We start from the raw sequence: 115343 nt of genomic DNA, 5'->3' as shown, positions 1-115343 counted from the left end.
GTGTCGTGGCGGCCTCGACTGGCAATCACGGCCGGGCGCTTGCCCATGCGGCGAAAGCCGAAGGATCGAGCGCAACGATCTGCATGTCGCGGCTGGTGCCCGAGAACAAGGTGTCGGAGATTCGGCGCCTCGGCGCGAATGTGAGAATCGTCGGCAGATCGCAGGACGAGGCCCAGCAGGAGGTCGACCGTCTGGTCAGCGAGGAGGGGCTGGTGATGGTGCCGCCGTTCGATCATCCGGCGATCGTTGCCGGCCAGGCTACCTTGGGGCTGGAGATAGTCGACGACATGCCGGAGGTGTCGACGGTGCTGGTGCCGCTCTCGGGCGGCGGGCTCGCGGCGGGCGTCGCCGCAGCGGTCAAAGCGCGCCGGCCAAAGGCACGGGTGATCGGGCTGACGATGGAGCGCGGTGCGGCGATGAAGGCAAGCCTCGACGCCGGCCGGCCCGTGCAGGTCGAGGAAGAGGAAAGTCTTGCGGACTCGCTCGGCGGCGGGATCGGACTCGACAACCGCGTCACCTTCACCATGTGTCGTGATCTCCTCGACGAAGTCGTGCTGCTTTCCGAAGAAGAGATCGCCGCCGGCATGCGACACGCCTACGAACAGGAACGCGAGATTGTCGAGGGGGCAGGGGCCGTCGGCTTTGCGGCACTTTTGGCGGGCAAGGTCAAAGACATTGGCGGACCTGTCGCGCTGATCCTTTCAGGACGCAACATCGACATGGGGCTGCACCGGCGCGTGATCAACGGCGAGAAGGATCCCCTGCGGGAGGGTAGTAGAACATGACACAAATGAAGATTCTCACAGAGGCTGATCTGAGGGCGGTCGCATCGCTCGACCCCGAGGCGGTCGATTGCGTCGAGAGCGCTTTCCATGCCTTGGCTACGAAGGCCGTGGCAATGCCGCCCATCCTGCGGCTGGACATTCCGGAGTACCGCGGCGAGGTCGACGTCAAGACGGCCTATGTTCCCGGTATCGAAGGCTTTGCAATCAAGATCAGCCCTGGCTTCTTCGACAATCCCAAGATCGGCTTGCCGAGCACCAACGGGATGATGGTGCTGCTGTCCAGCCGCACCGGCCTCGTTCAGGCGCTGTTGCTCGATAACGGCTACCTGACGGATGTCCGCACCGCCGCCGCCGGAGCGGTTGCCGCGAAGCATCTCGCCCGCAAGGATGCCAGCGTTGCCGCGGTTCTGGGAGCCGGGATGCAGGCGAAGCTGCAGCTTCAGGCGCTCGCGCTGGTGCGGCCAATCCGCGAAGCGCGCATCTGGGCGCGGGATCATGCCAAGGCCAAGGCTGCGGCAGATGAGCTTGCCGAAAAGCTCGGGATCCCCGTGACCGCCGTTTCAGACGCGAAGGCAGCTGTCTCGGGCGCACACGTCATCATCACGACGACGCCCTCGGCCACGCCCATTCTGAAAGCGGAATGGCTCGAGAAAGGACAGCACGTTACGGCTATGGGCTCGGACGCCGAGCACAAGAATGAGATTGAGCCCGCCGTCATTGGCCGCGCGGACCTCTATGTGGCCGACAGTCTCGCGCAGACGCGCAGGCTCGGCGAACTGCACCACGCCATTGAGGCTGGCGTTGTCGGGGCCGCGAATGACTTCCCGGAGCTTGGGCAGATCATCGCCGGGCAGAGACCGGGACGCGCGGACGCCGATCAGATCACCATCGCGGATCTCACCGGAACCGGCATTCAGGATACGGCAATCGCCACCCTCGCCTTCACGCGGGCCAATACGGCGGATGCCGGGACTACGTTCGTAAGCTAGACCCTGGGAAAAATCGAGGAAACGACGATGACTCAACCCAATCTCAAATTTTCCTTGGCGGAATATGAAGCAAGACTGCTGAAAACGCGCCAGTCGATGGAGGCGAAGGGCATCGACCTGCTGATCGTCAGCGACCCATCGAACATGGCCTGGCTGACGGGCTATGATGGCTGGTCGTTCTACGTGCACCAGGCCGTGATCGTACCGCTATCGGGCGAGCCGATCTGGTTCGGCCGCGGCCAGGACGCCAACGGTGCAAAGCTGACGGCCTATCTGAAGCACGAGAGCATCATCGGCTACCCCGACCACTACGTGCAGTCGACCGAACGCCATCCCATAGATTACCTCTCCGGCATCCTTGCCGACCGCGGCTGGGGTGCACTCAGGATCGGCGTCGAGATGGACAACTACTGGTTCTCCGCCGCCGCGTTCGCCTCGCTGCAAAAGCATCTGCCGAATGCCCGCTTCGTCGATGCGACCGCGCTCGTCAACTGGCAGCGCGCGGTCAAGAGCGAGACCGAGATCAAGTACATGCGCAACGCGGCCCGTATCGTCGAGGGCATGCATCGCCGTATCTTCGAAAAGATCGAGGTCGGCATGCGCAAATGCGATCTCGTCGCGGAGATCTATGACGCCGGCACGCGCGGGGTTGACGGGATCGGCGGCGACTACCCGGCGATCGTGCCGCTGCTGCCCTCGGGCCGCGATGCAACCGCGCCGCATCTTACCTGGGACGACAAGCCCATGAAGGCGGGTGAGGGGACCTTCTTCGAGATCGCCGGCTGCTACAATCGTTACCATGTGCCACTGTCGCGCACGGTCTTCCTCGGCAAGCCGACCCAGGCCTTTGTCGACGCGGAAAAGGCGACCCTCGAAGGAATGGAGGCGGGGCTTGCCGTCGCCAGGCCGGGCAACACCTGCGAGGACATAGCCAAGGCCTTCTTCGCGGTCCTGAAGAAATACGGCATCGTCAAGGACAACCGCACCGGCTACCCGATCGGGCTTTCCTATCCGCCGGACTGGGGTGAGCGCACCATGAGCCTGCGTCCCGGGGACAGGACGGAACTGAAACCGGGCATGACCTTCCACTTCATGACCGGGCTCTGGCTCGAGGACATGGGCTTTGAGACCACGGAAAGCATCCTCATCACAGAGACGGGCGTCGAGTGTTTCGCCAACGTGCCGCGCCAGCTCTTTATCAAGGACTAGCAACAAATGACCGAGACGATATTGCGGCCATCGCCGATCTCAGCAAGCGTCGATTTTTCGGCCGAAGGCGTCCAGCACGGCTTTCTGCGGCTGCCCTACAGCCGCGATGACTCCGCCTGGGGATCGGTGATGATCCCGATCACCGTCGTCAAGAATGGGGATGGCCCGACCGCCCTTCTGACGGGCGGCAACCACGGCGACGAGTACGAAGGGCCAATCGCGCTCTTCGATCTCGCCCGGACTTTGGAGCCGGATGAGGTGACGGGACGAGTCATTATCGTACCGGCCATGAACTATCCGGCCTTCACCGCCGGCACCCGCACGTCGCCGATCGACAAGGGCAATATGAACCGTAGCTTTCCGGGAAGGCCGGACGGCACCGTGACCCAGAAGATCGCCGACTATTTCCAGCGAGAACTCCTGCCGCTCGCGGACATCGTCCTCGACTTCCACTCGGGGGGAAAGACGCTTGATTTCCTGCCGTTCTGCGCCGCGCACATCCTGCCGGACAAGGAGCAGGAGGCAAGGGCTTTCGAATTGGTCAAGGCGTTCGGCGCGCCCTGGTCGATGAAGATGCTGGAGATCGATGCGGTCGGAATGTACGATACTGCGGCCGAAGAGATGGGCAAGGTGTTTATCACCACCGAGCTTGGCGGCGGCGGAACGGCAACCGCCAGGAGCGCCGGCATCGCCAAACGCGGCGTCAGGAACGTGCTTCGCGCCGCCGGCATTCTGAAGGGGGCAGTCGAGACATCGAGGACCGAATGGCTCGACATGCCGGACGGCGACTGCTTCTCCTTCGCGGAAGATGGAGGCCTGATCGAGCCACTCGTCGATCTAGGGGACAAGGTACGCAAGGGCGACGTGGTTGCCCGCATTTATCCCATCGGGCGCACCGGTGCCGAACCGGTCGCGATCAAGGCGAAGATGGACGGCCTGCTGGCCGCCCGGCACTTTCCAGGTCTGGTCAAGCAGGGCGACTGTGTTGCCGTCGTCGCGGTTTAGCTCACGTTCCAAGGAAGATAGTCGTGAAATCGCACATCCTTACAATTACCTGCAGGTCGACGACCGGCATCATCGCGGCAGTTTCGGGCTATCTCGCCGAAAAGGGCTGTAACATCACTGACAGCTCGCAGTTCGACGATCTCGAAACGGGTCTGTTCTTCATGCGGTTGGTCTTCATCAGCGAGGAAGGTGTCAAGCTTGACGAATTGCGGGAAGGCTTCGAACCGGTCGCGAAACGGTTCGAGATGACGGCGGAGATCCGCGATTCCGAAGAGCGCATGAAAGTGCTGTTGATGGTGTCGCGTTTCGGCCATTGCCTCAACGACCTGCTCTACCGCTGGAAGATCGGCGCACTGCCGATCGACATCGTCGGCGTCGTCTCCAACCACTTCGACTACCAGAAGGTGGTCGTCAACCACGACATTCCCTTCCACTGCATCAAGGTGACGAAGGAGAACAAACCGAAGGCCGAAGCCCAGCTGATGGAACTCGTCGAGCAGACCGGCGCCGAACTGATCGTACTGGCCCGCTACATGCAGGTCTTGTCCGACGCGCTCTGCAAGAAGATGTCGGGCCGGATCATCAACATCCATCACTCCTTCCTGCCGAGCTTCAAGGGCGCCAACCCCTACAAGCAGGCCTATGAGCGCGGCGTCAAGCTGATCGGCGCGACGGCGCATTACGTCACCGCCGATCTCGACGAAGGTCCGATCATCGAGCAGGACATCGCCCGCATCACCCATGCGCAGTCGGCCGAGGACTATGTCTCGATCGGCCGCGACGTCGAAAGCCAGGTGCTGGCCCGCGCCGTGCACGCCCACATCCACCACCGCTGCTTCATCAACGGCAACCGCGTCGTCGTCTTCCCGCCGAGCCCGGGGAGCTATGCGTCGGAGCGGATGGGGTGAGCAATAGATGAGACAGGCGTCGGATGCGGGCAGAGAGCACTGCGGCGACACGGGCAAAGACACGGCAACCGGCGCCGCCAAAGGATGTCGGAACAAGAAGCGGCGAGCTCACCCGCCGAGGGGAGCCGGCGCCGCATGATCGCCCCATCGCCAGAGGAGGGGTGCCAGGCAAATGCCGTATGTCTTAGTTTATCGCTTGCTTCATTAGACTTTAGTAGCATACCCTGGTGTTCAACGCTTTGGGAGGAGCAAGATGACGGAACGAGTAGAAGCCGAGAAGCTTTCGAACCACACCGCCACCAAGGTTTGGTCTGTCCACGAGTTTTGCCGACGGCATCGCCTATGCGATGAAGAAGAACGGCGGCTAACCCTCCTCTTTGGCGCGTTCGCCACATCCCGGGAACTGCTGCATAATGCCAAGCGGGCGCCCAAGTGGCGGTGACGGTGCGGAACGCCCGCCGGAATGAATCCCGCACCCGTCCCTGACGCAGGCTTGGTTGCAAAATGACGCTGCGCCCTGAAAGGAAAACCCGGCTCTACGGCCGGGTCAGATTTCAGAGCTTGAATACAAATATAGCCCGGATCAGTGGCCAGAGGACCGAGGTGCGGAAGATACCCGAACCTGCGCACACTGTGGTGCCGCAAGGCGAAATCGGGCTTCGTGATATCGAACTGGCACCGAAAAACACTCCGGCGATGCTCAGGCGGCACCTCTTTCCGCCGCAAACGGGTCGGTGACCATCGGCCAGATGTCGCGCCGCACGCGCCTGTAGGGCGTTTTCGCCGGATTGTTGGGGTAGGGCGTTCCGGCCGAGCAATAGAGGATCTTCGACGCAATCTTCGAGAAGGACGCGAAGAAATGGTTCGTCGATTTGACGACCAGGATCTTCTTCGACCGCGGGTCAATTCCCATCACGGAGAACAGGCTCGGGTCGAAGCTCTGTGCGCGGGTGGAATTCAGGATGATGTCGATGCCGCGATGCTGAATGTGCGCGGCGTCGCCAAAGGGCGCGAAGCTTTCTCCGAACCGCATTTCGGCGTTTCGCACCAGACTTATGACCGTGACAGTTCCGTCGATCGGATTGCCGGTACCTGGCGCGGATTTCGCGCCGAAACGCAACGGGATCTCGGCGCCTTCGCCTGCGGCCATGCAGATCTGCACGGCCATAGGGTCCCAGATGGTGCCGACGGCAGCATCGGTGACGCCATTGGCGAGCAGTTCTTCGAGCACCACGGTCGCATCACCCGCCGTACCGCCGCCGGGATTGTCCCACATGTCCGCGATCACCACCGGACCGGCGGTCGCGGCGATCGCCTCGGCGACCGCTTGGCGTTCGCCGAGTTCCGGCATCCGGAACGTGCCGCGTTTGGCGAAGAGTTCAAGCCCAAGGTCGCGGGCAAGCGCCTGGCCTTTCTCCCGGTTGCCATCGGTCACTGCTATCATCTTCGTGCCCATTTCCGGCACGTCGCCAGCCATGAAGCCATGCACGACCGAGAGCGAGAGCACGTCGGTGTCGTCTCTCTCGATCTCCATGAGCTTGTCGACGAAGCTGCGCATGGGTTCGCGCGACGTCGGAAACACGTCGATCATCCGGCAGTCGAAGACCGACATGACCGGCTTGACGCGGCCTTCGAGCGTATCGACGGCGATCCGCCACAGATCCTTGGCGCGATCGACGAAATCCGTATGCGGAAACTCCTTGAAGAAAACAAAGAAATCGGTCGCCGCGATCCGTTTCCCGGTCAGATGGCTGTGCGGGTCGAGTTCAGCGCAGAGGAGCACGTCGGGCCCGATGAGTTCGCGAATGCGCGTCAGCAGATCACCTTCAGTGTCCTCGTAGCCGTCGGCGACCATGGCGCCATGCAAACCGAGAACGACAGCATTGACGGGAAGGGCGGCCCGCAACTGATCGAGGATCTCGTCGCGCAGGCTTTCATAGGTGTGCCGGTTCACGAGACCGGCGGGGTCCGCCCAGGCAGCGGTCCCCTCGATCAGTTCCCAGCCCTTTTCGGCCGTGACCTGCCGGCCGACGGTGATCGGTGCGGTGCAAAGCGTCGGTGTCTCCGGATGGCTGCCTGGCGGCGCATAGAGCGAAGCCTCGAAGGCTCGCTTGTCGATGCAGATCGGCGAGAAGGTGTTGGTTTCGGTCGCCAAGGCCGCCGTAAAAATTCGCAATGCTGTCGCCTTTTTTCGCCTAGTTCGATCCCATCGGGTTGGGCAGGTAGCCGGTAAAGCCGCAGATCTTCCAGCGGCCTTGATGCAGCCGGCAATAATAGACCGTCTGCCATTTCATGACATCAAAGCTGCCATCGGCCTTCTTCAGGCCGCCGTCGAACTTCTTGCGCGCCAGCGCCAGCTCGCCGTTGATCTCTATGTCTTCCAAAGTGGTTGTCGCGAAGATCGCCGCGCGCGGGTCCTCGGCGAAGGATTGGCTGGCGAAGTCCTTCGCCTGGCGCAGCCATTCGTCGCGATAGGCTGCAAGCGAGGGAAAGGAGAGACGCCAATTGTCAGGGTTTTCGTCCCGCCTTCCGTCGATCCCGATGAAGCCGTGCTCGACGAAATCCTGCGCGACCAACGACCAGTCTGCAGCAAGGAAAGCGTCTATATCTCGCGTCACCAACATGTCCCAGATCGCATGTCGGGCAACATCGGAGGTGGGGAACGGATTCTGGAAGGGATCCCGCATCACTTCGCCTTGGATTGAAATTCTTTTCATAAACCAGGATTTTCTCTGGTCAAATTCCGTATTCTGTGGTGACTTGTCAACGGATAAAGAAAATAATTTGCACGAAGGTCGCTATGTCCATCAAACGTTATGGCGCGGAGCAGGCCGGCGCGGGTGGCAAGTCGCTGCCGTTTGCGCGGGCCGTCGAGGCAGACGGCTGGCTGCACGTTTCCGGTCAGGTCGCCATGGAAAACGGTGAGATCATCGACGGCAATATCGTCGCGCAGACACACAAGGCGATCGGCAATCTCCTGGCTATTCTGAAAGAGGCCGGTTACGGTGTCGAACACGTGGTGAGGGTCGGCGTGTGGCTGGACGACCCGCGTGATTTCTGGAGCTTCAATAAGATCTATCAGGAATATTTCGGCGCTCATCCTCCTGCGCGCGCCTGCGTGCAGTCTTCGATGATGGTCGACTGCAAGGTTGAAGTCGACTGCGTCGCCTACAAGCCGAAGGACGCCTGATTGTAAGGGGGTGGCGTTCGATGGATATTTTCGCGACACTGCAGGAGGAAAAGGGGCGGCTATCCCAGTCGGAGAACCGCATTGCCGATATCCTGCTCAATGATTTCGAATTTGCCGTGAACGCCTCGATCATCGAGCTTGCGGGCAAAGCCGATGTGTCGCCGCCGACGGTGACACGTTTTTGCCGGCGTCTCGGCTGCGAAAGCTTTTCCGACTTCAAGGTGCAACTCGCCCGCACCGCCTATATAGGCATGCGCTACCTGAAGCCCGAGCCGAAGAGCCAGGAACCGGCCGACGTCGCGCAGGACATCATTACCAAGGCGCAGAATGCACTCTTCCTGCTGCACCGCTCGCTTGATCTCGCCGCGATCGAAGAGACTGCGGAGCGGCTGGCCAAAGCGGAAATGATTTACGCCTTCGGTTCGGGCGGCAATTCCTCGATGATTGCCAGCGAATTGCAGAACCGCCTCTTCCGGCTCGGACTGCGCATTACTTCGAGCTCCGATCACAGCATGCAACTGATGATGGCGGCCGCGGCCAAGCCGAAGGACGTGCTGATAGGTTCGTCCCTGTCGGGGCGCAACGCGGAACTCGTGCGTGCCTTCACGCTCGCTCGCGAAGCCAGGGTTCCGACGATCGCGCTGACCCAGAGCGGCAGCCCCGTCGCGCTTGCCGCCGACATCACCGTTCCGGTCGATCTGCCGGAAGGCAACAACATCTATCGTCCGACATCCACGCGCATCGCCTATGTGGCCTTGCTTGATATCATCGCCAGCCTCGTCGCCTACCGTGTCCAACCGCAGGCGACGGCGACGCTGAGGCGCATCAAGCAGCAACTGGTGGTGCACAGGGATGGCGACGATCGCCAGCTTCTCGGAGACTGATGTGCCACAGGAGCGCCGCATGAAGAAATCCGTAGCGATCGTCACCGGAGCGGCCGGTGATATCGGCCGTGCGATCGCGCGTCGCCTGGCCGATGATCATGAGGTGGTCGTGCTTGCGGACATCGACGGCGATGCGGCGGAAAAGGTCGCACGCGACCTCGGCGCGAAGGAGCGCTTCGCAGCCATCGCCTGCGATGTCACGGATGCCGCGAGCGTCGCGTCGATGACGGCGGCGGCCGGGTCGCTCGGAGCGGTGCGCACGCTCGTCAACAATGCGGGTGCGGCACGCGCCGTCAGCCTGCATGATACGACGCCGGAAATCTGGCGCATGGACAATGCACTCAATCTCGAAGCGGCATTCCTTTGTTTCCGGGCCGTTGAGGACATGCTGAAGGAAAGCCGGGGATCGGTCGTCAACATCGCATCCGTCAACGGCATGAATGTTTTCGGGCATCCGGCCTATAGTGCCGCCAAGGCCGGCCTGCTTCACCTGACCCGGCTGATCGCGGTGGAATACGGTAAATTCGGCATCCGCGCCAATGCGGTGGCGCCCGGCACCGTGCGCACCCAGGCCTGGGAAGCGCGCGCTGCCGCCAACCCGCAGGTCTTCGAGGAGGCGAAGCGCTGGTATCCGCTGCAGCGCATCGTCAATCCGGAAGACGTCGCCAATGCCGTCCAGTTCCTGGCAGGGCCGTTGGCAGGTGCTATATCCGGCGTCTGCCTGCCGGTCGATTGCGGGCTTACCGCAGGCCAGGCGGAACTCGCACGCACCTTTTCGCAATCCATCCATTACTGACAAGCCATATCGGGAGGACGCTCATGCAGCCGGTTTGTTATCGCCTCGAATCTGCCTGGCAACCGGATGGCGGCCCGTTCGGACGCTTCACCTTCACCCTCGTCAATCTCTCTGATTCTCCACTCCGCGATTTTCGCCTCGTCTACACATCGCTGACCCGCGTCATCGATGGGGCCGCCTGCGAGAATGCCGTCTTTGTGCGCCGCAATGCCAATTTCCACGAATTCGCACCGCCAAAGGGATTTATCCTTGGCGAGGGCGAGAGCTGGACCTTTACGGTCAGCGGGCTGCACCGGCAGGCAAAACACTGCACGGACGGCGCAAAGTCCGCCTATCTGACGCTCTCAGACGAGCGGCATGTGCCAGTAGCGGTTTCCGATCTGCTGCTGGAAGGGGCTACGAGCGAGCCTCCACCGCAGCGCCTGCCGCAAGGCAAGCTCGACCTGCCCTACGCCTTGCAGCCCTGGCCGGCGAAGATCGACGTGATCCCGGGTGATGGATTCCCGGTCATTCTTTATCCGGCATCCGGGAGCAGCAAGGACGAGATCAGCGCGGTCGATACGGTGCTCGCGCTCTTTCACCGTCTCTTCCCGGGAGGCCACGCTCCGTTCACGCTCGCCTCGTCCCCACAGGGTCGCCCGATCGTCTTCGCGGAGAAGCCCGAACTTGGTCCCGAGGCCTATGCGCTGGCCTTTTCCGAGCGCGAGATCCGGCTCGAATATGGCGCCGCTGCCGGCCGGCAGTACGGGTTGACGACGCTCGCGCAGCTCCTTGACGGGTCGCGCAGGGAGGGGGGCGAGTTCCGCTTTCCCGTCTCTGGCACGATTTCGGACCAGCCCCGTTACGGCTGGCGCGGCTGCCATCTCGACGTCTCCCGCCAGTTCTATCCGACCGCCGACGTCATGCGGCTCATCGATATTCTCGCCTGGTTCAAGCTCAACATCTTCCACTGGCATCTGACCGACGACGAAGCCTGGCGGCTGGAGATCAAGGCCTATCCCACGCTGACGACGCTTGGCGTGCTGCGCGGGCCGGACGAGCCGATGCTGCCGCAGCTTGGCAACGGCGCCGAACCGGTGGGCGGCTTCTACAGCCAGGAGGAGGTGAGGGCGATCGTCGCCCATGCCGGCGCGCTCAGTATCGAGGTCGTACCGGAGATCGACATTCCGGGCCATAGTACGGCCGCGCTCGTCGCCCTGCCGGAACTCGCCGATGGGCAGGAGGCCCCGGAAAGCTATCATTCGGTCCAGGGTTACCCCAACAATGCGCTGAACCCGGCCATTCCGCTGACATACGAATTCCTCGAAAAGGTCTTCGACGAAATGGTCGAGCTCTTCCCGAGCCAGTACATCCATGTGGGCGGCGACGAGGTGGCCAATGGTTCGTGGCTGGCGTCGCCATTGGCGCGCAAGCTCATGGAACGGGAGGGCATTTCCGGGACCTTTGCGTTGCAGTCCTACTTCCTCAAAAAGGTGAAGCAGATGCTGACGGCGCGCGGCCGCAAGCTCGTCGGCTGGAACGAGGTCGCCCATGGCGGCGGCGTCGGCACCGAGGGCACGCTGTTGATGGCTTGGGAGAACCCCAAGGTCGGGATCGAGCTGGCCCGCGAAGGTTACGATGTCGTGATGACGCCGGGACAGGCCTACTACCTCGACATGGCGCAGGCCGAAGCCTTCCAGGAGCCGGGAGCAAGCTGGGCCGGCACGGCAACACCTGCACACACCTATGCCTATGAAGCGGAAGGCGAATTTCCGGAAGAGCTGAAGCATCGCATGAAGGGCGTGCAGGCCTGCATCTGGTCGGAGCATTTCCTCTCGCGCGGTTATTTCAATCGTCTTGTCTTCCCGCGTCTCCCCGCCATCGCTGAGGCGGCCTGGACGCCAAAGGCGCAAAAGGACTGGCCGCGTTTCGCTGCGATCGCCCCTCTGAGCCCGATTTTGTGAGTCTGAAGCCATGCGGATCGCCGTCGGTGGAATCCATACGGAGTGCAGCACCTATTCGCCCGTCTTGATGACGGGCGAGGACTTCCGGGTGCTGAGGGGAGCGGAGCTCCTGAAAGCGGACTATTTCAGCTTTCTCGAGGCTGACGGCTTTGAGCATGTCCCGCTCCTTCATGCACGGGCCGTGCCCGGCGGTCCCGTTTCGCGCGCGGCTTACGACGCCTTCAAGACGGAATTCCTCGAGCGGCTGAGTGCTGCTCTGCCGCTCGACGGGCTCTATCTCGCGATGCACGGGGCGATCAAGGTCGACGGTATGGACGACGCCGAAGGTGACTGGATTTCCGCCGCGCGCGCCGTTGTCGGGTCGGATTGCCCGATCGCAACCAGCTATGATCTCCACGGCAATGTCAGCCAGAAGATCATCGATGAGATCGACATCTTTGCCGGCTACCGCACCGCGCCGCACATCGATACACGCGAGACAATGGTCCGGGCCTGGTCAATGCTGGTGGAGGCCCTGCGCACGGGAACGCGCCCAGGCGTCGCCTGGGCGCCCGTGCCGCTACTGCTGCCCGGGGAATGCACGTCGACGGAGGATGAACCTGCGAGCAGCCTTTACCGGCGGCTGCCGGACTTCGATCAGCGTCCCGGTATTCTCGACGCCAACCTGATGGTCGGCTACGTGTGGGCGGACGAACCGCGGGCGACCGCTTGCGCGGTGGTGACCGGATCGGACAAGGCGGCCGCCTCGAAAGCGGTGGAAGAAATCGCCACAAGCTACTGGAATGAGCGGGAGAATTTCCGTTTCGGTCCGGTCACGGGGCCGCTCGAAGCGATGCTCGACATTGCCGAGAAGACGGCAATGAGGCCCGTCATCCTCGCCGATTCCGGGGACAACCCCACCGGAGGCGGCGTCGGCGACCGAGCCGACGTGCTGAAGGCGCTTCTTGCACGAGGCTGGCAGGACGCGCTGGTCGCCGGCATTGCCGACTGGCCGGCCGTCGAAGCCTGTTTCGAGGCCGGCGAAGGCGCGACGCTGGCTTTGAGGCTCGGCGGCAGCCTCGACCCGTCGAGCCCTGTGGCCGACGTGACGGCCACTGTCGTGCGGTTGGACGATCCGGGTCCGATTGCCGAGCGCCAGGCGGTCGTGAAAATCGGCGGGATCCAGGTGGTGCTGTCGGCGCGCCGGCGTCCTTACCACAACATAGAGGACTTCCGTCGCCTTGGCCTCGATCCGAGCACCGTAGGCCTGCTCGTCGTCAAATCCGGTTATCTTTCGCCGGAGCTTGCGCCGATTGCCAATCCCAACCTGATGGCGCTCACCGACGGTGTCGTCAATCAGGACATCAAAAATCTCGCGAGCGAACGCCGCCAGCGGCCGGTGTTCCCGTTCGACCGCGATTTCGATTTCGAGCCAAAGGCGCGCTTCTCGGCTCGCTGGACCTGAGCAACCCCAGCCTTCCTGCTACGACCGCCCCATCTTGGGGCGGTCTCCTCATAAGACTTCGCACTTCGCGGATCCACCCATGTCTTCCTCGCTTCTCTTCGCCATGCGCAACCCGGTTATCCGGGCGAGTGTGCTTGCCATCTTTCTCTTCGGCTTCTCGGGCGCTGCGACCTCGCCCTATCAGTCGGTGGTCGGGATTGCCGAGCTTGGCTTGAGCGACGGGTTCTATTCCGCGCTGATCTTCATTGCGGCGCTAGTCAATGTCACCTTCAGCGTCACCGTCGGCATCGTCGCCGACCGCGTCGGCAATTACCGGACGCTGATGTTGGCGGTCATCCTCTCTGGCGCTGTCGGCTACGGCCTGGTCTACGCGCTGCCGACAAAAACGAGCTTCGTCATTGCCATGTTGTTGCTGCTGCCCGTCCACGGCGCACTCAACTCGCTCCTGTTCGCCAATGTCCGCACCGCGGCGAACGGCATGGGCGGCAAGGATGCGGCAGCGGTCAATTCCGGCGTGAGGGCGGCTATATCGCTGTCGTGGGTTCTCGTTCCGGGGCTGGTCGGCTTCGTGCTGTCGGCGCGCGGCAGCATGCTGCCTGCCTACCTGCTGGCGAGTCTCGGCTGTATTGGCAATCTGCTGCTGGTCTTTTTCCTGCTGCCCGCCCGAAACGGGGTCGATCCGATCCTGAGCAAGCGGCTTTCTTATCTCGCATCTTTCGCGGAGATTCTCTCGCCGCGTGTTCTTGCCCGGCTTGTCGCCGTGGCACTCATCTGCTCCACGCTGCATGTCAACGCGGCCGTGTTGCCGTTGATCGTGACCGGTGCAGCCGGCGGCTCGGCCACCGATATCGGCATCGTCGTCGGTGTTGTGGCGCTGCTGGAGGTAATCTTCATTCTGGTCTGGGGGCGGATCCAGTATCGCCTCAGCCACATCGACGCGCTTGCGCTCGGAACGGCAATCTACGTGGTCTATATGGCGCTGCTCGGCTTTTCGTCCCGGCCCTGGCATGTCTATGCGTTGACACCCATCAGCGGCTTCGGGGCGGCAGCGCTGATCAGCATCCCGATCACCTATCTGCAAGACCTGATAGCCGACCGTCCAGGGCTTGGAAGCTCGTTGATTGCGGTGAACATCTTTTTGGGCGGGGCGCTCAGCGCGGCGCTTTTCGCGCTCGGCACCCGCATCAGCGACTATTCCGGAACAGCGCTGCTTGGTGCGGCTGCGGGGATTGCAGGCTGTGCCCTGCTCTTGTTCCTAGACGGAGCCCGTCGCAGGGCGGTTTCGGTATCGTAGCAAAGAGAAGAGCGGGAGGCCGCCCGGCGGCCTCCCGCGTTCTTCGTCAGTTCCCGAGAATGCCGGGCAGGCGCAGGCCCTTTTCCTTGGCGCAGTCGAGCGCAATGTCGTAGCCGGCGTCGGCATGGCGCATGACGCCGGTCGCCGGATCGTTCCACAGTACACGTTCGATCCGCCGGTCGGCGTCCTCGCTGCCGTCGCAGCAGATGACGACGCCCGAATGCTGCGAGAAGCCCATGCCGACGCCGCCACCGTGGTGGAGCGAGACCCAGGTCGCGCCGGACGCCGTGTTCAAGAGTGCATTGAGGAGCGGCCAGTCGGAAACGGCATCGGAACCATCCTTCATCGCTTCCGTCTCGCGGTTCGGCGAAGCGACGGAGCCGGAATCGAGGTGGTCGCGACCGATGACGATTGGAGCGCTGAGTTCGCCTTTGCGAACCATTTCGTTGAAGGCAAGGCCGAGGCGGTGACGGTCTCCGAGACCGACCCAGCAGATGCGCGCCGGCAAGCCCTGGTAGGCAATGCGCTCCTTGGCCATGTCCAGCCAGTTGTGCAGGTGCTTATTTTCCGGCAGCAATTCCTTCACCTTCGCGTCGGTCTTGCGGATGTCCTCCGGGTCGCCCGACAGTGCTGCCCAGCGGAACGGGCCAATGCCGCGGCAGAAGAGCGGGCGGATATAGGCCGGCACGAAGCCCGGAAAGGCAAAGGCGTTTTCAAGACCCTCGTCCTTGGCCATCTGGCGGATGTTGTTGCCGTAGTCGAAGGTGGGGACGCCCATGTTCTGGAAGGCGATCATCGCCTCGACGTGCTCGCGCATCGATGCGCGTGCGGCCCTTTCCACGGCCTTCGGGTCGCTGACGCGCTTGTCCTTCCACTGGCCCATCGTCCAGCCCTTCGGCAGATAGCCGTTGACCGGATCGTGGGCGGAGGTCTGGTCGGTGACCATGTCGGGCCGAATGCCGCGGCGAACCATTTCGGGGAGGATTTCCGCGGTGTTGCCGAGCAGGCCGACGGATTTTGCTTCGCCCGCCCTGGTCCAGCGATCGATCATCTCCATCGCTTCGTCCAGCGTCTCGGCCTTGGCGTCGAGGTAGCGGGTGCGCAGGCGGAAATCGATCGAGTCCGGATTGCATTCGACGGCAAGGCAGCAGGCGCCGGCCATGACCGCGGCGAGCGGCTGTGCGCCGCCCATGCCGCCGAGGCCGCCGGTCAGCACCCACTTGCCCTTGAGGTCGCCGCCGTAGTGCTGGCGGCCGGCCTCGACGAAGGTCTCGTAGGTTCCCTGGACGATGCCCTGCGAGCCGATATAGATCCACGAGCCGGCGGTCATCTGGCCGTACATGGCGAGACCCTTCTTATCCAGCTCGTTGAAATGGTCCCAGGTCGCCCAGTGCGGCACGAGGTTGGAGTTGGCGATCAGCACGCGCGGTGCGTCCTTGTGGGTGCGGAAGACGCCAACCGGCTTGCCGGACTGGACGAGCAGCGTTTCGTCCTCGTTGAGATCCTTGAGCGTCGCGACGATCCGGTCGAAATCCGCCCACGTACGGGCGGCGCGACCGATGCCGCCATAGACGACGAGTTCGTGCGGGTTCTCGGCAACATCCGGGTCGAGATTGTTCATCAGCATGCGCATTGGTGCCTCGGTCAGCCAGCTCTTGGCGCTGAGCTCGGTGCCACGCGGGCTGCGCACCTCGCGGATATTGTGGCGCGGGTTATTCACGTTCATGCCTCACTCCCTGTCAGTTTGAGGGCGAATGCCATTGTTTCGATGCGTTTCAGGATGGCCTTGAGATGGGTGCGAAGGCGTTCGGCCTTGGCGGGATCCAGCGCGAAGGGCGGCGCTTCCGTTGCCAAATGCGTGGACTGGGCAAGCTCCATCTGGATCGCGTGGACACCCGTTTCGGGTCGGCCATAGTGGCGGGTGGTCCAGCCGCCCTTGAAGCGCCCGTTCAGGATGCTGGTGTAACCCTCTGCCGAAGCGGCGATTTTTGCCGTTGCCTTCTCTATTTCGGCGGCACAGGTCTTACCCATGTCCGTGCCGATATTGAAGTCGGGAAGCTTGCCTTCGAAGAGGAACGGAATATGCGAGCGGATTGAGTGGCAGTCGTAGAGAACCGCCACGCCATGGATCGCCTTGACGCGCTCGATCTCGGCGGCGAGCGCCGCGTGATAGGGAGCATGGAAATCGCGAAGGCGCGTCGCAATATCAGCCCCCGTCGGTGCCTCACCATCCTTCCAGATAGACACACCGTCGAAGTCGGTTTCCGGCACGAGACCGGTGGTGTTCTGACCGGGATAGAGGCTCACGCCTTCCGGGTCGCGGTTGGCGTCGATGACGTATCGGTGGAAGGTCGCGCGCACGGTCGTGGCTCCCGGCAGAAGCCCTTCGTAGAGCTCGTGGATGTGCCAGTCCGTGTCGGCGAGGATGCGGCCGTTGTCGTTGAGCCGTTCCCAGATCGGCGCGGGCACGTCGGTGCCCGTGTGGGGAAAGCCAAGGATGACGGGGGAGGTGCCCCGATGGACTTCGAAAACGGCCATGTCAGAGATCCAGCTTCGGAAGAATGCCAGCGGAGACGGCGGCGTTGAGCGCGCCAGATGCGACCAGTTCGCCGGCCGCCTTGAGATCGTCGGCCATGTAGCGGTCCTCTTCGATCGTCAGCGACACGCTGCGTACGGCAGCCACTGCCTTCGACAGTTCCGCGCTCGTCGTCAGCGGCGCCCGGAACTCGACCCCCTGGACGGCCGTCAGGGCCTCGATGCCGATGATAGAGAACAGGTTGTCGGTCATCTGCAGCAGGCGGCGCGCACCGTGGCAAGCCATCGACACGTGGTCTTCCTGGTTGGCGGATGTCGGCGTCGAGTCGACCGAAGCCGGATGCGCGAGTTGCTTGTTTTCCGACATCAGCGCGGCGGAGGTGACCTCCGCGATCATCAGGCCCGAATTGAGCCCGGGCTTTTTGGCCAGGAACGCCGGCAGGCCGTAGCTCAGCGCCGGATCGACGAGAAGCGCGATGCGGCGCTGCGCGATCGCGCCGATTTCGCAAACCGCAAGCGCGATCTGGTCGGCGGCAAAGGCCACCGGTTCGGCGTGGAAATTGCCGCCCGAGACGACAGAGTTGTCCGAAAGCACCAGCGGATTGTCGGTGACGGCGTTGGCCTCGATCGTGAGCGATGCGGCGACAGAGCGCAAGAGGTCGAGGCAGGCGCCGTCGACCTGTGGCTGGCAGCGGATGCAGTAGGGATCCTGCACCCGTTCGTCGCCCTCGATGTGGCTCTGCCGGATCACGGATCCTTCGAGCAACTGGCGAAGGGCGGCGGCCGTGTCGATCTGGCCCCGATGGCCGCGCAGCGTATGGATATCGGGATGGAAGGGCGCGGACGACCCCATTGCGGCATCGGTCGAAAGTGCACCGGTAATGAGCGCCGCCTGCGCGGCGCGATGGGCACGGAAGAGACCGGCGAGCGCCAGAGCGGTGGACGCCTGCGTGCCATTGATCAGGGCGAGGCCTTCCTTGGCGGCGAGCCTCACGGGCGTAAGACCGGCCTTTTCAAGCGCGGCTGCGCCCGGCATGCGCTCACCATCGAAGAACGCTTCTCCGTGGCCCATCATCACGGCCGCCATGTGCGCAAGCGGAGCAAGGTCGCCGGAGGCGCCGACCGACCCCTTTTCCGGGATCAGCGGGATTACGCTCCGTTCCTGCATCGCCTCGATCAGGCGGACGACCTCGAGCCGGACGCCCGAAGCGCCGCGGCCGAGCGAGACCAGCTTCAGCGCCATGATCAGCCGGACGATGTTTTCCGGCAGCGGCGCCCCCACACCGCAGCAATGCGACAGGATGAGGTTGCGCTGCAGCGTCGTGACGTCGGCGCTGTCGATCTTGATCGAGGCAAGCTTACCGAAGCCGGTGTTGATGCCGTAAACCGGCGCATTGCCGGCTGCGATTTCGGCGATGCGGGCAGCGCCCTTGGCAATGGCGGCGTCGAAGGCGGGATCGAGGCGGGCCGGTTCCCGGGTCCAGTAGATCGTCTCCAGATCCTTGAGCGGAACGGAGCCTGGCTTAAGTACGATGGTCATTGGCCGATTCTTTCGCCTCCAAAGATGCGCTGATGCAGCGGATTGAAGCCTATCCGATAGATAAGTTCGGCAGGCTCATCGATGTTCCAGATCGCGAGGTCCGCGGATTTGCCGACCTCGATCGTGCCGGTCTTGTCGAGAATTCCGAGCGCGCGTGCGGCTTCGCGCGTGACACCCGCGAGGCATTCGTCAACGGTCAGCCGGAAGAGCGTCGCCGACATGTTCATGGTCAGAAGCACCGAAGTCAGCGGAGAAGTGCCCGGATTGCAGTCCGTCGCAATGGCGATGCGCGCGCCTGCATCACGCAGGACTTGAACCGGCGGCAACTGCCTTTCCCGAAGCGTATAGAATGCACCAGGCAAAAGCACGGCGACGGTTCCGGCCTTTGCCATGGCCGCAGCGCCTTCCGCATCGAGATATTCAAGATGGTCGGCCGAAAGCGCGCCGTATGAAGCCGCGAGCTTGGCGCCGCCGAGATCCGAAAGCTGCTCGGCGTGGAGCTTGACCGGCAGGCCTAGCGCCTTCGCGGCGTCGAAGACTCGGGCGATCTCGTCGGGTGAGAAGGCGATGCCTTCGCAGAAGCCGTCAACGGCGTCGACGAGGCCCTCGGCATGGGCGCTCTTGAGGCCCGGCAGCACGACATCGGCGATATAGTCGCCGTTGCGCCCTTTATATTCGGGAGGCGTCGCATGCGCGGCGAGATAGCTCGTGACGATGCGCACGGGGCGCAATTCTTGCAGGCGGCGCGCGGCCCGCAGCATCTTCAGTTCGGCCTCGATGTTCAGGCCATAGCCCGACTTCACCTCGACCGTCGCGACCCCCTCGCCAAGCAGCGTGTCGAGCCTCGGAAGTGCTGCTTCCACCAGTTCTTCGACCGACAGGGCATTGGTCGCCTTCACCGTCGAGGCGATGCCACCGCCGGCGCGCGCGATTTCCTCGTACGTGGCACCTTCGAGCCGCAGCTGGAATTCACGTGCGCGGTTGCCGCCGTGGACGATATGGGTGTGGCAATCGATGAGGGCCGGCGTGATCCAGCGGCGTTCACAATCGATTACCTGGTCGGCTCGGGCAATGTCCAGGGGCAGGTCTTGTTCTGTGCCGACGTAGACGATCCGGTCGCCGCGGGTGGCGATGGCACCTCTCTCGATGACGCCGAGCGGCCCCATATCCTCGCGAAGCGTTGCAATGCGCGCATTGCGCCAGAGGCTTGTATTGCCTGAGCTTGGGTTGCTGTTTTCGTCCATGGGTTACCGCCCTTCTTCTGCGATAATGTATAGACATATTATTGCCAATGACAAGCGAAAATTCACCGCGTTATGGCAAGAGGCGGCCGGGTCGGCGTGATACCAGAGAACATAGGGTGATCTTGCGACATGGAAGGGCCGGGCTGCAGGCGCCCGAGATCCGAGGCTTCAGTCGGCATTGTTGTCAGCGGCGCAGTGTGCTGCTGTCGCTAGGTGGAGTTGTGCCGTTCAGGGCGCGGCGACCTTGGCGGTCGCCTTATTGTCCGCACCGTCTATCCGGAACACGTCCACAGTGTAGGGAGGACAGGTCGCTCGACGGTGCAGCACTGTCGCGATCAGCCGGCACGCCTTCCGGATTCAGATCGCGCATGCCGTAAGCCTGTTTGCATCCCTTGGAGGCGGAGGGCGTCGAAGAACTCGGCCGGAGCGTATTTGGAACGGTTAATCGGCTGGGTTTGCGATTGGCGAAATTGGACCAGCCTCAGTGCTCCCACCGGGCGTCGCCGCCTGTGATGAGTCGGCCGGCGCGGACCGGCTCTCGTGCTACGCGCCGGCTTCACTACAGCGCCGCGCGTCCAATCGGACGCGCAAAGGTCGCTGTAGCACTTTGATTTGCTGCATGATCTTATCCTTAAATCGATTCCGATTTAACGAATCATGCAGTAAGGGATCTATTCCGCCAGGCTCGCCGCGAAGCGCCGCCGGTAGGAGCGCAGGCCCGCGTAGAGCGTGGCAAGGGCGGCCACCGGAAACAGTGCCGCGAAGAAGCCGAGATTGGCTGCGGCCGTGTTTTCCAGCACCCGCCCGCCGAGCGCGGTGCCGCTGGCGATGCCGAGATAGATCGCCGAGGCGTTGAGCGACAGCGTCAGATGTGCCACCTCCGGCGCGAAGGCGACGATGCGACTGGCCTGTGCCGGCGGAAACGCCCAGCCGATGATGCCCCAGGGCACCATGATGCCGATCAGCAGCAGGCCGGCGAGGCTGCGTGGCAGGAGGTGCAGCCCAAAGGCAATCGCCAGCGACACCACCAGTGCCGACATCAGCGAAAGCACCACCATGCGCGTCGCGCCGATCCGGTCGGCCAAATAGCCGCTGGAAAGATTGCCGATCACCGCGCCCACGCCGAAAGCAAGCAACAGGCCCGGCAGCGCCATTTTCGAAAGTCCGGCCCCGTCGATCGCCAGCGGCGCGAGGTAGGAGATGATCATGAATCCGCCCGCAAGGTAGAGATAGGTCACCATCAGCGACGAGGCTACGCCGGGGAGACCGACGGCGCTGAAGCGCTCGGCAAGCGTCAGCTTCATTCCGCTGAGACTCCGCGGCAGGCGCAGCCACAGCACGGTGGCGCAAGCGAGCCCGAGCAGGGCGACCGCCTCGAATGTGCCACGCCAGCCCCAGAAAGCCGCGATCAGCGCGCCGAGGGGCGCGCCCAGCGCCACTGCGAATGTGGTGCCGCCCACCACGATCGAGATTGCAAGCGCGCGGTGCTCCGAGCCGGCCAGCGAAACCGCCGTCGCCTGGGCTGTGGCAGCAAACAGTCCGCTCGCCATTCCCATCACGATCTGGGCGAGCAGCAGCGTGGTGAACGAGACGCTCGTCGCAGCGATCCCGTTGCCGACCACGAAGGCAAGCATCGCAGCCACAAGCAGCCGCCGACGGTCAGCCGTCCCGGCCAGCGCCGAAAGCAGCGGCGCGCCGACGGCGTAGGAAAGCGAGAACACAGTGATGAGGTGCCCCGCATGAGGGATCGTCGTGTGGGTGTCGGCTGCAATCGATGGCAGCAGGCTCGAAAAAACGAAGCCGACCGTGCTCATCGTGAAAGAGCCGACAGCGAGCCAGATGAGGCGCTTGTCCATTGGGGATCCTTTGTTCAAAAGATGTTGAACTATTGAACATGACCGGTCGCCGTGTCAATATGCCTTCCTATCGATCCTTTGTGAGCGACAGCCCGCCGCGTTGAACTGCCGTGCTGGCGCAGCTATCTTCGAACCATGACATTACCCCATCCCACCGCCGAACAGATCACCCTTTCCAACGTGCTCGGCGCGCTCGGTGACCCGACGCGGCTGGCGATCGTGGGCTATCTCGCGCGCCGCGAGGGGCGGCCGACCATGTGCCTGAGCTTCACCGATTTCGGCTCCAAGACCAATATCAGCTACCACCTGGCCAAGCTGCGCGAGGCGGGCATCACCCGCATGGAAGTCTCCGGCACGAGCCGGCTGGTGACGCTTCGGCGCGACGACCTTGACAGCCGCTTTCCAGGTCTTCTCGATTCCATCATCGCCGCTGCGGTCGACATGCCCATGGTGAAGAAGATCGAGGACGCCACCGAGGAGGCGCTGACGCAAGGCGAGCCGTGATAGCAATGTCCGCCGGGGCATCGGACCTGTTGGCCCCGACAAAGCTGTAGGTGGGCGACGTCTGTTGCCTGTCAATGGGTGCAGCGCAAAAAGGACCCCGGACTGTTTGGTCCGGGGTCCCTCGTAAACGTTCCGATCCTTCGTTCTTGCTCAGGCTGGATGATGCAATGCCGCGCAATGCCGCTCGACGAGCGCGACGAAGCGCTGCCCGGCGACGTCGAGCCGGCCGCTATTGTCGATCACCGTGACGTCGGGTCCGGCGATAATGTCGGGCGTCTGCCGCGTGAGCCGGCGCAACACGTCTTCCTCGCTCTCGCGGCCGCGCTCGGCCAGGCGCTTCGCCAGCACCGCCGGGTCTGCAGTCACCAGCGCGACGGCGATGGTGCCGAAGGCCTCGCGAATGGCGGGGAGGGCGGCGCGGCTGCCGTTGACGATCGCCGTCATGCCGCTTGCGACCCTGTCGGCGATCTCGACCGGAACGCCGTAGCTCAAGCCATGGGCCTGCCACGAAACGGCAAAGGCGCCGCTTCGGCTCATGTCCTCGAATTCCGCGGTTGAGACGCTTTCATGCACTTCACTGCCGGCATCCGATGGACGCGTGATCACGCGCCGCACGAAGAGGATATCCGGGCGATACGCGAAATGGCGCGCGGCGAAGCCCATGACGCTGTCCTTGCCTGCCCCGCTCGGGCCGACGACGACGATGAGCCCTCCGCGCCCCTGTCCGACCGCCGTCATGCGACACGCCGTCCTTCGCGCCAGACGGAGCGAACAACTGGAATGCCTTGAGGACGGTGGACGCGGGCGATATCGGCGCGCAGCCCGACGGCGATCCGGCCGCGATCGTCGAGACCGACGGTGCGCGCCGGCGTCGCTGTTACCATGGCGATCGCCCGCGGCAGGTCGATTGCCTCGACGTCGTCGGCCAGAATGAAAGGCGCATGGATGAGGCTGAAGGGGACATAGTCGGACGAAAGCACATCGAGAACGCCGCGCTCGGCGAGATCGCGGGCGGCGATGTTGCCAGAATGCGACTTGCCGCGCACGATATTGGGCGCGCCCATCAGCACGCTCAATCCGGCGCGATGCGAGGCTTCCGCCGCCTCGAAGCTCGTCGGGAATTCCGCCAGACGGATGCCGTAGCCGATCGATTCCTCGACATGCGCGACCGTCGCATCGTCATGGCTGGCAATGGTTATGCCCCGTTCGGCGCACGCCTTTGCCAGCGCCGTGCGATGAGGCGCGGCGTAACGCGCGGAAAGCGCCTGCTGACGCTCGACGAACTCGGCGAAAGCCTCGTCCGAAAGGCCGCGCTTCGTCTTGTAGTAGAGCGTGTACTGATCCATCGTCTGGAACTGACGCTGCCCTGGAGCATGATCCATCAGCGAGACGAGGCGGACCTGCGGGTCGTTCTGAAAATCCTCGTAATGATCGAGGACGTCGGAAGTCGAAACTTCGCAACGCAGGTGGATGAGGTGGTCGGCGCGCAGGCGTCCTTCCTCCTTGGCCTGCGCCAAGGCATCCGCCATGCTGCGCATCTCGCCCTTCTGGAAGCCGCCGTCCTCGTCCGAACCCAGGCGCAGGCAGTCAAAGACGGTGGTGATTCCGGAGGTGACGACCTGGGCGTCATGGGCCTGGATCGCCGCGATCTTCAGCCAACGCACGCCCGGGCGCGGAGAGTAATGCGCCTCCAGATGGTCGGTGTGAAGTTCGATCAGGCCGGGCAGCAGGTAGTCGCCTTCGAAATCTTCGCCCGTGCTGCTGGCCCCTTCGGAAATATCGGCGATACGGCCGTCGCGGATGAGGACGGAACCGTTGACGATCCTGTCCTCGAGAACGATGCGGGCGTTGCTCAATACCTGTTCTTTGCTCATCTCATGCGATCTTTCGTTCGGATGCGCCGCCAAGCGGCAGTAGGGAATAGACGGTAAACGGCGCGCCGCGATGGGACTCGACGAAAAGTGCAATGGTCGCAATGTCGAGTGGCCTGCCAGTGAATTCCTCGAAGGCGGCGGTAAGCGTCTCGCGCATCACTGGTTGCGTCTCCTTCGGCACCGGTCCCGTCAGCGTCAGGTGGAACTGAAATTCCTCAAAGACGTAAGGGTAACCCCATGTCGTAAGATATTCGCGCTGACGCCGCGTGAGCTTCTCCGGATTGCGGCGCGCGATATCGGCGTCCGACAGCGGCGCCCGGAACGGCTCGAAACGGCGAACGGCCTGTTCCGCCAGGCTTCGAAGCGGCGGGCAGTCTTCGGCCGGGACGAGCGCGAAAAACGGCCCGATCTGATGCAACACGATCCGTGGCACCTCGAACGCCTCGATCTCCGCCGCAAACTCATCGAAGGCGGCGAGCAGATCCGCTTCGCTCTTTCCCTCAGCGAGTTCGAACGGCGCCTTCAGCGTTCCGTGAAAACCGTATCGCCGCGGGTCCGCCGTCAATGCCATCTGGTTTTCGCGCCCGAGCGCCGGCACCTCCGGCCAGCTCAGTGCTCCGTCGACAAAGGCGTCGCGGCCAAGCCAATGGGCTGCGGTCTGCGTCAGCCGGTCATCGGCCGGCAGCGCGAAGTAGATTGCATAACGCACGAGTCTCACTTTCTGTGTCGCCCGGCCCGCCCTCCGGCGGGTCGATGTTCGCGGGGTGCGATGCGCAGCTAGCCGATTTGCATGACAAGATCATGATGACTTCGGTGCGAAACGCAAATCGGATCAGAGCGGGATGAGGAAGTGCGTGCGGTTTTCCGCCCGCATCCCGCTCCAATTTAATGTGCCTTTCGTCCCATCAGCCGCGAGCGGCACGCGTTCGAGATGTTGTCGAAAATGAAGACAACCATCAAGATCAGAAGCACCATATAGGCGACATTTTCCCAATCGGAGTTGGTGCGCATCGCCTCCCACAATTTGAGCCCGATGCCTCCGGCGCCGACGGCGCCGATGATCGTCGCCGAGCGGGTGTTCGATTCCCAGAAGTAGAGCGCCTGGCTGGCAAAGACCGGCAGCACCTGCGGCAGCACCCCGAAGCGCTGCACCGCGATTGGCGTCGCGCCGACGGATTTCACGCCTTCGCGCTGCTTGTCGTCGATGTTTTCAAGCGCCTCGGAATAGAGTTTGCCGAGCGTGCCGGTATCGGTGAAGAAGATCGCCGAGATGCCGGCGAGCGGACCGGGGCCGAAGGCGCGCGTGAAGAACAGCGCCCAGATGAACATGTCCACCGACCGCAGGAAATCGAAGAACCGCTTGGCGAGCTGGTTGGCGAAAAGGTTCGGCGTGATGTTGCGCGCGGCGAGGAAGCAGAGCGGAAAGGCGATCATCGATGCGAAGAGGGTGCCGACGAAAGCCATGACGACCGTCTGAAGCAGCTTGGTCCAGACGTCGAGATGCTGCCACTCCGCGTTGTAGAGAATGTTGTTCCAGGCAAGCGAAAGGTTGGAGCGTGCCGGATCGATCCGCTCTCCGGAGACAATTAGCGATGCCACTTCGCCATAGGGCTTTCCGAAGAACGGCGAGTGGGTATCGAAGAGGAAGTTCGCCCAGCCGAAGAACCGGTTGCGGATCGAGACTTCGTCACCCTCGACCTCGGCCCAGCCCGTCAAGCCGAAGGAGAGCGTGATCTTTTCTCCCGGCCGCTTTTGCATGGCCCAGCGGGGCAGGGGGCCTTGCGGCGTTACCGTATCCGCGCCGTCGACGGTCATCGTCAGCGTCTCACCGCCATGCGTCGCCTTTACCAAGCCGTCGCCGATCTCGATGCTTGTCGAACGATCGTAGGCAAAGAGTGCGCGAACCACGACTTCTTCGGTGCGGGTCTCGACGCGGTTTTCTGCTTGAGCGGTCTGGGCGCCGCCGAGCGCGGCATTCGGCGCCATGAAATTGAAGGATGAACTTGCCTTCGGTTTCGACGGCTGAGCAGCGGCCGGCGCCTCGATCGTACGGGTCACTGTCTTCTTCTCAAGCGTGACCCAATCGGGCATGGGATTGGCGCCGAGCGGCGAATTTCGCGCGTAGGAGACGGCCATAGTGCCATCGGCCGCGATCGCAATTTCCGGCCGGACCTCAAAGGACACCCAGTCGGCGAGATAGGTCCCGGCGATGCCCCAATTGGCATTGGCGAGCACGTGGCCGATCGAAAAGAACCACCAGCTGAAAACCAGGTAGAGCAGCACGCCGATGCCGATCAGCGCGGATTTCAGTCTCTTTCTGGAGGAGGACTGCAGCAGGTGCGGATGGCGGGCAGCGATTGCTTCCATTTCAAGGAGGCTCGGCTTGGTCGAGGCGGTCATGGTGCGCTCCTACTGGGCGAGCTGGAAGGCCTGATCGCCGACAAGGCGACGGCGGAGCCATGCTGAAAACTGGTCGACGGCGAAGATCGTCGTAAACAAGAGAATCACGATCGCGATCGTCTTCGCCTCATGATCCTGGCCGATCGCCAGGCGTAGCAACTCGCCGATACCGCCGCCGCCGACGGCGCCGATGATTGTCGAGGCGCGCACATTGATCTCGAGGCGAAGCAGGAAATAGCTGGTGAAATTCGGGAGAACCTGCGGAACGATGCCGAACCAGACCCGCTCGATCCAGTTGGCGCCAACGGCGCGCAAGCCTTCCTCCGGTTTCATGTCGGCGTTTTCGACGACCTCGAAGAACAACTTGCCAAGCGCGCCGATCGTGTGGATCGACACCGCCGCAATCGCGGGAATGGGGCCCAGCGACAGGATTGCCAGGAAGAAGCCGGCAATGACCACTTCGGGGAAGGCGCGCAGGATCTCCATCAGCCGGCGCACCGGGCCCCTGATCCAGGGATTGGGCATGAGATTTCGCGCGGCAAGGAACGAGAGAATGAAGCCGAAGAAGACGCCGATCACTGTCGAAAAGATGGCAATGTTCAGCGTCTCCAGCATCTTGTGAAAATATTCGGGGATGTAGAGGCTGTCGGTGAGGTAAAGCCGACCGTCCGGATAGTTGTACCTGAAGCTGCCGTCGTCATAGGGCGACGGCAAGTCGAACATGGCACGCACGATTTCCATGGCGTCGCGCGGGACCAGATCGCCGACAAAATCGAAGAAATGCGGCAGGCGATCAAAGAACTTGCCGGCGTTCGAATCGTTTGCGAACCAGAGCGAGGCGGATAGCGTCAGAGCGAGGAGCGCCAGGCCCAGGAAGGTGTAAAGCCGGCGGCGGGCATTGAGTTCCTGCCAGTGGCGCTCCACCAGGGCGCCGCTCTCGCTCAGTTGTCGGGAAAGCACGGAAGTGGCCATGGGGTTTCCGGCGGAGCCGGCCTCTTGAGGTGGGTGCCTGTGGCAGTCCCGGACAATCAAATGCCGGCCGCTTGCGCGGCCGGCTGGAATATGAAGGGTTTGGCGATCAGCCGCCGATCGTTGCCTTGCGAGCGTCGATGATCGGCTTGTAGAAGTCGGCATTGACTTCGGTGTAGCCGATGAAATCACCGCCCTGGATAGCCGAGAAGCAGGCGGCATCGGTCTTCGGCAGGTCCATCATGAACTGCTTGAACTTCGCCTTCATGTCGTCGTTCATCGTGGTGCGCACGACGATCGGGCCGTTCGGGATCAACGGCGACTTCCAGAGTTCGACGAGGTCGTTCATGTCAACGATACCCTTGTCGGCCATCTTGCGCAGGTTGCCGGAGGTGTAGCCGTCCTTGAACTCGCCGATGCCCGAACCGAAGGTCGTGCCGGCATCGAAGGTGCCCTTGACGACTTCGAGAACGAGGTTCTCGTGACCGCCGCCGAAGCCGGTTTCACCGAAGAATTCCTTGACCGGTGCGCCGATCGCTTCCGGAAGCGTTACGAGCGGGATGAGGTAGCCGGAGGTCGAGTCCGGATCAGCGAAGCCGAGCTTCTTGCCCTTGAGGTCTTCGAGCTTGGTGATGCCGGAATCCTTGCGGGCAACCATGATCGAGTGGTAGCCGGTGGAGCCATCGGTCTGGACCGTCGTCAGGATCGGCTCGACGGCATCCGCCTTGGCGAGGTAGATCTTGGCGTAGCCGGAAGCGCCGAGTTCTGCGTAATCGAGCGTACCGCCGAGCAGGCCCTGGATGACGCCGTCATAGTCGGCGGCCGGGAACAACGAGACCTTTTCGACGCCGATTGCGGTCGGGAGCTTGTCGACCAGGCACTGGAAGTTGCGCAGGCGGTCGGCTTCGTTCTCGCCGCCAAGAATGCCGATGCGGAATTCCTTCAGATCTTCGGCCTGAGCGTGGCCGACGAGGGCGAGGAGCGCAACAGCGCCCAACAGAGCTTTCTTCAACATAAGGTTTGTCTCCCGTTTTCCGGCATTGCCGGATCGATATCGGTTGCAAAGAGGTGCCCTTCACGCGGGCTTTCGATCGTGGCGGGTCGTCACAGACCGGCCAATGCCAGCGGCTTGAGGCCAGCCGATGCGGTTTTTTCCTGCGGCAGTGCCGCGGGAATGTTGATGCTTGTCGAGGTCATCGATTCTTCGATCGTGGTGTCTGCACCGTAGATCTCGGCGACGGCTGCGGCGGTCAGGTCCTTCGGTTGTCCGTCGAAGACGACGCGCCCATGCGCCATGCCGATGATCCGCTCGCAATAGCTCCGCGCCGTGTCGAGCGTGTGCAGGTTGGTGATGACGGTGATACCGTCGCGCTCGTTGATGTCGCGCAGCGCGTCCATGACGATCTTGGCGTTGAGCGGGTCGAGCGAGGCGATCGGCTCATCGGCCAGGAGCACCTTCGGCTGCTGCATCAGGGCGCGGGCGATCGCGACGCGCTGCTGCTGGCCGCCGGAAAGCGTGCCGGCCGGCTGCAATGCCGTCTGCTCGATGCCGAGGCGTTCGAGCGCACCGATCGCCATGATCCGCTCTTCGCGCGTGAACATGTTGAGGACGCTGAGCGCGGTCGAGCGGTGGTTGAGGCGGCCGAGCAGGACGTTGGTCAAGACGTCGAGACGCGGCACGAGGTTGAACTGCTGGAAGATCATGGCGCAGTCGCGCTGCCAGTTGCGCAGCGCCGCGCCGCGGAGCGCGGAGACTTCCGTGCCTGCGAATTCGATCGAGCCGGACGAGAGGTCAACCAGACGGTTGATCATGCGCAGCAGCGTCGATTTGCCGGCACCGGAGCGGCCGATGATACCGACCATCTGGCCCTGGGGGATGTCGAAGGTAACCGAGCTGACGGCTGTTTTCGTGCCGAACCGGCGGGTTACATTCTTCAACTGAAACATTGGCAGCAGTTCCTTTTTAGGGGGACCGGTCATCGGTATGACACCTGCCATAGCGGCGCTTGATGAACGCCAAATGTCAGTTTCTTGTCGTTTCTGTAACAGTTCACAGTCGGAAGCAGGCGTGGCTCTTCAATGCAGTCTGAACCGATCCACAAGCCACCGCCGCCGGTCCGAGGCCGCGCCCCTCGTTCCAGATCACGAATGTTGGTTGGTGACGTTCAATGGGTGCCCCCGATCTGGACATGCTCGCCGCGCCAACGCCAAAGACTGTTCCCTGGCCGCACATATGGGATAGGCACCGGCAAGCAGCCGTATGGGGAGAGAGCCGTGCTCGAGATGCCCTGAGGCACGGTGGAAGGGCTCGCGTGGATACCGGCTTGCAAGCTCGGAAACTTGGTACCCTTTGATGGAACGAACGAGCGTTCCCCCGGTTGCTATCGTTGTCGAGGATGGCAGCAGGCGGAGGATCGCCATGAAAGATCAAGGCAAGCAGCCGATGCAGCACCATGACACGGCAGCCCACCATTACCTGATGTTCGCCGTCAACATGGTGGTCAGTCTGGTCGTCATGTACTTCGTGATGTTCTCCATGATCGACGGGTGGACGGATTTCCGCAATAACCTCAACACGCTCTACATGGCGCTGACGATGGTCGCTCCGATGGGCATCATCATGCTGGCGACCATGGGCGGGATGTACAGAAACAGGGGACTGAACGTCGGCCTTTATCTCGGCCTGATTGCCCTCTTCGTTGTGGCGTTTGCGGGAACGCGCACGCAGGCTCTGATCGACGACCGTCAGTTCATCGCCTCCATGATCCCGCATCATTCGGGAGCGATCCTGATGTGTCGCGAAGCATACCTCACGGACGAGGAACTGGTCGACCTGTGCAATCAAATCTCCCAAGCGCAGCGCAAGGAAATCGAGCAAATGAACGCGATCAGAGCGAGATTGGGCAAATCCGGCTGATCGACGAGCGGCGCCGGCACGACCAGCCAATCAACTCCGATCCGCTCGTTGGCCATTTTCCCGCTTGACCTTGCCATCGTTGGAACCCTTACACCGATAGCCAGCATCGCACCGATGGCTCGACCGGGCTCGCTGTGATGCCGTGTGACAGGCGCGAGCCATACGAACCGACAATTGACAACTTAGGGACCGATGTTAGTCCTGCTAGGCATGGGTATGTTTCGAATCACATTGCACAAGATGCTGGTTCTGATCCGCTTGGTGATTGTCGTGTCACTGGCGGGATACTCGGTGCCGACCGTCTCCGCCGCCATGCATGGGGCTTGGTCCGATCTCGAAATCTCCCAGTCCGACCACCAGCACCACGAAGTCGCGAGCGGCGACCACGTGCACGGCGATCACGACCAGTCCTCCCCTGACGACGCCCATAAACTGGCGAAGACCGACTGCTGCCAAGGCTTCTGTATCAGCATGGCCATCGTGACCGACGCTGACGCGGTCGGCGGCCCGCGTGTCGCTACCATCCGCAAGTTCATCGACGATGCCCGGGCCATAGGCGAACTCCCGCAGCTGCACCGCCCTCCGAATATCTGAGTACGGCACACCCGTCCTCGCGGGTCGAATCCGTGCGTCTGTGAGCGCGTGATTTGCGCTTCAAGCGCCGTTGCAATTCCCATTCGGATATAACCATGAAACCCTTGTTTTTCGTGGTCGCACTGCCGCTGTTTGCCGGCGGATGCGCTGCCACATTGCCTCCCGATGTCATTGCTTCGGGCGATCTTGCCGCCTCCCAGGCCGAAGTCCGCCCCCTCAGGTATACGAGCCCGGTCTCGGGCTACACCCATCGTGTCCCGGTCGATCCCAAACCGTGGCGCAACCAGAATGACGCGCAATCTCCGGAAGGAGACGCGTCATGATCAGAAACAACTTGAAACTGGCGGCAGTGCTGAGCCTTCCGCTGGTGCTCGGCGGCTGTGTGTCGGCCACCGAGTACGCAGCGAAGAATGCCGGATTCTCCTCCGTCGAGGGAAAGACGGTGGCGGCCATCGGTAAGCAGACGGTCTGGGTGCAAAACCAGGAGCAGGCCCGCGCCGTCTCCAACCGGGTGAAGACGCTGATGGCCAAGAAGACGATCGACGTCGAGACGGCGGTGCAGGTCGCGCTTCTGAACAACAAGGGGCTGCAGGCCGCCTATGCCGACCTCGGCGACTCCGCCGCAGACGCCTGGCAGTCGACCATGTTCGTCAACCCGACGGTCGCAATCGGCTTCAACGGCATAGGAGCGCCGGGGATCGAGGCGTTCAGGTCCGTAGAAGGCGTGGTTGCCGACAACCTCTTGGTGCTCGCCACCCGCGAACGCGACATTGCCCTCGCCGACACCCGCTTCCGGCAGGCGCAGTTGAACGCGGCGCTGCGCACGCTGCAACTCGCCGGTGATACCCGTCGCGCCTGGATCAAAGCCGTCGCCGCCTGGGAAACGGTCGGCCAGCTCAACCAGGCGGAGGCAGCGGCCGACGCTGCCTCAGAGCTTGCCCAAAAGCTCGGCGAGACCGGGGCGATGACCAAGGGCTCACAGGCCCGCGAGCACGTCTTCTATGCCGAGCTGGCGGGGCAATCCGCCAAGGCGCGCCTGGAGGCCCGGCTTGCCAAGGAGGAGCTGACGCGGCTGATGGGGCTCTGGGGTTCGGACATCGACTATCAGGTTCCGAACCGGCTGCCCACCCTGCCGAAGGGCCTGATGAAGGGCGACCTGATCGAGGCGGAGGCGCTGCAGCGCCGCGTCGATCTGCAGATGGCGAAGCTCGATCTCGAAGCGACGGCCAAGTCCTACAAGCTGACCGAAGCGACCCGCTACGTCACCGACCTCGAACTCCTGACCGGCTTCGAGGCCGAACGGGAGAAGGAGGACGGGAACGTTGAGACAGAGACGGCCGGCCAGGCGGAACTCGAGTTCGTCATCCCGATCTTCGACAGCGGCAAGGCCCGGATGCGCAAGGCGGAACTCGCCTATATGCGGTCGGCGAACCTGCTCGCTGAGAAGGCGGTTAACGTCCGCTCGGAGGCGCGCTCCGCCTACCAGGCGTACCGCGCCAACTACGACATCGCCCGGCACTACCGCAACAGCGTCGTGCCGCTGCGCACCAAGATCGAGGAGGAATCCCTCCTCACCTACAACGCGATGATCACCAACACCTTCGAACTGCTCGCCGACAGCCGCGACAAGGTCAATTCGATCCTGCTCGCGGTCAATGCCAAGCGCGACTTCTGGCTGGCCGAGGCCAATCTTGCGCCGGCGATCTATGGCGGCGGCACAAGAGCGGCCTCCGGCGAAATGGAAGTCGCGGCAGCCGCTGAGAGCGGCGGTGGCGGTCACTGAGAAAGGAACAGGCAATGTTCAACAGAAGACAATTGCTCGGCGCGGGCGCCGCGCTCGTTTCGACCGCCGCCTGGGCGAAGACCTCCAATATGGGGCTGCCCGAGGCGGCGGTGATGGAGACGGCGGAGACGCAAGCCCCGGTCAAGCCGACGTCCGGCCCCGACTACAACCCCGTCGTCACGCTCAACGGCTGGACGCTGCCGTACCGGATGAACAACGGCGTCAAGGAGTTCCATCTCGTCGCCGAACCGGTCGAGCGTGAAATGGCGGAAGGCATGACCGCCTATCTCTGGGGCTATAACGGCCAGTCGCCGGGTCCGACGATAGAGGCGGTCGAAGGCGACCGGGTTCGTATCTTCGTCACCAACAAGTTGCCGGAACATACGACGGTCCACTGGCACGGCATGATCCTGCCCTCCGGCATGGATGGCGTCGGCGGCCTCACGCAGCCGCATATCCCGGTCGGCAAGACCTTCGTCTACGAGTTCGACCTCGTGAAGTCCGGCACCTTCATGTACCACCCGCATTCCGATGAGATGGTGCAGATGGCGATGGGGATGATGGGCTTCTTCGTCGTGCATCCCAAGGACCCGAAGTTCATGCCAGTCGACCGCGACTTCGTCTTCCTTCTCAACGCCTACGACATCGATCCCGGCTCCTACGTGCCCCGCGTCATGGAGATGACCGACTTCAACATGTGGTGCTGGAACAGCCGCGTATTCCCGGACATCAGCCCGCTCGTCGTTTCCAAGAACGACCGGGTGCGCGTCAGGGTCGGCAATCTCACCATGACCAACCACCCGATCCACATGCACGGCTACGACTTCGAGGTCACTTGCACCGACGGCGGCTGGGTGCGGCCGGAGGCGCGCTGGCCGGAAGTCAGCATCGACATTCCAGTGGGCGCGATGCGCGCCTACGAGTTCGATGCCAGATACGTCGGCGATTGGGCGATCCATTGCCACAAGTCGCACCACGCGATGAACGCCATGGGGCACGACATCCCGACCTTCATCGGCGTCGACAAGAAGAAGGTCGCCGAGAAGATCAAGAAGCTCCAGCCGGAATACATGCCGATGGGCACCAAGGGCATGGCCGACATGGGCGAGATGGAAATGGAAATCCCCGAGAACACCGTGCCGATGATGACCGGCTGGGGGGCGCACGGACCCATCGAAATGGGCGGCATGTTCTCTGTCGTCAAGGTGCGCGATGGCATCTCGGCGGGCGATTACTCCGACCCCGGCTGGTACGAAAACCCACCCGGAACCCAGGCCTGGGAATGGACGGGCGAACTTCCCGACGCGACCAGGCCCACAGACGCAAAGACCCGGATCACGCCGAAGCATACGAATCATGGCTGATCCCGCATGCCGATCTTAAACCAACCCAAGGACCACACGATGAAAGCTGCAATCTTCGGACTTCTCGCCGTCGCGCTCACCACCCCGGCGCTCGCCTCCGGCGATCACGCCGGTGGCCACGGCGAAGCGATGGCCGTCGGCGAGCCGGGCAAGAAGGCCAACGCCACTCAGACGATCCGGGTGACGATGAAGGAGACCGACGACGGCGAGATGATCTTCACGCCCTCGACCTTCAAGGTCTACAGGGGCCAGACCATCGTCTTCGCGATCCAGAACCTTGGCGAACTCGACCACGAGTTCGTGCTCGACCAGGAGGACAGGATCATGGAGCACAGGGCCGCGATGGAGAAGTTCCCGGAGATGGAACATGACGATCCGAATGCGATCCGCCTCGCCGCCGGAGAGTCCGGCGAGGTCATCTGGAAATTCACCAACGGCGGCACGTTCAAGATCGCCTGCCTGGTCCCCGGTCACTACGACGCGGGCATGCATGGCGACGTCATTGTCGCCGGAAAATAATCATTCGAAAGGAGCATGACATGAAAACGCTGATCAAACTCGCCCTCGCCTCCGCCCTCGCGCTCGGTACTGCCTCCGGCGCTCTCGCCGCCGAGTTCACCAAAGGTACCGTCAAGAAGGTCGACGCAAAGGCCAGGAAGGTCACCCTCATCCATGAGGAACTGAAGTCCCTCGACATGCCCGCGATGACGATGGTCTTTCGCGTTCAGGACGACGCCCTCCTGGAGAAGCTGAAGGAAGGCGCGAACATCGAGTTCGTCGCCGAGCGCGTAGACGGAAAGCTTACCGTTACGGAAGTCAAGTAAAAGCGAAAGGACGCGGCTGTAACTTGGTCGCGTCCTTTCATCCTCCGGGCGGACCGGGAAAACCCAGCCTACGCGTGTCGATATGACGTCTTCGCTTCATCCTGCATGGGACTTCGCAAGAGAAATCCGCTCGATCCTCCTACGGTTCGTTGCCTTCGCTATCCTGCTCGCCAACCTCCTGCTTGCCGGCAACGAGGAGGGCGAAGGCGCGCGCCTTGTCGTAGTCGTCAGCTATTTCATCATCAGCGTCGCCGCGATCACGACCGCGCGATATATCCCCGGTCGCTCCCGGCTCAAGACGCTGTTTGTCGTTCTCGACGCCCTGCTGGTCGCACTGATCCTCTACGGGCACATCCTGACCGAACCGGTCGCCTGGAACCACAACCTGACGACGACGAGCCTGGTCGTCGCCTTCATCCTGCTCGTCCAAGTCGGCCTGAGGCTCGACCGCCGTCTGGTGCTCGTGTTCTCGACCATCGTCCTTATCGCCTGGGTGTCCATGCTGGTGATCACGGCCGTCAGGCATCACAACACGGCCGATGCCGTGTCGCGGCTTGCATGGCTTCTCAATCAGGATCTTGGCCTGACCGTGAGCTTTGGATTCACCGCCTTTGCGATATACCTGTTTGCCCGGGATCACGACCGGACGCGCAAGGAGGCGCTGAAGGCGGATCAGCGGCGCCTCAATCTCTCGCGCTTCTTCTCGCCGCTCATCGTTTCGGAACTACAGGAGCGCGGCGAGGCTCTTGGCTGGAGCGCCGGAACGCCGCCATCATGTTCGTCGATTTGCGCGACTTTACCAGCCTCGCCGAAACCGTGCCCGCCCGCGAGCTGGCGTCCGTGCTCGCGGAATATCGGCAGCTCGTTTCCCACACAATCTTCGGCTATGGCGGAACGGTCGACAAGTTCATCGGCGACGGCGTCATGGCGGTGTTCGGACAGCCGCGGCCCACGGAAGACGACGCGGACCGCGCGCTCGCATGTGCGCTCGAGTTGGTCGAGGCATTGAACGAGTGGAGGGACCACGGCGTCCGCAACGGCTATCCGGCACTCGATGCTGCGATTGGGCTGCATTTCGGCGCTGTCGTCGGCGGCGTCCTCGACAGCGGATGCCACAGCGAGTTCACAGTGATCGGCGACGCGGTGAACGTCGCGCAACGCCTTGAAACCCTGGCCAAATCGCTCGACTCCCCTCTTGTGGTCTCGTCGGAACTGCTGGCGCGGCTGCGAAAAACGGTTCCCTGCGCCATATGGTTTCCGAAGAACGGTGTTTCGCTGCCTGGGGAGGCGGCTTCCTATCGATATCTGGTATCTGCGCCGGGAATCCGGTGTCGCGGGCACAAGTGATCCAGATTACGACACGGGACGCGTGCACACTGCCTTCTAGAGATCGTCTTTCCAGTCGGTCCCGGAAAGACCTCTGCATGCGCGCTGCAAAGCGGCGGAAACAGACGCCGGTGATGGGAACATAGCTGCCGTTCAGGGATTGGGTGGAAGCTCTCGGAGACTTGACGATGCGCGATACAATGTCGCTCGCGCAGGACTGGCCGTTGACTTTGGCGGCCGCAGCGACGCTGTTCATGGTCTGCGCATGCTGGTTCTTGACAATGCCGGTAGCCAGCTTCGAATCCACCGGATCGACCTTGACGGAGGGGAGTGCATCGCGTGGCGAGATCATCTTTGCTGCGGGAGGATGTGCCTCCTGTCACGCGACGCCGGGACAGCCGGACCCGCTGAAACTCGGCGGCGGCCTTGCCCTCGCATCGCCCTTCGGGACGTTCAGGGTGCCCAACATTTCGCCCGATCCCGTTGACGGCATAGGATCGTGGTCCGTCGCTGATCTGGCAAACGCGTTGATCAGTGGCGTCTCACCGGAGGGCAGGCACTACTACCCGGCGTTTCCCTACCCAAGTTACACCGGCATGCGGCCTGATGATGTCAGGGACCTCTATGCATACCTCCAGACGCTACCGCGCGTTTCGGGTCGGGCACCGCCGCACGACCTCTTCCTCTTTTTCCGCATCCGCCGCTTCGTCGGCTTCTGGAAGCTCCTGTTCTTTCGAGAAGGTAAGTCAGAGGCGATGCTAAACGAGGATCCCGTTCACGACAGGGGTGCCTATCTGGTCGAAGCGCTTGCTCATTGCGCCGACTGTCACTCGACGCGCAACATCTTCGGCGCGATAAGGCCGACCACTCGCTTTGCCGGCGGGCCGGATCTGGAGGGGACCGGTTTCGTGCCCAACATAACGCCAGCGCGGATCGGCGGCTGGTCCGAGGGGGAGCTCGCCGAAATGTTGAAGAGCGGCAGGACGCCCAATCATGGGAGAGTGGGATCGTCGATGCGCGATGTCGTCGCCAACACATCGCAACTGCCCGAAAGCGATCGTATAGCTATCGCCAGGTACATCAAATCACTGCCAGCTCGCCCAACGCCGCATCCTTGAGGTCACTGCGCGTATAGATAGGCCGCGAGATGCCTCGCCTCCGGCTCGGTGATCCCCGTAGCGGGCATGGCGGAATGCTGTGAAAAACGCTGCGGCGAGACGATCCAGCTTACGAGATTTTCCGACGTATTTTCGACAACGCCGGCAAGATAGACGCGCTCGCGCAGATCGACGAGGGGGCCGCCAACCTTACCATCGGCGCCGGCAACGCCTGGAATGACGTGGCATCCACCGCAGCCATATTTTCGAAAGATGGGAGGTGCTTGCGATGGATCGCCCTGGGTCATAGCCATCGCCACGGAACGCCGCTGCTGCCTCTCCTTCAAGACATTGGCGCCAACCATGACCAGAGACATCGCAACGACAATACTTGTCAGTAGGAGCGAAGCTTTACGGCGAGTGGAAGCGGCCTGCATGGAGCTCTCCTCTACTCGACTTTGCGATCCATAGGGCCAACAGCGCCAGCGCCGCGCTGCCATAAATGATACCTCCCGGCACCCACATCAACATGCCGGCGAGCTGCTGATCCTCAAGCTGCGTCAGACCCCAATCCGGCGCCGTCTGTGTTTGGACCGGATAGACCACACGTGGCGCAAGCGCGACAAGGGCGCCCAGCGCGCTGGTGTGAAGCATGGTGAGGAAAAGATGCCAGGCAGCAGCGCCTCGGTCGCTCCACCACAGCATCGACCACCAGAACAGCAGCGCCGTCATGAAGAAACTGAGATGTTGCATCCGGTGAACGGTGATATCGGTCAGTGTTGCATCGAACAGCAGGGGCGCATGCCAAACCCAGATTGCGGCCCCATGCAGCAGGGTGGCGACCGTTGCGCGGGTGAGCCAATCCCATGCGACCTGGACAAATTTCTCCTTCATCCCTCGCCGGATCAGGCGCCGGATTCTTCTTGGCAACCCCCAAAGCAGCACGCCCACCGGCCGCGAGAGAACGAGGAGAGGTGCAGACACCGCCATGACGAGTTCATGTTCGATCATGTGCACGGCGAAAAGGTGCTCCCCAAGGAAATGCAGGGGCGATACCAACGCCGCCGCAAGCACCAGCCATCCAGCCCACCAGATCAAGGCGGACCTTCCAGTTACGCCGTGGCTGGTGCGTGAGCGCAGCCACAGCCGAAAGGAACCAATTGCATAGAGCAGTCCCACGATGGCGATCGGCGTTACAACCCATGGATCGAAGCTCCAGACGAGCACGGAGGCATGCGGCTCAGCTTCGTGGGCGGCAGCTGGCCCCGCCAGTAGGGACAACACCAGTGCTGCAATTACCGTAGGCATGGGTCGAGCAGCATGGCGGCGGCTGCCTGCAAGAGAAGGGCAAAGGCGAAGGCGAGACCGGCAAGGACATTCAGCTTGGCGATGAACAGAATTGCTCGAGGTTCGCTTGGCCCAAAACGGGCATGCGAGACGAGGGTTCCGGCGAGTGCCACGGCCACAGCAACGAACGAGGCGACAGTCGACCAGGAGACGCCGGCGCCACAATCGGCGTAAGGCAGGATTTGACCGAGCTGGGTATTGATTGCCCACGCGCCACACGCGAGGAGCAATCCGGCGTATTTGGCGATCCCAGTGCTCATAGCCGAGGCACCCAATAGAGACAGACGTAGAGGGGAAGCCACGTGACGATCACGAAGTTCCAATAGAGGCAATTATCCTCGACGTCGCCGTAGCGGCGCGTGTTGTCGCCGTATCGGGTGAACATCAGGCAGGTGAGAACAAGCGTATCGATGAGGTCTGTGATGACGTGGGCGGTATGCAGTCCTAGCAATGTCCACACGATCGAGCCATAGGCATTTTCATCCCAGCTGACATGCATGGCAGGAAATTCGAAGATGCGGGGTGCGAGCGGCGCCGCCTCGAGGAGCGTCATCACGATCAGCCCGATACGGACCTTCGCCAGTGCCCTCGCCGTCGCCCAGCGGGAAACGAGGATATTTGGGACGATGCTTGCCAGGAGGAGGAGCGTGAGCATGGTTCCGGGGAAAAGATCGGGCGGCGGCGCATCGATCGGCCAGTTCGGGGCGAGGCTCAGCAAGTAGAAGTAGATTGCGATCGCCAGGGCGAAACCGCTGCCCTCGATGAGCATGAAGGCACAGGTTCCCCACCAGGTGGGACTGGCGGTGCTCAGCCCATGCAGGGGCAGTTTCGATACGTCCAGCACCGCCCTCTCTTTCATGATATGTCCTCCGCTGTGCCCTTTGGCCAAAACCAGCCGATCAGGCACACCGCAATCGGGATCGACCCCCAGACGACCGCCCACGGCGTGAAAATCGAGCCGATCAGCATGATCGAAGTGGCGATCGCCGCCCAGAACGGCCAGATGGAGTCGCGCGGCGACGATTCCCGCGCTTCCGGCAAGGCTTCAACCACGCTGCTCACAATGAGTTCCCGGCGATCGACCCGTTGCCCTGCCGTCACAGCGAGTTCCTCGGGATGCATCCAAAGAGGATCAGAGGCATCGACAACGGGGATCCTGCGAAAATTATAGGCCGGAGGCGGTGACGAGGTCGCCCACTCCAGCGTCGCTGCCTTCCAGGGATTTGGTCCGGCCTGTGGGCCTGATCGCCAGGCGCGCACAACATCGATGACGAAGACGAGAAAGCCGGAAACCAGGAGCAGCGCGCTCAGGCTGATGAAAAGGTTCAATCCTCCCCAGGGTAGGTCCGGCTGGTAGGTGTAGACCCGACGCGGCATACCAAGAAGACCGAGAATGTGCATCGGGAAGAATGTCAGGTTGAAACCCACGAAAATCAGGCCGAACGCCCATCGTCCGAGCCGCTCGCTCATCATTCGACCGGTCATTTTTGGAAACCAGTAATAGATCGCCCCGAGCAACGGAAAGACCGCGCCACCGACGAGCACATAGTGGAAGTGCGCAACCACGAAATATGTATCATGAACCTGTGTGTCGAATGGCACGGATGCGACCATGACTCCGGTCAGGCCACCGATCACGAAGGTGACGATGAAGCCGATCACGAACAGCAGCGGTGTCGCAAATACTGGCCGACCGAGCCACAGCGTCGCCAACCAGCAGAAAATCTGGATTCCCGCCGGCACTGCGATCGCCATGCTCGACGCCGTGAAGAAACTCTCGCCTAGTCGCGGCAGGCCAACGACGAACATGTGATGTACCCAAAGACCGAAGGCCAGGATACCTGTGGCGATGAAAGCCATCACGAGAGGCAGATAGCCGAATATGGCCCGACGGGAAAAAGTGGCGACGATCGTCGAAACCATACCCGCGGCCGGAAGAAATATGATGTAGACCTCGGGATGGCCGAAAAACCAGAACACGTGCTGCCAGAGCAAGGCGTCGCCGCCGGCGGCCGGATTGTAGAACTGCGTTTCCACCAGGCGATCGAGGATGAGTGTTGAACTAGCAAACATGATCGCCGGCATCGCCATGATGACGATGAACGCCATGACGAGCATGGACCAGACCAGCAGGGGTATGCGGTCGAGCGACATGCCGGGCGCGCGCTGCTTGAACACCGTGACGACGATTTCCACAGCAACCGCAAGCGCCGACAGCTCGGTGAAAGTGATCATCTGCGCCCAAATGTCGGCGCGCTTTCCGGAACCATATTCCGGGCCGGAAAGCGGCACATAGGCGAACCAGCCGACGTCTGGCGCGGCATCGAGAGCGAAGGAAATCCAAAGGAGCAGACCGCCAGCCAATATGATCCAGTAGGAAAAGGCATTCAGCCGAGGAAAAGCGATGTTGCGGGTGCCGACCATGAGCGGCACGAGGTAGATGGCCATCGCCTCCATCACCGGGACTGCGAACAGGAACATCATGGTGCTCCCGTGCATGGTGAAGATCTGGTTGTATCGGTCAGGGTCGAGAATACGCGCTTCCGGCCGTGCCAGCTGAATGCGCATCGCGACCGCCAGCAGCCCTCCCAGGATGAGGAAGATGAATGCGGTGACTATGTAACGCCGAGCGATGATCTTGTGGTCCACCGTCGCAAGGGCATTCCAAATCCCGCGCGGTGTTTCCCAGCTCTGCCGCAGATGCCGCTCGAGCTCGGCGTCGTCCAATCCGTCGTCCATCAACGGAGATTGCTTCCGGTCCTCACTCATTCGAGGCCCTCCATATAAGCGGCAAGCTGTCGTAGCTCGTCGCTTGAAAGGGGAACCAGCGGCATATTGTTTCCGGGCTTCAACGTCTGGGGATCGGCGATCCAGGCGGCAAGCGAACCGCGGGTGTTTTCGAGCAGTCCTGCTGCAATGGTGCGGCGGCTGCCGACATGGCTAAGGTCAGGCCCGGTCGTGCCCAAAGCCCTCGTGCCGCGTATCGTATGGCATGCGGCGCATTGCTTGGCCATGAATACGGCTTTGCCTGCAACGGCCTCCGCCTCCCTTGGTTCCGCACCGAGTCCGCGTTGTCTCTCGGCCCAGCGCTCGTAATCCGCCTGCGCTTCCGCGATTACGAAGAGTGCCATGTGGCTATGCTGCAGACCGCAAAACTCCGCGCACTGGCCGCGATAGATGCCTGGTCTTTCTGCCCGCAGCGTCAGCGTGTTTTCGCGACCGGGGATAAGGTCCTGCTTGCCGGCAAGGCTCGGCACCCAAAAGGAATGAATGACGTCGCTGCTCTTGAGCCGCAGCCGCACGGCTTTCCCGACCGGGACGTGGATCTCGTTGGCCGTCACGAAGCCGCCCGCGGAATCTGAACCGACATAAGTGAATTGCCACCACCATTGCTGGGCCGTGACGTCGATCGTCAGCTCCGGGGTCGTAGCCTCGGAGAGCGCGCGGGTCGTATAGAAGCTCGCGATCGTCAAACCGGCTATGACGAGCACTGTTGCGCCGACCGCGCCGGAAACGGCGACGGCTGCTTTGCGCTCGGAAATTGCGCCACTGTCTCGATCGCGCCGACGCGCAAGCGCTAAGACCAAAGCGATCATGACCAGCAACCACACGGCAGCGCAGACGAAGATTACCCCAACTATCAAGGCCTTGAGCTCAATCGCCGCGTGGCCTTCAGCATTCAGGGCCGACTGGGCGCCGCTACATCCCGAAGCCAGTGACGCGAGCAGGAGGAGAGTCGAGGTCCTTTTCAAGATGGCGGCCCTTGCTCGGAACGGGGCAGCACCGGGCGGTCTTCATTGAAGAGAATGGCGGCCGGCGCCCGGTTTTCCGCCGGTCGGGTGTGCTTGTCGTCGTTCCGGCTCGGTGCGGTCAGCGAAGCCGAATAGGCGCCGATCGTCTTGACATAGCCGGCAAGCTGCCAGATCTGGTCTGTCGTCATCCTGCTGCGGAAGGCCGGCATTCCCCGCGGACGTCCGTCTCGAATGGAGGACGCTATCGCGACCAGCGAGGGTCCGTATAACCACCATCCATCGAGCAAAGACGGCCCCGCCCCACCTCGACCGTCGCCGTGGCAGGAAGGGCATCCGAACCAGGAATACAGCCGCTTGCCCTGGCTTAGGTCATAGGCACTCGTTTCATAGGGCTTGTCGAGCGCGAAATAGATTTCGGGAGGCGCACCACCGATGCCAGCAGGCATCAGGCGCAACTGGTTGAGAGCGGCTGCGACCGGAGGGTCTGTCCGATATTGCCGCGGCTGACGTTCCAAGCCGATAAGAGCAGCGAGACCAACAAGCGACAAAATGCACAAGATAGTGGCCAACCGCTGCGCGACGCTACCATTAAGAACCTTCCCTGGCATCATTGAAGCTCCAGAGCACTGCCCCTGATCAACGGTACCTCAATGGGCCGGCCGAAGTATGCCGGCAAGCTGTGAGAAGGGCGTTCTCGCTCCGGCATCGATGGCCCGGCCTATAACGCGTCGGCTTCCGGATGTACGCGGCGCGGTCCCCATCGGGGGCCGGTTGCGGCCGAACGGGATGCGGCTTGCGGCCTAGGTGACTGCGCCCCCAACCATCAGCGCCAGAATAAGGAACACCAGGAAAATCAGCACGGCGATGTAAAACAGTATCTTGGCGATGCCTGCGGTCGCTGACGAAATGCCGGAGAACCCGAGGAGGCCAGTTACCAACGAGATGACGAAGAAAATAAAAGCCCATTTTAGCATCGCAACACCTTCTCTTCTTCAAAAATACCAGCTCGAAGCTGGGGCGCGGCAATCACCGACGCGTATCAGCGGTTACTTACCTCGCTTCGGATCCTTGCCCGCGGCCTGGCTACTTCTCTTGGCGTCGCCTTTCTTGCCCTGTTCGCCTCCGCGATTTCCGCCATGCGTGCCCTTTGAAGTCTTTGCGGTCTTTGCGTCCTTGAGGTTAGTCGCCATCTCGCACTCCTCGAAAGATTAAGGTTTTGCGCACAACGCAACCGCGAAATGGGAATAAAGTTCCGCCATCCCCTGCAGTGAACGTGACGCTCATGCCCCCGGGCCCGAGACTTGATGGCGGGCCGACGAAGCTCCCGTTTGATTTAAGGAAGGAAAGCGCCTCCGAACGCAGGCATGCAGCCATGGGCTCATGCTCAGAGCTTCATGTAGGCCTACTAGGCCATCGCGCCGGTGATGCGCGCGAATTTTCCCTCAACTCCGTCCGGAACATTCGCGCTCCTGGAACGCAATCGTGCGTCCATGCTTCGCACGAGGAGGCTGGAACTGATCGCGATGCGCGGCATTCCAGCTAGAATGGCATAAGGAACGGAGGCGGTTTCCCATGAGGCTGCGCACTTTCCGACGCGACACCATTACCAGGCCAGTCTTCAAATGGGCCTCGCGCATCATCCCGCCGATCTCTGAGACCGAACGGGACGCAATTGAGGCGGGCACGGTGTGGTGGGATGGCGAGCTTTTCACCGGCGATCCCGACTGGCGAAAGCTTCTCGCCATGCCGCCAGCGAAACTGTCCGCAGAAGAGCAGGACTTCATGCGTGGGCCGGTGCGCGAACTTTGTGCGATGGTGGATGACTGGAAAATAAACTGGGAGCAACGTGACCTGCCGCGTGAGGTCTGGGATTTCCTGCGCGGGAAGAAGTTCTTCGGCATGATCATCCCGAAAAAATATGGCGGCCTCGGCTTTTCAAACACCGCGCATTCGGAGGTCGTCCGTACCGTCTCCTCCTGCAGCGTCGTGGCCGGTGTGACGGTGATGGTGCCGAACTCGCTTGGCCCCAGCGAATTGCTGATGCATTTCGGCACCGACGAGCAGCGCGATTACTGGCTGCCCAGGCTCGCCGACGGGCGCGAGATTCCCTGTTTTGCCCTGACCTCGCCAGACGCCGGCTCGGACGCGGCAGCGATGACCGACACCGGCGTCGTCGAGTATGGCGAATGGGAGGGCGAAAAGGTCCTGGGCGTCAGGCTTAACTTCCACAAGCGTTACATCACGCTCGGCCCGATCGCCACCGTGGCGGGTATCGCCTTCAAGATGTACGACCCTGAAAATCACCTCGGCCGCGGCAAGAAACTCGGCATCACGGTCGCGTTGTTGCCGACGTCGATGCCAGGTGTCACGCATGGCGAGCGGCACATTCCGCAATTCACCCATTTCCAGAACGGTCCGCTTTACGGCGAGGACGTGTTCTTGCCGCTTGACCTGATCTTGGGCGGCAAGAAGCAGATAGGACAAGGCTGGAAGATGCTGATGACGGCGCTCGCGGCTGGCCGCGGCATTTCGCTGCCGGCGCAATCGGCGGCGGCGGCGGCCATATGCGCACGCTCCAGCGGCGCCTATGCGCGGGTCAGGACCCAGTTCGACGTGCCGATCGGCATGTTCGAGGGCATCCGGAAGCCGCTTGCCGATATTGCCGCAAACATTTACCAGATCGATGCCGCACGACGGCTCACCATCGCCGCTCTCGACGAGGGACACAGGCCGTCGGTGATCTCGGCCATCATGAAGTTCCATGCCACCGAGCGGATGCGCGATTCCGTCGGGAAGGCGATGGACATCCACGGCGGCAAGGCGATCATCGACGGTCCGAGGAATTATCTCGCCAGCCAATACAGGTCGGTGCCGATCGGAATCACGGTCGAGGGCGCCAATATTCTCACGCGCAACCTGATGATCTTCGGCCAGGGCGCGGTGCGCTCCCATCCCTACATGCTGAAGGAGATTCTGGCGCTATCCGAACAGGAGGGGGAGAAGGGCCTGGACACCTTCGACAAGATGCTCTGGCGCCATGTCGGCCATGCTTTCGCTACGCTTTGGCGCGCCTTCGTCCGCGGCTGGTCGGGCGGGCGCATCGGTCCGGCCCCGGATGGGGCGGCGATGCCCGGCTACTGGAAACAGCTCTCGCGGCATGCCGCAGCCTTCGCGCTGCTTGCGGATCTCTCGCTGCTGACGTTGGGCGGCGCGCTCAAGCGCAAGGAAATGATCTCAGCCAGACTCGGTGACATACTTTCTGAACTCTACCTGCTCGGCGCTGTTCTGAAGCGTTTCGAGGCAGAGGGTCGGCATGAGGAAGACCGACCTATCGTCGATTATTTGATGCGCCAGGGGCAGGGCCGCATCGCGGCCGCCTTTGCCGGCGTACTCGACAATCTGCCATCGCGCTGGGCGGCATTCCTTGTGAGGCTTGTCGCTTTCCCCGCTGGCGTATCCGCTCCGACGCCGTCCGACGAACTGACGAGCGCGGTGGCCGAAACACTGATGAAGGATTCGCCGCAGCGCGACCGGCTGACGCCAGACATCTACCTCGGGGAAGGACACGCGGAGCATCCGCTGAAGGATCTCGAGCGGGCTCTCAGGCACGTGATCGCGGTGGCACCCCTCGAAAAGAGGATGCGCGATATGCATGTCCGTGACCTCGAAGCGGCCCGCGACAAGGGTGTCATCAGCGAAGCTGAATTCGCGCAACTCACCGAAGCCAAGGCGGCGGTGGACCGTGTGATTGCAGTCGACGCATTTCCCATGGAAGAGATATCGCCGATTGCAACGCAGCATCGACGAAAGAAGACGACCCGTGACGAGCGCTCGGCGCGCTCCGATGCCACGCAGTGAGACGCGGCATATTGGACCTGCGCCTGCCTCAGGCCATCAAGGATCTTGACCGCGCCTGAGCGCCCAGAGAAGCAGCTTTGCATAGAACTTTTCGCGCAGGGTCGTCGGGGCCGCGAGCTGCATTCTTTCGAGTGCCGCGCGCTCCTCATGGTCGGGCCGGTCTTCGGCCAACGACGCGAGGACCGCGCGCGCGAGCAATCGTCTGGAGGCACTTATATGCTTCAGATGCCGCAACGCCGGAACCAGGCGCTGCTCCTCCTCGATGAACTCCGTGCCGAACGGAAATGGGGCGCACCAGCCTTGCTTGCGCAGCGGGAGAAGCGCTTCGGCTATGCGCGCCGGCGTATTGCGGCTGCAGTCCGACGGGATGGTAAAATCCTTTTCGATCTTGCCGGCGGATTTCGCCGTGTCGAGCAGTTCGTCCTGGAAGGCCGAATCGGCGATTGCCAGCATGGCGGCGATGCAGTCGCGGTCGGATTTGCCGTAGAGATCGGCAACGCCGTATTCGGTGACGACCATGTCGCGCAGGTGCCGCGGCAAGGTCACGTGGCCGTAGGACCAGACAAGGCGCGATTCACGGCGGCCGTGCGCCTGGCGTGCAGCATTGAGCGTGATGATGGAGCGCCCGCTTTCGAGCGCGAAGGCCTGGGCGGCGAAATTGTACTGCCCGCCGACGCCCGAGACGACGCGGCCGTCCGCGAGCGCATCCGAAACGGTTGCTCCCATGAGCGTCACCATCATCGCATTGTTGACGAAACGCGCGTTCACCCGATCGGCGCGTTTTTGATCCTCCTCACCGTAGAGTTCATTGACGAAGGAAATGCCCCGCATCCGGAAAAGCGCCCGTTCCTCCTCCGGCAGGCCGCGCAGAAACCGGTGGAACGCGTCGCTGCCGACAAAGAAGCCGGAATGCAGGATTGCCCCGTCCGAGGCACGACGCCTGAGGATGCCTTCCCGGTAGAGGTCCATGAAGCCGTCGACGAACATTTCGCTGGCGGCGTAGAGGCCCGTCTCGAAGGCTCCGGTCTCCCGCTTTGCAACCGCGCTCTCCGGAGAGAGGCGATGCAGCGCGTCGGCGAAGAGCTCGGGCCGCCGCTGCCGCATGATCAGACCCGACGTCAGCGCGTCGCCGAGCGAGCCGATGCCGATCTGCAGCGTTCCGCCATCCTTCACCAGGCTTGCCGCATGGATGCCGATGGCGTGGTCGGCCATCGATACCGGCGCCCTCGGCACGACGAAGAGCGGCCGATCGCAATCGGGTCCGTCGAGAATGAAATCGAATTCGCCGGCCGGCAGCGCCGCCTCGCCCGGCATGAAGGGCAATTGCGAGCTGACTTCGCCTACCAGCAGAAAAGATTCCCGCCGCGCCCTTATCTTCGGCAGGACATCGAGCGTGATGTCGGTATTGCAGGACAGGCTGTACTCGGCGTCCACGCCGTTGCCGCGCTTTGCCACAAGTTGCGCGAGCACGTTGATGCCGCGGTCGATGAGGTAGCGGCCGACATGGGTGTAGTTGGCCGAGATGTAGTTCTGCTGGGCGATCTCGACCGCGAGCCAGCGACCGGCGACGAAAAAGAACTCGCTGACACGGATGTTTTCCGGCAATTCGCCTTCGCGCAGCGCCTTGGCGTATGCGATGTCCGGGCAGCCCGAATATAGCCGTTCAACCAGTGGCTCGACGAAGCGGCGTTCCATGTCGCTCGACCAGGAAGGTTTTTCCAGCGTCAGCGCCGTGAGTATCTCAAGATCGATCGCCCTGTCCTTGACGGCCCGGTCGAACAAAGCGTTGGCGACGAGATTGGCTTTGCCAAGTCCGAGTGGAAGCCCGAGAACGATGCGCCCGTCAAGGCGCTCGATGATGCGGTCGGCGATGCTTTCGGCCTGTTGATGCTGGTCTGGCTTGCCCGTCACGTTTGTCCGCTCAATGCCTCCCAGCCCAATGCCTCCCAACCCTTGTCGGGCGCAAACCGGGAGCCGTGCCGCTCTTCGAGCCGCTTCAGCGTCTCGACGATGTCCGCCGCGCCGCGGCTGCGGGCATAGTGCATCGGCCCGCCGCGGAACGGCGCGAAACCGGTCGCGAAGATCATCGCGCCGTCGAGCGTCTCTTCATCCTCGACGATGCCCTCGCGCAGGCAGCGCACACAGGCGTTGAGCATGGGCAGAAGGAGGCGGTCCGTCATCTCCGGACCGGGTGGCGATGCTCCGGAAGCCCTTTTCGGCTTGCCCTTGTCGTCGTAAGCATAGAGTCCCTTGCCCGCTTTTCGGCCGGTCTCGCCGGTTTCAACCTTCTTTTCCAGCCAGGCCGGAATCTCGGGAATGGGATCGTCGAGATTGTTCTTGAGCATCCGGACGACGTCGAGGCCGATGTCGAGCCCGACGCGGTCGGCGAGCTCTATCGGCCCCATCGGCATTCCGAAATCCTCCGCCGCCCTGTCGATGGTCTCCTTTGGTGTTCCCTCGTCGATCATGACGAAAGCCTCGGTGAGATACGGCGTCAGAGCACGGTTGACGAGGAAGCCGGGCGCGCTCTTCACGGCGGCGGGCAGCCGGTCGATCGCGCCGCAGAAGCCGTGCACCCTATCGAGCGTCGCCTGGCTCGCCTGGTCGTGAGCAACAACCTCGACGAGCTCCATCTTGGCGACCGGGTTGAAGAAATGCAGGCCGACAAGTCGGTCCGGAAAGGCCAGCCCCTCGCGCAGCACCTCGAGCGGAATGCTCGACGTGTTGGTGGCGAGGATGGCGTCCTCCTTCATTTTCGGCGCGATCCCGTCAAACACCTTGCGTTTGACGTCCGCCTTCTCGACGACTGCCTCGATGACCAGATCCGCCTTGGCGACGCCCGCCCCCTCGAAATCGGGGATCAGACGGTCGAGGGCGTCGCGGCGTTCGATGCTCGAATGAAGCTTCTTGTCGTAGAACTCAGCGGCGCGGCCGATCGCCTTGGCGATGATCTCGTGGTCGAGGTCGGCGAGCGTGACACGCAACCCTCGCGCCGCGCACCAGGCAGCGATGTCGCCACCCATCGTGCCCGCCCCGATGACGTGGACGTGCCGAATGCCGCTTTCGCGCTTGGCGGAGTCCTTCAGCTTTTCGCGCAGGAAGAAGACACGCATGAGGTTCTGTGCCGTCTCGCTGACAAGCAGTTCCGAGAATGAGGTGATCTCGGCCGTTTGCATTGCCTTGGCATCGCCGCCATGCTCCTCCCAGAGATCGATGAGACGGTACGGCGCCGGATAGTGCTGCCTCGGCGCTCGTTTCTCGGCTTCGGCACGAAACTGGCGAGCGGCGAGCTGGCGCGCCGGCGCGAGGCCGAGCAGACCCGATTTCCAGCTGCCGCGATCCGTCCTCATCTCGCCCGCGACGGCGGCGCGCACGGCATTTTCGACATGGCGTTCCTCGATGACCTCGTCGACGAGACCGAGCGCCTTCGCTTTTTTCGCGTGCACGGTCTTTCCCGTCAGCATTATCGTCATCGCCTCGACGGGATCGATCAGCGCCGTCAGCCGGAACGTCCCGCCGAGTCCGGGATGCAGGCCGAGCCTTATCTCCGGAAAGCCCAGTTTCGCGTCACTCAAAGCAATGCGGTATTTGCAGGCGAGTGCGATTTCCAGACCGCCGCCGAGGCAATAGCCATGGATCACCGCCACGGTCGGTATCGCGAGCGCCGCCAGCCGGTCGATGAGCCCGTGCGCCCACCGCATACGCTTCTCCACGTCGCGCCCTTCGGTCGCGCCTTTGAAGTCGCGGATGTCAGCGCCGGCGATGAAGCCGCCCTTCTTGGCCGAGCGGATGACGAGACCCTTGGCTCCCATGCCCTCAACCTCGGCAAGCGCCGTGTCGAGTTCGGCGATGACTGCTTCCGACAGCGTGTTCGCGCTTTCGTTGGCCCTGTCGAGCGCGAGCCAGGCGATTTCGTCCGGTCCCTTGCTCAGCCGCCAATGGGTGAAAGCCTTCAGGACGGTTCCTGGCCCGAACTCCCTGTTTCGTGGGGCGAGCGTTTCCCAGACGGAGGTTTTCCCGGTTGGCATTACACAACCTCCAGAAGCATGGCGCCGCCTTGCCCACCGCCGATGCACTCGGTGGCGATGCCGCGCTTCACCCCGAGCCGGCGCATCGCGTTGGCGAGATGAAGCACGAGGCGGTTTCCGCTCGTGCCGACCGGATGCCCGAGGCTGATCGCCCCTCCGTCGACATTGAGCCGGACCCGTTCGATGCGCCCGAAGATGCCGTCGAGACCGAGCACGTCGCGGCAATATTCCTCGTTCTCCCATGCGGCGAGGCAGGCAAGAACCTGCGCGGCGAAGGCTTCATTGAGTTCCCAAAGATCGATGTCGTCGCGAGAAAGCTTTCTGCGTTTCATGATTTCAGTCGAACACAATGTCGGGGCGAGCCCCATGATCGAGGGATCGAGGGCCGACCATTCACTGTCGACGATGCGGGCGAGCGGCGCGAGCTTGTGCCTGTTCATCGCGTCTTCCGATGCGAGGACAACCCAGCAGGCGCCATCGGTGACCTGGGAGGAATTGCCGGCGGTGACGTTGCCGTAGGGCTTTTCGAAAACCGCCTGCAACTTCGCGAGCTTGTCCATCGACGTGTCCGGCCGCACGCCGTCATCGTGATCGTAAAGCATGCCGTTTCGGGAGATCGCCGGGATGACCTCTCCCGCGAGGAAGCCTTCATTCTGCGCGCGCTCCAGCCGTTGATGGCTTTCCAGGGCGTAGGTGTCAGCAGCTTCGCGCGTGATGCCGAACAGATGGCCGATTACTTCTGCCGTCTGGCCCATATTGAGATCAGTGATCGGATCGGTAAGTCCGCGTTCGAGGCCGACCACAGGCCTCGCCATCTCCGGTCTCAAACCCGCCAAGGCAGTGGCTTTTTCCCAGGGTGTCTTCGCCGTTGTAAAGCCGCCGAACCATTCGACGGCGTGCTGGCGGAGCACCAGTGGTGCATGGGACAGCGCCTCCGTTCCGCCGGCGAGAATGAGATCGGCGCTGCCAGCTTCGATCGCGCGGAAGGCTATGTCGATCGACTGCATGCCCGAGCCGCAATTGATCTGGACGGTAAAGGCGGTCATCGCCGCCCCCATGCCGAGCCTGAGGGCGGCCACGCGCGCCGGGTTCATCTCGTCGGCGATCACATTGACGCAGCCGAGAATGACGACGTCGAATTCATTCCGAGAGAAAGGCTGACGGAGGAGAAGCGGCCGTCCGCATTGCACGGCAAGATCAACAGGCGTGAACGGTCCCGGCTTGTGGCGCGCCCGGAGAAAAGGCGTACGCGCTCCATCCACCAGGTAGACGGGACGACCAGAACTCGCCGCGGTCCGATTGGGGGACCGCGATTCGTCGGCGACCGGTACCCCGGCAGTAGGCGCCTTCGTCGCTGCAGCGGAGTTCGGCGGCTGAGCCATCGCTTAGCTCCCAACAGGCGGCGGGACGTCGAACCGGATGTTCTCCTCGAAAGCATAAGAAGATCACGCGTCAGCCGCATGGATTCGCGTGAAGATCAAACGTTCAACGCCAGTAATCGGTTCCGCAGGCACGGGTTCAGACTGGAAAGGCAGCATGGTGGCGGCGCCAAATGCGACCAGGAGCTTCCGTCCGCGTGTTCGTTGACGATGCCCAGGCGAATCGAACGGTGTCCAATTTCGGGATGAAAGAGTGCCCGGTGATCGCCGGCATGACTTGATCAGGTGCTCCACGCCGGAATTGCTGCAACACCGGCAAAGATCACCGTTCGCTTCAGGTGGGCGGTGGCGTCTTCAGAAGCGCTTTTTCTGTCGTCAAATCCGGCTCTCCAGCTTCATGCAGGGTGCCCGGGTTAACCATTTGTTAACCGCGATTCACGTAAATCTTGGCAACCAAAAATTAACGTAGATGACCAAAGTGCTAACAGATACTCGCTCGATCCGTATCAAGGGGCGCTCCTTCCTGGCGCTCGTGCTTTCTCCGGAACTGCCACTCGACGGATGGCTTACCCGGCTCGACGACTTGGCCTCGCGCTCGGCGGGGTTTTTCCTGGGCAGGCCGGTCGTCCTCGATGTGGAAGACATCGAGATCGATCGGGCGCAGTTGAAAGCACTGATCGCCGAGCTTGCGAAACGCAACGTGCGCATCATGGGCATCGAAGGCGGGCGCCCGTCACTGTTCGAGCCGGGCATGCCCCCGGCCATGAAGGGCGGCCGGCCCGCTCCGGATTTCGAGGTTCCGTCGGCCGAGCAGGCCGCCGAATCGGCGAAGTCCGGTCAGGGCAAGCCGGCAGAACCCGTCGTTCGCGCCGAGCCGCAGGTGGTCAGGGCGATGCCTTCGATCATCATCAGGGAACCCGTCCGTTCCGGGCAATCGGTGATCTTTCCCGAAGGCGATGTCACCGTCGTCGGGTCGGTTGCCTCGGGCGCGGAAATCATCGCGGGCGGTTCGGTCCACATCTACGGAACGCTGCGGGGACGGGCGCTGGCGGGATCCGTGGGTAATGCCTCGGCGCGCATCTTCTGCCGTAAGCTCGAAGCAGAATTGCTGGCAATCGACGGTGTCTACAAGACCGCCGACGACATGGCGCCACACCTTCGCGGGCAGGCAGTGCAGCTCTGGCTCGAGGGCGATTCAATCATGGCAGAGAGACTTAATTGAGCCGGCTGCCGGCCGGGAAACAGGAGTGCAAGATGGCGAAAGTAATCGTGGTTACATCGGGTAAGGGCGGCGTCGGCAAGACGACGTCTACCGCCGCACTCGGTGCGGCATTGGCGCAGAGAAACGAGAAGACGGTAGTCGTCGATTTTGACGTCGGCCTGCGCAATCTCGATCTGGTCATGGGCGCCGAGCGGCGAGTCGTCTACGACCTGGTCAATGTCATACAGGGCGACGCCAAGCTGCCGCAGGCGCTGATCCGCGACAAGCGGCTCGAGACGCTCTTTCTGCTGCCGGCATCGCAGACCCGCGACAAGGACAGCCTGACCGCCGAGGGCGTCGAAAAGGTGATGGCCGAGCTGAAGAAGCACTTCGACTGGATCATCTGCGACAGCCCGGCGGGGATCGAACGCGGCGCCACGCTCGCCATGCGCCATGCGGACGTTGCCGTCATCGTCACCAACCCGGAGGTCTCGTCGGTCCGCGACTCGGATCGCATCATCGGCCTTCTCGACTCAAAGACGGAAAGGGCCGAGCGCGGCGAGCGGGTGGAGAAGCATCTCCTGCTCACCCGCTACGATCCCGCGCGCGCCGAACGCGGCGACATGCTGAAGGTCGACGACGTGCTCGAGATCCTGTCGATCCCGCTGCTCGGCATCGTGCCGGAGAGCACGGATGTTCTGCGCGCCTCGAACCTCGGCGCGCCGGTCACACTCGCCGACAGCCGCAGCGCACCGGCGCTCGCCTATCTCGACGCCGCCCGCCGCCTCGCTGGCGAAACGGTATCGATGACCATTCCCGGCGAAAAGCGCGGCCTGTTCGGCAAGATATTCGGACGGAGGGCAGCATGAGTATTTTCAGCTTCTTCACCAAGCAGACGTCCGCGCCGACAGCGCGCGAACGCCTCCAGGTCTTGCTCGCACACGAGCGAGCCTCGGTCGGTCACTCGGATCTCGTCGCGCAACTGCGGGAGGAAATCCTCGCGGTCATTGCCAAACACGTTCAGGTCGACCGCGACAAGGTAAATGTGAAGATGGACCGCGGCGAACAGGTCTCGACACTGGAGGTCGATATCGAGATCCCGCTCGACGCCAGTGTGCGCGCAGCCTGATAGAGAAAGGCTGCTCGCCCCGATAGTCTCGGCCGGCCACAACGGAGCGGCCGAGATGCCCGTCCCGTCGCGGCGGTTTTCCCGCCATGTCAAGAACTGTTGAGCGCACCGGCTCAACCGGTCTGGTCGTTCGGACCCGCTGCCCTGTTGCGCCGCTGCCTTTGCCAAGGCCATTCGCCTTCGATCTCCGCCTCGAGCGAAAAACTCAAGAAGGTTCGTATCAGCACGATCAGCCCCAGCAAGCCGACACTCTCCCAGGTGAGGGGCGACGTGATGGTCGCGATGATATCTGCGCCGATGAGAAGTTCGAGACCAAGCAGGATCCCGCGCCCCAGGTTGGCGCGGTAGCGATCATAAGCGGCATCACCGAGACCCGCGGCCAGGTCTCGCACATAACGGACGGTGGCGAAGAGCACGCCAATGATGATGACGGCGACGCCGAAGGCCTCCAGCACGGTTGCCAATGGCTCCATCAGCGGTGCCACCAACCCCGCCAACTCGCCTCGTTCGATCGCGGTGTTCATGCAGCGTCACCCGCGGTCTGGCGGGATGCAGGATGGAAGGCGTAAGCGATCGTCACCCCGAGCACGATGGCGCCGGTCAGCACCAGTGTCGATGTCAAGCCGCTCCAGCGTAGCAGGGCCGCGCCCAAGACTGCGCCGATCAGCAGGGCAAGCACGGCCGCAACACGGCGCTGCCAGTTCCTGTTGCTGCCGCCGGCAAGCGATGAATCCGCGGCAAGGCCAGTGATGGTGAGTGTAAGAACCGTCGTGGTGAGATCCGGCACCTTGAGCGCGCGGACTGTCGCATTTCGCAGCCCCATGGCAATGGCGGTAAGGATGATAAGCAGGTAAAGAATTCGGGTGGGCGCCAACGCGTCGGTGTCAAATCCGATCGCGAGGAAGGCGGAGATCCAGAAGAGCAGAGCCTCGCCCGTTGCAACGGTCAGAAGGCAGCGACGGCGACTCGCCGTTGCATGGCGTACGGCAATGAGCCCGCCGGCCCATGCGCCGACAAAAAAGGCGATCAACGCCGTCAGGTTACGCGCGACATCGAAGCCGGGGGCCCCGCCGATAGCAAAGCCCAGGAAGACCGTGTTGCCGGTCATGTTGGCAACAAAAACCTGGCCGAGCCCGAGCACACTGACCGCATCGACAAGACCGGTTACGGCCGAAAGGACAATAAGGACGAGCGGCAGCGGGTCATATTGGCCCGGTGGCGATGGTTCCATTTTGTGCTCTCCCCTTGCCTGACGAACGAAGCGCGCAGCAACTATCAATCGGCGCTATGGGGAACGCTACCATGTGTTTGTATTGCAGGCTTGTAGAATAAAGTTGTGCTCTCTTGCCTGTGTGGCTGGCCTGTGTGTCATGGTTGGCTTGGCAAAAGGGCCCGCACCAGCTGGAATTCGTTCTTGCCCGATTTGGTGGCAATCTCGATCAAAGCCATATCGGGTGCCGCGGCCGCGAACCCGCGCGCCTTGAGTGTTGCGATCAGGCTTTCGCTCGTCTGACCCAGAAGCGGTGCGATCTCGCTCGCGGTATGGGCGATGATCTGCCTGCTGAAGGCGATCTGCGGGGGCCCGCCGCTGCGACGCTCGCCGCTCGGCCATGCCATGGCAACGGCCGCTCCTGCCGAGACCAGCAGCGCGAGCGTCATCGGAAGGCGCCCGAGGTAATGCGTCATCGACCGCCAGTTCTTCCAGACATGGAGCGCGAAAGGAAGGACCAGCACGAGGCTCAGCCACTCATGCATCTCGTTGAGGACGCCGTTGCCGACATGGAAGAACAGCGCGATCCCGGAAATGAGCGAAACGAGGAATAGACCTGTGATGAACGGCGTCGCATATCGCTGCAGGATGACTTTCACGGTGCACCTCTGATTTCTGTTTCCCTGCGACAATAGCCCGCTCATGCCACGACGCCCAGTTAAATGCTTGTAATTATTGACGTAAATCAACCGCTTTCCCGATTTTGGGCGCGGGGTGCCGGCCCGCCGCAGGCAGACGCATTCGCAATTCGTCTGTGCGCACAGGAACGTCAGAGGCGCCCTGTTTCGTAGTCCTGGCAGGACTCGCCGAATTGCGCCATTGCCTCTTCCAGGTAGTCCGCCAGCAATGGTATGCCGAGCAGATAGGCGGCAGTTCGGGTGTTGTGGGACTCGGCAGCCTGAGCACGAATATCCTCCCAGTCTTCCAGCCTGCCGTCGCCGCGGCCGAGCCAGGTCAATGCGACGAGATCGATCTGCTCGTCTTCGTTGAGTGCCCAAATCGCGCTGGCAAGCTCAGCCTCGACGGGATCGTCCGGTTGATCCTCGAGCACCGAGGCCATGTTGTCGTCGGATGCGTTGGATGCCGGGTCGGGTTCCGTCACGGCATCCTTGACGTCGAATTCGCGGGCCTTGACTATTAGATAGCAGACTTTTTCGGGTGAAATCGATAGGTCCCAAGCTTCGCTCATTGGTGTAACCTCCAACTGGCGTCGTCTGTAGCGATCTCCGTCCGGAGGGGCCGATGCTCCATCCGAGAAGTATCGTTTGGTGTTCGATATCGGCAACTTTAACAGATCCTTTCCGATCGTGGCGCGTGTTGCCGTTTTCCGTTCGGCCTCGATCCGCAGCAATGCGCCCGGCGATGGTCGGCTCAACGCGCCATCAAGATGGGGATGGCGGCCTCGTCGAGCATCGTTTTCGTGACCCCGCCGAAGATCAGCTCGCGCACCCGCGAATGCCCGTACGCCCCCATGACGATCATGTCGGCGGAAATATCGACGGCACGCTGCTGCAGCACGCTTGCGACAGAACGGCCTGCGCTCGGCAGCTGGTCAACCGTTACGTTGATGCCGTGACGAGCAAGATAGGCGGCGACATCGGCGCCGGGTTCCTCGCCGTTCTTTCCGGAAACAGCCTGGGGATCGACCAGCGTGACGTGGACGACCGTCGCCGCCGCCATGAGGTCGAGAGCCTCGCGCGCCGCATGTGCAGCTTCCGTGCGCGAATCCCAGGCAAGCAGGACCGTCTTCGGCCGAAGATTGGGCTTGTTGCCTGCCGGGACGAGCAGGATCGGTCGCATCGCCTCAAAGAGACTGCCGTTGATTACCTGCCGCTTCAGGTCCGGTTGGTCCAGAACGCTTGGTCCGATCAGGACCAGATCGGCGTAGAGCGCGCGTTCGCCGATGTCCCGATCTGCCGTCCCGGCTTCTGCGTAGACGCCGCTGATATCGAAAGACACCTTGGTGCGAGAAATTATTTCGCGAGCATGGCTTACAGTTGCTTCGAGCTCCTCACGATCGCGGTCGCGTTGTTCCAGCCATATGGTGGAAACGGTCGCATACTCGCCGATCGGCGGTGGCGGAGCCATGGCGACGACCAGGACGGAAAGATGAGCGCCCACTTGGCCGCAGAGACTGGCGGCCGCTTGCAGATCGCTATCTGAACTGCCTTCCCCGGTGACAGTGAGAATGGTCTTGAAGGGCATCAGCGTTCTCCCTTGACGAGTTGGTTGCGCTTACCGGTTGTCAGCCTGGGCGAGTGACCACATCCTGCATTGAGCTACATCAAGCCTCATCCGCAGACGCTCTGGCGGTGCGGCCCCAGCCTCTTTGTGAAACGCTCCTGGCGGCTGTGAGTTTCCTCCAATAGTCGGCTGCCGTGGTTGATCGGTGTCAATGAGCGCGATCCCCAAACGGCGTTCCATGGGACAGCCGGAGAGAAACAGGAGGCATGCGTGATAGCGGAAGACCAGATCGCGGCGGTCGCTTTTCTCAGCGCCCCCGCTTCTCATGGCACCACCGAGCCGATCGAAACGATGGAGACGCATATTTCCCGCATCTTCCTCGTCGGCAAGCGCGCTTTCAAAATGAAGCGCGCGGTCAAGCTGCCCTATGTCGATTTCTCGACGGCAAGCCTCCGGCTTGAGGCCTGCCGGAAGGAGATGGAGCTCAACTCCGCGACGGCGCCGGGACTCTATCTCGGTATTCGGCGCATTACCCGCGAGAAGGAGGGCGCTCTGGCGTTTGACGGCGATGGGGAATTGGTCGACGCGGTTGTTGAAATGGCGCGCTTCGATCAGCAATCGCTCTTCGACCGAATGGCCGTCGACGGCAGGTTGACCCGCGAGCTCATCACCGTGGCTGCGGAGATGATCGCACGCTTTCACCGCGCGGCGCCGGTCGTTCATGATGGGGGAGGCGCTGCAAATATCGCCGGAGTTCTCCGTATCAATGCCGCGGGATTTGCAACGAGCCGGGTCTTTCAACAGGACGAACTCGCGACCTTCGCGCTCGCATTCGAGAAAGGCCTCGCGCGCCATGCGGCACTGCTCGACCGGCGCGAGGCGGCAGGAAAGGTCAGGCGCTGCCATGGCGATCTGCACCTGCGTAACATCTGCCTGTTCGAGGGTGTGCCGCGCCTGTTCGATTGCATCGAGTTTAACGATCAGATCGCCACGGTCGACACGCTTTATGACCTTGCCTTTCTCCTGATGGATCTTTGGCGCCGGGGTTTTCCGGATCTCGCAAACCTGGTCGTGAATCGTTACCTGGACCACTCGGACGACGAGGATGGTTTCGTGCTTCTGCCGTATCTGATGGCAATTCGCGCGGCCGTCAGGGCGCACGTTACGGCGACGCAGGTCGAAGAAAGCGGGGAAGCTTCGGCGAAACTCGTTGCCGAAGCGCGATCCTATTTCGACCTGGCGGGCTCGCTTATCGAACCCGTGCCGGCGCAACTGATCGCCATCGGTGGATTCAGCGGGTCCGGGAAGACGACGGTAGCCGAGACATTGGCCCCGCAGGTGGGTGCCGCCCCGGGTGCAAGGATTGTCGAAAGCGATCGCATCAGAAAGGGCATGTATGGCGTTTCGGCCGAAACAAGACTGCCGCCCTCGGCCTACCGTCCGGAGATTTCGGAAAAGGTCTATCGCGAAATGGCAGAGCGGGCCCGCTCGCTCCTGGCCGCGGGAGGCAGCGTGATCGTCGATGCGGTGTTTGACAAGGCGGACAATCGCAACCTGATTGAAAAGCTTGCGGGTGAGCTCAGTGTCCCGTTTACTGCTGTGTGGCTGGACGCCGAACCGGCGCTTTTGCGTGACCGCGTTGCCGCCCGGAGGGGCGGGCCTTCGGATGCGAACCTCGATGTTCTGTCCGGCCAACTGGCTCGCGACTGCGGCGAGAGGGGCTGGAGGCGGACCGATGCCGCGCGCAGCGCCGAGCAAATTGCCTCGGAGATCAGGAACCTTCAACAAGAAGTCGCACGAGCGCCGGCGCAACCTACGTCTTAGAAGTGACGCAATTCCGAACGGAAAACCGTTAAACACTCTTTCTGGAACTGCTCTGGAAGTTGCTCAGCCTGGCTCGTTCGAAAACTTTGCAAGCGCGTCTTTCGCCATCCGGTTGACGCACCAGTGAGCGTAGATCGGGCCGAATATTGCGCCAACGATCCTGCCGGCGACCGAGTCGGGGTTGTCATAGTCGATAAATACGCGCAGGCGCGAGGACTGGCCGGAGGCATCGATCTCGAAGCCCATCCGGAAGGCCCCGATGACGAGCAGGTTCGGCTGTCCTAGCGTCTCCCACGTTTTCCGGAGCGGAGGATGACGTTCGACGATCACCTCTTCCACGGACAGCCTCAGCCCGAGGACGTTTCCCTCCATCCTGACAAGCGAACCAACGGCGCGGCCCCGAGCCTCGTCGAATCCGTACGACATCCGTCCGCCAAGCATCATCATCGAGGACTCCTGCATATGCGAGTTGAGCCGGGCCGGGTCATCCAGGTAGCCGAACAGCGTCTCGGCCGACGCTGTGACCGCAACGACCGCTTGTGCAGAATGTGCGTGGGTCAACTCAAGTCGTCCTTTGTCGTGTGACCTTGGTGTCGGTCATGGTGATGGCCGCCATGGCCGTGAAAAAGATGCATGAGGGGACACGCCAGGAGCAGCAGGTAGGGAGCGAGACCCAAGGCGTGCGCCCAGTGCTCGCGAAGCACGAAGAACGCCGCGATGACTCCGAGCGATGCGGCAAGAAAAGTCCATTTGCGCTCCCATCTCATATCTGCGCGCTCCTTAGTCTGAGAGCGTTGCCGATGACGCTGACGGAAGAAAGAGCCATGGCCGCGGCAGCGATGATCGGTGACAGAAGGAGCCCGAAAGCCGGGTAAAGGACACCGGCGGCAACCGGCACGCCCGCGGCGTTGTAGATGAAGGCAAAGAACAGATTTTGCCGGATGTTCTTCATCGTGGCGTGGCTGAGCTGCCGTGCTCGTGCGATGCCTTGAAGATCGCCCTTGAGCAACGTCACGCCGGCGCTCTCGATTGCAACGTCCGTTCCGGTCCCCATGGCAATGCCGACATCGGCCGCGGCAAGGGCAGGGGCGTCGTTCACCCCGTCCCCGGCCATAGCAACGATCCGGCCCTCACGACGCAATCGCGCGACGATCTCGCTCTTATGCTCCGGCAGGATTTCCGCCTCGACTTCCTTGATGCCGAGCCTCCTGGAGACCGCATGCGCCGTGGTCTTGTTGTCTCCGGTCAGCATGACCACCCGGACACCTTCCTTGACCAGCGCCTCAACGGCGGCCGGTGTGGTCGACTTGATCGGATCGGAGATGGCAAAAAGCCCGCCGACGCGGTCATCGATCGCGGCAAAGATTACGGTCGCCCCTTCACCTCGCAAGGCTTCCGCCTTTTCGCTGAGTGAGGAAACGTCCACCTTTTCCTCGGCCATGATGCGGTGGCTGCCGATGACGAGCTTGCGACCGTCGACGGAACCGGTCACGCCTTTGCCGACCGGACTGTCGAAATCCTCCGCTGTGCCGAGATCCACGCCGCGGTCATTGGCGGCCTCGACGATCGCCGCCGCAAGCGGATGCTCGCTCGCGCGTTCCAGGGTGGCGGCGAAACGGAGCAATTCGGCCTCGGAAAAGCCGTTCGCGACCTCGATCGACGTCACTCTGGGTTTGCCCTCCGTCAGAGTCCCGGTTTTGTCGACCACGAGCGTGTCGATCTTTTCGAAACGCTCCAACGCCTCGGCATTCTTGATCAGCACGCCGAGCCGCGCGCCCCGTCCGACGCCGACCATGATCGACATGGGCGTGGCGAGGCCGAGCGCGCAGGGGCAGGCGATGATGAGCACGGCGACTGCGGCGACAAGCCCATGCGCAAAGCGGGGCTCGGGTCCCACTGCCATCCATGTGGCAAATGCAATCACGGCAATTGCAATCACGACCGGCACGAACCAGCCGGAGACCTCGTCGGCTAGGCGCTGAATCGGAGCGCGCGAACGCTGGGCATCCGCAACCATTTGCACGATCTGCGACAGCATGGTATCGCGCCCGACCTTCCCCGCTTCCATGACGAAGCCGCCTGTGCGGTTCATCGTGCCGCCAATAAGGCTGGCGCCGAGCTCCTTGGTAACCGGCATCGATTCTCCGGTAATCATTGATTCATCGACCGAACTGCGTCCCTCGATAAGCACGCCGTCGACCGGGACCTTCTCACCGGGCCGCACCCGCAACCGATCTCCGACGACAACAGCTTCGAGCGGCACGTCCTCGTCGCCGCCGCCATCGCGGATGCGGCGGGCCGTTTTCGGCGCGAGGTCCAGAAGCGCGCGGATCGCGCCTCCCGTCTGCTCGCGCGCCTGCAATTCCAGCACCTGCCCGAGCAGGACAAGCACCGTGATGACGGCGGCGGCCTCGAAATAGACCGCGATCGCGCCATCCATGGCGCTGAAGGTTGCCGGGAAGAGGCCGGGCGCCGCGGTTGCGACCACGCTGTAGACCCAGGCAACGCCGGTTCCCATCGCGATCAGCGTGAACATGTTGAGGTGCCGATTGACGATGGATCGCCATGCCCGCTCGAAGAACGGTGCACCTGCCCACAGCACCACCGGTGTTGCGAAGATGAACTGCAGCCAGTTCGATGTCTTCGCTCCAAGCAGCATATGCAGATCGATCACATGGCCGCCCATTTCGAGCGCAAGCACCGGTATCGTCAACACCAGTCCGATCCAGAACCGGCGTCTCATGTCTGTGAGTTCGGCGCTCGGACCGGCCTCTGCCGTCGCCACCTCCGGTTCGAGCGCCATGCCGCAGATCGGGCAATTGCCCGGGCCGATCTGGCGCACTTGCGGATGCATGGGGCAGATGTAGACGACACCTCCCGCCTGTTTCGCTTGAGACCCTTCGCCATGGCTTGGCCTCATTGCGCTGTGCTGCCCGTGATGGTGGTGGTGCTCGTGATCGTCCATTGGACACGACTCCGTTGGTAGACGCCCGTTGGGATCCGCGCGGGTGGCGCGGGTCGGCAAACGGGTTTGTCTATTCCGTTGCCGGCGAATACCGAATACCGGCTCCGCCGCATGGTTCCTTGAAGCGAAGCAATCAAGGGAAATTGTGCGCCAATTCAAAGCGTGTCGTACGGTTGCAAGTGGCGCGTTGACCTCGATCAAACGGGATGACGCCCAGGTGCGGAAAAGAGCAGCAATCGCTCGAATTCGCTCGAAGGTTTTGGGCGCCTGCGCCCGTCATCAACTGCTCTCGCGAACGACGAGTTCGAACCCCAGATCGATCATCCGGCCGCGGACCTCTGCGCCTGCAAGCAGTGCCAGCATCAGATGTGCTGCATGTTTGCCGACATCTTCTCGCGGGGTGCGGATCGAGGTCAACCGCGGAACGATCTGTGCCGATATCGACAGGTCGTTGAAGCCGACGAAGGCAACACGGCCAGGAACGGATATACCCTGCCGTTGAGCCTCGAAAATCGCGCCGTGCGCCAGGTCGTCGTTGCAAAAGAAAATGCCGTCGACATCCGGATGCTGGCGCAGCAACTTGTCGAAGAGCTCGCCGCCGAGCCCGACGGACGAGGGGCCGGGCACCGCCAGCTCCAGTGCATCGACGCCCGCTTCGGCGAGTGCGCGCTTGAAGCCTTCGCCGCGCCGTATCACGCGGGCGTCGAGCTGGGCCGCGACGTAAGCCAGCCGGCGCCTTCCTCTCGCCAGAAAATGCCGCGCTACTGCAGCTCCCGCGTCCTCCTGAGAGAAGCCAACTGAATAGACGTCCTCGGCTTTCGTCAGTTCCATCATATGGACACAGGGAATCTTGTTTGCTTCGAGCAGGCGCAGCGATGCGTCCGTGCGATCGAAGCAGGTGAGCAGGATGCCGCAGGGCTGGATGGCAAGATAATTGCGAATGAGCTCTTCTTCCTCTTCTCGGGAATAGTGGAAGTTTCCGATCAACACGTCATAGCCACGCGGGCGAAGAACAGTGTGAATGGCTTCGAGCGTCTCGACGAACAACTGATTGGAGAGGGCGGGGACGAGTACGACGACCGATTGGCTTCGCGCCGATGCGAGCGCGCGGGCCGCCGGGTTTGGCACATAGCCCAATGCCTTCGAGGCTTCGCGCACCTTCGACGCCAGCACCGGATCGACCGTAGGGACGTCGCGCAATGCACGCGATGCGGTGATCTGCGAGACGCCGGCGAGCTGCGCGACCTCGGCGAGGGTCGGGCGGCCGGTGGCGCGGGAGGCTTCCTTACGCATGATGGTTTGTCACTTGCCAATATGGATTCGCGCCGATAAGACAGCGCTACCTTACAAGGAATATGATCTCGCCGCTAGGAGCGGTCCACGGCGATTTCGGGGACGCTCATTTCCAGCCACCTTGGGGTCTATCGGCATGAAGGCTATTCATTAGCCTGGATGAGACAGCGCTATCTTGAGGAGGATAAGCATGGCCGAGCAAATACGCGGTATCGTCGTCATGGGTGTTTCTGGCTGCGGAAAGAGCAGCGTCGGCGCCGCTATCGCAGCTCTCTATCAAGGCCGCTTGATCGAGGGCGATGCTTTCCATCCTGCCGCCAATATCGCCAAGATGAGTGCCGGGGTCCCCCTTACCGACGAGGATCGGCACGGATGGCTCTGCCGCCTCAGTGAAGAGATCGCCGCCGCAATTGCTGCCGGGGAGCGCCCTGTTCTCACCTGCTCGGCGCTCAGGAAAAGCTATCGCGACCTGCTTAGGCAGGGGGAACCGGGACAGGGATTCGTCTTTCTCGATCTCGCACGAGATCTGGCCGCGCAACGCGTTGCCATGCGTCCGGGGCACTTCATGCCGGCAAGCCTGGTCGAAAGCCAATACCGGACGCTCGAGCCGCCATATCAGGAGCCGTTGACGCTTGCCGTGGACGCAAGTCTGCCCTTGGAGGCGATAGCGGGGCAGGCCGTTCAATGGTGGCAAGAAGCCAATCGAATGAATCCCTCCTGAAAGTTGCAAGCAACGAGACGTCGCTCAAGACCTGGACCCTGTCGGTGAATGTGCGGCCGGTCGCGTCACGAAGAAATCCGAGACTTGCAGGCCGTCCTCAACCCGGAGTTCGGTTCGATACTGTGTTTATTGCAACCTTTTGGTTTGCGAGCGGTAATAAATGCGCCCTTTTCAACGCTGCGCGCGCGCCGGTTACAGCGTTGATCGCAAGCAACCACAAGGGGATTACTCGATTTTTTCCGGAGAGAAAATCGAGAAATCATCCTTAATGTTGTCTAAATGCGGCATTCAACTGGTAAGAGCCTCATCGTGTAAAGCTGATCTTCTTGTTATACTCTCAAGGGGGATTCGCGATGCTGCTCGACCGAGAGGGTCCACTCGAGGCTTTGCTGGGTGCGGCGCGGAGCGCTGCGGCCGGACGCGGGAGCACCGTGCTGCTCGAAGGCGAAGCGGGAATTGGCAAGACCGCCCTCCTGCGTGCGTTTGCGCAGCGTGCCGACAAGGGCTGGCGGGTACTGTGGGGTTGGTGCGAGGCGCTCTTTACGCCTTGCCCGCTCGGACCCTTGCAGGACATGAGGCAACTTCTTGACAGCGGTGTGGCAGCACTGCTCGATCAGGCAGCTCCGCCCGCGCGTCTATTTCCAGCACTCTTGAATGTGCTCCAGCACGCCGGCGAAGCGTTCGTACTCATCTTCGAAGATGTGCACTGGGCCGACAACGCCACTCTCGACCTCGTGAAGTACCTCGGTCGCCGCATCTCCTCGCTCTCCGCCGTGCTCGTGCTCAGCCTGCGCAGCGATGAGATCGGCGCCGATCATCCGCTGACGCATGTACTCGGCGACCTGCCGCCGGCGTCGGTCACCCGTATTTCGTTGGAACCGCTGTCTCCCGAAGCCGTGGCGGTATTGGCTGAACAGGCGGGGCGCTGCGGGGCTGATCTTTATCAGGTTACGGAGGGCAATCCCTTCTTCATCACCGAACTTTTGGCAAGCGGAGAAACCGAGCCGGGGCGCGTGCCGGATTCCATACGCGATGCCGTCTGGGCGCGTCTCTCGCGGCTGGCGGCCGGTGAACGGGAAGTGCTGGAGGTGATCAGCATCGTGCCGGGCAGTGTGGAGCGGTGGCTGATCCGGGCTCTATTGGGTGCCGACGCCGAACCTCTGGTGGACCAGTGCGTAGCGCGCGGATTGTTGCAGCGAGACTGTCAGGGCGACCTGATGTTTCGGCATGAACTTGCCCGGCAGGCGACGCTCGACCGGCTGTCACCGAGTCTTCAGAGGTCGCTCCATGCAAAAGCGGAAGCGGCGATATCGCAATTCCCGACGGCGCATGCGTCTGCACTGCTCTGGCGCCGGGTCCATCACGCCGCCGGAGCCGACGACGGGGCACGCGTCCTCGAGCTTGCGCCACAGGCTGCGGCCCATGCTGCCCGCCTGGGCGCCCATCGGGAGGCCGCATCGCATTTGGCGACGGCCCTGAAGTATGTTGCGCAAGCCACACCCGAGCAGGCCGCCCAGCTTTACGAGGATTGGGCTTACGAGGCGGGACTCTCGCTGCTTGTCTACGAACCGGTGATCGCGGCGCACCATCACGCTATTGAGATCTGGCGCGAACTGGGGCGTTCCGACAAGATCGGTCCCAATCTGTGCAGGCTGTCGCGGCTCCACTGGCGCCGCGGCGAAGGCAAGCCAGCGGAGGATTACGCGGACCAGGCGGTACGTGAAATGGAGAAGCTGTCGCCCCGGTCGGAATTGGCAATGGCTTACAGCACCCGCTCTCAGCTCCATATGCTGCACTACCGTTTTGACGAAGCGATAGACTGGGGTTTGCGGGCGATCGCTCTCGCCGATCAACTGGGCGAGGTCGAAACGCGCGTCCACGCCTTGAACAATGTCGGCACAGCGCTTCTCTTCGCCGATCGTCCGGGCGGCCGTGAGCGGCTGGAGGAAAGCTTGGCGTTGGCACTTGAGCACGGATTTCACGACCATGCCGTGCGGGCCTACACCAACTTTGCAGAGTGCGCCGTTGCCTCCAAGGATTTTGCCCTGGCTGAACGCTTGCTGGCCGAGGGCATCGCGCTTGCGACCAAACACGATCTCGATTCGGCGGCACAATACCTGCTCGGTCGGCAGGCGCAGCTTCGGATGGAGCAGGGGCGTTTCAGGGAAGCCGAGACGATTGCGCAGGGCGTCATGAATCTGGAACGGCTGGCGATGGTCATGCATCTGCCGGCCCTCACCGTGCTCGGAAGGGTGCACGTGCGGCTAGGTGAGCCCGGTAGCTTGACCCTTCTTCGCCAAGCACTCGAGGAGGGACTGGCGACTGGCGAGCTCCAGCGCGTCGTGCCAGTCCGCCTCGCCTTAACTGAAGCCGCCTGGCTCGCCGAAGACCCGAGTGCCAGCCACGAACAGCTCACCGCCCTCGCGGCAATGGATCTCGACAATTTCCGTGCCTGGGATTTGGGCGAACTGGCCGTCTGGTGGCAGCGATGCGGTATGGCGAGGCCGCTGCCGACGTCGACCGCGCGGATTCCTTCGCGGCGGGCTGCGGAACTCAGCGGCGATCCGCTCGCGGCGGCGAAGGAATGGGAACGCCTGGGGCTTCCCTATGAAGCGGCGCTTGCCCTGATGCAGGTTCGCGGAGCCGAGGCGGGCCCGTCGCTGGCGCGTGCCGTAACCATATTCGAGTCGTTGGAGGCGCGTCCCGCCGCGGCGCTGGCGCGAAAGCAGGCGCGGCGCCTGGGCGTTGCCGGCCAGTTACCGAAAACCCGCAGAGGGCCTTACGCGGCGGCTCGTCGTCACCCTCTCGGCCTGACGCGGCATGAACAACAGGTGCTCGCCCTGATGGCTGAAGGCATGAGCAACAAGGAAGCGGCCCGGCGGTTGTCGCGCTCGCCTCGCACGATCGAGCATCAGGTCTCCGCCGTGCTCGGCAAATTCAACGCCGCCAACCGGATGGAAGTCCTGCTGCGTCTGCGCGGCGAGCCGTGGCTGCTTTCGCCCATCGACCTGCAGTAGGCCACCGGCAACCACGTCAGCGCGCCTTTTTAGAACATGCAGCAAGCAAGCTGCCGAAAATTAGGGGATCGGTCGCTGGAAATTGGGGGACTGCACCGATTTTGCCTGAGCTCGTCCGCGCATAGGCTGATGGTGTCACCATTGGAACAGACAATCTGCCGCGCTGCGCGTCTTATATCATCTCCAAAGGACTATGTAGCCCTTTGAATTGGGCAGTTGATGGCTCACGGAGGAGGGACAGCGATGACCAAACGTTCTATCGCATTGGCAATGGGCTTGCTCGCCATGACAGGCGCGGCGGCGGCCTCGGACCTCAAGCCGGGGAACGGCCACAGCATGCATCTCGGCCGCTTTAATGGCGCTGTGTATTACACGGTCGAAAAGGACGGCTACCGTGTGGTTGCGACCTTGGCCTCGGGCACAGACGAGCAGCCGATCCGCTTCGTATCCACGCTAGAGCCGGGGCAGCGGCTGATGATCTCCGTGCCTCAAGAGATCGGCCAACCTTCGGTCGACTTCGAGATCGTACGCGACGGCAAGGCCCTGTTCGTGCACGAGCCCGGCATCGCCCCATTGGGCAATGTATCGGCCGAACTCAGGGAGTGAAGTTTTCATTTCGACCGGTTCCAAACCGGACTGGTCACCGACAATTCGGGGTGTGAACACCGCCGGCACGAGAGCTTCGGAAGGGAGGGGACGATGCTCTACACGCTCACTATGTTGGTTTGCCTGTCGAGTGCGCCCGAGGCTTGCGAGGTCCGCGAAGAGATCGTTTGGGACTTGGCCGCGAATCCAGGCGTCGCGTTTATGCAAGCGCAGGCATTCGTCGCGCATTGGATCGAGGAGCATCCCGGTCGTTTCGTGCAGCGGTGGAGGCTTTTGCCGGACCTGAAGGTCTGAGATCTTTACGCAGGTCCAAGAGCCAATCGCATCGCGGTCACATCGCGAAGCGCCGTCAAGGCAACGGGACATGCGTCGATTGCAGTATCTGGTTCTGTTGGCTGTCGTTTTCTTTGGCTTTGCGGGCGGGGGAATGTTCGCAGAGGGTGCAGCCGCCGACGGATTCTACCGGGTCGTCGGCGGCAAGGCCGATGTGCGGACCTATAACGGCTACCGCCGCTACAATGCCGGCTGCAACCATTGCCATGGTCCCGATGGAATAGGCTCGAGCTTTGCTTCCTCCCTCATCGACCGGCCGCTCGGTGTAGAGGAGTTCAGGCGCGTCGTTCGCAACGGCCGCAGCAGCGGCGGCACTTCGGTCATGAAGGGCTTCGGCAACGATCCCAATGTCGCTCCCTATATCGACGACATCTACGCTTATCTCAAGGCCCGTGCCGAAGGCGCGCTCGGCCGCGGGCGCCCTGAGAGATTGGAGCCATAGTGCATGTCGCCCAAAAGTGTGCAGCGGCTTTTGGACAACGACTTGCATAAAAGCAGAGCCAAGAGCGCGTCGCATGCGTCCGATTGAACACGACGCGCGCGCTAGAACCGTTTCAATGCCGGCGCGCATCTAACTACGACGATTGGCGCGTGAGCGGTTTACGGCGAGGAAGTGGCGCACGACCGGCGCCTCCGGTCCCTGCTGGAAGCGCAGAACCTCCTGCTGGACATCGGCGTCCGCCTTTGACACCCGCCGATGCTGTCTGAGGTGCTCGGCCCAGGACTCGACCATGAACCATTCGACGATCCGTTCCGGTTCGGCCGCATCTTCCGTCACACCCCAGCTATAGGCGCCGTCGCGCCGCCGCTCCTGCGACAGGCGATGGAGGGCGTTGAGAAATCCATCCCTGTCGGCTCTTGCGACCCGGTACTCGATGAGGATCATCACCGGGCCCCGGTCATTCTCGACGGGCTCGGCCGTCAGCGGCTCGGGCCAATGGTTCGACGCGACGAGATCGGCCTCGCCCCTCGGAAGCTTGAGCGGATGAAAGAGGAGGCCGACGGCGAACAGGCCGGCAGCGCCGATCAACAAAGTGAGCGGAACACCGGCCGCCTCGGCGACAACACCCCAAATGAGGCTGCCGGCGGTCATCGCGCCGTTGAACACGGTCAGGTAGACAGCGAGCGAACGGCCGCGCACCCAGTTCGGCAGGATCGATTGCGCGGCGCCGTTGAGTGTCGTCAGGGCAGTAATCCAGGCGGCACCGAGGGCGAGAAGCACCACGGGCGCCAGCCATTGCGGGGGCGCGAACGAGAGGCCTGTCATGACTGTAGCCGTCACGCCTGCGGCGCCGAGAAGAAGGGTGTCCGCATTAAAGCGGGCGCGTAACGTCGGCATCAGAACGGCACCACCGATCGCACCGGCGCCGACCGCGCCGAGCAGAATGCCGTAATAGCCGGCATCGCCGCCAAGGAGATTGCGGGCGACCAGAGGCAGGAGCGCCCATACCGCGCTCGAGAATGCGAAGAATGCGGCCGCCCGTAGCAACACAACGTGAAGCTCGCGGCTTGCCTTGGCGTAGCGCAGGCCGGCCCGGAAGGCCCCGGCGAATTTCTCCGACAGTGCGTCTTCGGCCTCCGGTGGGCGTTTCCACCAGACGAGCGCACTGATGACAAAGAGATAGCTGATGACGTCGACGCCGTAGGTCACGGCTGCGCCGAACCAGGCGAGCAGCACCCCGCCGACCGCGGGTCCGATCGACCGCGCGATGTTGATCCCTAGCGAATTCAGTGCGACGGCGCTCTTGACGTCCTTCTTCTCGACGAGTTCGGGCACGATCGCCTGCCAGGTCGGCGCCATCAGCGCAGCCCCGACGCCGCCCGCGAAGGTAAGCGCAATCAGGGAACTCACCGACTGCAAGCCGGTCGCCGAGAGGAGCAGGAGACAGACGCTGACGCAGGCGAGCATCAGCTGGATGACGATCAGAAATTTGCGGCGGTCGAGGATGTCCGACAGCACACCCGCCGGGATCGCCAGGAGGAAGATCGGCAGCGTGCCGGCCGCCTGGATCGTGGCGACGGCGGCGGGCGCGGGCGAAAGGTCGGTCACCAGCCACGCGCTTGCGACATCGCGGATGAAGCTGCCTGTATTGCCGATAACGGTCGCAACCCAGAGCGTCGCGAAGACCTTCTGACGAAGCGGAGCGAAGCCGCTGGAAGGGGCGGCCGCATCCGTCATGGCTGACCGGACCTCCGGTCATGAAGGTCCTGCCATGCGACGATCAGGAATGCGCCGACGAGGCCCAGATGCTCGAAGAACGCATTCGTCGCCATGAGACGTTCCTGTCCTGGGGCGAGCTCCCAGAAGCGCAGGGCGACGAAAGTCGCCGCCAATGTGAAGGCGGCAAGTGCAAGTGCTGCGAGCCAGCGGAAGAAGCCGCTCAGTATCATGGCTGAGGCGGCGAGTTCGAAGACGATCACCGCCACGGCGAAGAAGGGTGCGGGATGCAGGCCGAAATGGTTCATCTCGGCAATCGCCCCGCCGAAGTCGAAGATCTTCGTCACGGGCCCCTGGATATAGGCGGAACAAAGGGCGAGCAGCGCCACCCACCGCAAAGCCGGCGCGGCGAAGAGCGGCCTCGCGCGAGCCGCGAGCCGCCTTTCGAATGTTGAAGTCGCGTTCATCATGCCTCCCGTGGTCAGACGGCCCAGCAGGAACAGCCGAGTGCGCCCCAGAAACCCTTGAGATCGGCGACCGGCAGCTTGGACGTCCAGGCGCCGGCATGATCATGGCCGTGGACACCGCAATTGTTGGCGCAGCCGCAAGTGGCGATCGCCGTCCGGCGCAGCGAGCGCTTGCCGGCGCCCTCCGGTTCGCCCCAGGCGGCGTAGCCCGCGTAGGTTCTGACCGGAGACCAGTCGGGCATGGCCGGTGGCACGTTGCTTTCGTCATAGTCGGCAAAGGTGCCCGCCGCATAGACGACCTTGCCGCCGACGACCGTCAGGTCGGAGGTCAGGAACGAAATCTCGTCCTCGGCACAGGCGAAGAAGTCCTTGTCCGGGACGATGAAGTCTGCGAACTGGCCTTTCTCGATGCGACCCTTCTTGCCCTCCTCGTTGGAGAACCAGGTGACGTTTTCGGTCCACATCCTGAGCGCCGTTTCGCGGTCGAGACAATTGCGCTGCGGATAGATGCGCATTCCCCCGACGGTGCGGCCGGTGATCATCCAGGAAAGCGAGACCCAGGGATTGTAGGAGGCGACGCGCGTGGCGTCGGTACCCGCCGACGTCTTGACGCCCTTTTCCAGCATACGCGCGACCGGCGGCGTAGCCTCGGCCGCGCCGAGACCGTAGCGCTCGACGAAATACTCGCCCTGATAGGCCATACGGTGCTGGACGGCGATGCCGCCGCCGAGAGCGGCGATGCGGTCGATCGAGCGCTCGGAGATCGTTTCGGCGTGATCGAAGAACCAGTTGAGGCCATCGAGAGGGATGTCCTGATTGACCTTTTCGAAGACATCGAGTGCGCGCGAGATCGTCTCGTCATAGGTCGCATGCAGGCGCCAGGGCCAGCGGTTCTCGGCAAGGATGCGCACGACGGCCTCGAGTTCCCCCTCCATCTCCGGCGGCATGTCGGGCCGCGGCTCGCGGAAGTCCTCGAAGTCGGCGGCCGAAAAGACAAGCATCTCGCCGGCGCCGTTGTGGCGGAAATAGTCGTCGCCCTGCTTGTATTTGACCGACTTCGTCCAGTTGAGGAAATCGTCCTTTTCCTGCTTCGGCTTCTGGGTGAAGAGATTGTAGGCAAGCCGCACGGTCATCTGGCCGTCGTCGGCGAGCTTCTGGATCACCGCATAGTCATCCGGATAGTTCTGGAAACCGCCGCCCGCATCGATCACGCCAGTGACGCCCAGACGGTTGAGTTCGCGCATGAAGTGGCGGGTGGAGTTGACCTGGTATTCGAAGGGCAGCTTGGGGCCTTTGGCAAGGGTCGCATAGAGAATGCCGGCGTTCGGCCTGGCAATGAGCATACCGCTCGGGTTGCCGTTGGCATCGCGGGCGATCTCGCCACCCGGCGGGCTCGGCGTTTCCCTGGTATAACCGACGGCACGCAGTGCGGCGGCGTTCAGAAGCGCGCGATCGTAAAGATGCAGCAGGAAGACCGGCGTGTCGGGCGCGACCGCGTTGATCTCTTCGAGCGTCGGCAGGCGCTTTTCCTCGAACTGGTGCTCGGTGAAGCCGCCGACGACGCGCACCCATTGCGGCGCCGGCGTAATCGCCACTTGCCGTTTCAGCATATCCATCGCATCGGCAAGTGAGCGGACGCCGTCCCAGCGCAGCTCCATATTGTAGTTCAGGCCACCGCGGACGACATGGGTGTGGTTGTCGATTAGGCCGGGCAATACGCGCCGGCCCTTGAGGTCGATAATCTTCGTGTCGGGCCCGGCGAGCGCCATGATCTCGCTGTCTTCGCCGACGGCAAGAAACTTGCCGTCCTTCACGGCGACGGCGGTTGCGTTCGGGTTCGTCCGGTCGAGCGTGGTCACAAGGCCATGATGGAGGATAAGATCGGCGCTCATTGGCTTGTCTCCAGAAATCGATGCGGGATCGGCGGCGTGCGCCGGCGAAAATAGGCCTGGAAGCGCCAGCACGGACGCTGCTCCCAGAAAGCCGCGACGGGTCGGCATCAGCCGATCTCCCGCGTCGATGGTTGGTCGGGCATATCCTTACTGTCGACTCCGGTCGGCAGTTCCCCGAAAACATGCGGGACGCAGCGGCTGTTGAGCCAGGAAACGTTCACCGGATTGCCCGAGATCAGGCGTTTGGCGACCGGCACTGCCTGCTCGCCGATGAGCATGCCCAGGAGCCCGATCAGTGCGATCACCGGTGGAGCTGGCGAACGAACGTTGAGCAGGCTGTAAATGACGCCCACGAGCAGCCCGGTGCCGAGCGATATCAGGTACATTTTCATCGGCATGGTCCTTTCGGCGAGATGAGCCGTTCCGCCCGATGCGGACGGAACGGTTGAAGCAGCCGGAAGCGTTCAGTGTCCTTCGGACGCACCGAACATGGTCTTGGCGTAGATGATACCGAGGCCATAGGCGCCGCCAAACCTTTTGGCGATACCGGTCGTCATGTCGTAGGTCTCGGTGCGCGCCCAATCGCGCTGCAGCTCCAGCATATATTGCAGCGAGGTCATCGGCCTGACGCCGGCCTGGACCATGCGTTCCATGGCGCGCTCATGGGCCTCTTCCGAGACATCGCCACAGGCGTCGGCGATCACATAGACTTCAAACCCTTGGTCGAGCGCCGAGAGCGTCGGCCCGACGATGCAGACGGAGGTCCACAGTCCACAGAAGACCAGCCGTGGCTTGCCGATGCGGTTGACCTCCTCGATCACCGCTGCGTCCTCCCAGGTGTTCATCGAGGTGCGGTCGAGCAGCGCCTGGCCTTCGAAGGCCTCGGTGATCTCGCCGAACATCGGGCCCGAGAAGCTTTTTTCGGCGACGGTCGTGAGGATCGTCGGCACCTTGAAGCCCGCAGCGGCGTGTGCCACCAGTGCGGCGTTGTTGCGTAGTTGCACCGCATCGATAGACTTGGTCGCAAAGGCCATTTGCGACTGGAAATCGATCATGATCAGCGCATGGTCCTTCGGCGATACCAGAAGAGAACCAGGGGTCGGCGTGGCGTTCGGCATTGAGCCCTCCATTAATTTACCGCACGGACATCAAGCTAGTACGTGCGCGTGAATGCTGATTGTAGATAACTGCGTTCATTGTCGAAAAATGCTCGGACGGTGATGTTTCTTCATCGACTTCGCAATCGTCGTTCGAACAGCTGCCTGTGAACAGCCGATGACGCCTGAGAAGAGCGATGTGTCCGTCATCGGTCGGAAACTCCTATGGGGTTATGGGGTTTTGGTTTGTTGGTGATGTGCGTCGACGCTCAAAGGTCCGGCGCCGGCCGCAGTCAGGTAAAGAAATATGAAGCAGAAGAGGATCGCGGCTACGCCGCCGTTCTGGGCAGGATAGAAGCCTTGCGGAGCGTGCCTGAGGAAATAGGCGAAGGCCATGACACCGGAAAGCACGAATGCAGCGATGCGGGTCTTGAGCCCGATGAGCACAAGGAAGCCGAGCACCAACTCAAAGAGCCCGGCGATCCAGGGCAGGGAGCCGGGCGGCGGGCCGCCGTCGGACATCGGAAATTTGAGGATCTTCTGTGTGCCATAACTGAAAAGGACCAGCGCCGAGACGATGCGCAGGAGGCTCAGGAGGTATGGTTCGTAAGATCTTATGCTTGATTTCATTGTATTCTCTGCGGCTTGTTGATCGGTAAGAAGACACGCGAGTGCCACTCTATCCGCCGGTTTCGTGAGTGATCATCCTTCCTGCGGACAGCTGCTCACGACCCACCCTTAAATTATGGCTTGGTCTGGTTACGACGCGAAGGCTTGTCACCGGGAACGCACTGTCCATCAGCAATTGACGACCGGTGGACGCCATTGCGCTGCACACGCCGCCAAGCGGCTGGCGAGACATCACAAATGGACGAGAAGACGTGCGTCAGATGGCTTTGATCGGTGAAGCCGCAACTGACCGCGATCTCGGCAATGGGCGCCTCACCCAGGAGCAAGGTTTGCGCTTTTTGTATACGGTATTCGGTCAGCCACCGGTGCGGCGTGCGCCCCGTCGATTTCTTGAATGCCCGGATGAAGTGGCTTGTGGACAGGTCGCATATCGACGCGACCTCGTTCATTGATATTTTGCGCGACGCGTGTTCCGCAAGATATGCCGTTGCGGCTGCCAATTGACGTCTGGAAAGGCCGTATTGCCGGGTCGGTGCGAGATCAACGCCACCGTAACGACTTACAAGATGAGCCTGAAAAGCGAGCAGTATGTGGTCCACATATAGCTTGTCGGCGTTCCCCGGATTTGCAAGGGCAGGCAGGAGTGCTTGGCCAAGGTGATACATCACCGGATCGATCTGCCCGGACTCGCACTTTAAGGGAGGGAGATCGGCCCTTCCATTGTCCAGCAAGAAGTCTCGCAAGACGTGTCGGTCGATCGTAAATCGTATGTTGTCGAACGGGGAGCGGTGTTCGCAACGCCAATCCTCGGCAAGATGCGTGATCGACAATGCTCCTTGCGCGTGGCTTCCGTTATGCACCAGCCGTCCATTTCGCCACAAACGATGGTCCTTGAAGGGGCGAAGTTGAACGATCGTGCTGAACGCGTCCGAATTCGGGATTGCGATGCTCTCCTTCTTGACAACATGTTGGCTGCGAACATGAGCAACCGATACAGAATCTGATCGAAGAACGGTCACTTGCGGTCCGATTGACATGAGCTTCCTCCCTTCATTCGTCCAATGCTGAGGCCGGCCGGCCTTCGGAAATGGCTTGCCCAGAGCAGCGTCTCCTTCTGCGATCCCTTTTTGTGTCGGCGGATATGACTTGCACGCAGTCTCGCATTGTACTCCTTGCTAGCCCGATAGCACCGGGCGAGCAGTCCGACTCTCTTACTCTCCGGCTCGGTAATTCCTTGGCGGCCTTGTCGTTTCGATCGTGTATACAGGCTTGCAGGCTTTCTTAGAAAGTGGGATAATTGTGACATATTTGTTCGAGAAAGTTGAAATATGTCCAATCCCGGCACGCCAACTTTCGAGCAACTTCGCGTGTTTCTGGCCGTGGTCGATGCTGGGAGTTTTGCAGCCGCGGCGCGCAACCTCAATCGCGCCGTCTCCGTCGTCAGTTACGGCATCGCCAATCTGGAAGCGCAGCTCGGGCTCGAATTGTTCGAACGCGACGGCACGCGCAAGCCCAAGCTGACGGCTGCAGGACGTACGGTGCTCGCCGAGGCGCGGGCCCTGGCGCAAGGCGTCGACGGCCTGCGCGCCAAGGTGAAGGGGCTGCTCGACGGGTTGGAGGCGGAAGTGAACCTCGCCGTCGACGTGATGCTGCCGGCGGAGAGGATTGGAAAGGCGCTGCACGCCTTCGCCGAGGCGTTTCCGACGGTTTCGCTGTGCCTGCATGTCGAGGCCCTGGGCGCGGTTACTGCGGCGGTGCTCGAACGGAAGGCGATCATCGGCATTTCCGGCCCACTGGCAACGGCCGTTGAAGGGGTGAGTTGTGTTGCGGCAGGGGCGGTGGCGACGGTGCCGGTGGCTGCGCCCGACCACCCGCTCGGGCGCATGCAGAGAATCGAGCCTGGGGAGGCGCGCAACCATGTCCAGCTCGTCTTGACGGACCGCTCTCCTTTGACCGAGGGGCAGGACTTCGCGGTGCTCAGTCCCCGCACGTGGAGGCTCGCCGATCTCGGCGCGAAACACGCGCTGCTGCGCCAAGGGCTTGGCTGGGGCAACATGCCGCTGCCTTTGGTCCAGCCCGATCTCGACGACGGCACGCTTATGCGACTGGCCATTCCTGACCACAATGGCGGGATCTATCGTTTCGCCGGCGTCTGGCGGCGAGACACGCCGCCGGGGCCGGCCGCTTCGTGGCTCTTGGACCAGTTCGTAGCGCTGGGCGCCGGCGACATCGACGAAGAAGGATTTGCCGGGATCTAATTGATGCCGTCGCTACTTTTGGAAGCGGGCCGGGGAGAAGGATCGGGGATCGAGCGCCTCACGTCGAAACGCCTCGGGCAAGGGCGTGTCGATCAGCAGGTTTGCCGCAAGCTGGCCCAGCGACGGTGATGTAAGGATGCCGTAGCCGCCCTGGCCCGCAAGCCAGAAGAAATCCGATCGCCCTGGCGCAAAGCCGACGACGGGCAGCTTGTCGGTGGAAAAGCTGCGAAGGCCCGCCCAGCTCTTTGCGATCCGCCGCACGGAGATGGTGGTGGCTTCCTCAACGTAGTGTGCAGCCCAGGCGACATCGATCTCCTCAGGCTGGACATCGGACGGCTCGCAAGGTGTGGCGTCCGCTGGAGAGGCGAGCAGCCGCCCGCCTTCCGGCTTCATGTAAAAATCCTCGTCTATCTCGTTGATTTCCGGCAAGGTTGTCGCGTCCACGCCGTCCGGGAGATCGACGGTAATGGCGGTGCGGCGATGCGGTACGATGCCGATCGGGTCGACGCCGAAGAGCGCCGCGACCGGATCCGCCCAGGCACCGGCGGCATTGACGACGACCTTCGCGCTGATTTCACCGCCGGCCGTCGTCAGGATCCAGGCGCCTCCATCGCGTTCGGCCGACAGGATTTCATGGCGTTCCAGGACGTCACTTCCATTCCGCCGCGCGCCCCTGAGGTAGCCCTGAAGCAGGTTTTCCACCTCGATGTCCCAGAAATTTGGGTCATAGTATGCGGCTGCAACGTATTCGGGCTTGAGGATCGGAATGCGGGACACGGCCTCTTCCGGTGTCAGACGTTCTATTTCCGGCGCCAACGCCCGTTCCTCGGCCAGAACCGTTTCGAACCGCCCGATCTTGTTGGCGCTGGCGATCATGACTCCGCCGCGCTGCTTCAAGAGGGGCACATCGGTGAAGCCTTGCGGCGGTCGATCAAAGAAGTCTTTGGCGATCCTCGCCAGCGCGCACACTTCCGGCGCGTTGTACCTCAGGACGAACTCGGCGGCGGAGCGGCCGGTGCTGTGGTAGCCAAGCGCGTTCTCGCGTTCGATGACGGCAACCGACCGGTGCTGGCTCAGGAAATGGGCGAGCGACAAGCCGGCGATTCCACCGCCAATGATGACCACATCGTATTTACGCATGTTTTCGGCTCCTCAGGTCGTTGGCGGACAATAAGGAGACCGTCGGGGTCGTTCAAATTTATAGTCGGAAATGTCGTTATCAATCTTGATGATGATTTAGGCAGTGATCCAGCGGTTCCGTGTCCGCGACATGCGCGAGGAAGGCTGCTTCCGCCGGATTGAGGATCGAGTTGGGGTTCGAGATTCGAAAGACGTCCGTCGTCGGAAGATCGCTGTAGGGCGGCAACTGCCATAGCTGCCCGGCCTTGACTGCAGGGCCTGCGAGATGATCCGGCAGCATGCCGATTCCGACATTGGCGGAAATCAGCCGCATGACCTCCTCGACGTTGCAGGAAACGCCCCGGACCTTTTGGCCGAAGGAGCCGATCGCGCGAACGGCGGTCACCGAATTCATGTGCTGCCCGCCAAGGACATCGGCGATGAAGGCGATGTAGGGGTTGCCCCGGAGGTCGTTGAAATCGACGCCGTCGACACCGAACAGCGGATGGCCGCGCCCGCAATAAAGTGCGTACCGCTCGCGGATATGGAAGCTCTTGTTCAGTCCGTCGGGAATGTTGCCGTCGCAAAGGCCCATCGTGGCGATGTTGCGCTCGACGGCGCTGAGCACATCGACGGTCGTCGCGATCGTCACCGACAGTGTCACTTTCGGATGCATTCGGAAGAAAGTGTCGAGCTTGCGATCCCAGGCCGGATTGTGGGCATGGCTGACCGAATGGATATTGAGATGGCCGGTCACCTCTTCGCCCGCGGTCTCCAGCACATTGGGCAGACGGACCACCGCCGCGAAGATGTCCCGGCACTGGCCGTGCAATTTCTCACCCGCTTCGGTGAGATTGAAGCGGCCCGGCCTCCGGTCGATCAGCTTCTGGCCGACGGTCTGCTCCAGCCGCTTCAACGCCATGCTGACGGCGGGCTGCTGCAGAAGCAGCCGGTTGGCCGCGGCCGTGATGCTGCCCTCCTCGACGACAACGACGAAGGTGCGCAGCAGATTCCAGTCGAGATTGTGGGCAAAACGTTCGAGGCGATTGTTGGTCATGGCGGCGGGTGTGTCGATCTCTGTATCGCGTTTGCGAATAATCAGCAGAACCGCCTCGGGCGCAAGGTCCATTCCCCAGACGCATGAGGCAGTGCCTCAATTTCGTTTGAAACACTTGCACCCGCTTGCCATAACCACAGGCGGAAAAATACGACGGGAGAGAGAGATGGCCGAAAAGTTTGAGTTCCAATGGGACGATCCGTTTCTGCTCGAGGATCAACTGAGCGAAGACGAGCGGATGATCCGCGATACGGCGCGCGCCTACGCCCAGGAGAAGCTGCAGCCGCGCGTGATCGAAGCTTATCGCGAGGAAAAGACCGACCCGGCGATCTTCCGCGAAATGGGCGACCTCGGCTTGCTCGGTGTCACCGTGCCGGACACCTACGGCGGCGTCGGCGCGTCCTATGTCGCCTACGGCCTCGTCGCCCGTGAAGTCGAACGGGTCGATTCGGGCTATCGCTCGATGATGAGCGTGCAGTCGTCGCTCGTGATTTATCCGATCTTCGCCTACGGTTCGGAGGATCAGAAGCGGAAGTATCTTCCGAAGCTTATCAGCGGCGAATGGATCGGCTGCTTTGGCCTGACCGAGCCGGACGCCGGATCCGATCCCGCCGGAATGAAGACGCGGGCGATGAGGACCGATGGCGGCTATCGTCTGATCGGCTCGAAAATGTGGATTTCCAACGCACCGCTTGCCGATGTGTTCGTCGTCTGGGCGAAGTCGGAGGCCCATGGAAACGCGATCCGCGGCTTTGTGCTGGAAAAGGGCATGAAAGGGCTTTCGGCGCCGAAGATCGCCGGCAAGCTGTCGCTCCGCGCGTCGATCACCGGCGAGATCGTTCTCGACAATGTTGAGGTCGGCGAGGATGCACTGCTGCCGTATGTGGAGGGGCTCAAAGGTCCCTTCGGCTGCCTTAATCGCGCCCGCTACGGCATCTCGTGGGGCGCGCTCGGTGCGGCCGAATTCTGCTGGCACGCGGCCCGTCAATACGGGCTCGATCGCAAGCAGTTCAATCGTCCGCTTGCCCAGACCCAGCTTTTCCAGAAGAAGCTGGCGGACATGCAGACCGAGATCACACTGGGGCTGCAGGGATCGCTCCGCGTCGGCAGGCTGATGGACGACGGCCGGATGGCCCCGGAAATGATCTCGATCGTCAAGCGCAACAATTGCGGCAAGGCGCTCGATATCGCCCGGATGGCCCGCGACATGCACGGCGGCAATGGCATTTCCGAGGAATACCAGGTCATGCGTCACATGCTGAACCTGGAGACCGTCAACACCTACGAGGGAACGCATGACGTGCATGCGCTGATCCTCGGCCGCGCCCAGACCGGGCTGCAGGCGTTCTTCTGAGTGTCGTCATGGAAACGCCGCTGAAGGGTATTCGCGTTCTCGAACTCGCCCGCATTCTGGCTGGCCCCTGGATTGGCCAGACACTCGCCGATCTTGGCGCCGACGTCATCAAGGTCGAAAGCCCGGCAGGCGACGATACCCGAACCTGGGGACCGCCCTTCGTCGAAGGCGAGGCTGGCGAGAAGCTCGACGCAGCCTATTTCCATGCCTGCAACCGGGGCAAGCGCTCGGTCGTGCTCGACTTCACGACGGAAGAGGGGCAGGAGGCGGTACGGCGGCTGGCGGCGCAATCGGACGTGCTCCTCGAAAACTTCAAGGTCGGTGGTCTCGCCAAATATGGGCTCGACTATGAGAACCTGAGGAAGGTCAACCCTCGGCTCATCTATTGTTCCGTGACCGGCTTCGGCCAGGACGGCCCCTATGCCCATCGCGCCGGCTACGACTACATCGTCCAGGGCATGAGCGGGATCATGGATCTCACCGGTGAGCCGGATCGCGAGCCGCAGAAGATCGGAGTGGCCTTCGCCGACATTTTTACCGGGCTTTACGGTGTGATTGCCGTCCAGGCGGCGCTTGCGCAGCGCGAACGCACGGGCGAGGGGCAGCAGATCGACATGGCGCTGCTCGATTGCATGACCGGTGTACTCGCCAATCAGGCGCTGAATTTTCTCGTCTCGGGCAAGGCGCCGCGGCGTCTTGGCAATGCGCATCCGAACATTGCGCCGTACCAGGTCTTTCCGACCGCCGACGGGCATCTCATCGTCGCCGTCGGAAACGACCGGCAGTTCGTCAAATTCTGCGACGTGCTCGGCCGAGCGGACCTGGCGTCAGACGAGCGATACCTGACCAATGCCGGTCGCGTGCAGCATCGCGATACGCTCACGCCGGAGCTCGCGGCAGAGACGGCGAAGTTTGCGCGGGATGCGCTCCTGGCAAAACTCGAAGCCGCAGGCGTGCCGGGCGGTCCGATCAACACCGTCGCGGACGTTTTTGCCGATCCGCAGATCCTTCACCGACAGATGCGGGTGGATACGCCGCACACCGGCGCGGCGGCCGGTACGTCGCCGGGCGTCAGGACTCCGCTTCGCTTCTCCGGAGCTTCGCTCGCACTCGAGCGCGGCGTACCCCGGCTTGGGGAGCATACGGAAGAGGTGCTGTCCGAGATCGGCCTGAGGCCGAAAGCGAAAGGGTGAGACCCGGCTAGGCTCGCGTCGCAAGATCGCAGTTTTGCCCCTCTCCTCGGGTTTAACCCGAGGACTAACCCTCTCCCCGCGCGCGGGGAGAGGGGATTTTAGACTAGCGCGGGCGCTGCCGCTTGTCCCTTCGCCCCGCTTGCGGGGAGAAGGTGGCCGGCAAGCCGGATGAGGGCATGTCCGCTAAGTTTCTTAACTCTTCAAAGCCCGGCTGAACACCCTCGACAGCCGCTCGGCAAAGGCGCGCGGATCTTCCGGCTTGTCGCCGTCGAGAACGCGCGCCTGGTCGAGCAGGAGCTTTACGGCGTCCTCGCGGAATGCTGCATCCTCGGCGGGGCAGGCAGCGATGGCGGCGATCAGGCTGTGGCCGGGATTGATCTCCAGGATCGGCTTTGCCGCGCCGTCGATGCGGCCGGCTCCCTGCAGCATCTTCTCGAGCTGGCGATCCGGTCCGTGCTCCGGCGCAACGAGGCAGACCGCGCTTTCCGTCAGTCGCTCCGAGGTCCTCACGTCAGAGACCGCGTCGCCGAGCGCCGCCTTGGCAAAGGTCACGAATTCGGCGACGGTCTGGCTCGTCTCCGCGGAGGTCGTACCGTCGGCGTCCTGCTTCGCGATACCGGCGAGATCGGCGGCCCCTTGCGTGATCGACTTGAACGGCTTGCCTTCGAAATCCGGCGCCGAGGTCACCCAGAAGCTGTCAACCGGGTCGGTAAGCAGCAACACTTCGATGCCGCGGGCGCGGAATCCTTCGAGCTGCGGCGAGGCTTTCAATTGGGCAAGGTTGTCGCCGGTCAGGTAGTAGATCGCCGTCTGCCCGTCCTTCATGTCCTTGACATAGTCGCTCAGGGCGCGCGGCTTGTCGTCCGACGCGGTGGTGCGGAAACGCGAAAGCGCGATGAGCTGCCCCCGCCGCTCGAAATCCTCGTAGATGCCTTCCTTGATGACGCTGCCGAAGTTTTCCCAGAGCTTGGCGAAGGTTTCCGGCTCGCTTTCCGCGAGTTTCTCGATGCTGGTCAGCACCCGGTTTGTCAGCCCCTTGCGGATGCTGGCGAGCAGCGGGCTCTCCTGGATCATCTCGCGCGAGACATTGAGGGGCAGATCGGCCGTGTCGATGAGGCCGCGCACGAACCGCAGGTAGCGCGGCAGCAATTCCGCCTCGTCCGTGATGAAGACGCGCTTGACGTAGAGTTTCATCCGTCCCTTGCGATCGGGGTCGAAGAGATCGAACGGCTTGGAGCCCGGCACGAAGGCGAGCGCCGTATATTCGTGCCGGCCTTCTGCCCGGAAGTGAACGGTCGCGGCCGGTTCGTCATACTGGCCGGCGACGCTGCGGTAGAAATCCGCGTAATCTTCCTTGGAAATCTCACTCTTCTGTTTGGTCCAGAGCGCCGTGCCGTCCGCGACTTGGGCGGGCTCTTCGCCGGGCTTCTCCACGATCGAGATCGGTACGGGCACATGGCCGGACTGTTCCTTGACGATCCGCTCGACGGTCCAGCGCGACGTGTAAGTCTTGGCATCGTCCATGAGGTGCAGCGTGATCCGCGTACCGCGCGCCGGAGCATCGGAAAGTTCGACTGCGGAAACTGTGTAGCTGCCCTTTCCGTCGGACGCCCAATGCCAGGCCTTGTCCGAGCCGGCACGGCGGGAGACGACGTCGACATTGTCGGCCACCATGAAGGCAGAATAGAAACCGACGCCGAACTGGCCGATGAGCTGTGCGCCTTCCTTGCCCTGTGCTGCCTCGATCCGCTCCATGAATGCGCGCGTGCCGGAACGTGCGATGGTGCCGAGGGATTCGACCAGTTCGTCACGGCTCATGCCAATGCCGTTGTCCTCAACGACGAGGCGCGCCTTTTCCTCATCCAGCGTCAAAGTAATGCGTGGTGCAGGATCGTTGGCGAGCAGCTCAGGTGCGACGATCGCTTCGTAGCGCAGCTTCTCGCAGGCATCCGCCGCATTCGAAATCAGTTCGCGAAGGAAGATGTTCTTGTCCGAGTAGACCGAGTGCACCATCAAATGGAGCAGCCGCGCCACATCGGCTTCGAAGACATGTTTTTCGACGGACATTTCGACTTCACTCATCGCGTTGCAAACCTCCTTGATTTGTTTGCCCCAATTGGCAAGCAACGCGCCGATTTTCAAGGGCTGTCTTGCTGATGTTGTCTTTCAGTGCAATGTTATCGCCTAAGCATTTGGGACTGTCCGAAAAGTTCGGGCGGATATGAAGTGGCGCAGCAGACTACCCGTTCGCGCGACATGTCAAATCGCGGTAACAAGGCGTCCCCGCGCTCTTCGGACTCGTGAGACAATGACAGCCGCAGGGTCCACAACAACGGATAATGTGCGGCCCTGCCACTTGCCTTCTTTGATGCGGATCAACACTCGACAAGAACGTTGCTGTTAATATGCAAGCGGGAATGAAACCGACCTTCGATCGCGCCGAGGAGTGGAGATTATGCCTGAGCAATCCACCGTCCCGACCCTGCCGACCTTTGCCGATGCCTACGCTTATGCGCTCGATGCCTGGCAACGCTCCATCCTGTTTCTGGACGTCATGCGTCAGCGCGGCATCCAATACGAAGAGCAAGCCGCGCGTACCGCACCTCATGTGCTTGATTACGAAGCAGAACTCGTCTGCGATGGCCGCAAGCTCGATCGTCCCGTCAATTATGCGCTCGTCCGGATCGTGCCGCCCGCCGACGCGATGATCGATCCATTGAAAAGGCCGTTTGTCGTTGTCGATCCGCGCGCCGGCCACGGACCCGGCATTGGCGGCTTCAAGGCAGACAGCGAGATCGGCGTCGCGATGAAGGCGGGGCACGCCTGTTATTTCATCGGCTTCCTTCCCGAGCCGGTGCCGGGCCAGACCATCGAGGATATCACCCGCGCTGAGGCGGGTTTCCTCGAAACAGTGATTGCCCGCCACCCCGATGCCGATGGCAAGCCCTGCGTCATCGGCAACTGCCAGGCTGGTTGGGCCGTGATGATCCTTGCCTCTTTGCGCCCGGAACTGTTCGGGCCGATCATCATCGCGGGCGCGCCGCTTTCCTATTGGGCGGGTGTCCGGGGCCAGTATCCGATGCGCTATTCGGGAGGCCTGCTCGGCGGCAGCTGGCTGACCGCGCTCACCGGCGATCTTGGCGCCGGCATATTCGATGGCGCCTGGCTGGTGCAGAACTTCGAGAACCAGAACCCCGCCAACACGCTCTGGACCAAGCAATACAACCTCTATTCCAAGATAGACACCGAGGCCGGACGCTATCTCGGCTTCGAGCGCTGGTGGGGCGGGCATGTGAGGCTGAACGCTGAGGAGATGCAGTTCATCGTCGATGAGCTCTTCGTCGGCAACAAGCTTGCCGCGGGCGAGATCCAGACCTCCGACGGCACGACGATCGATATGCGCAACATCCGTTCGCCGATCGTCGTCTTCTGCTCGAAGGGAGACAACATCACCCCGCCGGCGCAGGCGCTCGACTGGATCCTGGATCTGTACGACAGCGTCGACGAGATCCGCGCACACGGCCAGACCATCGTCTACACGGTGCACGAGAAGATCGGCCATCTCGGCATCTTCGTTTCCGCGGGTGTCGCCCGCAAGGAACACGACGAGTTCGCGTCGAATATCGACCTGATCGACGTGCTGCCGCCCGGCCTTTACGAGGCAGTGCTGCAGCCGGTGGGACCGGCTGTAGAGAATCCGGATCTGGTCACCGGCGAGTGGGTCATGCGCTGCGAGGCGCGCACGCTCGACGATATCCGCGCCTTCGGCGGCAACGACATCGACGACGACCGCCGCTTCGCCGCGGCCGCCCGGGTGTCCGAGGTCAATCTCGCGCTTTACCGTACTTACCTGCAGCCCTGGATCAAGGCGATGGTGACGCCGCAGACGGCGGAGGCGATGCGCAGCATGCACCCGCTGCGCCTGCAATACGAAGTCTTCGGTCCAAGCAATCCGGTCATGGCCTGGATCGAGGCGGCCGCCGGGGCCGTTCGCGATGCGCGCCAACCAGCGGCACCCGACAACCCGCTCCTGGCTCTGCAAGAGAACATGTCCCGGCAGGTCGTCGACGGGTTGGAAGCTTGGCGCCAGATGGTCGAGCACCTTTCGGAGCAGACGTTCCACGCGGTCTATGGCGCGCCCGCCTTGCAAGCGGCGCTCGGTATCGACACGGAGTCCGACCGCCCTCCGCGCAAGGCGGCAAAGAACCTCCTGCACCACGCGCTCCTGGAGAACAGGATCGTGGCGCTCAAAGCTGACATGGCCAAGGGCGGGCTTCGAGAGGCACTCGCGCGGGCGCTGCTTTTTGTCGGCATGGCGCGCGGCAGGGTCGATGAGCGTGGTTTCGAGGCGGTTCGCCGGCTTCGGCGCGCTCATCCCTCCGCCAAGCAATTGACGCTTGCCGAGTTCAAGGCACTTATGCGCACGCAGTATTTCATGTTGCTCGTGGACGAGGAGGCGGCGCTTGCGGCCATTCCAAAATTGCTGCCGGAGAAAATCGAGGAACGCCGCGCTGCCTTTGCCGCCCTTCGAGAGGTCCTGGAGGCTCCCGGACCGCTGACTGGCATTGCCGCCGAGCGGCTGCATAGCGTGACAGCGCTTTTCGACCTGAGCGATGATGCGCCAGTACCTCTGGTGGTGCACAAGACCGCACATGATCGCAACGCATCCTGATTGGGGAAGGAGTTCCGAGTGTCCGAGGTGACCACGCTGGCGACCCAGCCGTCCAAATATGACCGCCTGATCGCGGCCGCACGAGCAGAGGCTCCCGCGGTCACCATCGTGGCGCATCCTTGCGATGAAACCTCGCTGAGCGGCGCCATCGAAGCCGCCGAGACGGGGCTGATCACACCCATACTGGTCGGACCGGAAGCAAAGATCCGCAACGTGGCGGCGGAACACCGGCTCGATCTCGGGCGGTGGGAAATCATCGATGTGCCGCACAGCCACGCAGCGGCCGCCAAGGCGGTCGCATTGATCCGCGAGGGCAGGGGCGAGCTCCTGATGAAGGGTAGCCTGCATACCGACGAGCTGATGCACGAGGTCGCCGCCTCTGCCACGGGCCTACGAACCGAGCGGCGGATCAGCCACGTCTTCGTCATGGACGTGCCCGGCCACGCCGAGACGCTCTTCATCACGGATGCGGCGATCAACATCTTCCCCAATCTCGAGGCCAAGCGCGACATCGTGCAGAACGCAATCGATCTCTGGGTCACGATCGGGCTCGGCGAGCCCCGCGTTGCCATTCTTTCGGCGGTCGAGACGGTGACCGCAAAGATCCCCTCGACGATCGAGGCCGCGGCGCTGTGCAAGATGGCCGAACGCGGCCAGATCACCGGCGGCCTGCTTGAAGGACCACTCGCCTTCGACAACGCGATTGATCCGGAAGCGGCGCGCATCAAGGGTATAAATTCGCCGGTTGCCGGCCACGCCCAGATCCTCGTGGTGCCGGATCTCGAAGCCGGGAACATGCTCGCCAAGAACCTGACTTTCCTCACCCATGCCGACGCCGCCGGCATCGTCCTTGGCGCCCGTGTGCCGATCGTGCTCACCTCGCGGGCGGATTCGGTGCGCACGCGCCTCGCATCCTGCGCTGTCGCGGCGCTCTACGCGGCGCGGCGCCGGGCCGCGCAAGTGGAAGCGGTGTAGCGCCATGGACGCGCTCCTTGTCGTCAACGCCGGTTCATCGAGCCTGAAGTTCCAGGTTTTCGGCTTCGCCGGCATGGACTTGACGCGTCAGATTCGCGGGAAGATCGACGGTATCGGCACGCGGCCGCGTCTGCAGGCGACGGCGGCCGACGGCACCGGGCTCATCGACCAGACCTATGACGCGAAGGCCGTTCGCGATCTTCCGGCCGCCATTGACGAGGCTAGACGTTGGCTCCTGACGCTGGAAGGCTTCGAGTTGCGGGCGGTCGGTCACCGGGTCGTGCATGGCGGTCCCGACTACGCGCGGCCCGTTCTGATCGATGCGGCGGTCCTCGACCGCCTTGCCAGCTACCAGGACCTCGCCCCCCTGCATCAGCCGAACAACCTGGCGCCGATCCGCCTGGCTATGGAGATCAATCCGGACGTGCCGCAGGTAGCCTGTTTCGACACCGCATTTCATCGTGGCCACGCCAAGCACACCGATTGTTACGCCTTGCCAAAGGCCTTCTACGATCAGGGCATTCGGCGCTACGGCTTCCACGGACTTTCATACGAATATATTGCCGAGCGGCTACGCGAGGTGGCGCCGCAGGCGGCCCGCGTCATCGTCGCCCACCTCGGCAGCGGCGCTTCAATGTGCGCGTTGCGGGACGGCCGTAGCATTGAAAACACGATGGGCTTTACCGCGCTCGATGGCCTGCCGATGGGAACTCGGCCGGGCCAGCTTGATCCGGGTGTCGTCCTCTATCTGATCATGGAGAAGGGTATGACTGCTCAGGCGGTCTCGGATCTCCTTTATCACGACGCCGGGCTCAAAGGTTTGTCCGGCCTTTCCAGCGACATGCGCGACCTTCTGGCGAGCACCGACCCTAACGCCGCGCTCGCCGTCGCGCATTTCTGTTATCGATGCGTGCTCAATGCCGGGATGCTCGCGGCGGCGCTGGGAGGGATCGATGCCTTCGTCTTCACCGCGGGCGTTGGCGAAAACTCGGCCCCGATCCGCGCGCGTATCGTCGAAGGCCTCGCCTGGCTCGGGGCAGAGCTTGATCCGGTGGCGAACGAGGCTGGCGCCGCGTTGATCTCTACGGCCAAGAGCCAGGTGGCCATTCATGTCCTTCCAACCGATGAAGAGCTGATGATCGCGCGCCACACCCTGGCACTCATCAGCGCTCCCAACGCCTGACCGGAGACCGCCCGATGTCCATCCCCACCGTCAAGGCCAAGCTTCTCGAAGGCCGAAAGGGCCTGATCGTCGGCATTGCCAACGATCGCTCGATCGCCTGGGGTTGCGCCCGCGCATTTCGTGCCTTGGGCGCGGAACTCGCAGTGACCTATCTCAACGAAAAGGCAAAGCCACATGTCGAGCCACTGGCACGCGAGCTCGACGTCCCGATCTTCCTGCCGCTGGACATTGCGGTACCCGGCCAGATCGAGGCAGTCTTCGAGCGGATCGCCGATACCTGGGGAGAGCTCGACTTCCTCGTCCACTCGATCGCCTACTCCCCGAGAGACACGCTCGGCGGGCGCGTGACCGATGCGCCGCGCGAGGGGTTTCTGACGACGATGGAGATATCCTGCTGGTCCTTCATCCGCATGGCCCAACTCGCGGAGCCGCTTATGAAGAACGGTGGGACACTTTTCACGATGACCTATTACGGGTCACAGGTGGTGGTGGAGAACTACAACATAATGGGCGTCGCCAAGGCGGCGCTGGAAAGCGCGGTGCGCTATATGGCGGCCGAGCTTGGCCCCAAGGGCATTCGCGTCCACGCCATCTCGCCGGGCGCGCTTGCCACCCGAGCCGCTTCCGGTATCCCGGAATTCGACGCGCTGCTCGAAAAGACGAAGCTGAAGGCACCGGCCCACGAGCTCGTCGACATCGACGACGTCGGCATGGCGACCGCGTTTCTCGCCCACGACGCGGCGCGACTGATAACCGGCCAGGTGCTTTACGTCGACGGCGGCTACCACATCGTCGACTAGCGAGGGATGAGGAAAGGCATGTGCGGTTTTTCCGCCCGCATCTAGCGCTAACTTCTTGGAATCGATCACGTTTATGATCTAGCGGCGTGGCTACGCCGCCGTCGCTCAGATGTTGCCCATGCAGAGATACTTCATCTCGAGATAGTCCTCGAGCCCATGGCGGGAGCCTTCCCGGCCGATACCGGATTGCTTGATGCCGCCGAAAGGCGCCGCTTCGGAAGACATCCGCCCGGTATTGATGCCAACCATGCCATATTCGAGCGCTTCGGCCACATGCCAGACGCGCTTCAGGTTCTCGGCGTAGAAATAGGCGGCGAGACCATAGATCGTGTCGTTGGCCTCGGCCACCACTTGCTCGGCCGTTTCGAAACGAATGATCGGCGCAATCGGGCCGAAGGTCTCTTCCTGGGCAACGCGCATACTATGTGAAATGCCGGTTAGGACGGTCGGCTCGAAGAAAGTGCCCGTGGAGCCGATCCGCCTGCCGCCGCATCGTACTTCTCCGCCCTTGGCCAAGGCGTCGGCGACATGCGCCTCGATCTTCTCGATCGCATGGCTGTCTATCATCGGGCCAATCGCGACCCCGGCAGAAAACCCGTCGCCGACGGTGAGTTCGCGCACGCGTGCGACGAATTTATCAGCGAAAGCGGCGTGCACGGCGGATTGCACATAGATGCGGTTGGCAGAAACGCAGGTCTGGCCGGCATTGCGGAACTTGGCCTGAACGGCGCCGTCCACCGCCTCGTCGATGTCGGCGTCGTCGAAAACGATGAAGGGAGCATTGCCGCCGAGTTCGAGGCTGACCTTCTTGATCTGGTCGGAACATTGCCGCATCAAGAGCCGTCCGACCTCGGTGGAGCCGGTGAAGCTGATCTTGCGGACCTTGGGGTTGCTGCAGAGTTCGCGGCCGATCGGGGCGCCTTCAGCGGCGTAAAGCAGATTGACGACGCCTTTCGGAAAGCCTGCCTTTTCCGCGAGCACGAACATCGCGCCGGCGACGAGCGGCGTCTGTTCCGCCGGCTTCAGCACCACGGCGCAGCCGGCGGCGAGCGCGGGCGAGATCTTGCGCGCTACCATCGAGGCCGGAAAATTCCACGGCGTGATGGTGCCGACGACGCCGACGGGCTGCTTGATGACAAGCATGCGGCGGTCGTTGGCGGGTGCTGGGAAGGTTTCGCCATAGACGCGCTTGGCCTCCTCGGAATACCACTCGACATAGGATGCCGCGTGAAGGACTTCGCCCTTTGCTTCCGCGAGCGGCTTGCCCATTTCGGCGGTCAGAATGGCTGCGAGATCATCGACATGCTCGACGATCAGGTCATGCCAACGCCTGAGGATGGTGCTTCGGTCCTTCGCCGGCTTTGCAGCCCAGAGCCCCTGCGCCGCGGCCGCAGCGTCGATCGCGGCATGCACCTCGTCGATACCCATGTCGGGAAGCGTTGCAAGCAATTCGCCGGTCGAGGGGTTGAACACGTCGAATGTCGCGCCGGTCCACTTGATGGAGGGCCGGGTTACATTTTCGAGTGCCGCAAACAGGTCGGCTGCTCGCAGGTGCTTAGTCAGTGCGGATGTCAATCCCATGGCACGTCCTCGGGCGAGGCCTGTTGGCCAAGCCTCGCTTCATTTTTCTCCGGAGCAGCGGTTGCGCACCCCGAGCCGGCGTCGTTGGCCGGACGCCCGCGATAGCGGGCGCCTGAGTTGCCGTCAACCACGCGCCTCGAGGATTGACGCTTCGAGAATATCGAGCGCTTCCGCGAAGACTTCGTCCTGGATCGTGATCGGCGCCAGGAAGCGGATGACGTTGCCGTGGACGCCGCAGGTCAAAAGGATCAGGCCCTTTTCCAACGCAATGAGGCGGACCTTGTTGGCGAACTCGGCGCTTGGCAGATTGGTCTTCACGTCGTTGAATTCGACCGCATTCATGAAGCCCGGGCCACGGATGTCGACGATCTCGGGCGCCTTTTCGCGGATTGCGGCGAGGCGCTGCTTCAGGCGGTTGCCGAGCTGGTTCGCGCGATCGCAGAGCCTCTCCTCCTCGATGACGTCGAGAACGGCGTGGGCGGCGGCTATGCCAAGCGGGTTGCCGCCGTAGGTGCCGCCGAGGCCGCCAGGTCCTGGCGCATCCATGATTTCGGCGCGGCCGGTGACCGCGGCAAGCGGGAAACCACCGGCAAGGCTCTTTGCCATCGTCATCAGATCGGGCGCGACGTCATGGTGCTCCATCGCGAAGAGCTTGCCGGTGCGGGCGAAGCCGGTCTGGACCTCATCGGCGATCAGCAGGATGCCGTGCTGGTCGCAGATTTCGCGCAACGCCTTCATGAAGGCGGTCGGCGCCGGGTAGAAGCCTCCTTCGCCCTGAACCGGCTCGACGATGATCGCAGCCACGCGGCCCGGATCGACATCGGCGGCAAAAAGCTTCTTCAGTGCGGCAAGCGACTGTTCGACGCTGACGCCGTGGAGCTCGATCGGGAAGGGGGCATGGAAGACGTCGGCCGGCATCGCGCCGAAGCCGACCTTGTAGGGCACGACCTTGCCGGTGAGCGCCATGCCCATGAAAGTGCGGCCATGGAAGCCGCCGCCGAACGCGACGATCGCCTGGCGGCCCGTTGCGGCGCGGGCGATCTTGACCGCGTTTTCGACGGCTTCGGCGCCGGTCGTGACGAAGATCGTCTTCTTCGCGAAGTTGCCGGGCGTGATCGCGTTCAGGCGCTCGGCGAGATGGACATAATTCTCGTAGGGCACGACCTGGTGGCAGGTGTGGGTGAAGCGATCGAGCTGTTCCTTGACCGCCGCGATCACCTTGGGGTGGCGGTGACCGGTGTTGACGACCGCGATGCCTGCGGCGAAATCGATGTAGCGGTTGCCCTCCTTGTCCCAGATCTCGGCATTTTCTGCGCGGTCGGCGTAGATCTGCGTGGTCATTCCGACGCCACGGGAAATGGCTGCGTTCTTGCGATCGGTGAGGCTGGTCATCGTCGTCGTCCTGTTTACGAGGAGGGAATATATTGCATTTTTTCTGCAATTTTTCTCCGGAAGTGGTACATCTTTTCGGGTGGATTGCAAATCAAATTTGGTGATCGAGACAACACCGCCACTGATGGGCGCTTCTTGTGAATCGACGAGCGCGGCGGCTAGATTGCCGGCGGCACCGATAGCTTGGAATCGCCTGGGACACCGACGCCAGAAAGAGGAAATGGATCGATGAGCGGAGCCGGCACTATACGCTACAAGGTTGCCGAAGCGGCAAGGCTGGCCGGCGTTTCGGCGTCCACGCTCAGGCTGTGGGAAACGCAAGGGCTGGTGGTGCCGGAGCGCTCGGCCACGGGGCATCGGCAATATACCGATGCAGATCTCGCCCGCCTGAAGCGCATTTCCTGGTTTCGTGCCGAGCGCGGCCTGAACCCGGCCGCCATTCGCGAGGCTTTGGAGGCCGAGGACCCAAACAACGACACCAGTCCGGCTGCATCGCCGGAGAGCAATCCTGACCTCCAGGTCGGCCGAAAGTTGCGGAGCCTGAGGCACGCCGCGGGCAAGACGCTTGAGCAGGTGGCAAGCGATGTCGGCATCGTAGCATCCGTCCTTTCGACCTTGGAACGCACCTCACAGGGCGTCTCCGTCGCAGTTCTGCATAATCTCGCAGAATATTTCGGCACGACCGTTTCCAGCCTTTCCGGCGAGGAAGAGCCTGAGGTGCGGGCGCTCGTCAGGGCCGGTGAATGGCGCAACTGGCCGCGCACGACGCCAGGGGTGACCGTGCAATTGCTCGCGGAAGGCAAGAACCAGATGGACTGCCATCGTTTTGTGCTGGCGCCGGGAGCCTCGAGCGAGGGTGCATACCGGCACGATGGCGAGGAGTTCGTTTATGTCCTCTCCGGTCGTGTCGAATTCATATTGGACTCCGATCAGTTCTACGATCTTCATCCGGGCGACTCGCTCTATTTCGAGAGCCGCCGACGGCATGCCTGGTCCAATCGTCACGACGGCGAGACCGTTCTGCTGTGGGTCAATACGCCGCCGACATTCTAGTCTGCAGACGCGCGCGCGCGGGATAGTTGAATTAGTATATTCTTATCATGACGCCGCCTGTCGGCTGTATTGTCAAGATTTCTACAACTAATGTCGCCGTACCTGTGCTCGATCTGATGTCTAATCAGACTTTAGTCCGATATTGCCGCAAAGACACACCTCAGGTGTCTCGGCCGCTGAAGCATTATCCTTGGCTCTGCGGTGCCAAAGTTTGGCCCTATTCGCTCCTACTGTCGCGGAGGCTGCCTCTTAACCATTCGTTTACCTGCATAAATTTGAGACTCTCGCCAGAGTACTTTCACCGAAACCGGCGGCAAAAATCATGATTGCGTAGGGAGCTGGTGCCACCAGGAGAGTATCCCGCAAGGATTTTCAGCTCGGAGGGGGATGTTCGATGCGGATTGCACGCGACCGGCAGTTGGATGGGTTGAGAGCCATCGCTGTCACGATGGTGCTCTATGGACATTTTTTCGCGGCCGACAGTTCCTATTGGGGCCATATCGGCGTGCGGCTGTTCTTCGTGCTGAGCGGCTTCCTGATTACCCGACTGCTGCTCGACGCGCGCCAGAATGCCGGTTTCGCGCCAGCGACGGCGCTGAAATCCTTTTATGCGCGTCGGGCGCTGCGCATCTTTCCGCCCTATTTCGCAGTGCTGGGCATCGTTTGGCTTATCGATCTGGAGAGTTCCAAGACGGTGCTGGCGTGGCACGCGCTTTATGTTTCGAATTTGTGGTACGCGCTCCAGGACGCGTGGACGCCATGGGTCCTCTGTCATACTTGGAGCCTCAGCATCGAAGAGCAATTCTACGTCGTCTGGCCGCTGATCGTCCTCATCGCACCGAGACGCTCGATCGCAGCAATCTGCATCGGCGTCATCGTCTGCTCCATCGCCTACCGCTTCTATTGGCCGTTCACCGGTGAGCCGTCGCTCGCTCGCGATCTGCTTCCGCCCGCGTCAATGGACGCGCTCGTCTCCGGCGCTCTGCTGGCAGCCTACCGGTCGGAGAATGCGGCCTGGCCACAATGGGCCAAATTCAGCTTGATGCCGCTCCTCAGCGCATCCGTCGTCCTGTTCTGGCTGAGGCCCGCGACGTTGACGCCGATGCTGGAATGGCTGGGCTGGATAGGGCTGGAGGTCTTTCCCCTTCTGCCACTGACGATGCTGGTCGGTAATTGCTCGAGAGGGCTCGGCGGCTATCTCGGCCGGCTGACCGAACTTCCGCCCCTGACCGCGCTCGGGCGCATCAGTTACGGCGTCTATCTCTATCATGCGATCGTGCTGGCGCTGGCGGTCAAGGCTCAGCCCTGGATTCCGGTCAACGTCTCCGAGCAGGGGCTTGGGCGATTCCTGGTTGCGGGAGCGGCCACGTTGCTGATCGCCTCGATCTCCTGGCTGGCCTTCGAACAGCCGCTCAATGCACTGAAACGACATTTTCCATACGTCCGGCCGAGGGCAACAGGGGCCGTGCCGGTATTGACGAACGCGGGCGATCGGATTGGAGGCAGGCACGCCAAATATCCCGCCTATCGGCCGGAAGCCCTCAGTTCCCGCAAATCCTTTCGAACTTCGGATCTCCATTAACCTTGCGAGCTGAACAATGCCGACGCCATTGGTCTCTGTCCTGCTGCCTGTCTACAACGCGGAATCCTTTCTTCCCGCGGCGCTCGAAAGCATCCTGCGCCAGGACTACGAGCATGTCGAAATCATTGCCATCGACGACGGGTCGACGGACCGTTCGCTGGAAATCCTCGAGCGATATCGGAAAGACGACGGTCGCATCCTCATCGTCTCGCGCGAAAACCGCGGCCTTATCGCCACGTTGAACGAAGGGCTAGGCCTCGCGAGAGGCGATCTCGTCGCCAGGATGGACGCCGACGACATTTCGTATCCGTCCCGCTTTTCGCGTCAGGTCGCGCTGTTCAGCCAACGGCCGGAACTGGCGCTTTGCGGCACGGGGATCGACACGCTGATCGGCAATCGCATCATTCGCGGTACGCCCAACCCGATCTTTCGGGCCGGCAGCCTGCGGACATTGTCGTTGTTCTTCACGATCTTCATGCACTCGACCGTGATCTACAATCGCAAGGCAATACCGGAGCCGATGCTCGCGTACGATCCGAGCTACGTGCATGCGGAGGATTTCGATCTGTTCAGACGCATTGCCGATCGCTTTCCGGTAGCGATTATCGACGAAGCTCTGGTCGCCTATCGCATCCACGGCGACAGTGTCACGAATAAGCACAAGCGCCGGATGCGCCAAACCCATCTGAAGATCGTGGCCGAAAACCTTCGGCGGGAATGCCTCGTCGATGACACGAGCGCGCTCGCCGAGATCGGCGTCGCGGTCACGACGGAGACGATCCGCAAGCTAGCCGAATTCGTTCTGGTGCTCGAACGCAAAATTTCGTCCCGACCGGCGGACGTGCGCCGGGCATATGAGGACGGAGTCGTGTGTTTCTTTTACTTTCTTTATCAGCTCATAGCCGATGAAGAGCGACCGGAACTGACCCATGCTTTCCTGACCCGGACCGGAAAATGGGGCCTCATTCGGCGCCGCGAGCGATACGGCTTGCTCACCGGTGCGCGTGCACCGTGGTGCAGCCGCATGTCGCTTGCCGCTACGCGGCGTGTGGACGAGCTGGCGCGGTACCTGCAATCGGTGCCCGCTGCAACTGTTCTTCCTCAGAATGGCACGGCCTAACATGGCGTCAGAGCGTTCTACAATCACACAAGAGCATCGCGACGCAGTCGTCGCGCGGCCGACCTCCACTGCTTCCGTTCCCGGCGGGTCGCGGCCATTCGCGAGCTTCATCATCTGCACGCGAAACCGTGTTCAGGCACTTGCCGCCTGCATCCGGTCGATCGAGACCGCATGTCTGGCACATGCCGCCGTCGCGAGCGAGCTCGTGATCGTCGACAACGGCTCGACGGATGGGACACCGGACGAACTGGTCCGAATAGCGGCGGCGTCACCTGTCGCGATGACGCTCGTCGCCGAGCCGCGCCCGGGCCTGGCGGCGGCGCGCAATGCGGGAATGGAGCGGGCGCGCGGCCGGATTCTCGTTTTCGTCGACGACGATTGCGAAGTGCACCGCCGCTATCTCGGCGATCTCGCGCGACATTACGCCGATGGCGAACGGCGCATCATCCGCGGCGGCCGCGTCGAACTTGGCGATCCGTCCGATCTGCCGTTCACGATCAAACGATCTGCCGTTTCCGCGCGATTGACCCGCGACGTCCATCCGGGGGGCTTCGTGCTCGGGTGCAACATGACGATGCACCGCGACGTCGCGGCACTCGTAGGCCCTTTCGACGAGCGCTTCGGGGCGGGCGCGCCGCTGCAATCGGCTGAGGATACCGACTATCTGGTACGCGCCTTCCAGCTCGCTATCCCTGTCGAATACGTGCCCGACATGACCGTCTATCATCACCACGGCCGGAAGGCTCGCGAGGCTATAGAGAAGCTGCACCGCAACTACAGCCTCGGTAACGGCGCTCTCTGCTTGAAGCATCTATTCAAGGCGCCATGGCTGCTCAAGCATTTCTGCTGGACTTTCAGATCCGCCTGCGGCCAAGCCCTAGGCGGTGAGAGGTTCGACCCTGAACTGCAGCTATCCCATTGGCCGATCGTGTCGATGAACCTGCTTGGCGCCGCAAGGTTCGCGCGTCTCGCCGTGACCGGCCCGGCACCGCGGTCAGGCCTGCGTCAGATCGACCGCACAGCGGCAAAGGTAAGATGAGGGCTGTGATGTTGCGATTCCTATTGCCCGGCATCCAGGTCCTGCGCAACGCGCTGGGACGGCAGTTGCGGCTGCTGCCCATCGTCGTTGCCTTGGGTCTCGCCAGCGCCGCGCTCGAAGGCGCCGGCATCGGCCTTATCATCCCGATGCTTGGCATCATTGCCGGCGATCAGGGTGCCGGCGGTTTGCACGGGATCTCTGCCTTCTTTCAGCAGGTGGGGGCGGGACTCGACGACGGCGAAAGGCTACTGGCGATTGCAGCGGGCGTTCTTGCGCTGATCGCGCTGAAGAATGTCCTCGCCTTTGTGAACACCCTGCTGACGACCTTCATCTATGGAAAGGCCAGTCACGCGATCCGAAGTGCGCTCTCGGACCAGCTTTTGCGGATCGGCTATCCCTTCTTCCTGCAGCAAAGCCCCGGTCGCCTGCTCAACATCATCTCCAACGAGTCATGGCGGGCCTCCGACGCAATACAAACCGTGCTTGCTGCCTTGGTGAACGGGTCCGCCGCCGTCATCCTGCTTGCGTTTCTGCTCATGCTTTCCTGGCAAATGACGCTGTTCGTCGCCCTTGGCCTCGTTCTCGTCCAACTGGCGCACGCCTCCTTGTCGGCCACTCTTAGAGGCCCGAGCCGGGAAGTGACGTCCTTCAACAGCGAACTCGCCGCGAGAATGCTTCATCTCGTGCATGCCGGCCGGCTCATCCGCGTGTTCGGCCAGGAGGAGCGCGAGAAGGCCGTATTCGACTCCGCTTCGGACGCCGTCCGCAGGGCTGGATTCGTTTTGCAGACCCGCCAGGGCTCGCTGCCGCCGCTCACCGAAGTGCTGCATTCGGCCCTGTTCCTGGCGGCGGTTGTCAGTGCGTGGTCTGTCGGCGTGAGCTTCCCGGTCATCGTCGCCTTCGTCGTCCTGCTCTATCGCTTGCAGCCGCATGTGCGTGCGCTGCAAATGTCCTGGGGGCAGATCCAGGGTTGGAGCGTGTCGCTCGAAGAGGTGCGCTGGCTCCTCGATCCGTCGGACAAGCCGAAGCCTCCCGCCGGTCATGAACCCGTCGCCGGATTGCGCGAGGGCATGAAATTCGATCACGTGACGTTCCGGTATCCAGGCTCCGAGGCTCGCCCCATCGTGCTCAGTTCGGCGACCTTCGACATTCGCAGCGGCCGCTCGACGGCGATCATCGGGCGGTCGGGCGCCGGCAAGACCACGATCGTCAACCTCCTGTGCCGGTTTGTTGAGCCTGATGAAGGGCGCATCCTCGTCGACGGTGTGCCGCTCGATCAAATCGATCCCGCCCAGTGGCGGCGTCAGATCGCCGTCGCCAGCCAGGACCTCGAACTGGTGGACGGCAGCATCCTCGAGAATATCACCTACGGACAGGACGCAACGATCGCCGAAGTGGAGCAAGCAGCCAAACTGGCAGAGGCACATAGCTTCGTGGAAAAGCTGCCCGACGGCTACGCGACGATCGTCGGCTATCGCGGAGCGAGCCTGTCAGCGGGGCAGCGGCAGCGCATTGCCCTTGCACGGGCTTTGGTGCGCGACCCCGAAATCCTGATCCTCGACGAAGCGACCAATGCGGTGGACGGTCTGTCGGAGGCCGCGATCGTCGAGACGCTGAGGCTGAGGGCCGGCCGCCGCACGACCATCGTGATCAGCCACCACCGCAGCACGATTTCGTTCTGCGACGACGTAGTGGTTCTCGGCAGCGGCCGCGTGCAAAGTCAGACGCCCCTGGCTGACGTCGCCTCCTTGAGCATGGATCAGCTCTACGAGCACGAGACGCGCGTGGAGCGCCACGGTTGAGCTACAGCGGCGCGCTTCTGGTAAGACGCGCGGCGCTGTAGCAGCATCGGTGCGGACGGATCAGGCGGCCTTGGCGTAATGCTTGGCCATTTCCGGCAGGCGCAGCACCCTGATCTTCGAGGCTTGGCCGGCAGCGCGGAAGGCCTCGAAGCGTTCCTTGCAGACCTCGGTCATGCGCGCGATCGCTGGCTTTAGGTAGTTGCGCGGGTCGAAATTGTCCGGATGCTCGAGGTGATGCTTGCGGATTTCGCCGGTGAAGGCGAGCCGGAGATCGGTGTCGATATTGACCTTGCGCACGCCGAGCGGGATCGCCTTCTGGATCTCGGCGACCGGCACGCCCCAGGTCTTCTTCATCTTGCCGCCGTAGGCATTGAAGAGCTCCTGGAGATCGGCCGGCACAGATGACGATCCATGCATGACAAGGTGGGTGTTTGGCAGCCGCCTGTTGATCTTGGCGATCGTGTCGATCGAAAGGATTTCGCCGTCCGGCTCGCGGGTGAACTTGTAGGCGCCGTGGCTGGTGCCGATCGCGACGGCAAGTGCGTCGACGCCCGTCTTGGAGACGAAATCGAAGGCCTGGTCCGGATCCGTCAGCAGTTCTTCGCGGGAGAGCTTGCCCTCGAAGCCGTGACCATCCTCCTTGTCGCCGGCACCGGTTTCGAGATTGCCGAGGCAGCCGAGTTCGCCTTCCACGGAAACGCCGGCCGCATGGGCGATCTTCACGACTTCCGCCGTCACCGCGACGTTATACTCATAGCTCGCAACGGTCTTGCCGTCCTTTTCGAGCGAGCCGTCCATCATCACGGAGGTGAAGCCGTTGGTGATGGCGGAAATGCAGGTCGAGGGCTGGTCGCCGTGGTCGAGATGCAGACAGACCGGGATGTGTGGGTACTCTTCGGCCGCGCCGAGGATCAGGTGGCGAAGGAAGGCGTCTCCGGCATAGGCGCGCGCGCCGCGGCTCGCCTGCAGGATCACCGGGGAATCCGTCGCATCCGCGGCTCGCATGACGGCCTGAATATATTCGAGATTGTTCACATTGAAGGCAGGCAGCGCATAATTGTTCTCCGCCGCGTGGTCGAGCAGTTGCCGCAATGTGATCAATGCCATTCGAAATCTCCCTGATGCTGGACGCCCCACTCCAGGCGCCGTCGATAGGCGGACACGGGTTCAACAATACCCGATCGGTCTTGTTCGCGCGGGCGTCGAAGCCAGTTCTGACGCGCTTCCGGCGGACCTGGAACGGACGCTGCCGGATCAAGTCGAAGGCACAATAATTCATGCGGCTCTTTTGGCAACGGGGGCACCGGCACGGCCGAACACTTGATTGACGTGCGTCAGCGGATTTTGCTGTGGATGAGAAATCGTACCGTCAGAATTCACGGCTTTCGCTTTCTGGTGGTGCTGGCAGGGTGGCGCGTGGAGGAGGGTAAGGGCGCGCATGCCGTTGTCGCGGAGAGACAAGATCGACCCCTGACGACGCCGGGGCGCGGTGGATGCTTACTCGCGAATTGCAAAAAAATTGCGACAGGGGCCGCAAATTTTTTTGCATATTACGTAAAGTGCCACTTCAATTCACAATGTTTGCATATCGGCCCTTCGGGGTCGGTTTTCGGACCCGAAAGGGCGATCCTTGAATCTGAACTAAAACGTTACAGTTTGCTCTTCGGCCTGTTGCTGTCCAGCCTGACAAAAGTCGCAAAGGAGACGAAATCCACCGCAAACGTCATACAACTTATGCGTCTACAAAAATGACGCCCTATAGAGCAGGATGCAATTTTCCGCACAAAGCGCCTTGCCTTTGTTGAGAATTTGCCCTTCTCTCCTGCGATCACAAACCCAAAAAGAGGGGAAGGAGAAAAAACAATGACCTCACTGAAACTTAAACTCAGCGCCGCAGCGTTGCTTGGCTCGCTGCTGATCGGCGCAAGCCCGGCGCTCGCGGAAGCGGTGCTTCACCGCGGCAACGCCGGCGAGCCGCAGACGCTCGACCAGGCCCACACTTCGATTAATATCGAAGAATTCATCCTGAAGGATCTCTATGAAGGCCTGACGATTTACGACGCCGCGGGCAAGATCATCCCCGGTGCAGCCGAAACCTGGGAGCTTTCGGATGACGGCACCGTCTATACCTTCAAGCTGCGCGCCGATGCCAAGTGGTCGGATGGTTCGCCGGTAACGGCCGAAGATTTCGCCTTCTCGTTCCGTCGTGTGGAAGATCCGAAAACGGCGGCCGAATACGCCAACATTCTCTTCCCGATCAAGAATGCCGAGAAGGTCAACAAGGGTGAAGCGCCGGTCGACCAGCTCGGCGTGAAGGCGGTCGACGACAAGACGCTGGAAATCACGCTTGAGCGCCCGACCCCGTTCTTCCTGGAACTGCTCGCGCACCAGACCGCTCTTCCCGTCAGCAAGGCAAGCGTCGAGAAGAACGCTGCCGATTTCGTCAAGCCGGGTGTGATGGTCTCGAACGGCGCGTTCAAGCTGACCGCCCATGTGCCGAACGACAGCCTGACCGTCGAGAAGAACGCGAACTACTGGGACGCTGCCAACGTCAAGCTCGACAAGGTGATCTTCTACCCGATCGATGACCAGGCTGCCTCGGTGCGTCGCTTCGAAGCGAAGGAAATGGACCTCGCCTACAACTTCTCGGCCGATCAGATCGAGCGGCTGCGCAAGTCCTATGGCGACCAGGTCCACGTCTCGCCGACGCTTGCGACGTATTACTATGCGTTCGACACGCGCCAGGAGCCCTATAGCGACGTCCGCGTTCGCCGCGCCCTGTCGATGGCGGTCGACCGCGACTTCCTCGCCAAGGAGATCTACAGCGGCTCGCAGCTTCCGTCCTACTCGATGGTGCCGCCGGGCATCGAGAGCTACGGTGAGCCCGCCAAGGCCGATTTTGCGGACATGTCGCAACTCGATCGCGAGGACAAGGCAATCGAGTTGATGAAGGAAGCCGGCTACGGTGAAGGCGGCAAGCCGCTGAACATCGAAATCCGCTACAACACCAACCCGAACCATGAGCGTGTTGCAACGGCTGTCGCCGACATGTGGAAGAACACCTTCGGAGCAAAGGTCTCGCTGGTGAACCTCGACGTGTCGTCGCACTACGCCTACCTGCAGGAAGGCGGCAAGTTCAACGTCGCGCGTGCCGGCTGGGTTGCCGACTATGCCGACGCCGAAAACTTCCTGGCGCTGAGCCTCAGCAGCAACAAGACCTTCAACTATGGCCACTTCGAAAACGCCGAGTACGACGCGTTGATGAAGAAGTCCTATGAAGAACAGGATCCTGCAGCGCGCGCGAAGCTTCTCCATGAAGCCGAGGCGCTGCTGATGAAGGAACAGCCGATCGCGCCGTTCCTCACCCAGGCGGACCTGTGGCTCGTATCGAGCCGCGTCAAGGGCTGGCAGGACAACGGACCGAACGCGCATCTGAGCAAGTTCCTGAGCGTCGCCGAATAACGAACTGAGGCGACGCGCGGCCGGTCTGCCGCGCGTCGCCTCCGGAGTACATCCATGATCTCCTTCATCCTCCGCCGACTGGCGAGTGCGGTGCCGACGCTGTTCATCGTCGTCACCATATCCTTCTTTCTGATGCGGTTTGCCCCGGGCGGCCCCTTCAATCTCGAGCGTCCTCTCCCTCCCTCCACGATGGAGAACCTGATGAGGACCTATCACCTCGATCAGCCGCTCTGGCGCCAATACGTTCACTATCTCAGCAATGCGGTGACGGGCGACTTCGGTCCGAGCTACATCTATAAGGACAACAACGTTGCGCAGCTGATCGGCAAGGGCTTGCCCTATTCGATGGAGCTGGGTTTCTATGCACTGCTACTGGCCGTGATCGGCGGTGTGATCGCCGGTACGATTGCAGCCCTCAGGCAGAACAGCATCCTCGACTTCGGGATCATGGCCGTCTCGACGATTGGCGTCACCGTTCCGAACTTCGTCGTCGGTCCGGTCCTGACGCTCGTTTTCGCGATCGTTCTGTCGTGGTTGCCGGCGGGCGGCTGGGGGGACGGGTCGTTCCGCTTCCTGATCCTGCCGATGATCGCTCTCGCATTGCCGCAGCTCGCCGTCTTCGCCCGGCTCACCCGCGGCTCGATGATCGAAGCGCTCCACACCGACCACATTCGTACCGCCAAAGCCTATGGCCTGCCGTCACGCGCGGTGGTGGTGACGCACGCGATGCGCGGAGCGATGCTTCCGGTCGTTTCCTATCTCGCACCCTGTGCGGCGGCACTTCTCACCGGCTCGGCCGTGGTGGAGACGATCTTCACCATTCCCGGTGTCGGCCGCTATTTCGTACTCGGCGCGATCAATCGCGACTACACACTGGTCATGGGCACCGTGATCCTGGTCGCCATATTCGTCATCGTCTTCAATCTCATGGTCGATATTCTCTACGGCCTGCTCGATCCGAGGGTCCGCCATGACTGATATCGTCCAAGCACCGGCGTCGACGCCGGAGACCAAGGGACGCAGCCTCTTTCAGCTTGCCGCGCTCCGATTCCGCCGCAATCGCGCCGCCATGGCCGGCTGCGTCATGTTGGCACTGATTGCACTGTTTTCGTTCCTTGGGCCGCTGTTCTCGCCGCACACCTACGATCAGGTCTTCCCGTCCTATGTCTCGATCGGTCCGAGCCTCGAGCCAAGACCGGATGCGTCGACACTTCAGGAGGTCATGGAAGGTGTTGCCACCCGGGCCCGCGTGACGCTCAAGGAATTCAACGTCGAAGGCGAAAACTTCACCGCCACCATTACTTCGGATCAGCCGATTGATCCGCGCGCGACGCGCTACTTCGACAGGGCAAACGAGTTCGAGGGCACGAAGGTGGTCGCGACCGAAGACGATGGCCGTACCTTGAAGGTCGAAGGTCAGGTGGACCGCGAATATTTCCCCTTCGGCACTGACTCGAACGGTCGAGACCTGCTCGTTCGCGTGATGCTCGGTGGACAGATTTCCATCGCGGTCGGGCTGCTCGCGAGTCTCGTCTCGCTCGGCATCGGCGTCGTCTACGGTGCGACCTCGGGCTATATCGGCGGTCGCGTCGACAATGTCATGATGCGTCTGGTCGAGATCCTCTATTCGCTGCCCTTCGTCTTCCTCGTCGTGGTGCTCGTCGTCTTCTTCGGCCGCAGCTTCATCCTGATCTTCCTGGTGATCGGCGCGGTCGAATGGCTGGACATGGCACGTATCGTGCGCGGGCAGACGCTTGCGCTCAAACGGCGCGAGTTCGTCGGCGCGGCGCAGGCGCTCGGTCTTACCGACTGGCAGATCATCCGCCGTCACATCATTCCGAATACGATCGGCCCGGTGATCGTCTTCGTCACCGTCGTCGTGCCGAAGGTCATCCTGCTCGAAAGCTTCCTCTCCTTCCTCGGTCTTGGCGTGCAGGCGCCGCTGACGAGCTGGGGGGCGCTGATCTCCGAAGGAGCAAACAACATCCAGTCGGCGCCGTGGCTGCTCATCTTCCCGGCCATCTTCTTCGTCGTCACGCTGTTTTCGCTGAATTTCGTCGGCGACGGCCTGCGCGATGCGCTCGACCCGAAGGACCGCTGACATGGCAGACATGAAGGAATCCATTCTCACCGTCCGCGGCCTCAAGGTGGACTTTTCGACCCCGGACGGTACCGTCGAGGCCGTCAAGGGCATTGACCTCGACGTCTGCGCCGGCGAAACGCTGGCGGTCGTCGGCGAGTCCGGATCGGGAAAAAGCCAGACCATGATGGGTATCATGGGACTGTTGGCGAAGAACGGCACCGTGACCGGCTCGGCCCGCTATCGCGGTCAGGAGCTTGTCGGCCTTGCGCCCAAGGCGCTGAACAACGTCAGGGGCTCGAAGGTCACGATGATCTTCCAGGAGCCGATGACGTCGCTCGATCCACTCTACACGATCGGCCGGCAGATCGCCGAGCCGATCGTCCACCACCGCGGCGGGACGTTCAAGCAGGCGCGCAAGCGCGTGCTTGAACTGCTGGAGCTCGTGGGCATCCCCGAACCGGCTCGTCGTGTCGACAGTTATCCGCACGAACTCTCGGGCGGTCAGCGGCAGCGCGTGATGATCGCCATGGCGCTTGCCAACGAGCCGGATATCCTGATCGCCGACGAACCGACGACCGCGCTGGACGTCACCATCCAGGCGCAGATTCTCGACCTTCTGAAGTCGCTGCAAAAGCGCTTCGGCATGGCGATCGTGCTGATCACGCACGACCTCGGAATCGTGAAGCACTTTGCCGAGCGCGTTGCCGTGATGCGCCGCGGCGAGGTCGTCGAGCAGGGCACGACTGCGGAAATCTTCGAACGGCCGAAGGCCGACTATACGAAGATGCTGCTTGCTGCCGAACCAAGCGGACGCAAGGCCTCACCGCCGGAAAACGCCCCGATCGTTCTGGAAGGCCGTGACGTTTCGGTCGATTATGCGATCGGCGGCGGGCTGTTCCGTGGCGGCTCTTCGGTGTTCCGGGCCGTCGATCGCGTCAATCTGCGCCTGAGGCAGGGCCAGACGATCGGCATCGTCGGCGAATCCGGGTCGGGCAAATCGACCTTGGGGCGGGCGCTGCTGAGGCTCTTGCCGAGCAAGGGGCACTATCGCTTCGGCATGACCGATATTTCGGGTTTCGACCGCGGCGCCATGCGGCCCCTGCGCCGCGAGCTTCAGCTCGTGTTCCAGGATCCCTATGGCTCTCTGTCGCCGCGTCGGACGGTCGGTGAGATTATCACCGAGGGCCTTTACGTGCACGAGCCCGATCTCAACCGGGCCGAACGGGACCGCCGTGCGATCGCCGCACTCAAAGAGGTCGGCCTCGATCCCGCTTCGCGCAACCGCTATCCGCACGAGTTCTCCGGCGGACAGCGCCAGCGCATCGCGATCGCCCGTGCCATGATCCTGAAGCCGAAAGTCGTGATCCTCGACGAACCGACGTCGGCGCTCGACCGTTCGGTGCAGGGGCAGGTCATCGAGCTTCTGCGCGACCTGCAGCGTTCGTACGGCCTCTCCTACATCTTTATCAGTCACGATCTTTCCGTCGTGAAGGCGATGTCGGACTATGTGATCGTGATGAAGAACGGCCGCATCGTCGAGGAAGGCGAAACGGATGCGATCTTCGAGGCGCCGAAGGAGCCCTATACGAAGACGCTGATCGGCGCGGCGTTCAACGTCTGAGATCCGCAGCATAAACTGCAGAGACGCGACACCTGCGTCTCTGCCTCTGTCGCGTCGGCGCCCGCTTCGACTGGCGGGTGCCACGACAGGAACCATCCTTGCCTCATCCGAGTTTCCAATCCGAGCATCGGTTTTGAGAGAACTCGATGCCGCGGGTTGCCCCCTGCGGAAATTTCGGCGAGAAAGGTGATGGACTTCCTTGAAGCGGTCAGCGCTGCCGGATCCTGGCTGCAGACTGTCATTCTGAACCAGTGGACGGTCTATCAGTCTGTCGTGATTGTAGCCGGTTACCTGTTTTGCGGTTTCCTGGCAAAACGGATAGAGCCGGCATTGGAAAGCCGCGCGCGCACCATCAAGGGAAATCCCGATCTGCTCCGCGTCATCATCGCCTTCATGCGGCGGCTGCGGTGGCTCTTCTTGATCGTGTGGCTCTGGATCGCGGACGTGGTGCTGTCGCGATTTGGATGGCCTTCGTACCGGTGGATGGTGGCCACAGCCCTTACGCTCGTGGCGGCCTGGTTTGTGATCGCGGTGCTCACGCGCATAATCAGAAACCAAATGCTCGCGCGGGTCGTTGCGGTCGCCGGTTGGCTCTACTTTGCACTTTATGCACTTGGACTGGATGAGACGATACTGGCAGCCCTCGATGGCATTGCCGTCAACCTTGGCGCGGCCCGTCTTTCGATGTTGCTGGTCTTGAAGGCCATCGTCCTTTCTGCTGCGCTTATCTGGCTGGCCGTTCTGATCGGCAATATGTCGTCGCATTGGATACAGAAGTCCGCGGATCTCACTCCATCGCTCAAGGTCCTCATCAGCAAGCTCATCAAGATCAGCTTGATCGGGTTGGCGGGCGCCATCGCTTTATCTGCGACAGGCATTGACCTGACGGCCCTCACGGTCTTTTCGGGCGCCGTCGGCGTCGGCATCGGTTTCGGCCTGCAGAAGGTGGTCTCCAATTTCATATCCGGCATTATCATCCTTCTCGACAAGTCGATCAAACCGGGGGACACGATAACGCTTGGGGAAACCTTCGGCGCGATCCGCGACCTACGTTCCCGCTTCGTCTCCGTCATCACGAGAGATGGAAAGGAGTACCTCATCCCGAACGAAGATTTTATTTCCCAGCAGGTCGTGAACTGGTCCTTTTCCAGCGAGTATGTCCGCATCGAGGTCGATTTTGGAACCTCGTATGACAGCGATCCGCACGAGGTTGCGCGCATAGCAGTCGAGACTGCGAAATCCATTCCGCGGGTTGCCAGTGCCTACGCCCAGCCGGTCTGCTGGATGACCGCATTTGGCTCATCGTCGCTCGACTTCAAACTGAGATTCTGGATTTCCGATCCGAGCAACGGACTGACCAACGTCCGTGGCGAGGTCCTCATGGCGTTGTGGGATGCGTTCAAGGCGGCCGGCATTTCCATCCCGTTCCCGCACCGTGAAATCATCATGAAGACACCTGTCGAGGTCGTGGATTCGCTTGAACGGGGCGAAGAAATGCAGAGCGGTCCAGCGCCCGCTTCCCGTTCCAACGCTTGAGGGCATCACGCGTTATCGTCGCGTTGTGCCTCGGCCGCCAGAAGCCTCTTGTCGAGGCCGAATTTCTGCATCTTTTCATAGAGCGTCTTGCGCGAGATACCGAGAGATTCGTAGACGGGCTTCAGTGCCCCGCCATGGGCCGCAAGCGCGCTGGCGATAAGGCTCTTTTCGAAGGCGGCGACCTTGTCGGCGAGACGCGTGTCGTTGGACCGAACGGAAGTGGCGTCGTCCTCTTCGGCATCGAGCCCGAGCACGAACCGTTCGGCCGCATTGCGCAGCTCGCGAACGTTGCCGGGCCAGTCGCGCTCGGCGACTTCCGACGCCAGAGCAGGGGAAATTTCGACGTCGCCGCGGCCGTAGCGCGCAGCGGATTCGCGCACGAGCTGCATGAAAAGCAGCGGAATGTCGGAGCGGCGTTGGCTGAGCGGCGGCACACGCAGCGTCGCGACGTTCAAGCGATAGAGCAGATCGGCGCGAAAACGGCCAGCGGCAACCTCCCGCTCCAGGTCGACCTTGCTGGTGGCGACGAAACGCACATCGAGCGGCACGATTTCATTGGAGCCGAGCCGGGTTATCACTCGTTCCTGCAGCACGCGCAGGAACTTTGCCTGGAGGTCGATTGGCATGGAGCCGATCTCGTCGAGCAGGATCGTGCCGCCGCGTCCGTGCTCGAACTTGCCGTAGCGCGGTCGCAATGCGCCGGGAAAGGCGCCGGCCTCGTGCCCGAAAAGCTCGCTCTCGATCAGCGTCTCCGGGAGAGCGGCGCAATTGATGGCGATGAAGGGACTGTTGGCGCGGCTGCTCAAGTCATGGAGGGCGCGTGCCACGACTTCCTTGCCGACACCCGTTTCGCCGATGATCAGCGTATCGGCATCGGATGCGCCGATGGCGCGGATCTTGTAACGCAGATCCACCATTGCCTGGCTTCGACCCGGCAGCCGTTGCTCGATGTCGTCGCGCTTTCCCGCAACCGCTCGGAGGCGGCGGTTTTCAAGCACGAGGCTGCGCCACTCGAGCGCGCGGCGAATGGTGCCGGCGAGCGTTTGCGCGGTGAAGGGTTTTTCGACGAAATCATAGGCGCCTTCGCGCATCGCCCGCACGGCAAGCTGGACGTCGCCGTGGCCGGTCACGAGGATCACCGGGACCTCGGCGTCGATTTCGCGAATACGCTGCAGAAAGGTCATGCCGTCCATGCCGGGCATGCGAATGTCGCTGATCACCACGCCGGAAAAGCTGAAGCTGATGAACTCGAGCGCGCGTTCGGCACTGGCGAATGTGTCGACGCGAAAACCTGCAAGCTCGAGCGCCTGGGCGCTCGAATGGCGAAGTTCCTCTTCGTCGTCGACGAGCAGGACGCGGCTCTCGGTCATTCGGCGGCCTCGCGCTCGGTCCGGCTGACGACCGCAAGTTCGATGCGAAACACGGCGCCTCCTTCTGGGTGGTTCGAAACGGTGAGGTTGCCGCCGAAATCCTTGACGATGTTGTAGGAGATGGAAAGCCCGAGGCCGAGCCCCTTGCCGACACCCTTGGTGCTGAAGAACGGATCGAAGATGCGTTCGGCGATGGCGGATGCCACACCGGGTCCGCGGTCGCGGATGGTAAGCACCACCTTGTCGCCTTCGCGGCACGCCTTGACCGAAATCACACGATGATCGAGGCCGTCGACCGCGTCGACTGCGTTGGAGATAATGTTGACGAGCACTTGCTGAAGCCGGACCGAACCCGCCCGGACAACAAGTGGCTCATCACCGAGATCGATGTTCACGGCGGCGTTTGCTGACTTGATCCGAGCGGCAACGATTTCCATCGTATCGCGCATGACGTCGTCGAGAGGTACTGGACCAAGCTTCTCATTGGGCTTGCGCGCGAAATTGCGCAGATGCCGGCTGATGGACGCCATACGGTCGATGAGGCCGGAAATGCGCCTGACATTGTCGCTCGCCTCGGTCGTACGCCCCCGCTCGATCAGGAGGGCAGCACTGTCGGCATAGGTCTTGGCGGCGGCAAGCGGCTGGTTGAATTCGTGCGAGAGGGCTGCCGACATCTGGCCGAGGCCGGCGAGCTTGCCCGCCTGGATGAGATCGGCCTGGGTCTGGCGCAATTGCTGCTCGGTGAGCCTCCGCTCGGCGATCTCCTCCTCGATCTGGGCATTGACGCGCGCGAGATCGGCGGTGCGCTCTTCGACCCGGCGCTCAAGCTCGCTTTGGGCTTGCGCCTGCATCAGGAGGCGCTCCCGGAGGCGCGCACGGCGCTGCCAGAGCACCGCGACCGCAAGGCCGGCAAGGCCGCAAAGCAGCATCGCGGCTGCAACGGCGGTCAGCGCCTGTGTCTTGGCCGACGCAGTGTCGATCAGGACGTTCACCGTCCAATCAGCCTCCGGCATATATTGCGAAAGAACGAGGTATTCGCGGCTCGCGTCACCGGTCGCAATCCGCATCAGTTGGTGATCGAAGAGCGTGCTGCGCGACACCGGCAGCGGGCGCAGAACCGCATTTGCATAGCGGCGTGAAGCCTCGGTTCGCGAGAGACGGTCAGGCGTCAAAGGCAGGATACTCGCATAGAGCCATTCCGGGCTGCCGCTCATGAAAATGATGCCTTCTGGATCGGAGACGAACAGCTTGTATTCGCCTCCCTGCCAGGAGGCCTCAATCGTTTCGATATCGACCTTGAAGACGATGACGCCGCGGATTTCATCGCCGACGCGGATTGGCGAGCCGAAATAATAGCCGCGCTTGAGCGACGTCGTGCCGAGCGCATAGAACCGCGACTGCATGCCCTTCAAGGCATCCTGAAAATAGGGGCGATAGCTGAAATTCTCGCCGACGAAGCTCGCGGGGCCGTCGTAATTGCTTGCTGCGATCGTGTCGCCATCCGGCGTGATCACATAGATGTCCGACGATCTGAGGAGCGCGTTGATTTCTTTCAGGTAGGTGTTGACGGACTCGCGGAGCCGCCGGTCCTGCGGCCGCGTGGCCAGTTCTTTGATGTCATCGTGATCGGCAATCAGGGCCGGAAGCGCCTGGTAGCGATTGAGGTGGCCGCTCAAGGCGGAGACGGCAAGCCTCAGTGTCGTGGTCGCCTGCGCCGAAGCCTCCTGCATATAGCGGCGCGTGGCGACAGCATTGCCCTCCCAGGCAATGGGCACGGCGATGAGCGGCAGCAGGCAGAGCGCAAGCACTAAACGATATCTCACGGAATGCCCGGCTCCTCCCATGCGTTCCTCTCGGATGACCGATTTAATCGATGGTAGGGGGCGGCTCAACCGGTGGCAAGTCACGCATGGCAGTCGATTTTTCTCAACGAGATGCCACGCATGTCAACGCCGCATTGACAATGCGTTTGTTCGCGTCAGCCTTTCGGAAAGGAAGGGAAGAGCGCATCTATACGCCATCAACGAGCCCGATTGGAGACGGGCAGAAAGGAATTTGACAATGCTCGACCAGATCAAGGGCCTGCATCACGTCACGTCGATGGCGGACGACGCCCTGACCAACAACCGGTTCTTCACCAACACGCTCGGCCTGCGCCGGGTCAAGAAGACCGTGAATTTCGATTCGCCGGACGTCTACCACCTCTATTATGGTGACGAGATCGGCACGCCCGGCACCGTGATGACCTATTTCCCGTTTCCCCAGATGCCGCGCGGCCGTGCCGGCACGGGAGAGGTCGGAACCACCGTCTTCGCCGTCCCTGTCGGTTCGCTCGGTTTCTGGCGCGAGCGCTTAAGCAAACTCGGTGTCACGGGCCTCAAGGACGAAGAAACCTTCGGCGAGAAGCGCCTGAACTTCGCCGGCCCGGACGGTGACGGCTTCGCTCTGGTCGAGGTGAAGGATGATCCGCGTGCCCCGTGGACCGAGGGCGGCATTTCCGCGGACCACGCGATCCGTGGCTTCCATTCCGTCGCCATGCGGTTGCGCGATGAAGGCGCTACTTCCGAACTGCTCAAGTTCATGGGCTACGAGGAACTCGACCGCAAGGATGGCGTCACCCGGCTGATCGTGCCCGGCGGCAATGGCGCAAGCCTCGTCGACCTCGAAACGCTGCCGAACGTCAATCGCGCGGCACAGGGCGCCGGCTCCGTGCACCACGTCGCCTTCGCGGTCGACAATCGCGAAAAGCAGTTGGAGGTCCGCAAGGCCCTGATGGACACTGGCTACCACGTCACGCCGGTCATCGATCGCGATTACTTCTGGGCGATCTATTTCCGCACGCCGGGAGGGGTGCTCTTCGAGGTCGCCACGAACGAACCCGGGTTTGATCGTGACGAAGAGATTGCCCATCTCGGCGAGGCGCTGAAACTGCCGCAGCAGCACAAGCATCTGCGCCCGATCCTGGAAAGCCACCTGCAGAAGCTGGAAGCTTAATTCCTGCAGCCGCGATTTCCTCCTCCGTCTCACGCGGGGGAGGGGCTTGATGTGACGAATAGTGGCGGCACCGCCTGCATGTGCAGGCTGCCAAGGAGAGTTCCAATGGTCGACCACGGCTATGTACATAAATTGAAAGCCGGCAAGCCCGGCAGCCCGATCCTCTTCGTTCTTCACGGGACGGGAGGTGACGAGAACCAGTTCTTCACCTTCGGCTCGCAACTTTTGCCGGAGGCAACGATCGTGTCGCCTCGCGGCGACGTTTCGGAGCATGGCGCAGCTCGCTTCTTCAGGCGCACCGGTGAGGGTGTCTACGACATGGCGGATCTCGCCCGCGCCACCACGAAGCTTGCAAACTTTGCCAGCGCGCTCGCGGGCGAGCACGAGGCCTCGGAAATCATCGGCCTCGGATATTCCAACGGCGCCAATATTATTGCGAATGTGCTGATCGAAGAGGGTGTCTTCGACAAGGCGGTGCTGATGCACCCGCTGGTCCCGTTCAAGCCGAAAGCCAATCCGAAGCTCGAGGGCCGGGGCATACTGATCACTGCCGGAGAGCGCGATCCGATTTGCCCCGCACCGCTGACGCAGTCGCTCGCCGATTATTTCAAGGCTCAAAAGTCGGTGGTTACCGTTGAGTGGCATCCCGGTGGCCACGATATCCGGCAGAACGAGATCGCCGCGGTTGAGCGGTTCCTGAACGCTTGAAAGTCTCATCGGATTGAACTAAGTCTAGTAAACTAAGTTCAATCCGATGGGGGCAGCCGTGGAGACGGTCAATATTCACGAGGCCAAGACCCATTTGTCGCGGCTGGTCGAAAAGGCGGCGAGGGGGGAGCCGTTCATCATCGCCAAGGCGGGAAAGCCCCTGGTGAAGGTGGTCGCCCTCGATCAGCCTTCCGAGACCGAAAAGCAGAGGTTCGGCTTTATGACCGGCCAGATCGTTGTGCCGGACGATTTCGATCGTATGGGCAGCGATGAGATTGAAAATCTCTTCGGCACCGGCGCATGAATATTCTGCTCGATACGCACATACTTCTGTGGGTAGCCGGTGCTCCCGACCGGTTACCGCAGGAAGCCCGGGCGCTCGTCGAAAGCCGAGAGAACGCCCTCTTTTTCAGTGCGGCGAGCCTTTGGGAAATCGCCATCAAGCGTGGCCTCGGGCGCGCCGATTTCGAGGCCGATCCTCGGTTGCTGCGCCGCGGCTTGTTGGACAACGGCTATGAGGAACTGCCCATCAGCAGTGCCCACACGGTAGAAATCGACCAACTCCCTGCAATCCACAAAGACCCTTTCGATCGTCTTCTGATCGCCCAGTCGATAGTCGAGGGTGTGACATTGCTCACCGCGGACGAGATCGTCGGCAAGTATCCCGGGCCAATCCGGCTTGTCTGACCTTGCTACTCCAGTTTGCTGCGGAAGAGCCAGGCGGCGGCGGTAAGTGTCACGATGGCGATCAGGCAGAGCGGCAGCGTCTGGTGGACGACCTCGGCGAAGGGGATATCTTTCAGGAACACGCCTTTCACGATCACCAGGAAATAGCGCAGCGGGTTGATGAGCGTGACCGGCTGCAGCCAGGACGGCATGTTCTCGATCGGTGTCGCGAACCCTGACAGGAGCATCGCGGGAACCATGAACAGGAAGGCGCCCAAAATCGCCTGTTGCTGCGTCATCGACAGTGCCGAGATGAAAAGGCCGAGCCCGACGACGGAAGCGAGATAGAAGACCGCGCTGCCGTAAAGCAGGAGGAGCGAGCCGCGCAACGGCACGCCGAAGATGAACACGGCCGCGAGAATATAGATCGTAATGTGGAAGAGCCCGATCATCATCGGCGGTATCAGCTTGCCGATGAGGATTTCATGGGTGCGCAGCGGCGAGACGATGAGCTGATCGAACGTCCCGAGCTCGCGCTCGCGGGCTACCGATAGGGCGGTGACGACCAGCCCGATCAGCAGCGCGATGCTCGCCACCAGGTTCGGCACCATGAACCATTGGTAGGTGAGGTTGGGATTGAACCAGTTGCGTGCCTCGACCCGGATCGCATCGGATGCCGCGCGTTTTCCCGCGGGGGTTTCCGAAGCGAGCGTGCCGACGATCTGGCTCAGGTAACCGGAAACGATCTGCGAGGCGTTGGAACGCCGCCCGTCCAGGATCACCTGCACTTCGGCCGGCCGTCCCGCTTCGATGTCGCGGGAGAAGGTCGGGCCGATTTCCAATGCGGCAAGAACACGCTGCGTATCCAGGGCGAACCGGATTTCTGCCGGGCTGTTTGCCCCCGTGATCGTTCGAAAGGTCGGCGACCCGCCGATCCGCTGGACCAGTTCCTGGCTCCATTGGCCGGTATCGCGATCGAGCACCATCAGATCGACGTTCTTCACCTCCAACGTCGCCGCATAGGAAAAGACGAGCAGCTGGATGATCGGCGGACCGATCAGGATGGCGCGGCCCTTCGGATCGCGCAGCACCGCCAGAAGCTCCTTGATGATCAGTGCCTTCAGCCGTGTCCACCACATTTAGCCGATCCTCTTTCTGGTGCTGCGTGCGGCAAGCGCGAAGAAGACGCTGCCGATCAAAAGCATGACTGCGATCGCGCGTGCGAACATCGGCCAGATATCCCCGGCCAGAAACACGGACTGCAGGCTGGGGATCAGATAGCGCGCCGGCACGATGAAGGTGATCCACTGGATGACTGTCGGCATGGAATTGATCTCGAAGAGGAAACCGGAAAGCAGGAAGGCCGGCAGGAACGCCGTTATCAACGCAAGCTGCGAGGCGAGGAACTGGTTTTTGGTGGCAGCCGAGATCAGCAACCCCTGGCCGAGCGCCGGCATGAGGAACGTGGCGGAGAGGGCGTAGAGTGCCGCCACCGAGCCGCGAAAAGGCACGCCGAACAGGAAGACGGCGAGCAGCACGCAGAGCGTCATCGAGGTGAGTCCGAGAATGAAATAGGGCAGGAGCTTGCCGGCAAGGAGCTCTGCGGCGGAGACCGGTGTTGCCATCATCGCCTCCATCGTCCCGCGCTCCCATTCCCGCGCCACGACCAGGGACGTCAGCAGCGTGCCGACGAGGGTCATGACGATGGCGATCGATCCGGGAACAAGGAAATTGCGGCTCGTCAATTCCGGGTTGAACCAGAAGCGTTGCTCGGCAGCAATCGCCGGCGAGCGGCCCATGCCCTCGCTGAAACGCTGGCGCTCCCAGTTGGCGACGGTACCCTGCGCGTAGTTCTGGACGAAATTTGCCGTGTTCGGATCGGAGCCATCGACGATGACCTGGATCGCCGGATGGCGTCCCGCGGCGTGGTCGGCCGCAAAGCCGGCCGGAATCACCAGGATGCCGCGCACGCGGCCGAGTACGAGATCATCCTCGAATTCGCGGCGATCGTGGCCGTTGACGACGGCGAAATAACGCGACCCTTGAAAGCTTGCGGCGAGGTCGCGCGTCAATGGGGTTGCTTCCTCGACGACCAGTGCGACGCGCGTCCGCGTCGTATCGAGCGAAACGCCGTAGCCGAAGAGGAAGAGCAGGATCAGCGGCAGCACGAAGGCGATCAGAATGCTGCTCGGGTCGCGCACGATCTGATAGCTTTCCTTGCGGACGAGGGCGGCGAAGCGCCTTGCTCTGCCGCCACGCTCCTCAATGCTGTCACTCTTCCGGCTGACGTTCATGCCG

General features: G+C 62.3%; 104 protein-coding genes and 1 pseudogene (2 of these 105 only partly in view). 53 read left to right on the top strand and 52 right to left on the bottom strand.

The window, feature by feature from the left end; genetic code table 11:
• The 6 genes from eutB to QA637_RS24520 all read left to right on the top strand — a co-directional run.
• Positions 1 to 785, top strand: the 3' portion of a protein-coding gene (eutB, locus tag QA637_RS24545) for a hydroxyectoine utilization dehydratase EutB (protein ID WP_283065273.1). The gene continues 226 nt to the left of window position 1, outside the view; the window shows 785 of its 1011 coding nt (coding positions 227-1011); its start codon lies off the left edge, out of view; its stop codon occupies positions 783 to 785.
• Positions 782 to 1774 carry an ectoine utilization protein EutC gene (gene eutC, locus QA637_RS24540; protein ID WP_283065271.1) on the top strand — a complete coding sequence of 331 codons (993 nt, stop codon included), beginning with the start codon at positions 782 to 784 and terminating at the stop codon, positions 1772 to 1774. Before eutB ends, eutC begins: the two co-directional genes overlap by 4 nt.
• Before the next feature lie 27 nt (positions 1775 to 1801).
• A complete protein-coding gene (doeA, locus tag QA637_RS24535; RefSeq protein WP_283065269.1) occupies positions 1802 to 2983 on the top strand; it encodes an ectoine hydrolase DoeA in 1182 nt (393 codons plus the stop codon).
• Positions 2984 to 2989: 6 nt separating this feature from the next.
• The gene (gene doeB, locus QA637_RS24530; RefSeq protein WP_283065267.1) at positions 2990 to 3988 is read left to right on the top strand and encodes a N(2)-acetyl-L-2,4-diaminobutanoate deacetylase DoeB; all 999 of its coding nucleotides are present in this window, start codon (positions 2990 to 2992) and stop codon (positions 3986 to 3988) included.
• Between the two features lie 23 nt (positions 3989 to 4011).
• The gene (purU, locus tag QA637_RS24525; RefSeq protein WP_283065265.1) at positions 4012 to 4896 is read left to right on the top strand and encodes a formyltetrahydrofolate deformylase; all 885 of its coding nucleotides are present in this window, start codon (positions 4012 to 4014) and stop codon (positions 4894 to 4896) included.
• 253 nt (positions 4897 to 5149) lie between these two features.
• Entirely contained in the window at positions 5150 to 5338 is a 189-nt protein-coding gene (locus QA637_RS24520) for a hypothetical protein (protein WP_167528163.1), read from the top strand.
• A gap of 258 nt (positions 5339 to 5596) precedes the next feature.
• Here the strand turns inward: QA637_RS24520 and QA637_RS24515 are convergent, their stop codons facing one another.
• Positions 5597 to 7072, bottom strand: a complete 1476-nt coding sequence (locus tag QA637_RS24515) for a M81 family metallopeptidase (RefSeq protein ID WP_283065263.1) — start codon at positions 7070 to 7072, stop codon at positions 5597 to 5599.
• A gap of 19 nt (positions 7073 to 7091) precedes the next feature.
• Positions 7092 to 7583 carry a hypothetical protein gene (locus tag QA637_RS24510; RefSeq protein ID WP_346283788.1) on the bottom strand — a complete coding sequence of 164 codons (492 nt, stop codon included), beginning with the start codon at positions 7581 to 7583 and terminating at the stop codon, positions 7092 to 7094.
• 113 nt (positions 7584 to 7696) lie between these two features.
• Between QA637_RS24510 and QA637_RS24505 the strand changes: the two genes are divergently transcribed.
• The 6 genes from QA637_RS24505 (at position 7697) to QA637_RS24480 (ending at position 14447) form a co-directional block, all read left to right on the top strand.
• Entirely contained in the window at positions 7697 to 8086 is a 390-nt protein-coding gene (locus QA637_RS24505) for a RidA family protein (RefSeq protein WP_283065259.1), read from the top strand.
• A 20-nt stretch (positions 8087 to 8106) separates the two neighbouring features.
• Positions 8107 to 8970 carry a MurR/RpiR family transcriptional regulator gene (locus tag QA637_RS24500; RefSeq protein ID WP_153437396.1) on the top strand — a complete coding sequence of 288 codons (864 nt, stop codon included), beginning with the start codon at positions 8107 to 8109 and terminating at the stop codon, positions 8968 to 8970.
• Between the two features lie 19 nt (positions 8971 to 8989).
• Positions 8990 to 9766 carry an SDR family oxidoreductase gene (locus QA637_RS24495; protein ID WP_283065257.1) on the top strand — a complete coding sequence of 259 codons (777 nt, stop codon included), beginning with the start codon at positions 8990 to 8992 and terminating at the stop codon, positions 9764 to 9766.
• 23 nt (positions 9767 to 9789) lie between these two features.
• Entirely contained in the window at positions 9790 to 11709 is a 1920-nt protein-coding gene (locus tag QA637_RS24490) for a beta-N-acetylhexosaminidase (RefSeq protein WP_283065255.1), read from the top strand.
• A 10-nt stretch (positions 11710 to 11719) separates the two neighbouring features.
• On the top strand, positions 11720 to 13153 hold the full coding sequence (locus tag QA637_RS24485) for a M81 family metallopeptidase (RefSeq protein ID WP_283065253.1): 1434 nt from the start codon (positions 11720 to 11722) through the stop codon (positions 13151 to 13153).
• A 79-nt stretch (positions 13154 to 13232) separates the two neighbouring features.
• Positions 13233 to 14447 carry an MFS transporter gene (locus tag QA637_RS24480; RefSeq protein ID WP_283065251.1) on the top strand — a complete coding sequence of 405 codons (1215 nt, stop codon included), beginning with the start codon at positions 13233 to 13235 and terminating at the stop codon, positions 14445 to 14447.
• A gap of 46 nt (positions 14448 to 14493) precedes the next feature.
• Here the strand turns inward: QA637_RS24480 and hutU are convergent, their stop codons facing one another.
• The 5 genes from hutU to QA637_RS24455 all read right to left on the bottom strand — a co-directional run bounded on the left by hutU (position 14494) and on the right by QA637_RS24455 (position 21622).
• A complete protein-coding gene (hutU, locus tag QA637_RS24475; protein ID WP_283067333.1) occupies positions 14494 to 16167 on the bottom strand; it encodes a urocanate hydratase in 1674 nt (557 codons plus the stop codon).
• Positions 16168 to 16169: 2 nt separating this feature from the next.
• A complete protein-coding gene (gene hutG / locus QA637_RS24470) occupies positions 16170 to 16985 on the bottom strand; it encodes an N-formylglutamate deformylase (RefSeq protein ID WP_153437402.1) in 816 nt (271 codons plus the stop codon).
• Between the two features lies 1 nt (position 16986).
• Positions 16987 to 18522 (bottom strand): histidine ammonia-lyase, encoded by a 1536-nt coding sequence (gene hutH, locus QA637_RS24465; protein WP_283065248.1) that lies wholly within the window; start codon positions 18520 to 18522, stop codon positions 16987 to 16989.
• Positions 18519 to 19766, bottom strand: a complete 1248-nt coding sequence (gene hutI / locus QA637_RS24460; RefSeq protein ID WP_283065246.1) for an imidazolonepropionase — start codon at positions 19764 to 19766, stop codon at positions 18519 to 18521. The genes hutH and hutI overlap by 4 nt, the downstream gene beginning before the upstream one ends.
• 671 nt (positions 19767 to 20437) lie before the next feature.
• Entirely contained in the window at positions 20438 to 21622 is a 1185-nt protein-coding gene (locus QA637_RS24455; protein WP_283065244.1) for an MFS transporter, read from the bottom strand.
• A 135-nt stretch (positions 21623 to 21757) separates the two neighbouring features.
• Here QA637_RS24455 and QA637_RS24450 point away from each other — a divergent pair, with 135 nt between their 5' ends.
• A complete protein-coding gene (locus tag QA637_RS24450; protein WP_283065242.1) occupies positions 21758 to 22126 on the top strand; it encodes an ArsR/SmtB family transcription factor in 369 nt (122 codons plus the stop codon).
• Positions 22127 to 22276: 150 nt separating this feature from the next.
• Here QA637_RS24450 and phnN read toward each other — a convergent pair whose 3' ends face one another.
• From phnN to phnC, 7 genes are all read right to left on the bottom strand, one after another.
• Positions 22277 to 22864 carry a phosphonate metabolism protein/1,5-bisphosphokinase (PRPP-forming) PhnN gene (phnN, locus tag QA637_RS24445; RefSeq protein ID WP_283065240.1) on the bottom strand — a complete coding sequence of 196 codons (588 nt, stop codon included), beginning with the start codon at positions 22862 to 22864 and terminating at the stop codon, positions 22277 to 22279.
• On the bottom strand, positions 22861 to 24000 hold the full coding sequence (locus QA637_RS24440; RefSeq protein ID WP_153437408.1) for an alpha-D-ribose 1-methylphosphonate 5-triphosphate diphosphatase: 1140 nt from the start codon (positions 23998 to 24000) through the stop codon (positions 22861 to 22863). The genes phnN and QA637_RS24440 overlap by 4 nt, the downstream gene beginning before the upstream one ends.
• Position 24001: 1 nt before the next feature.
• Complete coding sequence (locus QA637_RS24435) at positions 24002 to 24709, bottom strand: DUF1045 domain-containing protein (protein ID WP_283065238.1); 708 nt, start codon at positions 24707 to 24709, stop codon at positions 24002 to 24004.
• A gap of 176 nt (positions 24710 to 24885) precedes the next feature.
• The gene (phnE, locus tag QA637_RS24430; RefSeq protein WP_283065236.1) at positions 24886 to 26400 is read right to left on the bottom strand and encodes a phosphonate ABC transporter, permease protein PhnE; all 1515 of its coding nucleotides are present in this window, start codon (positions 26398 to 26400) and stop codon (positions 24886 to 24888) included.
• A gap of 9 nt (positions 26401 to 26409) precedes the next feature.
• The gene (gene phnE / locus QA637_RS24425; RefSeq protein WP_283065234.1) at positions 26410 to 27372 is read right to left on the bottom strand and encodes a phosphonate ABC transporter, permease protein PhnE; all 963 of its coding nucleotides are present in this window, start codon (positions 27370 to 27372) and stop codon (positions 26410 to 26412) included.
• Positions 27373 to 27478: 106 nt separating this feature from the next.
• Entirely contained in the window at positions 27479 to 28384 is a 906-nt protein-coding gene (gene phnD, locus QA637_RS24420) for a phosphonate ABC transporter substrate-binding protein (RefSeq protein ID WP_283065232.1), read from the bottom strand.
• 89 nt (positions 28385 to 28473) lie between these two features.
• Positions 28474 to 29316 carry a phosphonate ABC transporter ATP-binding protein gene (phnC, locus tag QA637_RS24415; RefSeq protein ID WP_283065230.1) on the bottom strand — a complete coding sequence of 281 codons (843 nt, stop codon included), beginning with the start codon at positions 29314 to 29316 and terminating at the stop codon, positions 28474 to 28476.
• A gap of 472 nt (positions 29317 to 29788) precedes the next feature.
• Between phnC and QA637_RS24410 the strand changes: the two genes are divergently transcribed.
• The 9 genes and pseudogenes from QA637_RS24410 (at position 29789) to QA637_RS24370 (ending at position 37295) form a co-directional block, all read left to right on the top strand.
• Positions 29789 to 30286: a DUF305 domain-containing protein gene (locus QA637_RS24410; protein ID WP_283065228.1), complete on the top strand. Its 498-nt coding sequence runs from the start codon at positions 29789 to 29791 to the stop codon at positions 30284 to 30286.
• A 210-nt stretch (positions 30287 to 30496) separates the two neighbouring features.
• Positions 30497 to 30880: a hypothetical protein gene (locus tag QA637_RS24405; RefSeq protein WP_283067331.1), complete on the top strand. Its 384-nt coding sequence runs from the start codon at positions 30497 to 30499 to the stop codon at positions 30878 to 30880.
• Between the two features lie 95 nt (positions 30881 to 30975).
• Complete coding sequence (locus QA637_RS24400) at positions 30976 to 31203, top strand: hypothetical protein (RefSeq protein WP_283065226.1); 228 nt, start codon at positions 30976 to 30978, stop codon at positions 31201 to 31203.
• On the top strand, positions 31200 to 32663 hold the full coding sequence (locus tag QA637_RS24395) for a TolC family protein (RefSeq protein ID WP_283065225.1): 1464 nt from the start codon (positions 31200 to 31202) through the stop codon (positions 32661 to 32663). The genes QA637_RS24400 and QA637_RS24395 overlap by 4 nt, the downstream gene beginning before the upstream one ends.
• Before the next feature lie 14 nt (positions 32664 to 32677).
• On the top strand, positions 32678 to 34027 hold the full coding sequence (locus QA637_RS24390; RefSeq protein WP_283065223.1) for a multicopper oxidase family protein: 1350 nt from the start codon (positions 32678 to 32680) through the stop codon (positions 34025 to 34027).
• A 39-nt stretch (positions 34028 to 34066) separates the two neighbouring features.
• On the top strand, positions 34067 to 34546 hold the full coding sequence (locus QA637_RS24385) for a cupredoxin domain-containing protein (RefSeq protein WP_153437418.1): 480 nt from the start codon (positions 34067 to 34069) through the stop codon (positions 34544 to 34546).
• A gap of 20 nt (positions 34547 to 34566) precedes the next feature.
• Positions 34567 to 34851, top strand: coding sequence for a copper-binding protein (locus tag QA637_RS24380; protein WP_153437419.1), 285 nt, complete (start codon positions 34567 to 34569; stop codon positions 34849 to 34851).
• A gap of 82 nt (positions 34852 to 34933) precedes the next feature.
• A pseudogene (locus tag QA637_RS24375) lies at positions 34934 to 36238 on the top strand (adenylate/guanylate cyclase domain-containing protein).
• A 127-nt stretch (positions 36239 to 36365) separates the two neighbouring features.
• Entirely contained in the window at positions 36366 to 37295 is a 930-nt protein-coding gene (locus tag QA637_RS24370) for a c-type cytochrome (protein ID WP_380787039.1), read from the top strand.
• A gap of 2 nt (positions 37296 to 37297) precedes the next feature.
• On the opposite strand, the gene QA637_RS24365 is transcribed toward QA637_RS24370, so the two are convergent.
• The 8 genes from QA637_RS24365 to QA637_RS24330 form a co-directional block, all read right to left on the bottom strand.
• Positions 37298 to 37711, bottom strand: a complete 414-nt coding sequence (locus QA637_RS24365) for a c-type cytochrome (RefSeq protein WP_283065221.1) — start codon at positions 37709 to 37711, stop codon at positions 37298 to 37300.
• Positions 37686 to 38582: a cytochrome c oxidase assembly protein gene (locus tag QA637_RS24360; RefSeq protein ID WP_283065219.1), complete on the bottom strand. Its 897-nt coding sequence runs from the start codon at positions 38580 to 38582 to the stop codon at positions 37686 to 37688. Before QA637_RS24360 ends, QA637_RS24365 begins: the two co-directional genes overlap by 26 nt.
• A complete protein-coding gene (locus tag QA637_RS24355; RefSeq protein WP_153437423.1) occupies positions 38570 to 38881 on the bottom strand; it encodes a hypothetical protein in 312 nt (103 codons plus the stop codon). The genes QA637_RS24360 and QA637_RS24355 overlap by 13 nt, the downstream gene beginning before the upstream one ends.
• The gene (locus QA637_RS24350) at positions 38878 to 39480 is read right to left on the bottom strand and encodes a cytochrome c oxidase subunit 3 (RefSeq protein WP_153437424.1); all 603 of its coding nucleotides are present in this window, start codon (positions 39478 to 39480) and stop codon (positions 38878 to 38880) included. Before QA637_RS24350 ends, QA637_RS24355 begins: the two co-directional genes overlap by 4 nt.
• Positions 39477 to 41360, bottom strand: a complete 1884-nt coding sequence (gene ctaD / locus QA637_RS24345) for a cytochrome c oxidase subunit I (RefSeq protein ID WP_283067329.1) — start codon at positions 41358 to 41360, stop codon at positions 39477 to 39479. Before ctaD ends, QA637_RS24350 begins: the two co-directional genes overlap by 4 nt.
• Positions 41361 to 41386: 26 nt before the next feature.
• Positions 41387 to 42373 carry a cytochrome c oxidase subunit II gene (coxB, locus tag QA637_RS24340; RefSeq protein ID WP_283065216.1) on the bottom strand — a complete coding sequence of 329 codons (987 nt, stop codon included), beginning with the start codon at positions 42371 to 42373 and terminating at the stop codon, positions 41387 to 41389.
• A complete protein-coding gene (locus tag QA637_RS24335; protein WP_153437427.1) occupies positions 42370 to 42981 on the bottom strand; it encodes a c-type cytochrome in 612 nt (203 codons plus the stop codon). Before QA637_RS24335 ends, coxB begins: the two co-directional genes overlap by 4 nt.
• 192 nt (positions 42982 to 43173) lie before the next feature.
• On the bottom strand, positions 43174 to 43347 hold the full coding sequence (locus tag QA637_RS24330; RefSeq protein ID WP_153437428.1) for a DUF1328 domain-containing protein: 174 nt from the start codon (positions 43345 to 43347) through the stop codon (positions 43174 to 43176).
• Between the two features lie 598 nt (positions 43348 to 43945).
• Here QA637_RS24330 and QA637_RS24325 point away from each other — a divergent pair.
• Complete coding sequence (locus QA637_RS24325; protein WP_283065214.1) at positions 43946 to 46231, top strand: acyl-CoA dehydrogenase; 2286 nt, start codon at positions 43946 to 43948, stop codon at positions 46229 to 46231.
• Positions 46232 to 46267: 36 nt separating this feature from the next.
• Here QA637_RS24325 and QA637_RS24320 read toward each other — a convergent pair whose 3' ends face one another.
• The 3 genes from QA637_RS24320 to QA637_RS24310 are packed head-to-tail and all read right to left on the bottom strand — an operon-like array spanning position 46268 to position 51641.
• Positions 46268 to 48142 carry an acetyl-CoA hydrolase/transferase C-terminal domain-containing protein gene (locus QA637_RS24320; RefSeq protein ID WP_283065212.1) on the bottom strand — a complete coding sequence of 625 codons (1875 nt, stop codon included), beginning with the start codon at positions 48140 to 48142 and terminating at the stop codon, positions 46268 to 46270.
• Positions 48139 to 50259, bottom strand: a complete 2121-nt coding sequence (locus QA637_RS24315) for a 3-hydroxyacyl-CoA dehydrogenase NAD-binding domain-containing protein (RefSeq protein ID WP_153437431.1) — start codon at positions 50257 to 50259, stop codon at positions 48139 to 48141. The genes QA637_RS24320 and QA637_RS24315 overlap by 4 nt, the downstream gene beginning before the upstream one ends.
• A complete protein-coding gene (locus QA637_RS24310) occupies positions 50259 to 51641 on the bottom strand; it encodes an acetyl-CoA C-acetyltransferase (protein WP_153437432.1) in 1383 nt (460 codons plus the stop codon). The genes QA637_RS24315 and QA637_RS24310 overlap by 1 nt, the downstream gene beginning before the upstream one ends.
• A 466-nt stretch (positions 51642 to 52107) precedes the next feature.
• On the opposite strand from QA637_RS24310, the gene minC reads away from it, so the two are divergent.
• The 3 genes from minC to minE are packed head-to-tail and all read left to right on the top strand — an operon-like array spanning position 52108 to position 53968.
• Positions 52108 to 52860 (top strand): septum site-determining protein MinC, encoded by a 753-nt coding sequence (gene minC, locus QA637_RS24305; protein ID WP_153437433.1) that lies wholly within the window; start codon positions 52108 to 52110, stop codon positions 52858 to 52860.
• Between the two features lie 32 nt (positions 52861 to 52892).
• On the top strand, positions 52893 to 53708 hold the full coding sequence (gene minD / locus QA637_RS24300; protein ID WP_153437434.1) for a septum site-determining protein MinD: 816 nt from the start codon (positions 52893 to 52895) through the stop codon (positions 53706 to 53708).
• Positions 53705 to 53968, top strand: a complete 264-nt coding sequence (gene minE / locus QA637_RS24295) for a cell division topological specificity factor MinE (protein WP_136505140.1) — start codon at positions 53705 to 53707, stop codon at positions 53966 to 53968. Before minD ends, minE begins: the two co-directional genes overlap by 4 nt.
• Positions 53969 to 54081: 113 nt before the next feature.
• On the opposite strand, the gene QA637_RS24290 is transcribed toward minE, so the two are convergent.
• The 5 genes from QA637_RS24290 to QA637_RS24270 form a co-directional block, all read right to left on the bottom strand.
• Positions 54082 to 54492 (bottom strand): DUF1622 domain-containing protein, encoded by a 411-nt coding sequence (locus QA637_RS24290; protein WP_153437435.1) that lies wholly within the window; start codon positions 54490 to 54492, stop codon positions 54082 to 54084.
• The gene (locus QA637_RS24285; protein WP_283065202.1) at positions 54489 to 55199 is read right to left on the bottom strand and encodes a YoaK family protein; all 711 of its coding nucleotides are present in this window, start codon (positions 55197 to 55199) and stop codon (positions 54489 to 54491) included. The genes QA637_RS24290 and QA637_RS24285 overlap by 4 nt, the downstream gene beginning before the upstream one ends.
• A gap of 137 nt (positions 55200 to 55336) precedes the next feature.
• Positions 55337 to 55837 (bottom strand): DUF4405 domain-containing protein, encoded by a 501-nt coding sequence (locus QA637_RS24280; protein WP_283065200.1) that lies wholly within the window; start codon positions 55835 to 55837, stop codon positions 55337 to 55339.
• A 170-nt stretch (positions 55838 to 56007) separates the two neighbouring features.
• Positions 56008 to 56427 (bottom strand): DUF3775 domain-containing protein, encoded by a 420-nt coding sequence (locus QA637_RS24275; RefSeq protein WP_283065198.1) that lies wholly within the window; start codon positions 56425 to 56427, stop codon positions 56008 to 56010.
• 182 nt (positions 56428 to 56609) lie between these two features.
• Positions 56610 to 57443, bottom strand: coding sequence for a universal stress protein (locus QA637_RS24270; RefSeq protein ID WP_153437439.1), 834 nt, complete (start codon positions 57441 to 57443; stop codon positions 56610 to 56612).
• Between the two features lie 249 nt (positions 57444 to 57692).
• Between QA637_RS24270 and QA637_RS24265 the strand changes: the two genes are divergently transcribed.
• On the top strand, positions 57693 to 59246 hold the full coding sequence (locus tag QA637_RS24265; protein WP_283065195.1) for a bifunctional aminoglycoside phosphotransferase/ATP-binding protein: 1554 nt from the start codon (positions 57693 to 57695) through the stop codon (positions 59244 to 59246).
• 63 nt (positions 59247 to 59309) lie between these two features.
• On the opposite strand, the gene QA637_RS24260 is transcribed toward QA637_RS24265, so the two are convergent.
• The 4 genes from QA637_RS24260 to gntR all read right to left on the bottom strand — a co-directional run bounded on the left by QA637_RS24260 (position 59310) and on the right by gntR (position 63504).
• Positions 59310 to 59807: an SRPBCC family protein gene (locus tag QA637_RS24260; RefSeq protein ID WP_153437440.1), complete on the bottom strand. Its 498-nt coding sequence runs from the start codon at positions 59805 to 59807 to the stop codon at positions 59310 to 59312.
• Positions 59804 to 60013: a DUF2933 domain-containing protein gene (locus QA637_RS24255; protein ID WP_153437441.1), complete on the bottom strand. Its 210-nt coding sequence runs from the start codon at positions 60011 to 60013 to the stop codon at positions 59804 to 59806. The genes QA637_RS24260 and QA637_RS24255 overlap by 4 nt, the downstream gene beginning before the upstream one ends.
• Positions 60010 to 62166, bottom strand: a complete 2157-nt coding sequence (locus QA637_RS24250; protein WP_283067327.1) for a copper-transporting P-type ATPase — start codon at positions 62164 to 62166, stop codon at positions 60010 to 60012. Before QA637_RS24250 ends, QA637_RS24255 begins: the two co-directional genes overlap by 4 nt.
• A gap of 324 nt (positions 62167 to 62490) precedes the next feature.
• The gene (gene gntR, locus QA637_RS24245) at positions 62491 to 63504 is read right to left on the bottom strand and encodes an HTH-type transcriptional regulator GntR (protein WP_283065192.1); all 1014 of its coding nucleotides are present in this window, start codon (positions 63502 to 63504) and stop codon (positions 62491 to 62493) included.
• A 190-nt stretch (positions 63505 to 63694) separates the two neighbouring features.
• On the opposite strand from gntR, the gene QA637_RS24240 reads away from it, so the two are divergent.
• The 5 genes from QA637_RS24240 to QA637_RS24220 all read left to right on the top strand — a co-directional run bounded on the left by QA637_RS24240 (position 63695) and on the right by QA637_RS24220 (position 68623).
• Positions 63695 to 64225: a gluconokinase gene (locus tag QA637_RS24240; RefSeq protein WP_283065190.1), complete on the top strand. Its 531-nt coding sequence runs from the start codon at positions 63695 to 63697 to the stop codon at positions 64223 to 64225.
• Between the two features lie 353 nt (positions 64226 to 64578).
• Positions 64579 to 67242: an ATP-binding protein gene (locus tag QA637_RS24235; protein WP_153437444.1), complete on the top strand. Its 2664-nt coding sequence runs from the start codon at positions 64579 to 64581 to the stop codon at positions 67240 to 67242.
• Positions 67243 to 67485: 243 nt separating this feature from the next.
• Entirely contained in the window at positions 67486 to 67848 is a 363-nt protein-coding gene (locus tag QA637_RS24230) for a hypothetical protein (protein WP_153437445.1), read from the top strand.
• A 93-nt stretch (positions 67849 to 67941) separates the two neighbouring features.
• Positions 67942 to 68142, top strand: coding sequence for a hypothetical protein (locus QA637_RS24225; protein WP_153437446.1), 201 nt, complete (start codon positions 67942 to 67944; stop codon positions 68140 to 68142).
• A 70-nt stretch (positions 68143 to 68212) separates the two neighbouring features.
• Positions 68213 to 68623, top strand: a complete 411-nt coding sequence (locus QA637_RS24220; RefSeq protein ID WP_283065186.1) for a c-type cytochrome — start codon at positions 68213 to 68215, stop codon at positions 68621 to 68623.
• Between the two features lie 129 nt (positions 68624 to 68752).
• Here the strand turns inward: QA637_RS24220 and QA637_RS24215 are convergent, their stop codons facing one another.
• The 7 genes from QA637_RS24215 to QA637_RS24185 form a co-directional block, all read right to left on the bottom strand.
• Positions 68753 to 70360, bottom strand: coding sequence for an MFS transporter (locus QA637_RS24215; RefSeq protein ID WP_283065184.1), 1608 nt, complete (start codon positions 70358 to 70360; stop codon positions 68753 to 68755).
• Positions 70357 to 70806, bottom strand: coding sequence for a DoxX family protein (locus QA637_RS24210; RefSeq protein WP_153437449.1), 450 nt, complete (start codon positions 70804 to 70806; stop codon positions 70357 to 70359). The genes QA637_RS24215 and QA637_RS24210 overlap by 4 nt, the downstream gene beginning before the upstream one ends.
• A 14-nt stretch (positions 70807 to 70820) precedes the next feature.
• Positions 70821 to 72806 carry an amidohydrolase gene (locus QA637_RS24205; protein ID WP_283065182.1) on the bottom strand — a complete coding sequence of 662 codons (1986 nt, stop codon included), beginning with the start codon at positions 72804 to 72806 and terminating at the stop codon, positions 70821 to 70823.
• Complete coding sequence (locus QA637_RS24200; RefSeq protein WP_283065180.1) at positions 72806 to 73090, bottom strand: XapX domain-containing protein; 285 nt, start codon at positions 73088 to 73090, stop codon at positions 72806 to 72808. The genes QA637_RS24205 and QA637_RS24200 overlap by 1 nt, the downstream gene beginning before the upstream one ends.
• Before the next feature lie 72 nt (positions 73091 to 73162).
• Positions 73163 to 73816, bottom strand: a complete 654-nt coding sequence (locus QA637_RS24195; protein ID WP_153437452.1) for a hydrolase — start codon at positions 73814 to 73816, stop codon at positions 73163 to 73165.
• 210 nt (positions 73817 to 74026) lie between these two features.
• On the bottom strand, positions 74027 to 74425 hold the full coding sequence (locus QA637_RS24190; protein ID WP_153437453.1) for a DoxX family protein: 399 nt from the start codon (positions 74423 to 74425) through the stop codon (positions 74027 to 74029).
• Between the two features lie 113 nt (positions 74426 to 74538).
• Complete coding sequence (locus tag QA637_RS24185) at positions 74539 to 75462, bottom strand: AraC family transcriptional regulator (RefSeq protein ID WP_153437454.1); 924 nt, start codon at positions 75460 to 75462, stop codon at positions 74539 to 74541.
• Positions 75463 to 75753: 291 nt separating this feature from the next.
• Between QA637_RS24185 and QA637_RS24180 the strand changes: the two genes are divergently transcribed.
• A complete protein-coding gene (locus QA637_RS24180) occupies positions 75754 to 76683 on the top strand; it encodes a LysR family transcriptional regulator (protein ID WP_153437455.1) in 930 nt (309 codons plus the stop codon).
• Between the two features lie 12 nt (positions 76684 to 76695).
• Here QA637_RS24180 and QA637_RS24175 read toward each other — a convergent pair whose 3' ends face one another.
• Positions 76696 to 77823 (bottom strand): NAD(P)/FAD-dependent oxidoreductase, encoded by a 1128-nt coding sequence (locus tag QA637_RS24175; RefSeq protein ID WP_283065176.1) that lies wholly within the window; start codon positions 77821 to 77823, stop codon positions 76696 to 76698.
• Positions 77824 to 77902: 79 nt separating this feature from the next.
• Entirely contained in the window at positions 77903 to 78859 is a 957-nt protein-coding gene (locus QA637_RS24170) for a LysR family transcriptional regulator (RefSeq protein WP_346283787.1), read from the bottom strand.
• 166 nt (positions 78860 to 79025) lie between these two features.
• Between QA637_RS24170 and QA637_RS24165 the strand changes: the two genes are divergently transcribed.
• Complete coding sequence (locus QA637_RS24165; RefSeq protein WP_283065172.1) at positions 79026 to 80213, top strand: acyl-CoA dehydrogenase; 1188 nt, start codon at positions 79026 to 79028, stop codon at positions 80211 to 80213.
• Positions 80214 to 80221: 8 nt separating this feature from the next.
• The gene (locus QA637_RS24160; protein WP_283065170.1) at positions 80222 to 81406 is read left to right on the top strand and encodes a CaiB/BaiF CoA transferase family protein; all 1185 of its coding nucleotides are present in this window, start codon (positions 80222 to 80224) and stop codon (positions 81404 to 81406) included.
• Positions 81407 to 81598: 192 nt separating this feature from the next.
• On the opposite strand, the gene htpG is transcribed toward QA637_RS24160, so the two are convergent.
• On the bottom strand, positions 81599 to 83488 hold the full coding sequence (gene htpG, locus QA637_RS24155; RefSeq protein ID WP_153437459.1) for a molecular chaperone HtpG: 1890 nt from the start codon (positions 83486 to 83488) through the stop codon (positions 81599 to 81601).
• 373 nt (positions 83489 to 83861) lie between these two features.
• Between htpG and QA637_RS24150 the strand changes: the two genes are divergently transcribed.
• From QA637_RS24150 to fabI, 4 genes are read left to right on the top strand one after another with little or no spacing between them, the layout of a single operon-like run.
• Complete coding sequence (locus QA637_RS24150) at positions 83862 to 86078, top strand: DUF3141 domain-containing protein (RefSeq protein WP_283065167.1); 2217 nt, start codon at positions 83862 to 83864, stop codon at positions 86076 to 86078.
• Positions 86079 to 86096: 18 nt separating this feature from the next.
• Positions 86097 to 87053 carry a phosphate acetyltransferase gene (locus QA637_RS24145; RefSeq protein WP_184108666.1) on the top strand — a complete coding sequence of 319 codons (957 nt, stop codon included), beginning with the start codon at positions 86097 to 86099 and terminating at the stop codon, positions 87051 to 87053.
• A 4-nt stretch (positions 87054 to 87057) separates the two neighbouring features.
• Complete coding sequence (locus QA637_RS24140; protein ID WP_283065165.1) at positions 87058 to 88236, top strand: acetate/propionate family kinase; 1179 nt, start codon at positions 87058 to 87060, stop codon at positions 88234 to 88236.
• 14 nt (positions 88237 to 88250) lie between these two features.
• On the top strand, positions 88251 to 89036 hold the full coding sequence (gene fabI / locus QA637_RS24135) for an enoyl-ACP reductase FabI (RefSeq protein ID WP_283065163.1): 786 nt from the start codon (positions 88251 to 88253) through the stop codon (positions 89034 to 89036).
• A 105-nt stretch (positions 89037 to 89141) separates the two neighbouring features.
• Here the strand turns inward: fabI and QA637_RS24130 are convergent, their stop codons facing one another.
• Both QA637_RS24130 and QA637_RS24125 read right to left on the bottom strand, forming a co-directional pair.
• Positions 89142 to 90617, bottom strand: coding sequence for an NAD-dependent succinate-semialdehyde dehydrogenase (locus QA637_RS24130; protein WP_283065161.1), 1476 nt, complete (start codon positions 90615 to 90617; stop codon positions 89142 to 89144).
• Between the two features lie 123 nt (positions 90618 to 90740).
• Complete coding sequence (locus QA637_RS24125) at positions 90741 to 92009, bottom strand: 4-aminobutyrate--2-oxoglutarate transaminase (protein WP_283065159.1); 1269 nt, start codon at positions 92007 to 92009, stop codon at positions 90741 to 90743.
• 228 nt (positions 92010 to 92237) lie between these two features.
• On the opposite strand from QA637_RS24125, the gene QA637_RS24120 reads away from it, so the two are divergent.
• The 5 genes from QA637_RS24120 (at position 92238) to QA637_RS24100 (ending at position 98605) form a co-directional block, all read left to right on the top strand.
• Positions 92238 to 93062 (top strand): MerR family transcriptional regulator, encoded by an 825-nt coding sequence (locus QA637_RS24120; RefSeq protein WP_283065157.1) that lies wholly within the window; start codon positions 92238 to 92240, stop codon positions 93060 to 93062.
• Between the two features lie 394 nt (positions 93063 to 93456).
• The gene (locus QA637_RS24115) at positions 93457 to 94644 is read left to right on the top strand and encodes an acyltransferase family protein (RefSeq protein WP_283065155.1); all 1188 of its coding nucleotides are present in this window, start codon (positions 93457 to 93459) and stop codon (positions 94642 to 94644) included.
• Positions 94645 to 94660: 16 nt separating this feature from the next.
• Positions 94661 to 95764, top strand: coding sequence for a glycosyltransferase family 2 protein (locus QA637_RS24110; RefSeq protein WP_283065154.1), 1104 nt, complete (start codon positions 94661 to 94663; stop codon positions 95762 to 95764).
• Between the two features lies 1 nt (position 95765).
• Positions 95766 to 96803: a glycosyltransferase family 2 protein gene (locus QA637_RS24105; RefSeq protein ID WP_153437591.1), complete on the top strand. Its 1038-nt coding sequence runs from the start codon at positions 95766 to 95768 to the stop codon at positions 96801 to 96803.
• An 8-nt stretch (positions 96804 to 96811) separates the two neighbouring features.
• A complete protein-coding gene (locus QA637_RS24100) occupies positions 96812 to 98605 on the top strand; it encodes an ABC transporter ATP-binding protein (RefSeq protein ID WP_283065152.1) in 1794 nt (597 codons plus the stop codon).
• A gap of 60 nt (positions 98606 to 98665) precedes the next feature.
• Here the strand turns inward: QA637_RS24100 and fba are convergent, their stop codons facing one another.
• A complete protein-coding gene (fba, locus tag QA637_RS24095; RefSeq protein ID WP_153437593.1) occupies positions 98666 to 99712 on the bottom strand; it encodes a class II fructose-bisphosphate aldolase in 1047 nt (348 codons plus the stop codon).
• 756 nt (positions 99713 to 100468) lie between these two features.
• On the opposite strand from fba, the gene QA637_RS24090 reads away from it, so the two are divergent.
• From QA637_RS24090 to QA637_RS24070, 5 genes are all read left to right on the top strand, one after another.
• Positions 100469 to 102067, top strand: coding sequence for a peptide ABC transporter substrate-binding protein (locus tag QA637_RS24090; protein WP_153437594.1), 1599 nt, complete (start codon positions 100469 to 100471; stop codon positions 102065 to 102067).
• Positions 102068 to 102121: 54 nt separating this feature from the next.
• Positions 102122 to 103045: an oligopeptide ABC transporter permease OppB gene (oppB, locus tag QA637_RS24085; RefSeq protein WP_283065149.1), complete on the top strand. Its 924-nt coding sequence runs from the start codon at positions 102122 to 102124 to the stop codon at positions 103043 to 103045.
• The gene (locus tag QA637_RS24080) at positions 103038 to 104168 is read left to right on the top strand and encodes an ABC transporter permease (RefSeq protein WP_153437596.1); all 1131 of its coding nucleotides are present in this window, start codon (positions 103038 to 103040) and stop codon (positions 104166 to 104168) included. The genes oppB and QA637_RS24080 overlap by 8 nt, the downstream gene beginning before the upstream one ends.
• Position 104169: 1 nt before the next feature.
• A complete protein-coding gene (locus QA637_RS24075) occupies positions 104170 to 105771 on the top strand; it encodes an ABC transporter ATP-binding protein (protein ID WP_153437597.1) in 1602 nt (533 codons plus the stop codon).
• A gap of 189 nt (positions 105772 to 105960) precedes the next feature.
• On the top strand, positions 105961 to 107307 hold the full coding sequence (locus QA637_RS24070) for a mechanosensitive ion channel family protein (RefSeq protein ID WP_283065146.1): 1347 nt from the start codon (positions 105961 to 105963) through the stop codon (positions 107305 to 107307).
• A gap of 5 nt (positions 107308 to 107312) precedes the next feature.
• Here the strand turns inward: QA637_RS24070 and QA637_RS24065 are convergent, their stop codons facing one another.
• On the bottom strand, positions 107313 to 108677 hold the full coding sequence (locus QA637_RS24065) for a sigma-54-dependent transcriptional regulator (RefSeq protein ID WP_283065144.1): 1365 nt from the start codon (positions 108675 to 108677) through the stop codon (positions 107313 to 107315).
• Positions 108674 to 110500 carry a sensor histidine kinase gene (locus QA637_RS24060; RefSeq protein WP_184108909.1) on the bottom strand — a complete coding sequence of 609 codons (1827 nt, stop codon included), beginning with the start codon at positions 110498 to 110500 and terminating at the stop codon, positions 108674 to 108676. Before QA637_RS24060 ends, QA637_RS24065 begins: the two co-directional genes overlap by 4 nt.
• A 238-nt stretch (positions 110501 to 110738) precedes the next feature.
• Here QA637_RS24060 and QA637_RS24055 point away from each other — a divergent pair, with 238 nt between their 5' ends.
• From QA637_RS24055 to QA637_RS24040, 4 genes are all read left to right on the top strand, one after another.
• Complete coding sequence (locus tag QA637_RS24055; protein ID WP_283065143.1) at positions 110739 to 111671, top strand: VOC family protein; 933 nt, start codon at positions 110739 to 110741, stop codon at positions 111669 to 111671.
• Positions 111672 to 111776: 105 nt separating this feature from the next.
• Positions 111777 to 112379 carry an alpha/beta hydrolase gene (locus tag QA637_RS24050; RefSeq protein ID WP_153437602.1) on the top strand — a complete coding sequence of 201 codons (603 nt, stop codon included), beginning with the start codon at positions 111777 to 111779 and terminating at the stop codon, positions 112377 to 112379.
• Between the two features lie 58 nt (positions 112380 to 112437).
• The gene (locus QA637_RS24045; RefSeq protein ID WP_184108907.1) at positions 112438 to 112683 is read left to right on the top strand and encodes a type II toxin-antitoxin system Phd/YefM family antitoxin; all 246 of its coding nucleotides are present in this window, start codon (positions 112438 to 112440) and stop codon (positions 112681 to 112683) included.
• Positions 112680 to 113066 (top strand): type II toxin-antitoxin system VapC family toxin, encoded by a 387-nt coding sequence (locus tag QA637_RS24040; RefSeq protein ID WP_283065141.1) that lies wholly within the window; start codon positions 112680 to 112682, stop codon positions 113064 to 113066. Before QA637_RS24045 ends, QA637_RS24040 begins: the two co-directional genes overlap by 4 nt.
• A gap of 5 nt (positions 113067 to 113071) precedes the next feature.
• On the opposite strand, the gene QA637_RS24035 is transcribed toward QA637_RS24040, so the two are convergent.
• The 3 genes in view from QA637_RS24035 to QA637_RS24025 are tightly spaced (each overlapping or abutting the next) and all read right to left on the bottom strand, a layout consistent with a single transcriptional unit that may run on beyond the window.
• Positions 113072 to 114184 carry an ABC transporter permease gene (locus QA637_RS24035; RefSeq protein WP_283065140.1) on the bottom strand — a complete coding sequence of 371 codons (1113 nt, stop codon included), beginning with the start codon at positions 114182 to 114184 and terminating at the stop codon, positions 113072 to 113074.
• Positions 114185 to 115339, bottom strand: a complete 1155-nt coding sequence (locus QA637_RS24030; protein ID WP_283065138.1) for an ABC transporter permease — start codon at positions 115337 to 115339, stop codon at positions 114185 to 114187.
• Positions 115336 to 115343 carry the 3' portion of an ATP-binding cassette domain-containing protein gene (locus tag QA637_RS24025; protein ID WP_283065136.1) on the bottom strand. It continues 1753 nt past the right edge of the window, so the window shows 8 of its 1761 coding nt (coding positions 1754-1761); the start codon falls outside the window, past its right edge; it ends in the stop codon at positions 115336 to 115338. The genes QA637_RS24030 and QA637_RS24025 overlap by 4 nt, the downstream gene beginning before the upstream one ends.

It is taken from the genome of Sinorhizobium terangae, assembly GCF_029714365.1.
Classification (GTDB): domain Bacteria; phylum Pseudomonadota; class Alphaproteobacteria; order Rhizobiales; family Rhizobiaceae; genus Sinorhizobium; species Sinorhizobium terangae.
This window is presented reverse-complemented; position numbering and strand designations above follow the sequence as displayed.

Coding starts and splice junctions, on each gene's coding strand:
- eutC (WP_283065271.1), top strand. CDS start 782: ATGACACAAATGAAGATTCTCACAGAGGCTGATCTGAGGGCGGTCGCA.
- doeA (WP_283065269.1), top strand. CDS start 1,802: ATGACTCAACCCAATCTCAAATTTTCCTTGGCGGAATATGAAGCAAGA.
- doeB (WP_283065267.1), top strand. CDS start 2,990: ATGACCGAGACGATATTGCGGCCATCGCCGATCTCAGCAAGCGTCGAT.
- QA637_RS24520 (WP_167528163.1), top strand. CDS start 5,150: ATGACGGAACGAGTAGAAGCCGAGAAGCTTTCGAACCACACCGCCACC.
- QA637_RS24510 (WP_346283788.1), bottom strand. CDS start 7,583: ATGCGGGATCCCTTCCAGAATCCGTTCCCCACCTCCGATGTTGCCCGA.
- QA637_RS24505 (WP_283065259.1), top strand. CDS start 7,697: ATGTCCATCAAACGTTATGGCGCGGAGCAGGCCGGCGCGGGTGGCAAG.
- QA637_RS24500 (WP_153437396.1), top strand. CDS start 8,107: ATGGATATTTTCGCGACACTGCAGGAGGAAAAGGGGCGGCTATCCCAG.
- QA637_RS24495 (WP_283065257.1), top strand. CDS start 8,990: ATGAAGAAATCCGTAGCGATCGTCACCGGAGCGGCCGGTGATATCGGC.
- QA637_RS24490 (WP_283065255.1), top strand. CDS start 9,790: ATGCAGCCGGTTTGTTATCGCCTCGAATCTGCCTGGCAACCGGATGGC.
- QA637_RS24485 (WP_283065253.1), top strand. CDS start 11,720: ATGCGGATCGCCGTCGGTGGAATCCATACGGAGTGCAGCACCTATTCG.
- QA637_RS24480 (WP_283065251.1), top strand. CDS start 13,233: ATGTCTTCCTCGCTTCTCTTCGCCATGCGCAACCCGGTTATCCGGGCG.
- hutG (WP_153437402.1), bottom strand. CDS start 16,985: ATGGCCGTTTTCGAAGTCCATCGGGGCACCTCCCCCGTCATCCTTGGC.
- hutH (WP_283065248.1), bottom strand. CDS start 18,522: ATGACCATCGTACTTAAGCCAGGCTCCGTTCCGCTCAAGGATCTGGAG.
- hutI (WP_283065246.1), bottom strand. CDS start 19,766: ATGGACGAAAACAGCAACCCAAGCTCAGGCAATACAAGCCTCTGGCGC.
- QA637_RS24455 (WP_283065244.1), bottom strand. CDS start 21,622: ATGGACAAGCGCCTCATCTGGCTCGCTGTCGGCTCTTTCACGATGAGC.
- QA637_RS24450 (WP_283065242.1), top strand. CDS start 21,758: ATGACATTACCCCATCCCACCGCCGAACAGATCACCCTTTCCAACGTG.
- phnN (WP_283065240.1), bottom strand. CDS start 22,864: ATGACGGCGGTCGGACAGGGGCGCGGAGGGCTCATCGTCGTCGTCGGC.
- QA637_RS24440 (WP_153437408.1), bottom strand. CDS start 24,000: ATGAGCAAAGAACAGGTATTGAGCAACGCCCGCATCGTTCTCGAGGAC.
- phnE (WP_283065236.1), bottom strand. CDS start 26,400: ATGACCGCCTCGACCAAGCCGAGCCTCCTTGAAATGGAAGCAATCGCT.
- phnE (WP_283065234.1), bottom strand. CDS start 27,372: ATGGCCACTTCCGTGCTTTCCCGACAACTGAGCGAGAGCGGCGCCCTG.
- phnD (WP_283065232.1), bottom strand. CDS start 28,384: ATGTTGAAGAAAGCTCTGTTGGGCGCTGTTGCGCTCCTCGCCCTCGTC.
- phnC (WP_283065230.1), bottom strand. CDS start 29,316: ATGTTTCAGTTGAAGAATGTAACCCGCCGGTTCGGCACGAAAACAGCC.
- QA637_RS24410 (WP_283065228.1), top strand. CDS start 29,789: ATGAAAGATCAAGGCAAGCAGCCGATGCAGCACCATGACACGGCAGCC.
- QA637_RS24405 (WP_283067331.1), top strand. CDS start 30,497: ATGGGTATGTTTCGAATCACATTGCACAAGATGCTGGTTCTGATCCGC.
- QA637_RS24400 (WP_283065226.1), top strand. CDS start 30,976: ATGAAACCCTTGTTTTTCGTGGTCGCACTGCCGCTGTTTGCCGGCGGA.
- QA637_RS24395 (WP_283065225.1), top strand. CDS start 31,200: ATGATCAGAAACAACTTGAAACTGGCGGCAGTGCTGAGCCTTCCGCTG.
- QA637_RS24390 (WP_283065223.1), top strand. CDS start 32,678: ATGTTCAACAGAAGACAATTGCTCGGCGCGGGCGCCGCGCTCGTTTCG.
- QA637_RS24385 (WP_153437418.1), top strand. CDS start 34,067: ATGAAAGCTGCAATCTTCGGACTTCTCGCCGTCGCGCTCACCACCCCG.
- QA637_RS24380 (WP_153437419.1), top strand. CDS start 34,567: ATGAAAACGCTGATCAAACTCGCCCTCGCCTCCGCCCTCGCGCTCGGT.
- QA637_RS24370 (WP_380787039.1), top strand. CDS start 36,366: ATGCGCGATACAATGTCGCTCGCGCAGGACTGGCCGTTGACTTTGGCG.
- QA637_RS24365 (WP_283065221.1), bottom strand. CDS start 37,711: ATGCAGGCCGCTTCCACTCGCCGTAAAGCTTCGCTCCTACTGACAAGT.
- QA637_RS24360 (WP_283065219.1), bottom strand. CDS start 38,582: ATGCCTACGGTAATTGCAGCACTGGTGTTGTCCCTACTGGCGGGGCCA.
- QA637_RS24355 (WP_153437423.1), bottom strand. CDS start 38,881: ATGAGCACTGGGATCGCCAAATACGCCGGATTGCTCCTCGCGTGTGGC.
- QA637_RS24350 (WP_153437424.1), bottom strand. CDS start 39,480: ATGAAAGAGAGGGCGGTGCTGGACGTATCGAAACTGCCCCTGCATGGG.
- ctaD (WP_283067329.1), bottom strand. CDS start 41,360: ATGGACGACGGATTGGACGACGCCGAGCTCGAGCGGCATCTGCGGCAG.
- QA637_RS24335 (WP_153437427.1), bottom strand. CDS start 42,981: ATGCCAGGGAAGGTTCTTAATGGTAGCGTCGCGCAGCGGTTGGCCACT.
- QA637_RS24330 (WP_153437428.1), bottom strand. CDS start 43,347: ATGCTAAAATGGGCTTTTATTTTCTTCGTCATCTCGTTGGTAACTGGC.
- QA637_RS24325 (WP_283065214.1), top strand. CDS start 43,946: ATGAGGCTGCGCACTTTCCGACGCGACACCATTACCAGGCCAGTCTTC.
- QA637_RS24315 (WP_153437431.1), bottom strand. CDS start 50,259: ATGCCAACCGGGAAAACCTCCGTCTGGGAAACGCTCGCCCCACGAAAC.
- QA637_RS24310 (WP_153437432.1), bottom strand. CDS start 51,641: ATGGCTCAGCCGCCGAACTCCGCTGCAGCGACGAAGGCGCCTACTGCC.
- minC (WP_153437433.1), top strand. CDS start 52,108: ATGACCAAAGTGCTAACAGATACTCGCTCGATCCGTATCAAGGGGCGC.
- minD (WP_153437434.1), top strand. CDS start 52,893: ATGGCGAAAGTAATCGTGGTTACATCGGGTAAGGGCGGCGTCGGCAAG.
- minE (WP_136505140.1), top strand. CDS start 53,705: ATGAGTATTTTCAGCTTCTTCACCAAGCAGACGTCCGCGCCGACAGCG.
- QA637_RS24290 (WP_153437435.1), bottom strand. CDS start 54,492: ATGAACACCGCGATCGAACGAGGCGAGTTGGCGGGGTTGGTGGCACCG.
- QA637_RS24285 (WP_283065202.1), bottom strand. CDS start 55,199: ATGGAACCATCGCCACCGGGCCAATATGACCCGCTGCCGCTCGTCCTT.
- QA637_RS24275 (WP_283065198.1), bottom strand. CDS start 56,427: ATGAGCGAAGCTTGGGACCTATCGATTTCACCCGAAAAAGTCTGCTAT.
- QA637_RS24270 (WP_153437439.1), bottom strand. CDS start 57,443: ATGCCCTTCAAGACCATTCTCACTGTCACCGGGGAAGGCAGTTCAGAT.
- QA637_RS24255 (WP_153437441.1), bottom strand. CDS start 60,013: ATGAGATGGGAGCGCAAATGGACTTTTCTTGCCGCATCGCTCGGAGTC.
- QA637_RS24250 (WP_283067327.1), bottom strand. CDS start 62,166: ATGAGGCCAAGCCATGGCGAAGGGTCTCAAGCGAAACAGGCGGGAGGT.
- gntR (WP_283065192.1), bottom strand. CDS start 63,504: ATGCGTAAGGAAGCCTCCCGCGCCACCGGCCGCCCGACCCTCGCCGAG.
- QA637_RS24240 (WP_283065190.1), top strand. CDS start 63,695: ATGGCCGAGCAAATACGCGGTATCGTCGTCATGGGTGTTTCTGGCTGC.
- QA637_RS24235 (WP_153437444.1), top strand. CDS start 64,579: ATGCTGCTCGACCGAGAGGGTCCACTCGAGGCTTTGCTGGGTGCGGCG.
- QA637_RS24230 (WP_153437445.1), top strand. CDS start 67,486: ATGACCAAACGTTCTATCGCATTGGCAATGGGCTTGCTCGCCATGACA.
- QA637_RS24225 (WP_153437446.1), top strand. CDS start 67,942: ATGCTCTACACGCTCACTATGTTGGTTTGCCTGTCGAGTGCGCCCGAG.
- QA637_RS24220 (WP_283065186.1), top strand. CDS start 68,213: ATGCGTCGATTGCAGTATCTGGTTCTGTTGGCTGTCGTTTTCTTTGGC.
- QA637_RS24215 (WP_283065184.1), bottom strand. CDS start 70,360: ATGACGGATGCGGCCGCCCCTTCCAGCGGCTTCGCTCCGCTTCGTCAG.
- QA637_RS24210 (WP_153437449.1), bottom strand. CDS start 70,806: ATGAACGCGACTTCAACATTCGAAAGGCGGCTCGCGGCTCGCGCGAGG.
- QA637_RS24205 (WP_283065182.1), bottom strand. CDS start 72,806: ATGCCGACCCGTCGCGGCTTTCTGGGAGCAGCGTCCGTGCTGGCGCTT.
- QA637_RS24200 (WP_283065180.1), bottom strand. CDS start 73,090: ATGAAAATGTACCTGATATCGCTCGGCACCGGGCTGCTCGTGGGCGTC.
- QA637_RS24195 (WP_153437452.1), bottom strand. CDS start 73,816: ATGCCGAACGCCACGCCGACCCCTGGTTCTCTTCTGGTATCGCCGAAG.
- QA637_RS24190 (WP_153437453.1), bottom strand. CDS start 74,425: ATGAAATCAAGCATAAGATCTTACGAACCATACCTCCTGAGCCTCCTG.
- QA637_RS24185 (WP_153437454.1), bottom strand. CDS start 75,462: ATGTCAATCGGACCGCAAGTGACCGTTCTTCGATCAGATTCTGTATCG.
- QA637_RS24180 (WP_153437455.1), top strand. CDS start 75,754: ATGTCCAATCCCGGCACGCCAACTTTCGAGCAACTTCGCGTGTTTCTG.
- QA637_RS24175 (WP_283065176.1), bottom strand. CDS start 77,823: ATGCGTAAATACGATGTGGTCATCATTGGCGGTGGAATCGCCGGCTTG.
- QA637_RS24170 (WP_346283787.1), bottom strand. CDS start 78,859: ATGACCAACAATCGCCTCGAACGTTTTGCCCACAATCTCGACTGGAAT.
- QA637_RS24165 (WP_283065172.1), top strand. CDS start 79,026: ATGGCCGAAAAGTTTGAGTTCCAATGGGACGATCCGTTTCTGCTCGAG.
- QA637_RS24160 (WP_283065170.1), top strand. CDS start 80,222: ATGGAAACGCCGCTGAAGGGTATTCGCGTTCTCGAACTCGCCCGCATT.
- htpG (WP_153437459.1), bottom strand. CDS start 83,488: ATGAGTGAAGTCGAAATGTCCGTCGAAAAACATGTCTTCGAAGCCGAT.
- QA637_RS24150 (WP_283065167.1), top strand. CDS start 83,862: ATGCCTGAGCAATCCACCGTCCCGACCCTGCCGACCTTTGCCGATGCC.
- QA637_RS24140 (WP_283065165.1), top strand. CDS start 87,058: ATGGACGCGCTCCTTGTCGTCAACGCCGGTTCATCGAGCCTGAAGTTC.
- fabI (WP_283065163.1), top strand. CDS start 88,251: ATGTCCATCCCCACCGTCAAGGCCAAGCTTCTCGAAGGCCGAAAGGGC.
- QA637_RS24130 (WP_283065161.1), bottom strand. CDS start 90,617: ATGGGATTGACATCCGCACTGACTAAGCACCTGCGAGCAGCCGACCTG.
- QA637_RS24125 (WP_283065159.1), bottom strand. CDS start 92,009: ATGACCAGCCTCACCGATCGCAAGAACGCAGCCATTTCCCGTGGCGTC.
- QA637_RS24120 (WP_283065157.1), top strand. CDS start 92,238: ATGAGCGGAGCCGGCACTATACGCTACAAGGTTGCCGAAGCGGCAAGG.
- QA637_RS24115 (WP_283065155.1), top strand. CDS start 93,457: ATGCGGATTGCACGCGACCGGCAGTTGGATGGGTTGAGAGCCATCGCT.
- QA637_RS24110 (WP_283065154.1), top strand. CDS start 94,661: ATGCCGACGCCATTGGTCTCTGTCCTGCTGCCTGTCTACAACGCGGAA.
- QA637_RS24105 (WP_153437591.1), top strand. CDS start 95,766: ATGGCGTCAGAGCGTTCTACAATCACACAAGAGCATCGCGACGCAGTC.
- QA637_RS24100 (WP_283065152.1), top strand. CDS start 96,812: ATGTTGCGATTCCTATTGCCCGGCATCCAGGTCCTGCGCAACGCGCTG.
- fba (WP_153437593.1), bottom strand. CDS start 99,712: ATGGCATTGATCACATTGCGGCAACTGCTCGACCACGCGGCGGAGAAC.
- QA637_RS24090 (WP_153437594.1), top strand. CDS start 100,469: ATGACCTCACTGAAACTTAAACTCAGCGCCGCAGCGTTGCTTGGCTCG.
- oppB (WP_283065149.1), top strand. CDS start 102,122: ATGATCTCCTTCATCCTCCGCCGACTGGCGAGTGCGGTGCCGACGCTG.
- QA637_RS24080 (WP_153437596.1), top strand. CDS start 103,038: ATGACTGATATCGTCCAAGCACCGGCGTCGACGCCGGAGACCAAGGGA.
- QA637_RS24075 (WP_153437597.1), top strand. CDS start 104,170: ATGGCAGACATGAAGGAATCCATTCTCACCGTCCGCGGCCTCAAGGTG.
- QA637_RS24070 (WP_283065146.1), top strand. CDS start 105,961: ATGGACTTCCTTGAAGCGGTCAGCGCTGCCGGATCCTGGCTGCAGACT.
- QA637_RS24065 (WP_283065144.1), bottom strand. CDS start 108,677: ATGACCGAGAGCCGCGTCCTGCTCGTCGACGACGAAGAGGAACTTCGC.
- QA637_RS24055 (WP_283065143.1), top strand. CDS start 110,739: ATGCTCGACCAGATCAAGGGCCTGCATCACGTCACGTCGATGGCGGAC.
- QA637_RS24050 (WP_153437602.1), top strand. CDS start 111,777: ATGGTCGACCACGGCTATGTACATAAATTGAAAGCCGGCAAGCCCGGC.
- QA637_RS24040 (WP_283065141.1), top strand. CDS start 112,680: ATGAATATTCTGCTCGATACGCACATACTTCTGTGGGTAGCCGGTGCT.
- QA637_RS24035 (WP_283065140.1), bottom strand. CDS start 114,184: ATGTGGTGGACACGGCTGAAGGCACTGATCATCAAGGAGCTTCTGGCG.
- QA637_RS24030 (WP_283065138.1), bottom strand. CDS start 115,339: ATGAACGTCAGCCGGAAGAGTGACAGCATTGAGGAGCGTGGCGGCAGA.